105 protein-coding genes and 1 pseudogene (1 of these 106 running past the window's edge) are annotated in these 115,343 nt (G+C 44.3%); 48 read left to right on the plus strand and 58 right to left on the minus strand.

Annotation, left to right across the window (positions count from 1 at the left end; translation table 11 throughout):
- Positions 1–69: 69 nt before the first annotated feature.
- Positions 70–834 (minus strand): 16S rRNA pseudouridine(516) synthase, encoded by a 765-nt coding sequence (locus K0I73_RS14585; RefSeq protein ID WP_220064400.1) that lies wholly within the window; start codon positions 832–834, stop codon positions 70–72.
- 2 nt (positions 835–836) lie between these two features.
- On the minus strand, positions 837–1,469 hold the full coding sequence (locus K0I73_RS14590) for a helix-turn-helix transcriptional regulator (RefSeq protein WP_220061793.1): 633 nt from the start codon (positions 1,467–1,469) through the stop codon (positions 837–839).
- Positions 1,470–1,624: 155 nt separating this feature from the next.
- Here K0I73_RS14590 and K0I73_RS14595 point away from each other — a divergent pair, with 155 nt between their 5' ends.
- Together K0I73_RS14595 and K0I73_RS14600 are read left to right on the plus strand one after the other, a co-directional pair.
- On the plus strand, positions 1,625–2,230 hold the full coding sequence (locus K0I73_RS14595) for an NAD(P)H-dependent oxidoreductase (RefSeq protein WP_220061794.1): 606 nt from the start codon (positions 1,625–1,627) through the stop codon (positions 2,228–2,230).
- Between the two features lie 46 nt (positions 2,231–2,276).
- On the plus strand, positions 2,277–2,705 hold the full coding sequence (locus tag K0I73_RS14600) for a VOC family protein (RefSeq protein ID WP_220061795.1): 429 nt from the start codon (positions 2,277–2,279) through the stop codon (positions 2,703–2,705).
- Positions 2,706–2,751: 46 nt separating this feature from the next.
- On the opposite strand, the gene K0I73_RS14605 is transcribed toward K0I73_RS14600, so the two are convergent.
- Together K0I73_RS14605 and K0I73_RS14610 are read right to left on the minus strand one after the other, a co-directional pair.
- The gene (locus tag K0I73_RS14605; RefSeq protein WP_220061796.1) at positions 2,752–3,000 is read right to left on the minus strand and encodes a hypothetical protein; all 249 of its coding nucleotides are present in this window, start codon (positions 2,998–3,000) and stop codon (positions 2,752–2,754) included.
- A gap of 456 nt (positions 3,001–3,456) precedes the next feature.
- Positions 3,457–3,777 carry a TehB family protein gene (locus K0I73_RS14610; RefSeq protein WP_220061797.1) on the minus strand — a complete coding sequence of 107 codons (321 nt, stop codon included), beginning with the start codon at positions 3,775–3,777 and terminating at the stop codon, positions 3,457–3,459.
- Between the two features lie 114 nt (positions 3,778–3,891).
- Here K0I73_RS14610 and K0I73_RS14615 point away from each other — a divergent pair, with 114 nt between their 5' ends.
- The 5 genes from K0I73_RS14615 (at position 3,892) to K0I73_RS14635 (ending at position 9,687) form a co-directional block, all read left to right on the plus strand.
- On the plus strand, positions 3,892–4,362 hold the full coding sequence (locus tag K0I73_RS14615) for a YcxB family protein (RefSeq protein ID WP_220061798.1): 471 nt from the start codon (positions 3,892–3,894) through the stop codon (positions 4,360–4,362).
- 234 nt (positions 4,363–4,596) lie between these two features.
- The gene (locus K0I73_RS14620; RefSeq protein ID WP_220061799.1) at positions 4,597–5,271 is read left to right on the plus strand and encodes a YiaD family glycine zipper/OmpA-like lipoprotein; all 675 of its coding nucleotides are present in this window, start codon (positions 4,597–4,599) and stop codon (positions 5,269–5,271) included.
- 168 nt (positions 5,272–5,439) lie between these two features.
- Positions 5,440–8,175, plus strand: a complete 2,736-nt coding sequence (locus K0I73_RS14625) for an ATP-binding protein (protein WP_220061800.1) — start codon at positions 5,440–5,442, stop codon at positions 8,173–8,175.
- The gene (locus K0I73_RS14630; protein ID WP_220061801.1) at positions 8,165–8,503 is read left to right on the plus strand and encodes an Hpt domain-containing protein; all 339 of its coding nucleotides are present in this window, start codon (positions 8,165–8,167) and stop codon (positions 8,501–8,503) included. Before K0I73_RS14625 ends, K0I73_RS14630 begins: the two co-directional genes overlap by 11 nt.
- Positions 8,500–9,687: a response regulator gene (locus K0I73_RS14635; protein WP_220061802.1), complete on the plus strand. Its 1,188-nt coding sequence runs from the start codon at positions 8,500–8,502 to the stop codon at positions 9,685–9,687. Before K0I73_RS14630 ends, K0I73_RS14635 begins: the two co-directional genes overlap by 4 nt.
- Before the next feature lie 9 nt (positions 9,688–9,696).
- Here the strand turns inward: K0I73_RS14635 and K0I73_RS14640 are convergent, their stop codons facing one another.
- Positions 9,697–10,257 carry an acetate uptake transporter gene (locus tag K0I73_RS14640; RefSeq protein ID WP_220061803.1) on the minus strand — a complete coding sequence of 187 codons (561 nt, stop codon included), beginning with the start codon at positions 10,255–10,257 and terminating at the stop codon, positions 9,697–9,699.
- 489 nt (positions 10,258–10,746) lie between these two features.
- On the minus strand, positions 10,747–11,268 hold the full coding sequence (locus K0I73_RS14645; protein ID WP_258405200.1) for a GNAT family N-acetyltransferase: 522 nt from the start codon (positions 11,266–11,268) through the stop codon (positions 10,747–10,749).
- A 644-nt stretch (positions 11,269–11,912) separates the two neighbouring features.
- Between K0I73_RS14645 and K0I73_RS14650 the strand changes: the two genes are divergently transcribed.
- The 4 genes from K0I73_RS14650 to K0I73_RS14665 are packed head-to-tail and all read left to right on the plus strand — an operon-like array spanning position 11,913 to position 15,216.
- On the plus strand, positions 11,913–12,788 hold the full coding sequence (locus tag K0I73_RS14650; protein WP_220061804.1) for a MipA/OmpV family protein: 876 nt from the start codon (positions 11,913–11,915) through the stop codon (positions 12,786–12,788).
- A gap of 41 nt (positions 12,789–12,829) precedes the next feature.
- The gene (locus K0I73_RS14655; RefSeq protein WP_258405201.1) at positions 12,830–13,204 is read left to right on the plus strand and encodes a DUF3019 domain-containing protein; all 375 of its coding nucleotides are present in this window, start codon (positions 12,830–12,832) and stop codon (positions 13,202–13,204) included.
- A complete protein-coding gene (locus K0I73_RS14660) occupies positions 13,204–13,917 on the plus strand; it encodes a response regulator (RefSeq protein WP_220061806.1) in 714 nt (237 codons plus the stop codon). The genes K0I73_RS14655 and K0I73_RS14660 overlap by 1 nt, the downstream gene beginning before the upstream one ends.
- A 12-nt stretch (positions 13,918–13,929) precedes the next feature.
- Positions 13,930–15,216 (plus strand): sensor histidine kinase, encoded by a 1,287-nt coding sequence (locus tag K0I73_RS14665; RefSeq protein ID WP_220061807.1) that lies wholly within the window; start codon positions 13,930–13,932, stop codon positions 15,214–15,216.
- A gap of 10 nt (positions 15,217–15,226) precedes the next feature.
- On the opposite strand, the gene K0I73_RS14670 is transcribed toward K0I73_RS14665, so the two are convergent.
- Positions 15,227–15,496: a DUF1289 domain-containing protein gene (locus tag K0I73_RS14670; RefSeq protein ID WP_220061808.1), complete on the minus strand. Its 270-nt coding sequence runs from the start codon at positions 15,494–15,496 to the stop codon at positions 15,227–15,229.
- A gap of 216 nt (positions 15,497–15,712) precedes the next feature.
- On the opposite strand from K0I73_RS14670, the gene K0I73_RS14675 reads away from it, so the two are divergent.
- Positions 15,713–16,255 carry a DUF4136 domain-containing protein gene (locus tag K0I73_RS14675; protein WP_434086686.1) on the plus strand — a complete coding sequence of 181 codons (543 nt, stop codon included), beginning with the start codon at positions 15,713–15,715 and terminating at the stop codon, positions 16,253–16,255.
- A gap of 82 nt (positions 16,256–16,337) precedes the next feature.
- Here K0I73_RS14675 and K0I73_RS14680 read toward each other — a convergent pair whose 3' ends face one another.
- From K0I73_RS14680 to K0I73_RS14690, 3 genes are all read right to left on the minus strand, one after another.
- Positions 16,338–17,813: an AAA family ATPase gene (locus tag K0I73_RS14680; RefSeq protein ID WP_220061810.1), complete on the minus strand. Its 1,476-nt coding sequence runs from the start codon at positions 17,811–17,813 to the stop codon at positions 16,338–16,340.
- A 210-nt stretch (positions 17,814–18,023) separates the two neighbouring features.
- Entirely contained in the window at positions 18,024–19,160 is a 1,137-nt protein-coding gene (locus K0I73_RS14685; RefSeq protein WP_220061811.1) for an HlyD family secretion protein, read from the minus strand.
- A gap of 1 nt (position 19,161) precedes the next feature.
- The gene (locus K0I73_RS14690; protein ID WP_220061812.1) at positions 19,162–19,560 is read right to left on the minus strand and encodes a DUF3302 domain-containing protein; all 399 of its coding nucleotides are present in this window, start codon (positions 19,558–19,560) and stop codon (positions 19,162–19,164) included.
- Between the two features lie 308 nt (positions 19,561–19,868).
- Here K0I73_RS14690 and purT point away from each other — a divergent pair, with 308 nt between their 5' ends.
- A complete protein-coding gene (gene purT, locus K0I73_RS14695; RefSeq protein ID WP_220061813.1) occupies positions 19,869–21,044 on the plus strand; it encodes a formate-dependent phosphoribosylglycinamide formyltransferase in 1,176 nt (391 codons plus the stop codon).
- 103 nt (positions 21,045–21,147) lie between these two features.
- On the opposite strand, the gene K0I73_RS14700 is transcribed toward purT, so the two are convergent.
- From K0I73_RS14700 to K0I73_RS14720, 5 genes are all read right to left on the minus strand, one after another.
- Positions 21,148–22,101, minus strand: a complete 954-nt coding sequence (locus K0I73_RS14700; protein WP_220064402.1) for a D-2-hydroxyacid dehydrogenase — start codon at positions 22,099–22,101, stop codon at positions 21,148–21,150.
- Between the two features lie 94 nt (positions 22,102–22,195).
- Positions 22,196–22,846 carry an outer membrane beta-barrel protein gene (locus K0I73_RS14705; RefSeq protein WP_220061814.1) on the minus strand — a complete coding sequence of 217 codons (651 nt, stop codon included), beginning with the start codon at positions 22,844–22,846 and terminating at the stop codon, positions 22,196–22,198.
- A gap of 39 nt (positions 22,847–22,885) precedes the next feature.
- A complete protein-coding gene (gene djlA, locus K0I73_RS14710) occupies positions 22,886–23,662 on the minus strand; it encodes a co-chaperone DjlA (RefSeq protein WP_220061815.1) in 777 nt (258 codons plus the stop codon).
- Between the two features lie 12 nt (positions 23,663–23,674).
- The gene (gene murU, locus K0I73_RS14715) at positions 23,675–24,376 is read right to left on the minus strand and encodes an N-acetylmuramate alpha-1-phosphate uridylyltransferase MurU (protein WP_220064403.1); all 702 of its coding nucleotides are present in this window, start codon (positions 24,374–24,376) and stop codon (positions 23,675–23,677) included.
- Positions 24,373–25,377: an aminoglycoside phosphotransferase family protein gene (locus K0I73_RS14720; protein WP_220061816.1), complete on the minus strand. Its 1,005-nt coding sequence runs from the start codon at positions 25,375–25,377 to the stop codon at positions 24,373–24,375. Before K0I73_RS14720 ends, murU begins: the two co-directional genes overlap by 4 nt.
- Before the next feature lie 156 nt (positions 25,378–25,533).
- Between K0I73_RS14720 and lptD the strand changes: the two genes are divergently transcribed.
- The 7 genes from lptD (at position 25,534) to K0I73_RS14755 (ending at position 34,531) form a co-directional block, all read left to right on the plus strand.
- Complete coding sequence (gene lptD, locus K0I73_RS14725; RefSeq protein ID WP_220061817.1) at positions 25,534–27,855, plus strand: LPS assembly protein LptD; 2,322 nt, start codon at positions 25,534–25,536, stop codon at positions 27,853–27,855.
- 124 nt (positions 27,856–27,979) lie between these two features.
- A complete protein-coding gene (gene surA / locus K0I73_RS14730; RefSeq protein WP_220061818.1) occupies positions 27,980–29,281 on the plus strand; it encodes a peptidylprolyl isomerase SurA in 1,302 nt (433 codons plus the stop codon).
- Positions 29,282–29,286: 5 nt separating this feature from the next.
- Positions 29,287–30,288: a 4-hydroxythreonine-4-phosphate dehydrogenase PdxA gene (gene pdxA / locus K0I73_RS14735; protein WP_220061819.1), complete on the plus strand. Its 1,002-nt coding sequence runs from the start codon at positions 29,287–29,289 to the stop codon at positions 30,286–30,288.
- Positions 30,288–31,097, plus strand: a complete 810-nt coding sequence (gene rsmA / locus K0I73_RS14740) for a 16S rRNA (adenine(1518)-N(6)/adenine(1519)-N(6))-dimethyltransferase RsmA (RefSeq protein ID WP_220061820.1) — start codon at positions 30,288–30,290, stop codon at positions 31,095–31,097. Before pdxA ends, rsmA begins: the two co-directional genes overlap by 1 nt.
- Before the next feature lie 55 nt (positions 31,098–31,152).
- Positions 31,153–31,533 (plus strand): Co2+/Mg2+ efflux protein ApaG, encoded by a 381-nt coding sequence (gene apaG, locus K0I73_RS14745; protein ID WP_220061821.1) that lies wholly within the window; start codon positions 31,153–31,155, stop codon positions 31,531–31,533.
- Between the two features lie 43 nt (positions 31,534–31,576).
- Positions 31,577–32,401: a symmetrical bis(5'-nucleosyl)-tetraphosphatase gene (locus tag K0I73_RS14750; protein ID WP_220061822.1), complete on the plus strand. Its 825-nt coding sequence runs from the start codon at positions 31,577–31,579 to the stop codon at positions 32,399–32,401.
- A gap of 105 nt (positions 32,402–32,506) precedes the next feature.
- Positions 32,507–34,531, plus strand: a complete 2,025-nt coding sequence (locus K0I73_RS14755; protein WP_220061823.1) for a methyl-accepting chemotaxis protein — start codon at positions 32,507–32,509, stop codon at positions 34,529–34,531.
- A gap of 116 nt (positions 34,532–34,647) precedes the next feature.
- On the opposite strand, the gene K0I73_RS14760 is transcribed toward K0I73_RS14755, so the two are convergent.
- From K0I73_RS14760 to rplU, 7 genes are all read right to left on the minus strand, one after another.
- A complete protein-coding gene (locus K0I73_RS14760) occupies positions 34,648–35,040 on the minus strand; it encodes a DUF3718 domain-containing protein (protein WP_220061824.1) in 393 nt (130 codons plus the stop codon).
- A 92-nt stretch (positions 35,041–35,132) separates the two neighbouring features.
- Positions 35,133–35,615 carry a type 3 dihydrofolate reductase gene (folA, locus tag K0I73_RS14765; protein WP_220061825.1) on the minus strand — a complete coding sequence of 161 codons (483 nt, stop codon included), beginning with the start codon at positions 35,613–35,615 and terminating at the stop codon, positions 35,133–35,135.
- A gap of 39 nt (positions 35,616–35,654) precedes the next feature.
- Positions 35,655–36,125 (minus strand): threonine/serine exporter family protein, encoded by a 471-nt coding sequence (locus tag K0I73_RS14770; RefSeq protein WP_220061826.1) that lies wholly within the window; start codon positions 36,123–36,125, stop codon positions 35,655–35,657.
- Positions 36,122–36,883, minus strand: coding sequence for a threonine/serine exporter family protein (locus K0I73_RS14775; protein WP_220061827.1), 762 nt, complete (start codon positions 36,881–36,883; stop codon positions 36,122–36,124). Before K0I73_RS14775 ends, K0I73_RS14770 begins: the two co-directional genes overlap by 4 nt.
- A 35-nt stretch (positions 36,884–36,918) precedes the next feature.
- Positions 36,919–38,082, minus strand: coding sequence for an Obg family GTPase CgtA (cgtA, locus tag K0I73_RS14780; RefSeq protein WP_220061828.1), 1,164 nt, complete (start codon positions 38,080–38,082; stop codon positions 36,919–36,921).
- 228 nt (positions 38,083–38,310) lie between these two features.
- Positions 38,311–38,565 (minus strand): 50S ribosomal protein L27, encoded by a 255-nt coding sequence (rpmA, locus tag K0I73_RS14785; RefSeq protein WP_007650346.1) that lies wholly within the window; start codon positions 38,563–38,565, stop codon positions 38,311–38,313.
- 15 nt (positions 38,566–38,580) lie between these two features.
- A complete protein-coding gene (gene rplU, locus K0I73_RS14790; protein ID WP_033537952.1) occupies positions 38,581–38,892 on the minus strand; it encodes a 50S ribosomal protein L21 in 312 nt (103 codons plus the stop codon).
- A gap of 275 nt (positions 38,893–39,167) precedes the next feature.
- Here rplU and ispB point away from each other — a divergent pair, with 275 nt between their 5' ends.
- Positions 39,168–40,139, plus strand: a complete 972-nt coding sequence (gene ispB, locus K0I73_RS14795) for an octaprenyl diphosphate synthase (protein ID WP_220061829.1) — start codon at positions 39,168–39,170, stop codon at positions 40,137–40,139.
- Between the two features lie 117 nt (positions 40,140–40,256).
- Here the strand turns inward: ispB and mdh are convergent, their stop codons facing one another.
- Positions 40,257–41,192 carry a malate dehydrogenase gene (gene mdh / locus K0I73_RS14800; RefSeq protein ID WP_220061830.1) on the minus strand — a complete coding sequence of 312 codons (936 nt, stop codon included), beginning with the start codon at positions 41,190–41,192 and terminating at the stop codon, positions 40,257–40,259.
- 307 nt (positions 41,193–41,499) lie between these two features.
- Between mdh and argR the strand changes: the two genes are divergently transcribed.
- On the plus strand, positions 41,500–41,970 hold the full coding sequence (gene argR / locus K0I73_RS14805) for a transcriptional regulator ArgR (protein ID WP_220061831.1): 471 nt from the start codon (positions 41,500–41,502) through the stop codon (positions 41,968–41,970).
- Between the two features lie 156 nt (positions 41,971–42,126).
- Here the strand turns inward: argR and K0I73_RS14810 are convergent, their stop codons facing one another.
- From K0I73_RS14810 to K0I73_RS14825, 4 genes are all read right to left on the minus strand, one after another.
- The gene (locus K0I73_RS14810) at positions 42,127–43,062 is read right to left on the minus strand and encodes a Dyp-type peroxidase (protein ID WP_220061832.1); all 936 of its coding nucleotides are present in this window, start codon (positions 43,060–43,062) and stop codon (positions 42,127–42,129) included.
- Positions 43,063–43,236: 174 nt separating this feature from the next.
- On the minus strand, positions 43,237–44,265 hold the full coding sequence (locus tag K0I73_RS14815; RefSeq protein ID WP_220061833.1) for an ABC transporter ATP-binding protein: 1,029 nt from the start codon (positions 44,263–44,265) through the stop codon (positions 43,237–43,239).
- 2 nt (positions 44,266–44,267) lie between these two features.
- The gene (locus K0I73_RS14820; RefSeq protein ID WP_220061834.1) at positions 44,268–45,899 is read right to left on the minus strand and encodes an ABC transporter permease; all 1,632 of its coding nucleotides are present in this window, start codon (positions 45,897–45,899) and stop codon (positions 44,268–44,270) included.
- 174 nt (positions 45,900–46,073) lie between these two features.
- On the minus strand, positions 46,074–47,081 hold the full coding sequence (locus tag K0I73_RS14825) for a Fe(3+) ABC transporter substrate-binding protein (RefSeq protein ID WP_220061835.1): 1,008 nt from the start codon (positions 47,079–47,081) through the stop codon (positions 46,074–46,076).
- Positions 47,082–47,214: 133 nt separating this feature from the next.
- Here K0I73_RS14825 and K0I73_RS14830 point away from each other — a divergent pair, with 133 nt between their 5' ends.
- Complete coding sequence (locus K0I73_RS14830) at positions 47,215–47,727, plus strand: hypothetical protein (RefSeq protein ID WP_220061836.1); 513 nt, start codon at positions 47,215–47,217, stop codon at positions 47,725–47,727.
- Between the two features lie 111 nt (positions 47,728–47,838).
- Here K0I73_RS14830 and K0I73_RS14835 read toward each other — a convergent pair whose 3' ends face one another.
- Both K0I73_RS14835 and K0I73_RS14840 read right to left on the minus strand, forming a co-directional pair.
- Complete coding sequence (locus K0I73_RS14835; RefSeq protein WP_220061837.1) at positions 47,839–48,579, minus strand: ferredoxin--NADP reductase; 741 nt, start codon at positions 48,577–48,579, stop codon at positions 47,839–47,841.
- Positions 48,580–48,708: 129 nt separating this feature from the next.
- A complete protein-coding gene (locus K0I73_RS14840) occupies positions 48,709–49,290 on the minus strand; it encodes a DUF5610 domain-containing protein (protein ID WP_220061838.1) in 582 nt (193 codons plus the stop codon).
- Positions 49,291–49,447: 157 nt separating this feature from the next.
- Between K0I73_RS14840 and K0I73_RS14845 the strand changes: the two genes are divergently transcribed.
- Positions 49,448–49,984, plus strand: coding sequence for a histidine phosphatase family protein (locus tag K0I73_RS14845; RefSeq protein WP_220061839.1), 537 nt, complete (start codon positions 49,448–49,450; stop codon positions 49,982–49,984).
- Positions 49,985–50,657: 673 nt separating this feature from the next.
- Here the strand turns inward: K0I73_RS14845 and K0I73_RS14850 are convergent.
- Positions 50,658–52,433 (minus strand): ABCB family ABC transporter ATP-binding protein/permease, encoded by a 1,776-nt coding sequence (locus K0I73_RS14850; protein WP_220061840.1) that lies wholly within the window; start codon positions 52,431–52,433, stop codon positions 50,658–50,660.
- Between the two features lie 550 nt (positions 52,434–52,983).
- Between K0I73_RS14850 and K0I73_RS14855 the strand changes: the two genes are divergently transcribed.
- Positions 52,984–53,160, plus strand: coding sequence for a hypothetical protein (locus K0I73_RS14855; protein ID WP_220061841.1), 177 nt, complete (start codon positions 52,984–52,986; stop codon positions 53,158–53,160).
- A 54-nt stretch (positions 53,161–53,214) separates the two neighbouring features.
- Here K0I73_RS14855 and aroG read toward each other — a convergent pair whose 3' ends face one another.
- The gene (aroG, locus tag K0I73_RS14860; RefSeq protein WP_220061842.1) at positions 53,215–54,273 is read right to left on the minus strand and encodes a 3-deoxy-7-phosphoheptulonate synthase AroG; all 1,059 of its coding nucleotides are present in this window, start codon (positions 54,271–54,273) and stop codon (positions 53,215–53,217) included.
- Positions 54,274–54,615: 342 nt separating this feature from the next.
- On the opposite strand from aroG, the gene K0I73_RS14865 reads away from it, so the two are divergent.
- Positions 54,616–55,326: a substrate-binding periplasmic protein gene (locus K0I73_RS14865; RefSeq protein WP_220061843.1), complete on the plus strand. Its 711-nt coding sequence runs from the start codon at positions 54,616–54,618 to the stop codon at positions 55,324–55,326.
- Between the two features lie 175 nt (positions 55,327–55,501).
- Here the strand turns inward: K0I73_RS14865 and K0I73_RS14870 are convergent, their stop codons facing one another.
- The 4 genes from K0I73_RS14870 to K0I73_RS14885 form a co-directional block, all read right to left on the minus strand.
- Positions 55,502–56,659, minus strand: a complete 1,158-nt coding sequence (locus K0I73_RS14870) for a tetratricopeptide repeat protein (protein ID WP_220061844.1) — start codon at positions 56,657–56,659, stop codon at positions 55,502–55,504.
- A 92-nt stretch (positions 56,660–56,751) separates the two neighbouring features.
- Positions 56,752–57,075 (minus strand): hypothetical protein, encoded by a 324-nt coding sequence (locus K0I73_RS14875; protein ID WP_220061845.1) that lies wholly within the window; start codon positions 57,073–57,075, stop codon positions 56,752–56,754.
- Positions 57,076–57,183: 108 nt separating this feature from the next.
- Positions 57,184–58,434: an ammonium transporter gene (locus K0I73_RS14880; RefSeq protein WP_220061846.1), complete on the minus strand. Its 1,251-nt coding sequence runs from the start codon at positions 58,432–58,434 to the stop codon at positions 57,184–57,186.
- A 12-nt stretch (positions 58,435–58,446) separates the two neighbouring features.
- On the minus strand, positions 58,447–58,785 hold the full coding sequence (locus tag K0I73_RS14885; RefSeq protein ID WP_220061847.1) for a P-II family nitrogen regulator: 339 nt from the start codon (positions 58,783–58,785) through the stop codon (positions 58,447–58,449).
- Positions 58,786–59,032: 247 nt separating this feature from the next.
- Here K0I73_RS14885 and K0I73_RS14890 point away from each other — a divergent pair, with 247 nt between their 5' ends.
- Positions 59,033–59,575 carry a hydrolase gene (locus K0I73_RS14890; protein WP_220064404.1) on the plus strand — a complete coding sequence of 181 codons (543 nt, stop codon included), beginning with the start codon at positions 59,033–59,035 and terminating at the stop codon, positions 59,573–59,575.
- Positions 59,576–59,649: 74 nt separating this feature from the next.
- Here K0I73_RS14890 and nrfA read toward each other — a convergent pair whose 3' ends face one another.
- A complete protein-coding gene (gene nrfA / locus K0I73_RS14895) occupies positions 59,650–61,050 on the minus strand; it encodes an ammonia-forming nitrite reductase cytochrome c552 subunit (protein WP_220061848.1) in 1,401 nt (466 codons plus the stop codon).
- 248 nt (positions 61,051–61,298) lie between these two features.
- Here nrfA and narQ point away from each other — a divergent pair, with 248 nt between their 5' ends.
- Together narQ and K0I73_RS14905 are read left to right on the plus strand one after the other, a co-directional pair.
- On the plus strand, positions 61,299–63,002 hold the full coding sequence (gene narQ / locus K0I73_RS14900) for a nitrate/nitrite two-component system sensor histidine kinase NarQ (protein ID WP_220061849.1): 1,704 nt from the start codon (positions 61,299–61,301) through the stop codon (positions 63,000–63,002).
- 55 nt (positions 63,003–63,057) lie between these two features.
- Positions 63,058–63,687, plus strand: coding sequence for a response regulator (locus K0I73_RS14905; protein ID WP_220061850.1), 630 nt, complete (start codon positions 63,058–63,060; stop codon positions 63,685–63,687).
- An 81-nt stretch (positions 63,688–63,768) separates the two neighbouring features.
- Here the strand turns inward: K0I73_RS14905 and K0I73_RS14910 are convergent, their stop codons facing one another.
- Together K0I73_RS14910 and fkpA are read right to left on the minus strand one after the other, a co-directional pair.
- The gene (locus K0I73_RS14910; protein ID WP_220061851.1) at positions 63,769–64,143 is read right to left on the minus strand and encodes a YacL family protein; all 375 of its coding nucleotides are present in this window, start codon (positions 64,141–64,143) and stop codon (positions 63,769–63,771) included.
- A gap of 166 nt (positions 64,144–64,309) precedes the next feature.
- On the minus strand, positions 64,310–65,077 hold the full coding sequence (gene fkpA / locus K0I73_RS14915; protein ID WP_220061852.1) for an FKBP-type peptidyl-prolyl cis-trans isomerase: 768 nt from the start codon (positions 65,075–65,077) through the stop codon (positions 64,310–64,312).
- Between the two features lie 212 nt (positions 65,078–65,289).
- Between fkpA and K0I73_RS14920 the strand changes: the two genes are divergently transcribed.
- The 6 genes from K0I73_RS14920 to K0I73_RS14945 all read left to right on the plus strand — a co-directional run bounded on the left by K0I73_RS14920 (position 65,290) and on the right by K0I73_RS14945 (position 71,733).
- A complete protein-coding gene (locus tag K0I73_RS14920) occupies positions 65,290–66,246 on the plus strand; it encodes a WD40 repeat domain-containing protein (protein ID WP_220061853.1) in 957 nt (318 codons plus the stop codon).
- 9 nt (positions 66,247–66,255) lie between these two features.
- A complete protein-coding gene (locus K0I73_RS14925) occupies positions 66,256–66,468 on the plus strand; it encodes a SlyX family protein (protein ID WP_220061854.1) in 213 nt (70 codons plus the stop codon).
- Positions 66,469–66,585: 117 nt separating this feature from the next.
- Positions 66,586–67,953, plus strand: coding sequence for a COG3014 family protein (locus tag K0I73_RS14930; protein WP_220061855.1), 1,368 nt, complete (start codon positions 66,586–66,588; stop codon positions 67,951–67,953).
- 24 nt (positions 67,954–67,977) lie between these two features.
- On the plus strand, positions 67,978–68,571 hold the full coding sequence (lpoB, locus tag K0I73_RS14935; protein ID WP_220061856.1) for a penicillin-binding protein activator LpoB: 594 nt from the start codon (positions 67,978–67,980) through the stop codon (positions 68,569–68,571).
- Positions 68,572–68,682: 111 nt separating this feature from the next.
- Positions 68,683–71,322: an aminopeptidase N gene (gene pepN, locus K0I73_RS14940; RefSeq protein ID WP_220061857.1), complete on the plus strand. Its 2,640-nt coding sequence runs from the start codon at positions 68,683–68,685 to the stop codon at positions 71,320–71,322.
- 198 nt (positions 71,323–71,520) lie between these two features.
- On the plus strand, positions 71,521–71,733 hold the full coding sequence (locus tag K0I73_RS14945; protein ID WP_220061858.1) for a hypothetical protein: 213 nt from the start codon (positions 71,521–71,523) through the stop codon (positions 71,731–71,733).
- Positions 71,734–71,788: 55 nt separating this feature from the next.
- Here the strand turns inward: K0I73_RS14945 and K0I73_RS14950 are convergent, their stop codons facing one another.
- Both K0I73_RS14950 and K0I73_RS14955 read right to left on the minus strand, forming a co-directional pair.
- Entirely contained in the window at positions 71,789–72,349 is a 561-nt protein-coding gene (locus K0I73_RS14950; protein ID WP_220061859.1) for a phosphoribosyltransferase, read from the minus strand.
- A gap of 273 nt (positions 72,350–72,622) precedes the next feature.
- A complete protein-coding gene (locus tag K0I73_RS14955) occupies positions 72,623–74,395 on the minus strand; it encodes an alkaline phosphatase D family protein (protein WP_220061860.1) in 1,773 nt (590 codons plus the stop codon).
- A gap of 321 nt (positions 74,396–74,716) precedes the next feature.
- Between K0I73_RS14955 and K0I73_RS14960 the strand changes: the two genes are divergently transcribed.
- Positions 74,717–75,139, plus strand: coding sequence for a CBS domain-containing protein (locus K0I73_RS14960; protein WP_220061861.1), 423 nt, complete (start codon positions 74,717–74,719; stop codon positions 75,137–75,139).
- Positions 75,140–75,151: 12 nt separating this feature from the next.
- Here the strand turns inward: K0I73_RS14960 and K0I73_RS14965 are convergent, their stop codons facing one another.
- Together K0I73_RS14965 and K0I73_RS14970 are read right to left on the minus strand one after the other, a co-directional pair.
- A complete protein-coding gene (locus K0I73_RS14965) occupies positions 75,152–75,853 on the minus strand; it encodes an LrgB family protein (protein WP_220061862.1) in 702 nt (233 codons plus the stop codon).
- 1 nt (position 75,854) lies between these two features.
- Entirely contained in the window at positions 75,855–76,295 is a 441-nt protein-coding gene (locus tag K0I73_RS14970; protein WP_220061863.1) for a CidA/LrgA family protein, read from the minus strand.
- Between the two features lie 106 nt (positions 76,296–76,401).
- Here K0I73_RS14970 and K0I73_RS14975 point away from each other — a divergent pair, with 106 nt between their 5' ends.
- The gene (locus K0I73_RS14975; protein WP_220061864.1) at positions 76,402–77,295 is read left to right on the plus strand and encodes a LysR substrate-binding domain-containing protein; all 894 of its coding nucleotides are present in this window, start codon (positions 76,402–76,404) and stop codon (positions 77,293–77,295) included.
- A gap of 49 nt (positions 77,296–77,344) precedes the next feature.
- Here K0I73_RS14975 and K0I73_RS14980 read toward each other — a convergent pair.
- Together K0I73_RS14980 and K0I73_RS14985 are read right to left on the minus strand one after the other, a co-directional pair.
- Positions 77,345–77,908, minus strand: a pseudogene (locus K0I73_RS14980) (peptidylprolyl isomerase); the annotation flags it as partial.
- A 158-nt stretch (positions 77,909–78,066) separates the two neighbouring features.
- Positions 78,067–78,993: a DUF808 domain-containing protein gene (locus tag K0I73_RS14985; protein WP_220061865.1), complete on the minus strand. Its 927-nt coding sequence runs from the start codon at positions 78,991–78,993 to the stop codon at positions 78,067–78,069.
- Positions 78,994–79,315: 322 nt separating this feature from the next.
- On the opposite strand from K0I73_RS14985, the gene rpiA reads away from it, so the two are divergent.
- Positions 79,316–79,975 carry a ribose-5-phosphate isomerase RpiA gene (gene rpiA, locus K0I73_RS14990; RefSeq protein ID WP_220061866.1) on the plus strand — a complete coding sequence of 220 codons (660 nt, stop codon included), beginning with the start codon at positions 79,316–79,318 and terminating at the stop codon, positions 79,973–79,975.
- Positions 79,976–80,120: 145 nt separating this feature from the next.
- Positions 80,121–80,405, plus strand: coding sequence for a helix-hairpin-helix domain-containing protein (locus K0I73_RS14995; protein ID WP_220061867.1), 285 nt, complete (start codon positions 80,121–80,123; stop codon positions 80,403–80,405).
- A gap of 22 nt (positions 80,406–80,427) precedes the next feature.
- Here K0I73_RS14995 and K0I73_RS15000 read toward each other — a convergent pair whose 3' ends face one another.
- The 4 genes from K0I73_RS15000 to K0I73_RS15015 all read right to left on the minus strand — a co-directional run bounded on the left by K0I73_RS15000 (position 80,428) and on the right by K0I73_RS15015 (position 84,761).
- Positions 80,428–81,405, minus strand: a complete 978-nt coding sequence (locus tag K0I73_RS15000; protein WP_220061868.1) for a catalase family peroxidase — start codon at positions 81,403–81,405, stop codon at positions 80,428–80,430.
- 399 nt (positions 81,406–81,804) lie between these two features.
- On the minus strand, positions 81,805–82,179 hold the full coding sequence (locus K0I73_RS15005; protein WP_220061869.1) for a PH domain-containing protein: 375 nt from the start codon (positions 82,177–82,179) through the stop codon (positions 81,805–81,807).
- A gap of 213 nt (positions 82,180–82,392) precedes the next feature.
- Positions 82,393–84,318 carry a peptidase U32 family protein gene (locus K0I73_RS15010; protein WP_220061870.1) on the minus strand — a complete coding sequence of 642 codons (1,926 nt, stop codon included), beginning with the start codon at positions 84,316–84,318 and terminating at the stop codon, positions 82,393–82,395.
- Positions 84,319–84,443: 125 nt separating this feature from the next.
- Positions 84,444–84,761, minus strand: coding sequence for a cupin domain-containing protein (locus tag K0I73_RS15015; protein WP_220061871.1), 318 nt, complete (start codon positions 84,759–84,761; stop codon positions 84,444–84,446).
- A 181-nt stretch (positions 84,762–84,942) separates the two neighbouring features.
- Here K0I73_RS15015 and K0I73_RS15020 point away from each other — a divergent pair, with 181 nt between their 5' ends.
- Positions 84,943–86,631, plus strand: a complete 1,689-nt coding sequence (locus K0I73_RS15020) for a sensor domain-containing diguanylate cyclase (RefSeq protein ID WP_220061872.1) — start codon at positions 84,943–84,945, stop codon at positions 86,629–86,631.
- 86 nt (positions 86,632–86,717) lie between these two features.
- Here the strand turns inward: K0I73_RS15020 and nagB are convergent, their stop codons facing one another.
- Positions 86,718–87,512: a glucosamine-6-phosphate deaminase gene (gene nagB, locus K0I73_RS15025; RefSeq protein WP_220061873.1), complete on the minus strand. Its 795-nt coding sequence runs from the start codon at positions 87,510–87,512 to the stop codon at positions 86,718–86,720.
- Between the two features lie 237 nt (positions 87,513–87,749).
- Between nagB and K0I73_RS15030 the strand changes: the two genes are divergently transcribed.
- Positions 87,750–88,364, plus strand: coding sequence for a pseudouridine synthase (locus K0I73_RS15030; RefSeq protein WP_220061874.1), 615 nt, complete (start codon positions 87,750–87,752; stop codon positions 88,362–88,364).
- Between the two features lie 31 nt (positions 88,365–88,395).
- Here K0I73_RS15030 and K0I73_RS15035 read toward each other — a convergent pair whose 3' ends face one another.
- From K0I73_RS15035 to prfB, 3 genes are all read right to left on the minus strand, one after another.
- A complete protein-coding gene (locus K0I73_RS15035; protein WP_220061875.1) occupies positions 88,396–90,891 on the minus strand; it encodes a putative bifunctional diguanylate cyclase/phosphodiesterase in 2,496 nt (831 codons plus the stop codon).
- Between the two features lie 340 nt (positions 90,892–91,231).
- A complete protein-coding gene (gene lysS, locus K0I73_RS15040; protein WP_220061876.1) occupies positions 91,232–92,734 on the minus strand; it encodes a lysine--tRNA ligase in 1,503 nt (500 codons plus the stop codon).
- 12 nt (positions 92,735–92,746) lie between these two features.
- A protein-coding gene (gene prfB, locus K0I73_RS15045; protein ID WP_220061877.1) for a peptide chain release factor 2 occupies positions 92,747–93,845 on the minus strand; the annotation gives its coding sequence in 2 pieces (ribosomal slippage) (positions 92,747–93,769 and positions 93,771–93,845; 1,098 coding nt in all).
- A 415-nt stretch (positions 93,846–94,260) separates the two neighbouring features.
- Here prfB and K0I73_RS15050 point away from each other — a divergent pair.
- Positions 94,261–95,244 (plus strand): ion channel, encoded by a 984-nt coding sequence (locus K0I73_RS15050; protein WP_220061878.1) that lies wholly within the window; start codon positions 94,261–94,263, stop codon positions 95,242–95,244.
- 239 nt (positions 95,245–95,483) lie between these two features.
- On the plus strand, positions 95,484–99,701 hold the full coding sequence (gene fdhF, locus K0I73_RS15055; protein WP_220061879.1) for a formate dehydrogenase subunit alpha: 4,218 nt from the start codon (positions 95,484–95,486) through the stop codon (positions 99,699–99,701).
- A 108-nt stretch (positions 99,702–99,809) separates the two neighbouring features.
- Here the strand turns inward: fdhF and K0I73_RS15060 are convergent, their stop codons facing one another.
- Both K0I73_RS15060 and K0I73_RS15065 read right to left on the minus strand, forming a co-directional pair.
- Positions 99,810–101,474 carry a methyl-accepting chemotaxis protein gene (locus tag K0I73_RS15060; RefSeq protein ID WP_220061880.1) on the minus strand — a complete coding sequence of 555 codons (1,665 nt, stop codon included), beginning with the start codon at positions 101,472–101,474 and terminating at the stop codon, positions 99,810–99,812.
- Positions 101,475–101,706: 232 nt separating this feature from the next.
- On the minus strand, positions 101,707–106,842 hold the full coding sequence (locus K0I73_RS15065) for a S8 family serine peptidase (RefSeq protein WP_220061881.1): 5,136 nt from the start codon (positions 106,840–106,842) through the stop codon (positions 101,707–101,709).
- Positions 106,843–107,458: 616 nt separating this feature from the next.
- On the opposite strand from K0I73_RS15065, the gene K0I73_RS15070 reads away from it, so the two are divergent.
- The 4 genes from K0I73_RS15070 to K0I73_RS15085 are packed head-to-tail and all read left to right on the plus strand — an operon-like array spanning position 107,459 to position 110,586.
- Positions 107,459–108,295 carry a MipA/OmpV family protein gene (locus tag K0I73_RS15070; RefSeq protein WP_220061882.1) on the plus strand — a complete coding sequence of 279 codons (837 nt, stop codon included), beginning with the start codon at positions 107,459–107,461 and terminating at the stop codon, positions 108,293–108,295.
- Positions 108,296–108,308: 13 nt separating this feature from the next.
- Complete coding sequence (locus K0I73_RS15075; RefSeq protein ID WP_220061883.1) at positions 108,309–108,680, plus strand: DUF3019 domain-containing protein; 372 nt, start codon at positions 108,309–108,311, stop codon at positions 108,678–108,680.
- Entirely contained in the window at positions 108,677–109,378 is a 702-nt protein-coding gene (locus K0I73_RS15080; protein WP_220061884.1) for a response regulator transcription factor, read from the plus strand. The genes K0I73_RS15075 and K0I73_RS15080 overlap by 4 nt, the downstream gene beginning before the upstream one ends.
- The gene (locus K0I73_RS15085) at positions 109,378–110,586 is read left to right on the plus strand and encodes an ATP-binding protein (RefSeq protein ID WP_220061885.1); all 1,209 of its coding nucleotides are present in this window, start codon (positions 109,378–109,380) and stop codon (positions 110,584–110,586) included. The genes K0I73_RS15080 and K0I73_RS15085 overlap by 1 nt, the downstream gene beginning before the upstream one ends.
- Here K0I73_RS15085 and chrA read toward each other — a convergent pair.
- The 4 genes from chrA to ohrR all read right to left on the minus strand — a co-directional run bounded on the left by chrA (position 110,583) and on the right by ohrR (position 114,779).
- Complete coding sequence (gene chrA / locus K0I73_RS15090; RefSeq protein ID WP_220064405.1) at positions 110,583–111,749, minus strand: chromate efflux transporter; 1,167 nt, start codon at positions 111,747–111,749, stop codon at positions 110,583–110,585. The two genes, K0I73_RS15085 and chrA, sit on opposite strands and share 4 nt — an antisense overlap.
- A gap of 104 nt (positions 111,750–111,853) precedes the next feature.
- Positions 111,854–113,029 (minus strand): 23S rRNA (uracil(747)-C(5))-methyltransferase RlmC, encoded by a 1,176-nt coding sequence (gene rlmC, locus K0I73_RS15095; protein WP_220061886.1) that lies wholly within the window; start codon positions 113,027–113,029, stop codon positions 111,854–111,856.
- Positions 113,030–113,110: 81 nt separating this feature from the next.
- Positions 113,111–114,280: a glycerol-3-phosphate dehydrogenase/oxidase gene (locus K0I73_RS15100; protein WP_220061887.1), complete on the minus strand. Its 1,170-nt coding sequence runs from the start codon at positions 114,278–114,280 to the stop codon at positions 113,111–113,113.
- 34 nt (positions 114,281–114,314) lie between these two features.
- Entirely contained in the window at positions 114,315–114,779 is a 465-nt protein-coding gene (gene ohrR, locus K0I73_RS15105; protein ID WP_220061888.1) for a transcriptional regulator OhrR, read from the minus strand.
- A 311-nt stretch (positions 114,780–115,090) separates the two neighbouring features.
- On the opposite strand from ohrR, the gene K0I73_RS15110 reads away from it, so the two are divergent.
- Positions 115,091–115,343, plus strand: partial view of an OmpA family protein gene (locus K0I73_RS15110; protein WP_220061889.1) — the 5' portion only. Its footprint extends 182 nt past the window's final position; only the first 253 of its 435 coding nucleotides appear in the window; its start codon is at positions 115,091–115,093; its stop codon lies beyond the right edge, outside the window.

Genomic DNA, 115,343 nt, shown 5'->3' on the forward strand with positions numbered 1-115,343 from the left:
GTCACACTATTAGATTTTACTTGTTTAACTTTTATGCACATTTTTTTACTAATTATGAACTAGTGGAGCTTAAACTAAGGTGATTTCATCAGCGGTTAACTGACGACTCTGACCGGGTAAAAGCGTGTCATCTAGCCTGATATCACCCACCGACAGCCTATGCAGCGCAACCACTGGATTTCTAAATCGGCCAAACATACGCTTAATTTGATGATAACGCCCCTCTTGCAGAGTCACCAAGGCTCTGTGACTACTCACTATCTCCAATGTCGCAGGCAAAGTGGTGATCCCTTCAAAAGCGAAATAGAAGCCATCAGCAAATGCTTGAACATACTCTTCATCGATGGGATTTTTTAGTGTGACTAAATAGCGTTTATTAACCTTATGCTCAGGTGACATGATACGCTTCGACCACTGACCATCATTGGTAAGCAACACTAAACCCGAGGTATTTAAATCGAGGCGTCCGACGATATGTAAATCATCACACTGCACTTGATTGCTGTTGGGTTGAATGTTGTTGGGTTGAATACCATTAGGTGAATAGTTAACCGTTTCCTTAAGCAAGTCGATAACGGTTCTATGCTTATCGTCTTTAGTCGCACACACCATACCAACTGGCTTGTTAAGCATGATATAGCGAGCCTGTCGTTGCTGCAGCACAAGACCATCGCAGATGATATGACTAAACTGATCGATTTGGAGATCGATATCTCTAGCAATAACACCATCGACCATGACTCGTCCCTGAGCTAATAATAGTCTTACCTGCTTTTTAGGTATTTGGAGATGACGACTAATAAATCGATCTAATCTTGAGCGCTTAGACTGCATCATTAATCCTGAGAGAGCGGAACGACTTTATAAGCACAGCGGCGTGCACCTTCGATAATATGTTCCTCTCTACTAACCGTCGCCAGATCGTCAAATAACCATTGAAACAGTTGCAATTCAGAGCGGCAAAAATTGACACAATGTCTTGCTGCCGCGCAAATAGGACAGTGATTTTCAAGCAACCAAAAATGCTCCTCCTCCTGCTCTACAGTGGCCACATACCCTTCAGTCGTTCTCAATCGAGCGAGAGCGTGAAGCTTTTCGAGCAGGCTAGAATGACTCGCTAACTCCCTCTGATAGAGCGCTTTACTGGCCTCTTCTCTATGGCTAATCAATTGCTCTAATCCGCTATCACCAAAAACAACTTTTACCGACTCGATCAGTTGACTCGTGAGATCATCGTGTCTATCTGGAAACAGGGAGTAACTTTTCTCGGTGAGTGACCAATAGCGTGTGGGTCGGCCACGACTCGCTTTTCGATCTTCAAAGACGAGCATCCCCTCCTCTTCTAATCCTTGTAGATGCTGACGTACCCCCATGGTCGTTAGCGAAAACTGCTCCGCCAACAGCTTGGCAGTGGTCGGCCCCTCTACCTTTAGGTAATCCACTATTTTATCGATTGTTTTCTTACTCACTCCACGCTCCCAAATAACACGCTACTTGCCACATTATTACCCATACTTACGAGCTATCCAACAAATAAGTAAACTTTTCTATTTACTTTAGTCTTTACAAAATTAAGTAAAGCAATTACATTACAAAACATTAAATAAACAATATGGTTTACATAATGAATATACTTATCGTCAGTTCCAGCCAAAGAACCCCATCACAAAGCGCTAAAGTTGCGAGTTACATTGCGAAGCACTGCCCACAATTTCAGTCAGTTAGCCATATCGAACTGTGTAACTTTAGGCTGCCATTTTGGGACGGTGACAGAGCCAGCCCTGCGTTACTCAATAGTGATTGGCATGATATTAGCGCTCAGATCAAGCAAGCCGATGCCTTAGTGCTGATCACTCCAGAATGGGGCGGTATGGCATCACCACTGTTAAAGAACTTTCTATTGCTCTGCGATGGCCAAGACACTGCTCATAAGCCCGCTCTGTTAATTGCAGTATCGGGTGGTATTAGCGGAGCTTATCCGATTGCCGAACTAAAAATGAATGCATTAAAGAACAACAAACTGGTGCCTATCCCAGACCACCTCATCATCAGAAATAGCGAAAGTGTTTTACTACAGGGTGAACAAGATCAGCGAGAGCAACAACTTAGAGGCAGAATTGATTACAGCATCCACATGCTGCATCAATACAGTATCGCATTAAAAATAATCCGAGATAACCATCAAACTCAACCCTATCCGAAGCAGCAAGAATATAGCTATGGCATGTGATCGTTCCGATCATCTGACCAAGATTATTTTCCTCGAGGAGTCAAAAATGATCCACTTAGAACATGTTAACTTAGTCGTTAGAAACATCACCGCCAGCCTAGCTTTCTACCAGGCGGCATTCCCTCATTGGACGGTTCGCGGTGGCGGTAAAGGTACTTGGTATGGCAAGCCACGAAACTGGATTCACTTTGGCGACGACTATCAATATCTGGCATTCAATGATGATGGTGAAGCAGATAACCGAGACTTAACGGGACATCAAGTGGGCTTAGCGCATTTTGCTTTTGTAACTCATGATCTTGATGGCCTCTGCAATCGACTAGAAAAAGCAGGATTTAATGTTGATAAAGATGGCGCAAGTGATCCCTATCGCCGCAATGTGTACTTTATTGACCCTGATGGTTTTGAAGTTGAGTTTGTCCAATACTTAACTGACCAGCCTAACGAGCGAAATAACTACAATATGTCATCTTAAACGCCAGTAAGACTTAGCTAAACAGATAAGTCTGTTTAGCTAAAATTTACCCCAACCAAACTAATAACGAAAATAAGCCTAAGTAGAAAAAGAAACCGCTTAGGTAGACCATGTAAAAGTCATTTTTAGCCAAACGCTTTTGATGATGAAATAGGGCTGGCCAATAGAGAGGTTTCTGGATCTTTCCCAATGATAAAACGGCTAATGCGACAGCGCCTGTGGTATACAAAATGAACGACAGCAACACCTCCCAAAATAACCAGATAAAGAGTTCAGTTAAACTTGCCGCAATCATAAGCATTCCTCATAAAGTAGCGGTTTGCAATATCAGTTAATCGCTAATCCCTTAACGAAAAAAGAAAGCCTACAATCACCGCCAACCCAACAATAACCATTAGGGTTAGCGTTTTTGAACACGTCATCGATTATCATAAGGCAAAGCTAGTTTGCATTTCGATTACGTCAAACCAAGAAGCCTTCTGCTTGTCCTGATTAGATTGGTACTTGGATTGCTCTTTGGATTCGTGCCTAGATTCATGTTTGGAGATATTTGATCCGTCTGTTTTCATCTACTTTCCTTAGTCGACTCTTGTTGAAATCTAATCATTTCAATCTAGGACAAATCGACTCTAGTGAAAAAAGTGCGGCAAGTCAGGTTAACTGTTTTCTTAAATATTTATTTAACTATCTATTTATAAGAGTAACCATCCCAGTCATCTTAATAGATCTGCTGTGGGGAACTTGGATTAGGCTATGGCTTAGTCAACCCCAAAACTTCGGGGCGACAATAAAAATGAATTTCAAACAAGGCATCATCGCTAATCGGTTCTATTCTGTGCCAATACTCAGGATGTGAAATCGCCGTCTCATTCACGCTTAATATTAACTCTCTATTAGCCTCACTTAGCTTACTCTCATAACCGTAGAACTTAACTTGCCCCTTTAGGACATGGATCTGCCCATATACACCGATACGTGTAAAGTGACGTTGAGAATAGATATCTGGAATATTGTCTTTGCCAAACGTTTCTGTTGTTTTGCACTTAACATAACCCTTTGGAACGCACGACATAGACAACCGCCTAATACTAATGTTAATTGAGGAGTAAGAATCTAAAGCTAGTACATCGTTGCACAAATTTCTATTGCTATTACACTAGGGCAAATTTAAAAACCTTTAGCATTCATGGAACCAGCATTTCGCTATACCACACAATTTATTCTCGATAAGCCATACTATAGCGAGTGCTTCGATCAATCCGTTAGCGTCGATCCCTCCTTGAAACGCTATAGCAAAGCAAGCATCTTTGTCGGTATGGGGACGATACTACTGCTAACTGGTGCCAATAATTACGCGTCATGGTTTATTATCGGTCTTGGTATTCTCGAAGCATTAAGTGTTAAATTTAAACGACCTTGGTGGCTGCTGCGGCAGATGTGGAGTAGAGCGGCCGGGAATGAGGTTGAACTGACGATCGATGAAAATGGCATAGCGACTAAATCGGCCTATGTAAATGCCATTATTGCCTGGGATGACATCTATCGATTAAAGGAGACTGAACAAGGTTTCCTCTTCACCCTAGAGCGAGGACAAAGCTATCTTTCCAAAAGGTATCTGAATCAGCAAGCCTGCGAATACATTCGTAGTAAAAACTAAGCACAGCACTGTTTAAATCAAACGAAAAGCAATAGGCGTGTCTCAAATCGTCCGTTATTCCTCTGCCGCTGACCCGATTTCAGGTTGGTAGGCTAGATCCTAAAAAAGTAATGAACAATAAAGCATCACTTGTTCATGCTAATGCATTATCTACTTAATTACCTTTACTATAAATGCGAAAATCGAAACCAATATTCGGCCATAGTTTCTCCACCATATTTTTGGGAGTCAAAAATGCTCAACAATAAACTGTCTTTAATCACGCTCATCGTGAGCTCAAGCATGCTGCTATCGGCTTGCCAAACGACTAATCCTTATACCAATGAATCTCAAAATGCCAAAGCCACCAACGGGGCGATTATTGGCGCTATTGCGGGTGCCGCTATTGGGGTTGCCTCTTCGAGTAAAAGCGATCGTGGAAAAGGCGCTCTTATTGGTGCCGCTTCTGGCGCTGCCGTCGGTGGTGGTATAGGTTACTACATGGATGTTCAAGAAGCAGAACTGCGTAAGCAACTGCAAGCAACTGGCGTCAGCGTGACACGTAGCGGCGACAACATCATATTGAATATGCCCAACGAAGTGACTTTCGGTGTCGATCAGTCTGTGCTCAGCACCCGTGCCAAGGAGGTGCTTAATAGTGTTGCCTTAGTGGCAAAAGAGTACGACGAAACCATGCTCAACGTAATGGGCTTTACCGACAGCTCAGGTAGCGAATCTTATAACCTGCGCCTATCTCAGGTTCGTGCAGCAGAGGTAGCCAACTACCTAATGTCACGTGAAATCGCTAACCAACGTATCAGCTCTATAGGCATGGGCGAATCGCGTCCTATCGCCGATAACACCACCAAACAAGGACGCGCACAAAACCGCCGCGTAGAAATCGTCCTTAGTCCTATGCCTCAAGCCTAACGACCGCTTCTCACACCATCGGATTGCGATCGCATCCGGTGGTTTGCTCCCTTTCGCTTTTTGGTAACCGCGCTAAGAATAAGACAAAAGTATCTAAAACAAGCCCGCATAACTCAAATCTAACGTCTAGAATTAACCTCAAGAGATAACAAGAAAGTTGAAATAAAGATGGATGCTTGTGCCAGCATAAATGACTCGCCATTCGCCCAGTTCGTTTGTGATGCCAAGGGAAATATTTCCCAGCATAACGACGCACTCATCGCACAGTTCGATGAGCTGGAGATTCAGCCTAATATCAGCTCATTGCATACCTTGTTTCAGCTACCTGGCAACATCCCCTTTTCACATAACGAACTCACTCAGTTGCAACAAGGCCTGACGCTCAATGTCTGTGCAGAAGCTTGCTCTGCTCAGCGATGGTTCACGCTAACGCCACACCCTCTTGAGAATGACAGCTACCTGATACTCTGCACCCTCTTAGAGACGCCCCCCGAAGCCGATCATGATTACATCAAGCGCTATGAAGAGTTCATCTGCTCAGCCAACATCGGTATCTGGAGGTACAGTTCTATTACCGATAAAACCACCTTTTCTAACAAGGTCAAAGAGTTGCTTGGACTTGAGCATCATACCCAACTGACCTGGGATCGACTGCAACAAATGGTGACGTCCAAAGACAGGCACAAATTCGATGACTTACGTCGCCCCAGATTATCGGCAAAGACCAAGCTACATTTTACCTTTAGGATTGAGCGAGGCGATATATGCAACCAGTTTGAGCTCATCGCCGAATACCTTTATTCCAAGACTGGGCAATACAATATTGTCGGTTTGCTCCTGGATAACACCGAATCTAAGGAAATGTTGGAGGCGCTTAATGCCGCTAACCAATCGAAAAACCTGGCGCTGGAGGCCGGTAATATCGGCAATTGGCGGGCTCAACTGGATGCCAATGACCAATGGGTATGGCAATGGGATCAGAGAGCCAACGACATGTTCTGCCTGAATATGGAAGACATTGGTGTGTTAGAAAAATGGGCCGAGCGTATTCACCCAGATGATCTCCCCATCGTCATGGCAGCCGTCGAAGATTCGTTACAGAACGGCAGTTTTTTCAGCCAGGAATATCGGGCCATCTTACCCAATCAAGAGATCATCTATATCCTCGCCAAAGGCAAGGTCAGCCTTGGGGCTAATAACCACAGCGCCCGTATAGACGGAATATGTATCAATCAGACCCCCATATATGAGGCCAAACTGGCGCTACAGGAAAGCTATAAGTCCCTCGAGACCCGGGTCAACCAGCGGACGACGGAACTGCAACAAGCCAAGGAAAGAGCCGAAATCGCCAGCCAGGCCAAAAGCGAATTTCTCTCCATGATCAGCCATGAACTGCGAACGCCGATGAATGCCGTCATCGGTGCACTTGAGTTGTTATCCCTGTCGAGTCACTCTGGCGAAGAGCTTGACCTTATCGAAACAGCCTCTACGTCGGCCAATAACCTTATCTATATCCTTAACGATATACTCGACATCAACAAGATCGAGTCGGGCAAGATGCAACTGGAGCAACAAGACTTTAGCCTATCTAATGTGATCGCCGATCTGGTCAGAACCTTTGCGCTCGTCGCCAGCCGCCAGTCGTTACAGTTCTTTGTCGAAGAAGCGCCGGAAGTGCCCGATTTTGTTGAGGGTGACATAGTCAAAGTCAGGCAGATACTCAACAACCTGCTCAGCAATGCGATGAAGTTCACTCATAGTAGCGAAGAAAAAACCGGTGCGGTTTATCTCACCGTCTCAGTCACTGATAGCAATGAGATCATCACCAGAGTCTGTTTTACAGTCAAAGATAATGGTATAGGCATAGATAAAGAAACTCAGAAGCGCTTGTTTACCCCTTTTGTGCAGGCACAGCGATCTACGACCCGCAAATATGGCGGTACCGGATTAGGGCTCGCAATATGCGGCAAACTCACTAATCTGATGGGGGGCAGCATTGACTTACAGAGCGAACCAGGTAAAGGGGCGAGCTTTAGCGTAGAGCTACCCTTCTGGCGAGCCAGCAATCCTAAGCCCTCGATGAATCTAGAGAAAGTCACTGTGGGTCTGGTGGATCTCAGCCAGTCTTCCACCCGACTAGACTGGATTAAGCGCCACCTAACGAGTGAAGGCGCCAGAGTCAAACTGTATCGGGCTGAGCAACTCACCGCAGACATCCAGCACCTGGAACTCATGTTAATTCTCTGCGATGGCAAAGAAGATGAGTTGGCATTTCTAACCAACAAATATACGACCATGCAACAACCCGAAAACTGGCTTATCGCCTTGCCCAATGAGCAGAAGCAATACCTGCAGCCTCCTCTCTCTCTCTGCGATACCTTAGATATTAATACCCTGGCTAAGGCACTCTTTATTAAGGTCATAAGGAAGAAGCTCGATAGTTACCAATTCATCGATCTAGATGAAATGAACTTAGAACTTGGTGCATCTGACAGCAAAGAGGTCGCCAGAGACGAGGATAGACTCGCCGAAATTCTGGTGGTCGAAGACAATCCGCTCAATCAAAAGCTGATTATGAAACAGCTCGATATGTTGGGATATAAATGTCATCTCGCCGAGGACGGCCTAGCAGGCATCCAACTTTGGCAAAGTACCGATTACAAGTTGATTCTCACCGACTGTCATATGCCCAACCTAGATGGTTATGACATGTCAAAACAAATTAGGCAGATGGAGAATTCATCCCAACGAAAATCGGTACCGATAGTCGCGATCACAGGCGCGGCAATGGCCACTGAACTCGATGACTGCTATCGCTCTGGGATGAATGATTTCGTCAGTAAACCTGTGCAGCTAAGAGACCTCAAGAAGGTTATTCAGAAATGGTATCGTGATGAAGAATAGTCCAAGCATACTCAACCCAAGCGTGATGCAAGAACTCATCGGCAATGAGCCGGATCTGATCGCACAGTTTAAAAAAGACTTTATCATACAAGCCCAATCCAGCCTCAAAGAGCTGGCAACCCACTATAATGCCAGGGATTTCGAGGCCATCAGACAGGCTGCGCACTTCCTCAAGACATCGGCAAAGGCCATCGGCGCCGAGCAGGTCACGGAAACACTGCAGCAGATTGAGCACGCCGCGAATGCCAAAGATGTCAATCTCACCAAACAGCTCATAATGCAACTCAAAGGCTCGCTACAAACTCTTGTAAAGGTAATCAACTCATGACTAGAAAACCCAGTTTCGCCAGCCGACATCCACAAGTTATTATGCTGTATGAGAAAGAGGAAGATATCTCAGGCGCCGCAAATATTATTGCCGAACAAGTGGAGGAGTACCGCACGATTCCCGTGAGCAAACTGATTGGGGAACAAATAAAAGAATATAAGCCTTCGGTCATTTTATTTGCCATGAGCTCGGTAAAGCTCAGCATAGAATTGTATACCAAACTATTGAACAGTCACCAAATAAACTACAGACACTACAGCATAGTCCTGTGTAAGAATAAAGAATCGGCCCTCGCCTTTCGCTGTTGTGTCAAAGGCGTGTTTGACAACTACTTTGTCTACCTACCGTTATACGAAAAGTTCCGCCTGAAGATGATCGTCCATAATGGCTTGCGACTAAGCCGAGGCGATGAAAATTACGGTGGCCTCAGTGATGATCAACTCGACATGATAGATACCAACCTCGCCTCGTTAATCGACCTAGGCAGTCAATCTAAACGTCAATTACTGGACTCAGTAGACAGTTGTAAGGCGTCAATGCAACAATCGACAGATGCCTTAGATAACCCCGAAGATGGTAACGAAAATGGTCATGATAAGGCGCTGGTAAAGTCTCTAGCCAAACAGCACATAGAGCCACTATTGACCCAACTGGAATTGGAGATCAAAGATGGCCTAGATCTTATCTTGACTCAGTTAACCAGTAAACATAGTGAAATTAAGGAAATAAAGCAGCGCGTTATCGATAAACAAAAAGAAAAAATTCCATCACAGGCACTGATGTCGTCACTGTTCGAACAAGAAGAGGCTAAGCCAGCAAAGAAGAAAGTTTTGGTGGTAGAAGACAATCAAATCTACCGTGAGATGATCGTCAAAGTACTTCAACAAAACAACTATGATACCGAGCAAGCTGACGATGGTCTGAGCGCACTTAAGATGATAAAAGGCAATGATTATGCGCTTATTTTAATGGATCTCTATATGCCACACCTCGATGGCATCAACACCACCAAACAGCTCAAGGCACAAAATGATGGCAAGGATATCCCCATCGTCGCCCTCACCAGTAACAGTAATCGAGAGTTAATAAAGCGTTGGGCTCAGCTGGGATTAAAAGGCTATATACTCAAGCCTTCTAATCGCGCAGAGATCCTCGAAACGGTCAAAGCCGCTATCGATGATTAACAGGGCTTATTATTTCACCTCACCTACGGGCAATATGACTCTGCCATATTCTTGGTTCAATACCTGCGCCATGGCAAAATAAATCGCGCTGGCACCACAAAACATGCCCTCAAAGCCCGCAATAACGCCAATCAACTCACTACCAGTAAAATCTCTTGCCGCCAGCAAAAAGAACAAAATAGTCAATGATCCAAAGACGAACTGCTTAGCTCTAGGGTAGCGAAGTGAACCGACAAACATAAATGCGGTAAATGTTCCCCACAGGGCTAAGTACCATCCCATAAAGTGTGCAGGACTTGCAGCAACACCCGCATTGGGCATTAGTATCAAACCAACTAAGGTTAACCAAAATAGTCCATAAGAGGTAAATGCGGTGGTGCCAAAAGTATCACCTCTGGCGAAGCACATGATGCCAACAATCACCTGACCAATACCGCCATAAAATATCCCCATAGCGAGGATCATCGAATCAATGGGGAAATAACCCGCATTGTGGATATTGAGTAAAATAGTGGTCATGCCAAAGCCCATAAGCCCTAACGGCGCTGGATTTGCCAATTTTGTAGACATCAAATTCCCCTAATAAAATCTCATCAACAAATGCGCTGCCTTCTCTGCCAGCGCAATAAACGGCGGATTCTATTGGATGACAAACCTCTCGGCAATCTCTGCTCCCTCAAACCAAAAACAAAACAAAACCCATTTAAATACAATGACTTATAGAGAGGCGTATTTTAAGTCATTACACTAACCAAGTGATTAACTATAAGAATCAACAAGATAAAAATAGCGGCAATCGTAACGAGACCCACGTCACGCTACGCGCAAGTATTGAGATAGCAATCACAAGTGTTCATTCTGGTGAGATGAAATAACAGAGGAAAGTAATTCAGCAAGAACGATTATTACAAACCAGATCCCATTAACACAGATAACGAGAGGCCGATCGCAAACTAATTTAGTGCTAAATAAAATTGAGTCTGTAGTGATCTAGATCAGTTTTAAATAGGCTGATTTTAGCAATCAGCTCGACCTCAGCGTTAAAACTAAAACCTTCGATTAAGCAAGATTCGCCATAAGATAGGCGTTAACATACTGGCCGTCTCGAAAAGCATAATCTTTCGCCTCTCCTTCAATCACAAAACCATGACCCTGATATAGCGCAATGGCGGCTTGATTGTCAGTATAAACTTCCAGCTCAATTCGGGTAACAGCTAGCCAGTTATGAGCTAAATCAACGATCGACTTCACTAGCTCGCTACCGACACCTTGGCCTCTAACCGATTCACATACTGCCATGCCCATATTAGCTACGTGCTTGCGTCTGGGGCGCATACAAACCTCCATGCCAATCTGTCCAACCAGCCTACCATCTAGCTCAGCGACTAAGCTGTAACAATTTTCAGGCAAGTTCTGTAGCCGCTTTTTCCAGTATGTCAGTGATGGATAAGGATGTTGCAATGTTCCCGCGTAACAGCTGGGTTGAGAATAGAGTTGGTAAATAAACTCAATGTCTGCATCATTGCTATGACGAATACGCAATGAAAGATTATCTTTCGATTGATTTGCCTCAGGTGCCACAAAATACCTTTTATAATAAATCCCTAAATAGATAATAAATGTGCCATAAAATAGATAATTTTATCAATGATTAACTTTAGAAAATAAGCCTCTCTTCACTAGGACCTGTTGATCTTTGCGGGTTGAATTTCGTTCGAGACAAAAACGTTTTAATCGAGGCGAGCGGATTACAGACGAGTCATCTAAGCAAAATTCACTTAGCAAAGAGTAGAATGTTTTTAGCCGCCCCCTTTTGGCAGCGATTGATGGTCATAGCCCTTACTATCAAGTACTTACAAAGAATAACTACAATAAAAACCTTCTGCCTTGTATAAATACCCAACAATTCGCGGCAAAAACAACCTTAGAAAGATCAACAGGCCCTAGCCACTCTTTTCCAGTACCATATCACAGAGTAACAAACATCGAGCTGATGTTAGTCTCGTTAAAATGTTAATCTTTTCACAAAAAGACAAAACCAACACCCATATACGCCAACAAAAAACCATCAATCAGCAAACAATTAGGTAAACCCAAGGTCACAGCAGCTAGAGTTCTGTATCATTTTGCATCAGAAAGGCTGAAGTATCTGGTTAAAATTTAGTTCAGTGGTAACCTAGTATTCCCTGTAATCATTAGATCGAAAGACGTAGTAATCCTAAATCATGAACAAGTTTACTGTTTGGCTACTCATTGCATCACTCCTCTCATTTAGCGTCTTTGCTGATGACGAGATTTTATGTGATACAAACAATGCTTGTATCGAAGTTGGTCGTTGGGATATAGGCATAGCATTAGGCTATGGCGTAAAAACCAATCCACTAAAAGACTACGACAACATTCCGATTTATCTCGCCCCAACCATAGCCTATTACGGAGATAACTGGTTCTTCGACAATGGCAATATTGGTTACACCTTAATAGAAGATGAACAGTTTACCATTAATCTAAACACTAGCTTTAGTGCTGACAGTGCTTACTTTTATCGATGGGATCCGTCAAATATCTTTATTACTGGCACCAATCAATTAGCGATACAGACTCCTAGAATCGCAGGGCCAAGAACCTTATCAGCTACAGCTGAACCGATATTCAATGAGCTAGAAGATAGAAACTTTACACTTCTTGGCGGAATAGATGCGTTTATTTACACCCGCATAGGTATAATCAATTTAGCCATTGCACACGATCTTTTTGATGTACATTCAGGCTCACAAGCCAGATTAAAGTGGCTTTATAACCTAGCATTAGATCAGTGGAAAGTTGAAGTAGCCGCCACCGCAGATTGGAAAAGCGAAGAAATAATCAACTACTATTATGGTGTTAGACCTAGCGAAAATCGCTACTGGAGTGAACAGTATCAAGCTGGTTCGGCAACCAATTTAGGACTAGAATTGACAACTCAATATGTAATTAACGAACACTGGGAGCTCATTTTCTTAGCTCGCTACACTGAACTTGGCGATAAAATCGTAGAGAGTCCCTTAGTCAACAAACACAATACCAATACTTTTTTTGTTGGCACTGCTTATAGGTTTTAGGCCCAGTGCAATTGTCGACATACAAACTTTTACAGATAATTTTGGTATTAATTTTTCTGTGCAATACCGCGCAAGCCTCCAACGAATCGGTTGAGGCTAATTTGTCGCTATCCCCAGAATTTTGCATTACCGATAGCCCGAATAAAACCTGTGATATTAAAGTAGTACTCAATTGGCAAACTGACGCACCACATACCGTCTGTATAATGTCCGATAATGAATCATTAACGACCTGGTGCGCAGATTCACCCCATATTAACTCACTGAGCATAATGGTCTCGACAGATAGAGATATTCAGTTCGTAATGATGGATAAAGACACCCATCAGACTTTAGCCGGTGTCAAATTAAAAGTTACCCCAACCGCAGAGCCTCAAGTTAGGCGCCGCTACCGAAACCCGTGGAGTCTATTCTAATGACCGAACCCCAATCGACCCATAGAGTACTACTTGTCGAGGACGATATTCGTCTGGCAAATTTGATTGTGGATTTTTTAAAGTCGCATGGAATGCATGTTGAAGTTGAACGTCGTGGAGACACAGTACTAACCCGACTGCTCAACTATAAGCCTGATATTATCTTGCTAGATATCATGCTACCAGGAATGGATGGCCTAACCCTATGCGAAAAACTACCAGACTACTTTGCTGGCCCAATACTATTGATGAGCGCCCTCGGCTCAAATGAGGACCAGATCAAAGGACTCGAACTCGGCGCGGATGATTATGTGGTGAAACCCGTCGACCCTGCGTTATTGGTCGCAAGGATTAATAACCTACTTCGTCGCACCGCTAAACCACCCCAAGCGGAATCACATTGCCTGTCATTTGGTAAGTTGAGCATTGACCCTCATACCCAAGCAATTCGATTAGGCGATATCGAAGTCGATCTGACAAGCCATGAGTTTGAGCTACTCTGGTTACTCGCCTCTCAAGCAGGACAGGTGCTCAGTAGACAATATATCTATCAATATCTGCTCAATATTGACTTTGATGGCAAAGATAGAAAAATTGATGTTCGTATTTCACGATTACGTAAAAAGCTGGGGGACAATATCGAAACCCCGTTTAGAATCAAAACCGTATGGGGCCAAGGTTATCTATTTGCACCAGAAGCCTGGAATAACTAAGCGGGATCCTAGGTGAAAAGACTTTTTATCAGCCTATACCTATTGCTGAGTCTCAGCTTTCTAGGTATAGGTTGGACGTTAGATAGCTTATGGCAGAACAATGTCGAAGAGAGCGGTGCCGCCGATGCACCGCTTATCGCGTTAGCTCAACTGATCGCTAAACTCCCCAAAGCAGAGAGAGCTGACTACCTAACGGGGATCGATACCGCTTCCAACTACCCTCTTCAGTTACTCGACAAAGATAAAATAGCATTGGGGAACAGTGAGTCGCTGACACAAACCAACGTGTTGGTTGCCGCTCAAGATAAAGAACACGAACTCCACTTTATTAAAATCGATGCGGATCAAATCTTGATGGCAGGGCCCATAGAGATAGATCCCAGAGACCAGCTCAGAGGTCTATTTACCCTATTTTTCTACCTGTCACTGGCCTTTGTTGCACTCATCTGGGTATGGCCTCTATCTCGCGACCTTAAAATCTTACGACTGGCAACCAAAGAGTTTGGCCAATCGAACTGGGACACTCAGATCCAGCTTTCACCCCGTTCACAGGTACAGCCCTTAGCCCGTACCTTTAATGAAATGGCCAGTCATATCCGCGCCCTGATTGAAAACCAGAAGCATCTGTCTAATGCCGTATCCCACGAGATTAGAACGCCCCTCGCTAGACTCAAATTTGCCCTAGCGCTAATGCCGCAATACTGTCACCCGGGTTCAGACGAGGCACACCGACAGGCGTTCCTAGATGAAATGCAGCAAGACGTCAAAGAGATGGAAAACCTGCTGCAAGAGCTGCTCACCTACGCCAGTTTAGAATCTCAACGCAAAGCGATTCAATTTGAACGCTGTGATCTCATTAAACTAACCCAGCAGACGATCAAGCGACTGCAAGGATTGCACACGATCTCGATAAAATTTGAGTGCGATATAGAACAGGTTGAAGTGATGGGAGACCCATCGCTTATTGAACGTGCACTGCAAAACCTCATTATCAATGCACAGCGCTTTGCCAATAAAGCGATCGTTATTAAGTTAACAATCCAAAACAAAAAGAGAATCCTGAGTGTTATCGACGATGGCCCAGGTATCGCAGCTGAAGATCAGAGTAGGATCTTCGAACCCTTCTATCGCAGTAACGTGGTGCAAAATGGTAATAAAGGACATGGACTAGGACTGGCTATCATCAAGCGGATCATGGAGCGACATGGGGGCGATGTCTTACTTAAGAGTGAGCCAGGACAAACTCAATTTACGCTCAGCTGGCCGCGAATAAAACTTGGGCTAAATAAACAGACCTGATCTCGGATCATTAAGGCTCTGCATCAAAATCAAAATTGTCTGTAGCCGCGGCTCTTTCTTGTAAAATCTCAATCTTTCTTGCTTTTAATATCGCAAGCTGACGCCGGCGTTTTCGCTGCCTACACAAACGAATGACATCATATTTTTGCGCATCAGAAAAATTAAGCCAATTAAAACGCTCGTCTCGATTACGCAAACAGCCTTTACAGTAACCACGCGCATCCGTTTGACAGATGCCAATACAAGGGCTGGGGATCTCAAAAAACTCTAACTGTTCCACAAGTAATCAACTGCCTGAAACAGAGCTGATACACGTAAATAAAGCAAACCTTTCATCCTCCACCTCAATAGGTCACTGAAAAATCTAACAAAGTGACTAAAACATAACCTATCCAAGCAAAATTGGCTAAATTTATTGTTAGCTAATTTAAAAAGTCTTGCATAAATAAATGGATATAGTCACATTGTTTAAAAGGTATTCAATGAGATGATTACAATGAAGCTTAACAATAAAATCTTAATCCTACTCATTAGTTTGGTGGTGAGTGCTTGTGCAAGTCAGCCTAAACAAGATTATGATACCAACTACGATTTTAGCCAACTTAAACAGTTTACAACCCAATCACCACAAAGCATCACTGACCCACTAAGTGCAAGACGGATCGAATCGGCAATCGAAGCCTCCTTGACCGCCCAAGGATTTATCAGGGCAATCGAGTCGCCACAATTCTCAGTCACCTATTCCTTTAAAGTTGAAGATAAGCCAAAAAACTCAGGCTTATCCATAGGACTTGGAACGGGTTCATGGGGCAGCTCTGGCGGAGTAAGCGTAGGAACCAGTGTTGGCGTACCGCTCGGCAGTAACAATGATAAAATTCAGCTGATCCAGATTGATATTATCGATATAGCCAGCAACCGGCTTATCTGGCGAGGAAGTGATAAATTTGATTTCAATAACGGCGGTGAAAAGAAAGCCATTGAGACTCAACAAACAGTATCTAAAATCTTGGCCCAGTTTCCACCAACACCTAAAGACTAAAACCTAATGCCACCTTGCGGTGCTAGCAAATGACTTACGCACCGCAATATCTATCTCCAAGTTTCGGGCAATAATGCCTGTCTTAAGGCTGGGAGAGATGCGCATTAACCGTACGCCCCTTGGCCCATAGTCTTAACGCACTCAATTGTTCCCGCATCACCACTGATAATGGCCGGGTTTTCATTAACTCGTCGAGCAACAATTGCTGTGACATCTCCATATTGGCGGCTCTGGCACTATAGATAGCCGAAATGATGGCCTGCTCGATTTCAGCACCTGAAAAACCTTGGCTCGCTTGTGACAATTGAGCCAAGTCAAACAGCTTAAGATCCAGTTGCCTGCGTTTCGCATGAATGAGGAATATCGCTTGGCGCACGCTATCATCGGGAAGATCGACAAAAAATATCTCATCCATTCTCCCCTTGCGCATTAACTCTGGCGGCAAGGCGCTGATATCATTTGCTGTCGCGACTAAAAACACCTCAGATTTGCGCTCTGCCATCCAAGTTAATAACGCCCCTAAGATCCGCTTAGAGGTGCCATCATCGTTATTGCTGCTGCCTAAGCCTTTTTCAATCTCGTCAATCCACAGCACGCAAGGCGACATCAGATCGGCCAGCTCTAAGGCATTACGCAAATTTTTCTCTGTTTCACCGATATATTTGTTATATAAGGCCGACATATCCATTCGAAGCAAGGGGCGTTGCCACATTCCGGCGACAGCCTTAGCGGCTAAACTCTTACCACTGCCTTGTACGCCAAGTAACAAGATCCCTTTAGGCGAATCACTAATATCGGTAACAACCGATGGCATTCTGTGTTTTAACCATTCTTTAAGGTTATGTAAGCCTGCAACCTGAGAGAAATCACTGGTATCATATTCAAACTGCAACACCCCTTCCATATCGAGGAGCTTAAACTTCCCTTGGTTGATTCGATCTACGTCGGAATGAGTAATCGCTCCGTCGTCCACTATCGCCTTATGGGCCAGGCGTCTAGCATCATCGAAGGTTAACCCTCGTAGATTCTCTGCCAGCTTACTCACAGCTTGATCGTCAACACTTTGCAACAAACCGTCACTTCTCGCCCTGTCTATCTGCTCATAAATTAGATTCTGCAACTGACTAACATTAGGCAAAGAGAGCCTGAAATGCGCGCAATATCTTTGTATTTCTGGCGGAATATCAAAAGCATGACTGACTAACACCAGAGTATGTTTTAACGCTTCATACTCGAGAGCGATCTCTTTCAATAAACGAACGTTCTTAGGCGCGTTTTCAACAAAAGGATGGAAATCACAAAGCACATAAATCCCTTGCTGACTGGTTGATTTTATTTGTCCTAAGATCTCTGTGGGATCGGTATTGAACTTCTGTGTGCCCATATTAACGTCCACACGCGTCAATCCTTGAGTAATACTCCAAGTAAATAGCGGTTGATAGAGAACCGTCGACACACGCTTTAACAGCTCGATGACTCTATGCTCTTCGTAGGTTTCAATGACCACCAGTGGCGTGTTAGACCGCAGCACTGCGGTGAGATCCCTGATATCTTGCATTTATCTTCCTTTTTACATCACGCTAGAAACCTTATTCCAGCCAATAATATATGTACTCCACATCGATATCGAATTCAATCTCGTCTCTGTAAACAAGCCAAATTGCCAGTGTCTAAGACCAAGCGGTATAATATCCTCATACAGCATAGACTTGGGCCGAACAAAAAAAGGCCCGCATTGCGAGCCCTTCGATATCACTAAATCACAGGTTTAATGGTACAGGTAGTTCAACCATCCCTGCATTCTCAGTAATACTTTACGCATTACCGATACATGGGAAAAATGCTCTGTATAGATAGCGATTTGTCCTGCCGCGCCCAAAGGAAAAGCATGCTTGATCTCATCACCTTCAATTTTAATCAATACAACCACTCGTCCAGGCTGCATTAGCATTCTCGATGGCATTAAACTTCCTGTCGATTGAAGCTCTCCTTCGGCCATCGCTGGTAATACTCTAGCAACCTTCCCCTTAAATACTTCACCAGGTGCACCATCTAGAATAACTTCGGCTTCATCCCCCTCTTTTAAGCGCAACAATGAGTTTTGCCAAAAAGCCCCAGCCATGTAATGCTCTTCATCGGGTATAAAGCTCATCACAGATCTTAATGGCATAGGTACAGCAATAATACCGGGACGGAGTGCCATCTGGGTCACTATCCCATCGGTTGGTGCATACACCACGGTTTGCTCCAGATCATATACGGCTTTATCTAGCTCAGCTTTGATCCCTGCAACCTTGGTATTAACGCCATCTACGTTCGACTCATAAGCCAAACGCACCCTAAGCTCTTCCGACTTTGCCGCCATTAACTGAGCTTCTGACGCCATATAAAGCTGACGCTTGTTATCCAGTTCTAATTCAGTGAATGGTGAGTTTGCACCGCCCCGTTTACGTCCCTTTTCATAGCGCTCAAAAGCCGACTTGGTTCTATCTCTATCAGCGGTCGCGCGCTCAACACTGGCCTTTGCCTTTTGCCAAGCCGCTTCCAGTTGTGGCACTTCAAGTTCAGCTGCAGCCAATGCAGCACGTTTTTGCATTACAATAGCCTCAAAAGGTGTTGGATCGAGCTTGAACAGCACATCTCCTTTCTTCACTGGCACATTGGGTTTGACATTGACCTCTTTCACTACGCCGCGCACAGCAGGGTTGATCGGAACAGAAACAAACACCTCTTTAGCATAGGGACTATAAGGATGGTTATAGTTCATTAGCAAAACGAGCGCCCCAACAATAAATACACCGCCTAATATCGCCGTAGGAACAGTCCATTTATTGAGCGGAATTTTGAACGCCTTAAAAATAGCGATACAGATGGCGGTATAAGTCAGAATGAGTAATAGATCCATCTTACGACTCCTTCTCTATAGTGGTAGAGGGTGAACAATCAAGGTCGCGCGTCCCCGTTGCAGCCTCTGCTCCTTCGACAACACGTAAACGACTTTCTAACTCGACCACGGTCTGATGCAAACGCTTCATTTCATCCTCTAGCTCAACTTCACGTTTAATCACTTGATTAAAACCCCACCCCCGGTCCTCACGATACAAGGTGGCCCAAATCCATAAAAATGGCCAAATTGCATGTAATGTAAATAGACTAATCCAACCAGCGACATGCAAGGCATCTTGCTGAGGATGGTTACGTTTTTTGGCTATTTCGTAGGGAATGTCATGAATAACAATGACGCCATAAAATAGAAATAAAGCAACGAAGATGATGACACCTAATGCAAAATAATCTAAAAACACGACTCGCTCCTTACAAATCGAATAGCCCGAAAAGCGACTATGCCTCACTTTGATTTTATTATTTAACACAAATAGTTACAAAACAACATCGTTTCAACATTCAAACAACAATACTAGTCGTAAATTGACTATATATCGCATTTAATTACCAATAAATAGTTGATCGAGTACACACTTGTTCGGAGAGATCATCTAAATTTCTGCATAAAAAGGTAAAATAACCAAAGCTCAGGTTAAGATAAGTCAAAATAATAGAAAAAATTGGCGTTTACACCGACCAATCTAATAAAAAATAAGGTACCCACATAATGATAGGCACACCACACTGTAAAGGCGCGATAAGGGCCATGCTCCTCGGCTGCGGCGAACTTGGCAAAGAGGTCGCAATAGAATTACAGCGAATGGGCGTCGAAGTGATTGGCGTCGATAGATACCCTAACGCTCCAGCAATGCAAGTTGCCCACCGTAGTCATGTGATCAACATGCTAGATGCACAGGCATTGCGAGCGGTGATCACCGAAGAAAAACCACACCTGGTGATTCCTGAAATCGAAGCCATTGCGACCCAGACATTAGTCGAGATGGAAGCTGAAGGGGTAAATGTTGTTCCAACCGCGAAGGCAACCCAACTCACCATGGACAGAGAAGGTATTCGTCGTCTTGCGGCGGAAACCTTAGGCTTACCTACATCACCCTACTTTTTCTGCGACACTCAAACCGAGTTTGAGCAAGCCGTAGCAAAAATTGGCATTCCATGTGTAGTAAAACCAGTCATGAGTTCATCGGGTAAAGGCCAGAGCGTTATTCGCAATTCTTCTCAGATTGAGTCTGCTTGGCAATATGCTCAAGAGGGCGGGCGCGCTGGCGGTGGTAGAGTGATAGTTGAAGGCTTTGTACCATTCGACTATGAGATAACCCTGCTAACGATCAGTGCCGTTAATGGTATTCACTTCTGCGATCCAATTGGTCACAGACAGGAAGACGGTGACTATCGTGAATCTTGGCAGCCTCAGCAGATGTCAGCAGCCGTACTAGAGAAATCTCAACAGATTGGCAAAAAAGTCGTTGAAGCCCTCGGTGGATACGGATTGTTTGGCGTCGAGCTGTTTATCAAAGGTGACGAGGTTTACTTCTCAGAGGTTTCCCCTCGCCCACATGATACAGGGCTAGTCACCTTGATCAGCCAAGATCTATCCGAATTTGCATTGCATGTGCGCGCCATACTCGGGCTACCTATTGCCAATATCGCTCAGCATGGGCCATCAGCTTCAGCCGTGATCTTGGCCGAAGGTAAGTCGCAAAATATCTGCTATCAAGGCATGGCTGGCGCACTAACGGAAGCCAATACTCAGCTGCGATTATTTGCCAAGCCGGAGATTGATGGCCGTCGCCGTTTGGGTGTAGGGTTAGCTCGCGGAGAATCGATAGAGCACGCCATAGAAAAGGCATTAACGGTTGCAGCCAAGGTAGAGGTCATTCTATAAGCTAGCCAATTTAGGCTAATGGCTTTTAGTCAGGAGACTTTTAATAAATATCTTTCCAATAAAAAGGCGCCGATGCGCCTTTTTATTTTACCGGCAAAACAGACTAACAGATCCGATTAACGCTAGCGCCAGCAACAAACTCCTGCAGATTATCTAGGGCGATCGCCATTAAATTCGCTCTAGCCTCTAACGTAGCCCAAGCATTATGGGGCGTAATACTGATGTTTTTTGCGTTAAGTAGCGGATTGCCCGCCTCTGGCGGTTCTGTCGATAACACATCGACGCCGGCTGCAGCGATCACGCCATTGTCAAGCGCATCGGCAAGCGCCAGTTCGTCAATCAAACCACCACGAGCAGTATTGATCAGCAGTGCATTTGGCTTCATTTTTGCCAAGCTGACGGCATTAATCATCTTTTCGGTTCCCGCCGTGAGCGGACAATGCAGTGAGATAATATCAGCGTGCCGATAAAGTGAGTCGACATCGCACCAAGTTACGCCATCTGGCAGGTCTGTCTTAGGTCGATGGCTATTGACCAATACCTGCATCTGAAATGCTCGGGCAATCGTCGCGACTTGGCGGCCAATATCACCATAACCGATAAGCCCTAATGTTTTCCCTTTGAGTGATTGTAGCGGCGATAAGGTAAAGCAAAAATCATCCCCTTGGCTCCATTGACCATCACTAACCGCGTGATGATGAGCGGCTACCGCTTGAGTGTGATGCAAAATATGGGCAAACACCATCTGCGCGACGGCATCGGGTCCATAACCAGGCACATTGGTCACAGCCACGCCATGAGCCTTTGCCGCCTCAATATCGACAACATTAGTGCCTGTGGCTAACACACCGATATATTTTAAATTAGGCAAGGTGGCAATGATGTCAGTATCGAGAACCGTTTTATTGGTTAATAAAACCTGTGCATCTTTGGCGCGATCGAGTAGCAGATGCGCAGGCGTTCTATCAAAGCAACTGAAATCACCAAACGCTTCAAACCCTTGCCAATTGAGATCACCTGGATTTAGGGTGTATCCATCGAGTACCACTATTTTCATATGACCTTCTACTGCTAATGGTGCGATAAAGTAAGTTGAGATAGAGTAAGTTGAGATAGGGTTAGTTGCTATGCTCACCCGTCATGACAAAGAGCTAAAAGCTGAACTTGATCCCCGCATTAACCTGTCCTTGCCACATAATATCGGCGCGAATATTCCATATACATTGGTTTGCATCACAAAATAAGGCATTGTCGCTGCTGACAAAGGTGGCATATCCACGGGCATCGGCCAAAAGCGAAAATTGGTCCGTAATTTGATATTCGACACCGGCACCAAACCCCATCGAAAAACGCGATTCATTACTATAGTCACCCGTTGGACGCATCTGAGTCAACCCAGCGCTAACGGTTACATAGGGGCGTAAATTGCCCTTAGGAAAATAAAGTGAGCCACCGACATGCAGGTAATCAACATCAAGCTGAGTCAGAAGATCTGGGCTGAAGTTGCCACCTAGCCTTAAATCGGTAGCCTGATGACTATAGAGCAAATAGATATCACCAGGGTCCTTGGTTTTAACCCCCATCATAATACCATAGTGACCCGACTCAGCAATTTTCAACTGGGTATTGACCGTGTTACTGTTACTGTTACGTATTTCATTGGCATCGAGTTCACTCGCGGCAAAACTATAGCCACCAAAAGGAGCGACGAACCATTGCGATTCAGCTTGTGCGCCCATAGACAAACTCGTTACAAGCAAGCCACATATACCGCTAAGTAAACCACTTTTTGAACCCGCCATGCCCATTCCCCCAACAATAAAATACCAGCAAAAATAGCATTATCTCATGCTGCGATCTTGCTTTACCCTATCATAAGCGGCTTGAATATCTTGCGCTTTTTTCTTGGCTAGCTCCATCATCTCCGCTGGCAGACCTTTAGCAACCAGCTTGTCTGGATGATGTTCATTCATCAGCTTCCGATAAGCTCGCTTAATCTGTTGATCTGAATCTGATTCGCTCAGACCTAACACATCATAGGCGTCTTTAAGGGATGTTTTATGATTTCCACCGCTATGGAAATTAAACTCCGCTTGCCAACGCTTTAAAAGCTCATCGAGTTGTAGCTGACTATAGCCAAGTTCTTTCGCGACCGTTAGCAAAATAGCATGCTCATTCGCATCAATTTTGCCGTCGGCAAGTGCGGTCTGAATTTGGATCTCAAGGAACATCTGCAACAACTCTTTCCGTCCCATAGAAATGAGACGAAACGTTTTCAAACAAGCTTTGAGATCAAAATTACTCGCTTTCCCCTGATTAAAAGCCGCTTGCGCATCACGCCTTGGCTGCCCTGTTAACTGCATCTGATCCATTAAGGCCGTGGCCATGCGGATATCACTCTCTGTCACCTGCCCAGAGGCCTTAGCCACATGCCCCATTACCGCAAACGTTGTATTAAAAAATAGTGACTGTCGATCGCTGCCCTTACCGATAACCGCGCTCAGTTCTGCCCGTTTTTTATCGTAAAGATGTCCAAGCCATAAGCCTATGATCCCACCAATAATTTTGCCAAACATAAAGCCGATAGCAAAACCAAAAAACTTACCCCAAATTTTCATTCAATAACCTATTTATTTGTTAGCCGATGCCGCTACGCGGTCGTTTAATCGAGCCAATCTATCCAATGTGCCAACATCACACCAATACCCGCAAAAATGTTCACCAGCCACAAGATCGGACGCCATTTTTTGCTTTAACAACGGCGCCAAACCAAATCGGCCATCGGGCGTATTATCAAAAAAGGCTGGGCGATATACGGCAATGCCCGAAAAGGTCAACTTTGGCTCTCCCGTTATTTCAACTTTATCTCTATTTAGCCCAAAGTCCCCATTAGGGTGCTGCGCTGGATTATCGACCAACCATAAATATGCTTGGCGATGAGTCATCGCCTTCTCGATAGCTATCAAGGATAAAGGCTGACCATTAATGGTCGGTAGTGAATCGACAAATACGTCACCATTTATGACCAAAAATGGATCTGAACCCAACAGAGGCAAAGCCTTTTTAATCCCGCCACCTGTCTCTAACGCTTCTAGCTCCGGACTATAGCTAATCGTAACTTGCCAGCGGCTACCATCACCGAGCGCTTGCTCTAGCTTATGACCTAGCCACGCATGATTGATAACGATATGCTCGATCCCTAGAGAGGCAAGACGCTCAATGTGATAAACGATAAGTGGCTTGCCGTCGACTTCAGCTAACGGCTTGGGTATATGATCGGTTAATGGACGTAATCGCTCACCGCGCCCAGCGGCTAATATCATCGCCTTCACGGTAGCGGTGCCATAAACGGAATAACGTCGCAGTCTAACCATCGAACCAAACCTTCTAACTCAGGGTAACGCTTGGCGACATCGCGTACATATTGCAAGGTTAACGGAATATCTTTCATATAACCTGGCTTACCATCTCGGTAATTTAAGCGGCAAAATATGCCTGCCGCCTTAAGGTGTCGTTGTATTCCCATCAAATCAAACCAGCGGCGGTACTGCTTTAGGCTTACCTCCTTGGCGAGCAAGCCAGCCACTTGCATCTGCTGATAATGACTTTGCATCAAAGATTCGACAACATCATCGGGCCAGCGCACATAACAATCCCTTAAAAGGGACACGGCATCATAAGTAATGGGGCCTATGACTGCATCTTGAAAATCGATAACCGCAAGCTTGTTATCACACAACATCAAATTGCGACTATGATAATCACGATGCATCCCGACTTTAGGCTGTTCGGCAACATTGGTAACCAGCAACTGATACACATTAGCCAGCATAGATTGAGTTTGAGGCGTGAGCGTTAGCCCTAAGTGATGCACAATTAACCAATCAGAAAATATTGCCAACTCTCTTTCAACAAATGCATCATCGTATGAAGGCAGTGACTGACCGCCAGACTCAGTAATGGTGGCGATGGAATTTAGTCGACCCAAGGCTCGGTGATAATAGTCACTGACATTCTCCAAATTAAGCACACTAAGCAGTTGAGTGTCACCTAAGTCAGTCAACAACAGAAAACCTTGTTCAACATCTTTTTCAATAACTTGAGGCGCATATATCTCTTTGCCTTGATACGCCTCGGCAAGTGCGATAAACGGCGTCACCGCAATTAAATCTGGCGGGGAATCCATTGCAATGTACTTTATGTCCCCCAATGACACTCTAAAATAGCGCCTAAAACTGGCATCTCCAGAGATGAGTACTATCTGCGCATCTGCACCTAAAGTTCGCGCTATCCATGCTCGAAGGGCAATAAATCTCTGATCTGACAAGGGCACCTCATGGCTCTTAGATAAAAATTGCTTTATTATAAAGCAAAATGGAAACAGCAATTAAGATGATTTTTATCTCTTTGCTAGGTTGCTTGTGCATATAGATGCAACTATCCTCTCCGATAACTTGTCTAGACTAAGAAATCACAAAAACGATAAAAGATGCATATCCGTTACTTATTGGCTTTAGTACTGCTTCCGCACCTAGTCTTGGCAGACGACTCAGCAACACCTCTTGATACTGGCGCACAATGTCTTGTGGAGCCTCCCGTGCCTATTCCTCAAGCGGAAGAGACTGATACGCCAATCAATTTACAGCAAATTAGCATTGTTTCAGATCGTACATCGGCGAAAATGGGAGATAAAGCCAATTTCGATGGTGATGTCACCTTTAGCCAAGGTGGACGTCACATCTCTGCCGACAGTGCCATATTAGATCAAGCCAACCAACGTTTAGATGCTAACGGAAACTTAGTATTTCAAGACAGCATGTTCACAGTGACAGCCGACTCTTTAAGCGCTGAAATGCGCAGCAATAATGCCCAATTAAACTCGGCGCAATATTGGCTTCATGGCCAGCAGATACATGGCGAAGCAGAAAAGCTTGAGATCACTAAAGATAATAATCTGCATTTAACCAATACAAATTTCACCACTTGCCCTCCAGGCGATACCTCTTGGTTACTCGAAGCCGAAACGATAAAAATCGATAGCTCTGAAGAGTGGGGAGAACTGTGGAATGCCAAACTAAAAATCGGTGACGTACCTGTTTTTTACCTGCCTTATATGACTATCCCGGTATCAGAAAAACGTAAGTCAGGCTTTCTATTTCCAACCTTCAGCACGAGCACAACCAATGGTGTGGAGATAGCGACCCCTTACTATTGGAACATAGCGCCCGAATACGATTTAACCTTCACACCACACTATATGTCGGCGCGAGGTCTGTTCTTAAAAACCGAATTCCGTTACCTAACTGGTGAAGCTCAACAGGGACAATTCAACGCTGAATATCTTGCCGATGACAGCCTGATGCCCAATAAAGACGATCGCTACCTTTATCACTGGCAACACAAAGGCGCGATTAACGATAATTGGCGCGTGTTAGCCAATTATACCAACGTGTCTGACAACAACTATTTTAATGACCTCAAATCAGATGTATTGCGTGCAACCGATAACCAACTTTCTAGAATCGGTGAAATCGCCTATTTTCAAAACAACTGGGACATTACCGCGCGAGTTCAAGACATTAAGGTGCTTGGCGAAGATGAATCTCCATACCAAGTCATGCCACAGGTCGGTTTTAACTATCGTTCACCTGAACTTTGGCGAGGACTCGATTTCAACCTATTAGGTGAGGCAACGAACTTCCGTCATAAAGAGGATGAATACGCTACAGCCAACCGTCTCCACCTTGAACCTAGCATCACGCTACCGATACATGGCCCTGCTGGATCGTTAACCAGCGAATTAAAGTTGATGCAAACCAACTACTGGCAAGATGTTGAAAACAGCATCAGCGCTGACGAACTCGACAGCACAGTTAGCCGAACACTGCCTCAAGTGCGGATCCATGGGCAGGTTAACTTCGAACGTTTCACAAACTATTTTGACGTAAACTATCGCCAAACGTTGGAGCCACAGTTTCAATACCTTTATGTCGGCTATGAAGATCAATCTAACATAGGTGTCTATGATACGGCGCGATTACAAGATGATTACTATGGTCTATTTAGGGATCGCCGCTTCTCAGGTCTAGACAGAATCGCAGATGCAAATCAGATGACCCTAGGTTTAACGACCCGTTTATTTGATGAACACAATCTCGAAACCTTTAAATTTAGCATAGGGCAAATTTATTACTTTGAAGACAGTAAAGTGGGACTCACAGATCCATCCCTCCCCAATCAAATGCTGCAGCAGCAAAATACCTCTAACTCTGTGTTAGCCGCGGAATTGAACACCCAAATTTACAACGATTGGTTCATGAGCGGTGCGATTCAATATGACACTAAGAATAGTGACAACAAAAAGAGTGAAGTGACCTTAGATTTTCGCCCTGAAGCTAATAAATTACTGCAACTGAGCTACCGCTATGTGCCTGACTTAATTAATAGTAATACCAATGAGTCAGTCAATATCTCCCAAACAGGGGTTCGAGCGGCGTGGCCTATTAATGACAACTGGTATATCGTGGGCAACTGGTATTATGACCTCAATGAGAGTAGAAGTGTCGAGACTTATACTGGATTTCAATACGAATCTTGTTGCTGGGCGCTTCGCTTAAGTTATCATTACCGCATTAAGACAAACTATGATGACGATTTAGAGCCCTCCTTCGATGATAGAGAGTTATTTGAACATGGAATTTATCTTAACTTCGTGATCAAAGGCCTAGGAGGTTCAGGACCACTTGGAGTCTCAGATATGCTTAACGACGGCCTGTTTAATTATCGCAAGCCCTTGTACTTAAAAAACTAGCATTTGATAATTAGTTAACATTTTGCTGAACCTAGATACGGACTTGTAGTCCAATCAGAATAATCGAATTAAGTGGTCGGTCAATTAGTGACAAACGACCTCAATATGCCAAGGATTTTTGTGGATGAGACCCTGTAAAAAACTGATTATTGCTTTTCTGACATTGACACTGAGCCATGTCACCCTTGCTGTACAACCTTTAGATCGCGTCACGGTGCAGATCAATGAAGGTATCGTATTAGAAAGCGAAATCGCTAACATGATCAAAACGGTCAAAGCCAACGCGCAAACAGCTGGTCAAGCTTTGCCATCAGATATGGCGCTTCGCACCCAAGTTATTGAACGCCTCATCATGACTCGCCTACAACTGCAAATGGCCGAACGCATTGGTTTGCATATTGGCGATCTACAACTAGACCAGACTATCGAGAATATCGCTAAAGAGCAGAAGATGACTCCTGCAATGATGCGTCAAAAAATCGAAACTGAAGGCCTAAGCTGGAATCAATATCGCGAACAGTTACGTGAAGAGATCACCTTAGGTGAAATACAGCGTATTCAAGTTCAAAGGCGCATCCAAGTGTCGCCTCAAGAGATCAATAGTTTAGTGAAGCTGATCGAAGAACAAGGTATGCAACAGGTCGAATACCAGATTGGCCATATCTTGATTGAAGTTCCGAGCAACCCTAACAGCGAACAACTTGAGAGCGCCAGTAAACGAGCCAACACAGTATTAAAACGCTTACAAGATGGCTCTGACTTTAAGCAGACCGCAATTGCATCGTCTGCAGGCCCGAAAGCCCTTGAGGGGGGGATCTGGGATTACATGAACATTAATGAGATGCCAACCTTGTTTGCTGAACTGCTAACGGGTGCCAAGACTAACGATATTATTGGCCCCATTCGTAGTGGTGCAGGCTTCCATATTATTAAAGTAATGGATGCACGAGGCTTACAGACGAAAGAAGTCGACGAAGTCCGTTCGCGTCATATTCTCATCAAGCCTTCACCTATCTTGTCTGAAGAACGCGCTAAGGCTATGCTGGATAAGTTTGTTAAACAGCTTCGAGCTGGTGATGCCGACTTTGCTGAACTGGCACGCCAATATAGCGAAGATCCAGGTTCTGCGACTAAAGGCGGAGAGCTAGGCTGGGCAGACCCATCGGTATACGTGCCCGCTTTTAGTCAAACATTAGCTGCACTCGATATAAATGAAATAAGCGAACCATTCCGCTCATCTCATGGCTGGCATATCGTTCAGCTTGAAGAGAAACGTAAAACCGATGCGACTGATAAGTTTAATACTAATCGCGCACATCAACTTATCTTCCGTCGTAAGTTTAATGAAGAGTTACAAAACTGGTTAGACGAAATGCGAGCTGACGCTTACATTGAAGTGTTTGATGCCGATTTTAACCGAGGTTAATCATATTGACGACTAAACGTATCGCTATCACACCGGGCGAACCTGCCGGTGTGGGACCAGACTTAGTCATTCAACTTGCTCAGCGCGCTTGGCCCGCTGAGCTTGTTGTTTGTGCCGATCCTGCTTTATTGAAATCTAGGGCCAAAAAAATCGGCCTGCCGATCCAATTGCGCCCATATCAACCCAATCAGCCTCCTAAGCCTCAAGAGGCAGGAACATTAACCATAGTTCCCTTTCCATTGGTAACAGAGGCGGTGTGCGGCACCCTAGATGAACAAAATAGTAGCTATGTCATTGAAACGCTGAGCTACGCTGGCGAGAAAAACATGAGCGGTGAGTTTGATGCCGTTGTCACAGGACCTGTGCACAAAGGTATCATCAACCAAGCTGGCATCCCTTTTAGTGGGCATACCGAATTTTTTGCCCATCAAGCAAATTGCCACGATGTGGTGATGTTACTGGCAGCGCCGGGTTTGCAGGTAGCACTTGTCACGACTCATATTCCACTGGCCTATGTATCGAAAGCCATCACGCGCGATCGCTTGCACCAAATTATCAAAATATTGCATGAAGACTTGGTTAACAAATTTGGACTGATGCAACCTAAAATTTATGTCTGCGGCTTGAACCCACACGCAGGTGAAGACGGCCACTTAGGCAGAGAAGAGATTGATGTTATTATGCCCGCGCTAGATGAACTACGCGAGATGGGCATGAGTATAGTCGGGCCTCTACCGGCAGATACTCTGTTTCAACCTAAGTACCTTGAAGATGCAGATGTCGTATTAGCCATGTACCACGATCAGGGGCTTCCTGTATTAAAGTCACGCGGATTTGGTAGCTCAGTGAATATTACCTTGGGCCTGCCATATATTCGCACCTCGGTCGATCACGGAACGGCATTAGCCCTTGCTGGAACGGGTGATGCAGAAATAGGAAGCTTCGTCTGCGCACTAAATAAGGCTATAGAATTGGCCGACAGAAACGAGTCAAAAAAAGAGAAGTAATGAGTAATAAAGTACATTTAGGCCACACGGCAAGAAAGCGTTTCGGACAAAACTTTTTGACCGATAGCAATGTGATTAATCGAATTGTCGGCGCGATTGCCCCAGACAATGATCACGTTATGGTTGAAATTGGTCCAGGCCTTGCGGCATTAACTGAACCCGTTGCCGAGAGCATAGACAAGCTCACTGTGGTTGAGTTAGATAAAGATCTTGTTGAGCGTCTAAAGACGCACCCTTTTCTCAAAGATAAACTTGAGATCCACCAAGGGGACGCGCTCAAATTTGACTTTAACCAGTTGGTTGAAGAAGGCAAGCAGATGAAGGTATTTGGTAACTTACCTTACAACATCTCAACACCACTCATGTTTCATCTTTTCGAGTTTGCAGAACATATTGAAAATATGCACTTCATGCTACAAAAGGAAGTGGTACTTCGTTTGTCTGCCGCACCAGGCACAAAAGCATATGGCCGTTTAACCGTCATGGCACAATACTTCTGCCAAATCATGCCCGTGCTAGAAGTACCTCCAGGCTGTTTTACACCTCCACCTAAGGTCGATTCAGCCGTAGTGAGGTTGGTGCCTTACAAGAATAAACCTTGGCCTTGTAAAGATGTCGATCTACTTAGGCATATTTGTACGACCGCTTTCAATATGCGCCGCAAAACGCTACGCAATAATCTTAAACATATTCTTTCAGACGATGAGTTTGAATCACTCGCCATTGATGCCAGCAAACGTCCTGAGCAGATAACGGTTGAGCAATATGTTGCGATGGCAAACCTAGTCGCAAACAAGAAAAACGGCTAAGGTATCTCAAGGGGGAAGCAATTTCCCCTCCTCTCTATTACATTTAGGACATTCAATGATGGAACTTGAATCCTCAATTAAAATTGAGGTAAAAACTGAATATATCGAAGAGCAATCATCACCCGATGAAGAGCGCTACCTTTTTAGCTATACCATTACGATCGTAAATCTGGGTGAAAAAGCCGCAACCTTAAAGAGTCGTATGTGGTCAATAACCGATGCCAACGGCCATCATAGTGAAGTTCAAGGGGCTGGCGTCGTTGGTGAAACTCCGACAATCGCGCCTGATACTGCATACCGATATACTAGCGGTACCGTCTGCGAAACGCCTTTTGCGGTCATGCAAGGTTATTATGTGATGATCAGCGAAGATGGCACTGAGTTTAAAGCACGTATTGCCCCCTTTAGATTAGCGGCGCCGGGATTAATCCATTAGCGCCATCTAACCATTCCCTGAATCGCGAACTAACGAGTAATCAATGGCAACCTACTTTATCGGTGATATACAAGGCTGTTACGATGAGCTACGAGCCATACTAAGCCAAGTTGATTTCAATCCGTCAAAAGATGAGCTATGGATTGTTGGCGACATGGTCGCTAGAGGTGATAAATCACTTGAAACCATCAGGTATATCAAATCCCTTGAGAATTCAGCCAAACCAGTACTTGGCAATCACGACCTCCACCTTCTGGCCTTGCACGGAAAACTTAAACGACCAAAACCCAGCGATCAGCTAAGCGCTCTCCTCTGTGCTGATGATATTGATGAACTCGTCGACTGGCTTCGATTACAACCTTTATTAAGACAACACCCATCACAACCTATAGTAATGACCCATGCAGGTATTCCGCCCCAATGGGACATAGCCACCGCCATTGAAGAAGCAAACGCAGTCCATCGAGCGCTAATGAGCCCAAATTATTTAACCCACCTTATCAAAGATATGTACACTGATGATATTGATGATTGGGCGGAGTCAATGCCGAGTAAACAACGACTAATTTACTGTGTAAATGCGCTCACTCGAATGCGATATCTAAATGCTGACGGTCGCTTAGATTTTAGTTGTAAACTGCCTCCCGAATCCAACCCTGACAACACTTTAAAGCCATGGTTTCATTTCCCCAGTATGGTGAGTGAAACGCACACATTGGTGTTTGGACACTGGGCAGCATTGATGGGAAAAGTTGACAATCCAGCACTTCAAGCGTTAGATACAGGTTGCTGTTGGGGTGAATATTTAACCCTTTGGCACCTTGAATCTAATCAAAAAATTACCCAAAAGAAGTTAAAAAAGAGTTAAACTGGTTAGGATTCTGGCCGATATAAAGCTAGCTGTGCATGCAAGCACTAATCCTGAAATTATTTTTATAATTAGGGATATAACAACAAAAAAGCGGAGTACCCCATGAAATTGAATGTCGCCACTAGAGTTATCGGTGGGTTTAGCGTTGTGACTTTATTGCTAATAGCATTAGGTGTCGCTTCGTTAATAACCAATGAAAATATCAAGTCAAGTACTCTGGTTTTGCAAGATTTGAGTATACCAGCATTAGAAAGCAGCAATCACCTAACCCAAGATTTGGCACTACAAGAGAAGCAACTTCTAGTCGCATTTCACTCAACTCGCTCCGAACATATTCCCAAAGTTGAACAGAAGTTTAGCGAATACTCTCAAAGTTTTTTCAATGAAATTAGCTCATTACAGTCTATTATCAGTGGGCATAAGCAAGGGCTAGAAACTCAGATCATCTCATTAAAGAGTAGCTATCAGGGCTTTAAGGATAATAGCCTAAAAATGATGTCCGCTCGCGAACAGTCATTGCAAACTCAAGAAAACCTGTTAAAACAACTCGAAGACCTAGAGATTGCTGTAGATGATACCGCATCGCTACTTATCGACCTTATCGATTACGAATCCAGCGAAGACCCAACAGAGAGAGAAATTGCAGCAACGGCAAGTAATATCGATACCAGCTTTAGCAGCCTTATTACGAGCAGCTACGACCTCGTAAAAACTAAAGAAAAATCTAAGTTTGATACCATTACCAAAGAGCTCGAGTACATTATCAGTGATGTTACAAACAAGTTAGAATATGTTAGCCGCCACTGGGAAGGCGTTATAGACCAAGAGATTTTAGATGATATAAATAAAGAAGCTTCAAAAGCACTAGATATGCTTAGCGGCGCTAATTCAATCCAAGCACGTAAAGGCAAACAGCTGAATTTCGATATCTCTGCTGCAGCACTTCTAGATCAAGTCGAAGCCAATGTTGAATCTGTCAACAAAAGTATGAGTAGCCTCAATAAACAGATTGAAGTTGTTTCGCAAAAAGTCAGCAATAACGCCATTAGTGATATCGATAGCGCCAGCTTTAAAACCATGGCCCTAGTGCTAATTGCCATCCTTGTCTCGATCATTGTTAGTATTGCCGTGATACGTCCACTTAAGCGCTCTTTAGATAGTGTGAATAACGCGCTGGACATTTTGGCTTCGGGCAATCTAACTCACAAACTAGACGACTCTGGTCACGATGAATTTGCCGAGCTTTCCCGTAACTGCAATCGTCTTGTTGACAGCTTAAGAACCCTAATACAAGGTATTTTAGACCGTTCTAATCAGCTAGCTGCCGCGGCAGAAGAAACCTCGGCGATTACGGCTCAGACCACAGCTGGTATTCAAGAGCAAAAGAATCAAGTAGATCAAGTCGCTGCCGCAACAACAGAGCTAAGCTCTAGCGCGATGCAAGTCACCAGCAGCGCCGACGAAGCCTTGAGTCAGATCAAACAGGCCGATGATGAAGCGCAACATATGCGTACCATTGCCGATGAGAACAAACGCACAATACTGGCACTTGCTGACGAAGTCGCAAAAGCGTCTCAGGTGATCAATAAGGTCCACTCTGACAGCGCTTCTATTGGCTCTATTTTGGATGTTATCCGAGGTATCGCAGAACAAACCAATCTATTGGCACTTAATGCCGCTATCGAAGCCGCTCGAGCCGGCGAACAAGGACGCGGATTTGCTGTCGTTGCCGATGAGGTGCGTAGCCTAGCTTCTCGCACCCAAGATTCAACCCAAGAGATCCAACAGATGATTCAGGTACTACAACAAGGTACTCAAGAAGCGGTCTCGGTTATGGAGCTTGGACGAAATCAAGCAAATAGCTGCGTAGAAAAAACAGAGCAAGCTAATATTGCCCTAGAAAGTATCAGTCAGGCTGTCCATAATGCTCATGATTCAGGCACTCATATTGCTCATGCCGCCCAAGAGCAAAACTTAGTTAGCCAGCAGGTCTCTGAGAAACTAGAGCATATTGCCGCTATCTCTGAAGAAACCGCCACTGGTGCAGACCAAACTGCGCAATCGAGTCATCAGGTAGCGCAACTTGCCGAGGAGCTTCAAGCCTCTGTTGGTGAGTTCAAGGTTTAAACCTAAAACAAGCCTGTTATTCGCAGGCTTGTTTGGCTAAATTAGCAAATATAAGACATAAAAAACCGGATATAACATCCGGTTTTTGATTGGTAAAATTCAGATTAAAACTAAATCTAATTACCCGATATTCGATCTTTTATCGCAGCAGTGATTTCGCTACCACCGTGCCCATTAGCTTCAGCCCATTCAACAACGGTTTTACCATCGGCCTCTTTAGCGGTTAAATCATCAGTAGACAAACGTTTTGCCATGAAAGAACCAACATCGTTTGCGCCACTTTTCATCGCAAAGCGTAAAAGACTATCGCCATCACAGGTGAGCCCTTGATAAACGTTACGTAACTTAACACGCGTTTCTTTTAATTTACTACGTAAACGGTTCTTATCATCGGCATGAACATAGTTGCAAATGTTCGCTGCAAGCTGATCATTTGCATGTACCGGAACAGTATAAGTATAAGCAGAAGCTGCAATAACCACAGCAATCGTCGTAGGTAAAAGACGCATCGGGTACTCCTATAATATTTATTATTTTTATTCCATAGAATAACAAATAATGACTTCATTACTCTAAAGACGACTCAGGACAACACCATAATTTAACATTCTTTTGTCAAAGTGATAAAGCGATATTGCAAACCTTTATCATTTGTGCAGCTTTCACTTTCAAGTATATGCCAAGATCCATCATCCCACAGAGGAAAATGGGTATCCCCCTCCACTTCTAAAGCGATCTCGGTCAGATAAAGAATATCGGCCCTCGGCAATATCGCATGGTACAACTGACCACCACCGATCACCACCAGTTCTTCGCATTCGCCCGCTAATTCGATAGCTTTATCAAATGAAGTCACACAGCTAACTCCCTCGATGGCTAAATCTTGCTGCCTGCTAACAACGATATTGTGACGCCCTGGTAGAGGCCGACCTATTGATTCAAAGGTCTTTCTCCCCATAACGACAGGTTTACCGAATGTCATCGCTTTAAAGTGGCGTAAATCTTCGGGAAGATGCCAAGGCATCTGATTATCTTTACCTATAACTCGGTTATTAGCCATGGCGGCGATCATTGCAATCTTCATTTGAGCTCCAACAGTCTATTGCCGTTTCAATCTAAAAAGTTAAATCACTGGACGGGTACGGAAGTAAAGCAAACTCGGCATCGCCAATCCCACAGATAAGGCACCAAGAATAAATACGGTTTTTAATCCGTTACTAATGACTTCTGCTGTTAACTCTGGGCTAACTTCAGACTGGGCGGTTAGCTGCACTAGCGCGATGACAGTATTGTAGGCATAGGTGCCAGGGATCATAGGTATAATTGCGGCAACCGCGTACATTAACGGTGGTGCTAGGTGTTTTTTTGCAAAACCTATGGTCAACACCCCAACGATAGCAGCCGCGGCAAATGTCGCCCATTCGATTGGCATATGGAAATGAAGTAAAAGCGTCCTAACACTATGGCCAACCGCACCAGCTAATGCGCAGTACGGTAAAAAACGTTTAGGAACATTAAAGACCATGGCAAAGCCAATAGCAGGAATCGATGAAAACAACGCATCATTGAGCAGATTGAATATGAGTTCCATCATAAAAATAGCCCACCAATTTGCATCGCTATGGTTATACCAATAACAGATGAAACAGTTAACAGCGTTGCATGGCCCCAACGAGAAATACCTACATTCAAGTGGCCTTTAACCATATCTGAAATAGCGTTAATCATTGGAAAACCAGGGACTAACATCAAAACACTTGCCGCCATAGGCAGCTTAGGGGTGTCGGTTAATTGAAAATGGTAACCAACCTGCGCAACAAGAGTGGTAATAAAGGCTGTGACGGCAAAGTTAACTAATAGATTAAAATGACGTTTGGCAATAGATATCCGAACAAACATGCCTACTGATGCCGCAATTACGGTTATCAGAACCGCCATCCAATCGCCACCGAATAAGTGACAAAAGCTACCACATGACAGTCCTATCATAGGCACGAGATAACGCCGAGGATAAGTCTTTGGCTGGATGCGTGAAACACGCTTACGAACTTCGTTAAGACCGTAAATGCCTTTCTCGGTAAGCAAACAGATACGCTGTAGCTCACAGATAATAGTCATATTTATGCCATGTTCCCGAATTCGACGAGTAGTAGTAATACAGCGTCCATGGACAAGACTGGTTAATACGAGAGAATTGGAAGAGATAGAGATCTCAACACTGGCAAGGCCTAACGCCTGACCTAAGCGTTGACTGATCTCTTCTACGAGTTCAGATTCAGCGCCATAGGCCAGAAGTAGTTGTGCAACCCGGACCACTTGCCGAGTAATATCATTTTGAGTATCTGCGTACACGTTATTCTCAGAATGAAATCATTAACAAGCAATACTTATCTTTGATAGATGATCTCAACATCGTAGTCATCGTCGTCAAAGTCATCATCAAAATCATCATCATAATCTTCGTTAACAACCTCTTGACTCTGTTGATGATAGTTATCCCATTTGAACTCGACTTCGGCATCGGGATCAGCCTCTTCCTCTTCAGGAAGTGCATCGATGAAATCCATCAGTTTGAGAGATAACGCCTCTGTACCTTGACGGTTATAGGCCGAAATATTAAAGACTTCTCCCTGCCAATCGAGTTCTTTAACAATACGCTCGATGCGTTCGTTAATTTCTTCTTCGAGCAACAAATCCGTCTTATTAAACACTAACCAACGAGGCTTACTCGCAAGCAATGGAGAATGCTTTTCCAGTTCGCCAACAATGGCGCGCGCAGAGTCAACAGGATCGCTGCCATCAATCGGTTCAATATCTAATATATGCAGCAATACACGACAACGTTCAAGATGCTTAAGGAATCGAATCCCAAGACCTGCACCATCAGCCGCCCCTTCAATCAAGCCTGGAATATCCGCCACAACGAAGCTCTGCCCGTGACGTGGATTAACCACCCCTAAATTGGGTACCAAGGTGGTAAATGGATAATCAGCGACTTTAGGCTTAGCACGTGATACCGCTCGGATAAAAGTCGACTTACCAGCATTAGGCATACCTAACAAGCCCACATCTGCAAGCAACATCAGTTCAAGTCGTAAACTACGAACTTCACCTGGGGTACCTAAGGTCTTCTGTCTAGGGGCACGGTTAGTACTGCTCTTAAATCGCGTATTGCCTAAACCATGGAAACCACCCTTAGCGACTAATAGCTTTTGCCCATGAGTCTTAAGATCGCCTAAGGCTTCTAGCGTCTCTTCGTCAACCGCACGAGTACCAACTGGCACTTTAAGGATAAGATCTTCACCACCGTGGCCAGTACAATCGCGTCCGCGACCATTTTTACCGCGCTCGGCAAAATGAAAACGTTCAAAACGATAATCGATCAGAGTGTTAAGGTTTTCGTCTGCCTGCAAATAGACACTACCACCATCACCACCATCACCACCATCAGGACCACCATCAGGTACATATTTTTCACGTCTAAAACTGACGCAACCACTACCACCATCACCAGCTTCAACTCTGATCACAGCTTCATCGACAAACTTCATACCAACTCCAGGCACCGCACAATAGACCGATTATACTGCCTATCCAATCGTACCGCCAAAAAAACAATTATCGTATCGAGCTAACAATAAGCAATCGCCCTATGCCACCCAATGCTTTTCTGGTGCTGGAGCAACGTAATCGGCTCATTTCACCAGATATCAATCTTTATAAACAATAAAGCCCTACCAGAGGCAGGGCTTTATAAACTATCTTAGGTGAACTAAGAATTAAGCTTCGATGCTAATGAACTTGCGGTTATTAGGACCTTTAACTTCAAACTTAACTTTACCGTCAGTTAGTGCAAATAGAGTATGGTCACGACCAATACCTACGTTAACACCTGCGTGGAATTTAGTACCACGTTGACGTACGATAATGTTACCAGCAAGAACTGATTCACCACCGAAACGCTTAACACCTAGACGTTTACTTTCTGAATCGCGGCCGTTACGAGTAGAACCGCCAGCTTTTTTATGTGCCATTAGTCAGACCCCTTATTAAGCGTTGATAGCTGTAATTTTAACTTCGGTGAACCACTGACGGTGGCCCATCTTCTTGTCGTGGTGCTTACGACGACGGAACTTAACAATAGTTACCTTCTCGCCACGGCCATGGCTGACAACTTCAGCAACAACCTTACCACCTTCAACTAAAGGTGCACCAACATGAACAGTCTCACCATCAGCAACCAAAAGAACTTGGTCGAATTCGATAGTTTCGCCTGTAGCGACTTCTAATTTTTCTAGACGTACAGTATGGCCTTCAGCAACACGGTGCTGCTTACCACCACTTTGAAAAACAGCGTACATAGCTATTTTACTCCGATATTTCAAGCACGCAGACCTTTTTGGTTTGGCTGGGTGCTATAAAAGCTTTAATGACAATGGTCGCGGAGTTTACGCTATGTTAGCCAAGCTGACAACCCCTAATTCACTTTGATCAAAAAAAGATCGGAATTACTCGCACATTGTGGTTCTAATACTGTCTTGTGACCCATTTTTAGGTAGAATCGACTTATTATAACAATTTAGCCTTAATATGGGCTGCCAGAACAACTTAGCAACCCGAGAAGTAGAGCCTATATATGGATTTGAACGCCATTCGTCAGCTGGCTGATGCTGATATGAAAGCCGTCGACCAACTTATCTATAAGCAGTTGGAATCAGATGTAGCCCTAATTAATCAACTTGGGTTCTACATAATTAATGGTGGGGGCAAAAGAATGCGCCCACTACTCTCTATTCTTGCCGCGAGAGCCATAGCCTATGAAGGTGAGGCTCATATAAAGTTAGCTGCAATCATAGAATTCATCCACACAGCATCATTACTTCACGATGATGTTGTCGATGAATCTATGCTCAGGCGAGGTCGTGAAACGGCTAATGCGTTGTTTGGTAACAGCGCAAGCGTACTCGTCGGTGACTTTCTCTATACTCGCTCATTCCAGATGATGACAGAGCTTGGCAGCATGCAAGTACTCGAAGTGCTTGCTGATGCAACGAATGTGCTTGCCGAAGGTGAAGTGCTGCAGCTAATGAACTGTAACGATCCTGACACTACAGAAGAAAGCTATATGCGTGTCATCTATTGTAAAACAGCCAAGTTATTCGAAGCCGCGACGCGTTTAGCTGGTGTACTAGCAGACAGCAGCATCGAAGTACAAACAGCACTAGCCGATTACGGAAAGTATTTAGGTACTGCGTTCCAGCTGACAGACGACCTGCTCGACTACACAGCTGAAACCGAAGAGCTGGGCAAAAATATAGGCGATGATCTTGCAGAAGGTAAACCAACCTTGCCACTGATCTTTGCTATTGCAAATGGAACAGAGCAAGAACAAGCCTTAATTCGCAATGCCATTGAAAAGGGCGATGGTTCTGGGCATATAGACACCATTCTAAATGCACTAAATCAATGTGGCGCCCTGAAGTACACAGAGCAAAGAGCCCTAGAAGAAGCAGAAAAGGCGATTAGCGCGTTAGATGTATTGCCTGATACCGATTACAAGCAAGCCTTGATATCGCTCGCTAGAATCGCTGTGGCGCGTAATCATTAGCCGCTATAAGCAGTCATAAGCGATGATTCCCCCGTGTCTCGCCTATAAGCATCAAAGCATAAAACCTAAAAATAAAAAATGGAGCCAATAGGCTCCATTTTATTAATTCGCTTAAGACTATTTAACGAATTCTACACCAAGCTTAATGTCAGCTTTAAGGGTATCTAGCATTGCATCGCGAGCATTGGCTTCGAACTCACTCACATCACCATATGCAAGCACTTGCTCTACACCACTCTTACCGAGAAGAATTGGCTGAGCAAAAAATTCAGCATGCTCACTACCACCGTCAACATAGGCACATTCGACAACATTAGCTTCGCCCTGTAATCCGCGAACTAATGACAGACCGAACCGGCACGCCGCTTGACCCATAGAAAGTGTCGCGCTACCGCCACCGGCTTTCGCTTCAACAACTTCAGTACCCGCATTCTGAATACGAGTAGTCAAAGCTGCGACTTCGTCATCGCTAAAAGTAACGCCTTCAACTTGAGAAAGTAGAGGAAGAATCGTCACGCCACTGTGGCCACCGATAACATTAACTTTAACGTCAGCTACATCTAAACCTTTGGCTTCAGCAACGAAAGTTTCAGAGCGAATAACATCAAGAGTGGTAACACCAAACAAGCGTGCTTTATCGTATACACCAGCCGCTTTCAATACTTCAGCTGCAATAGCAACCGTCGTATTAACAGGGTTGGTAATGATACCGATTAGCGCCTTAGGGCAAGTCGCAGCACACTTCTCAACAAGATTGCGAACAATACCTGCGTTAATATTGAATAGATCTGAGCGATCCATACCAGGCTTACGTGCGACACCTGCAGAAATAAGAACAACATCAGCACCTTCTAGTGCTGGGGTTGGATCTTCACCAGCAAAGCCTTTGACTTCAACTGCAGTCGGGATATGGCTTAAGTCAACCGCAACACCAGGCGTTACAGGAGCGATATCATAAAGGGACAGTTTTGAACCAGCAGGCAATTGAGTCTTAAGCAGTAGAGCAAGAGCCTGGCCAATACCACCAGCGGCACCAAGTACAGCAACTTTCATAGTTATCTCCGTCAATTCTTGGATATTTGTGATGTAGATCTAAATTCACCGATGGCGCAACATTACTGTAATCACGCAAAGAATTCAATTATCCGTTAGTCGTGTAGCCAGATATTTTACTTTTTTACTCTAAATTGTTATTTCACTAGCTATAACGTATAGTCACAACTCATCTATCACATCTCCAGCCTTTCTCTCTCCTTCAAGATTGAAGTGAATTTTTATTCACAATTTCCGATTAACACTTGACTTTGACGCTAACTATATTCAGAATGAGCCAGATTTTTGAATAAAGAATAATAAAACTATGCAAGCAAATAAAAATCAAGACGAATTAGTAAAGACCTTTAAGGCGATTTTAAAAGAGGAGCGCTTTGGCTCTCAAAGTGAAATCGTCAATGCCCTCCAAGCTGAGGGATATAGCAATATCAATCAATCTAAAGTCTCTCGAATGCTGAGCAAATTCGGCGCAGTACGTACTCGTAACGCAAAGCAGGAGATGGTCTATTGCTTACCAGCAGAGCTAGGCGTGCCTACAGCTGGTAGCCCACTAAAAAACTTAGTCCTAGATGTTGACCATAATCAATCAATGATTGTGATTCGAACCAGTCCCGGGGCGGCGCAATTGATAGCAAGGCTACTCGACTCGATAGGTAAGCCGGAAGGTATCTTAGGTACTATTGCAGGTGATGATACTATTTTTATCTGTCCTTCTAATATTCAAGAAGTAAATAAGACGCTAGACACTGTGAAGTCACTTTTTAATTATGCTGACTAACTAGAGGCTGTTACTCTTGCTAGCTCAGTTTAGCTTAAGTTGATTAACGAACTTTTTACCTCTAGAAAGCTAGCGCATAAAAAATTGCAGAATAAAAAACACACCTTTTAAGGTGTGTTTTTTATTCTATGTTGGCTAATCACTTGGATTCAGTAGTTAATCAACGACACTTTCCATAAAGTCCAATGACGGCGCAAAAAACGCTGAGCCCGTTAACGCTTGAGTAAAATGCATCAGGTGGTCGTGATGTCCCTCTCCGTCACCATGGATCATGCTATGCAGCATTTTTTCGAAATGCACCGAATTACGGCAATTAGAGATAAACATCAATCCCTGCTCTTTCATTGAGCCATAAGGCATGCTCTGCCTTAAAATTTCCATTGATTTACCGTTACTATCTTTAAGATTAACTCGCTTTGTGTGGCTGGTTAACGCTTTCTCTTCCGATGCATATTCAATATTATCGATCTTTGTCCGACCGAAGATATCTTCTTGCTTCTTTAGCGGCAATCTATGCCATTTACTCAAATTATGTGCATATTTTTGGACATGCACATAGCTCCCTGAACGGAATGGCCTATCTTCATCGCCAACTAAAGCCACCTCTTGGCGATGACGACCTTTAGGGTTTTCAGTACCATCGACAAACCCCGTAAGATCGCGAGTATCCATAAATTGAAAACCACGTTCTTCATCAACAAGTTCGACTAGATCCTCAAACATCTGACACACTTCATTGGCAACCAAGTGCAATATATCGTAACGATCACATCGAAGATGGACAAAAAGATCATACTCGTGCGCAGGAGCATCTCGATTATCAGAGCTCATTGCTGGAAAAGGTTTGAGTTGTGCAGGCCTGTCAATTGGGTAAAGGCTATCCCAATAATTAGCACCAATAGCCACAAAACCATTGAATGCACTATCAGCATACTGATCTGACAAGTCATAAATATATTGAGCTATGTTAGCGACACAGGGACGCAACTGAGATTCAACGCCATCATTAGCGCTAAACATTAAATAAACACTATGTAAATTACCTTCTGCGCACACACCCAACTGTTCACGTGGCATAACCTGACTATCCATAATAAACCCTACCCTTTGTCAGTCTCAATTTCGGCAATATTATCCGAAACTTTAGCGGTAAATAGTATTACATAACCCACAAACCATTAAAATGAAACCCATATAACCCGTTAGATTAGCGTGTTTTTATGCTAACGACTATATAGAGTCATAAAAGTGTTAAGCTTGATACTATCAAAACAATACTAAGGCGTGCTCTAAAATGTTAAGCCTAACACTTTGCCCTACTTCAAGCCCGATCTGAGCCGTTTTAATATCCAAACTATCACTACCGACTAGCACGCGGTAATAACAAACACTACCTAAGAATCGTCTTTCAGCAATACGTCCTGAGCCTTGTTCATCAGCAGAGATCTCAATCTGCTCTGGGCGTAAGAGCAGCTCGCCACTATACCCTATGCTTTGCAGTAACGACTGAGAACTAGTCGCTTCACCTATCGCTGTCACCACCCTGGTCTCATCAATTACTCTGGCAGCGACATAGTTTCCTGCCCCAAGAAACTCTGCCACATATTTGTCTGACGGATGACTATAAAGCATCTCGGCACTGCCATATTGCGCTATAGCGCCCTCGCTAAATAACGCTAACTTATCGGCAAACACGAATGCTTCATCTTTGCTATGCGTCACAAATACGGCACTCACGTTACGTTGCTTCAATATAGCGCGGATCTCTAACATCATCTCGCTACGCACTTTTGCATCAATATTAGAAAAAGGCTCATCGAGTAATAACAGCTCAGGCTCATAAGCAAGCGCACGAGCGATAGATACCCTTTGTTGCTGCCCACCTGATAGTTCGTGGGGGTAGCGTTTAGCCAAACCCTCAAGTTTAACCAAGGTGAGCATCTCCTCTAGCCTCAGCTGGCGCTCGACTTTACTCAACCCCTTTACCCCAAACAAAATATTCTCAGCCACTGTCAGGTGCGGGAAAAGCGCATAATCTTGAAAGATCATCCCCACCTCCCGTTGATCACTTGGAATGAATATGTCACCCGCAGACAATAATCGGCCATTAATGCTTATCAGCCCTTGGGTAATTGGCTGAAGCCCTGCAATTGCGCGTAGTAACGTCGTCTTACCGCAACCACTTGGTCCAAGTAAGGCGGCGATTTCTCCTTGTTGAATATTAAGATTGAGTCCGCTCAATATCACCTGACCGTGATAATCACTATGAACGTTTTCGATATTAAGTGTCGACATAATTAGCTGCGATGCTCCAGAGAACGATTTAAATAGATAAGCGGAATAAGTCCTACAAGAACAATTACGATTGCCGCTAGTGCGCCATGTTCTAACTGTTCGTCAGATACGAATTGATAGACATAAGTTGCAAGGTTTTCAAACCCAACAGGCCTAAGCAGCAGCGCAGCAGGAAGCTCTTTCATACTCTCGATAAACACTAGCAATAGCCCTGCAAATATCCCCTTTCTCAATAAAGGTAAATGAACTCGCCACAGCAAGATTTTCGGCTTAAGCCCCATCGTCATTGCAGCCATATCGAGCGTCGGACTCATACGCTTGTAACTAGTCTCCACACTGCCAATCGCTATCGCCACAAAACGGACACTGAAACCAAACAGCAATACAAAAATACTACCGCTTAAAATGAGACCCGGCCCCAAAGCATCAAAATAGGCATATATATCGTTTATCACAAAATCCAAATAGGTCAGCGGTACTAGTACGCCAATCGCGAGTACAGTACCGGGTAAAGCATATCCGGTTGAAGCAAATCGGGAGGGAAGCTTATCGGCCTTGCGTGGACTACATCTTCTAACGAACATCAGCAATACCGCAATGCAAACTGTAATAATACTAACGAGCACCGCAATATAAAGGCTGTTAACAGCATAATTGAGAAAATTGCCGTTCCAACTCACCTCAAAATACTGCCAGCCATAACCCATCAGAATCATAAACGGTAACAAAAATGCCAATAACAACAATCCAAAGCAGTATCCCAGAGCTAAATATCCCTGCGTTTTTGACAACGTATAGCGATCGCCATCATTTAACTCTGTATGCTTTTGAAATAACTTTTGTCTTCTACGAGCAAACCGCTCTATACCAATGATGCCAAAGACGACAAATAACATGATGGCGGACAGCTTAGCGGCGGCAGACAAACTACCATATTCGAGCCAAGTATCGTAAACGGCTGTCGTTAATGTCGGTACAGAAAAGTAACTCACGGTCGCAAAATCTGCCACTGTTTCCATCGCAACTAAGGCTGCGCCGACCGCGAGTGCGGGTCTTGCCATAGGTAAGCTTAGACGCCAAAAGCTGCGCCATGGTCCACACCCCATAACCCGGGCAGCATGTTGCAAACTGGACGACTGCTCTAAAAAAGCCGTGCGTGCTAAAAGGTAAATATAGGGAAACAACACCAGAGCCAAGATTACAGAGGCTCCCGCTAAGGTACGAATATCAGGAAAGAAATAATCTTGAGGCGATTGCCAATTAAACAGGTGCCTCAACCCACGCTGAATAGGTCCAGCATAATCCAATAGATCGGTATAAACGTAGGCGACGACGTAAGCAGGCATGGCTAATGGCAACAACAAGGCCCACTGAAACACTCGTCGCCCAGGAAAGTCACAACGTGCAACTAACCATGCAGCAGGAATAGCAATCGCCGTCGCCCAAAAGCATACAGAGAGCATCAATAACAAGGTATTGAGGACATAAGTAGGCAATACAGTGTTAAGCAGATGAGGAAAAATTGATTCATCAGGGGCTGCCGTCTGAATAACGATTGCGACAAGAGGGAGCGTCAATATTGCTGCAACAACATAGCTGGTTACCGACCAACGCTTAGCAAAACCTAAAATCATTAGTTATCTCTTTTATCTCAGTCGCACAATTATCTGCTATCAACCTAAATCAAATCTTAAAGAACAATAATTACAGATGAAAAAACGAGCAATACTCGATAAAAAAACAAAATAGCCCTCTCTAATGGAGAAGGCTATCGCTTAAAGCTTGTTAATCTTATTTACAACATGCCATTACAGATCAAATTTAACCTCATCTAATAACTTGACTGCAACTTTATGATATTCAGCTAATTTATAAATCGGCAACTCATCGGCTTTAAATTCTCCCCAAGACGCTACCAGTTTTGAAGGGGCAACATTTAACTTAACGGGATACTCCATGTTAACTTCAGCATAAGCCTTTTGGGCGGCATCACTTGATAGATATTCCATTAACTTTATCGCATTTTCTTTATGTGGCGAATGCTTAGCTAAGGCCATACCAGAAACATTGATATGAGAGCCTCGATTCTCTTGGTTTGGAAAGTTGATATTGACCGCCTCAGCCCAAGAAACTTGGTTAGGATCTTGAAGCATCTTACCGAGGTAATAACTGTTACCAATTGCAATGTCACACAAGCCCTCTTTAACAGCCTTCACCTGAGCGCGGTCATTTCCCTGAGGCTTACGAGCTAGGTTTGCCTTGACGCCTTCTAACCATATTTTGGTTTCCTGCTCTCCATGATGCGCAATCATGGATGCAACTAAAGAGATGTTATATGGATGCTTACCACTGCGCGTACAAATTTTGCCTTTAAACTTAGGATCGGCAAGCTCTTCGTAATCTATTGCTATGGGTCCTATCCTATCTTTCGATGAGTAGATGTTTCTTACCCGCTTGGTCAGCGCATACCAATCATCTTGAGGCGATCTCAATGCATGAGGAATATTGTCACTCAAGGTTTTGCTGTTCACTGGCTGCACGAGTTCTTTATCAACCAACTCCATTAAACGCGAAAAATCACTTGTTAAAATCAGATCGGCAGGAGATAAACGACCTTCTCGGGCAAGGCGTTCCGCAATACCATTTTTAGAAAAGACGACATCCACTTTCACACCTGTTTCTTTGGTAAAATCAGCAAGAATTGGTTCAATTAGAAACGCCTGACGATATGAATAGACCGTTAAGGTCTCAGCTGCGCTCACTACAGTGGCAAAACAAGCTAATCCCAAAAAAGCCAAGCTTTTAACAAACTTCATTTAAACTCCCACAATATTAATGATAATGATTATCAATTAACCATAGGTTAATCAATCGCAGATTAAACGGCAAGTTAAAATCAAAAAATGCACGGATGTAAATTTTGACCCTACAGAGGTCTCAAACTAGACTTTGTTAAAATCAACAATAAATGGCACGGATATATTGATTAAAATAATTACTCTGGTATTTGCCATAGCCGTATTGATGTATTTGTTTAAACACAGATTTACTCGAACTAAACTAGTGCGAGCTAAGAAAGCTGTTCATCAACACCATAAAGTTCGCCATTCTACTATTAGCGAACAAGCGCCAATCGCAAGCGAACAAGAATCAAAGTCAGATCAAAACGCTAGAGCTGGACTCCGCTCCTATCATAGTGTTGAAATCGTGAATGAATCGGGCATGTGTGCTAGCGCAAAAGGCTTAAAGGGCAAACGTTACCTATCTCAAGATGCACCAAAAATTCCACTGCCTAACTGTGAAAATAAAGAGTGTAACTGTCGCTATATTCATTATGAAGATAGAAGAAAATACAATGAAGATAGGCGGTTAGATTTTGGTGTTACACAAGAATTATTTGGCGTATTTGGTGAAAAAAATCGTCGAGGAACAAACCGAAAGGGGCGCAGAGCATCTGACTAAAAACAGCACTAAGTTTTTAATCGACTGACTCTGCTCACGTGACTTATGTGTAGTTAACACAGATGAGTCATCACTCAGAAAACGCAATAACACTGATACTGACTTACCTAACTACCAATACTTTTCAACCGTAATTTGCCCTGGTGCCCGGCGTAAGTTCTTAACTAATCCGCGATCAAGCAATAGCTGGTTCAGCTCCTTAATCATTTCTGGATGACCACATATCATCACCTGAGCATCTTCGGCAGTAAGCTTAACCCCAGTTTGAGCTTCTATCACACCAGTTAGCATACCTTGCGTAATACGCATATTAATAGCCCCTTCATAAGGTTCCCTAGTCACAGAAGTTACCAACTCAAACTGCCCTGGATATTGAGACTTATATGATTCAAACTCTTCTATATAAGCAAGATCATCGGCATATCTGACACCATATACCAAAATGACCTTATCAAAGCGCCCCCAAGGTTGTGGCGTTCTCATCATAGAAATAAAGGGGCCGACAGCCGTACCTGTGGCAAAGAACCATAAATGGCGTCCCTGATTGGGCAATTCGTCGAGGGTCATAAAACCTGCAGCTTTAGTCGAAATATCAACAGTATCGCCGACATTTAAAGCTTGAAGGTTTGGAGATAGTACTCCTCCCTCAACATTAATCGCCAGCACTTCAACTAAATCACTCGATGGGGCATTAACCAATGAATAAGCACGAGCAACACGTTTACCTTCTATGTGCTGCGACAATTTAATAAATTGCCCCGCAATAAAATCGCCAATATCTGCAGATAGCCTCAAAGTAAACAGCTCATCATTCCAATCAATACGCTCAACTACTTTAGCCTCCCCCCACATATATCCACCTCATAAGTTGATTTTTAGCCGAGAACATCTCCATCATTGAGGTAATTGAACTCAGAGTCAAGACAACAAAATCCCCCTGTCATTAGGGGGATTTATGGTTACAACCTGACAAATATATTCTTACTCAGATTCTTTATCTGTAGTAAAGCTGTCTCTAAAGGCCTGTAAACCTTCTTGCACTAAACCGTAGGTTTTATCGACACCGTCAGCAATATCTCCTTCGAGCACTTTAAGGCCAGACAAAATATCTTTTGCTTCATCAAAGCCCTGATCGATCGCACCACCAATAATGTCCATAAAAGAGTTAAGCTGCTCATCAAATGACATACCCCGATTTTGTTCTTGATGAATTGCAAAAAATTGAGTCGCGAAACTCACGATACGCTCGGCAGTGGCTTCAGGAGAAGTATCAACACCCTGCTCAGCAGCGGTTTCGATAGCACGATCCCCCATCGTAGGCGCTAACTCTTCATTTATTGCCTCAATAGCGGCTTTATATAGCAAGCGCATAGGCTCATTGCCTGAACTCAAATTAACGTCTTGTTGAGCAGCTAAGATCGCTGAATTCATCAACTGCTTACTTGCCGCTAGTGCAGTCTTGTTTTTGGCAACTTCAGACACCTGCTGCCCATGATTAGATGTGGTTTCCGATTTTTGACGAGCAACCTCTGATACAGCTCCACCGTGATTCTGAATTTCCATAGCACCCTCTCTCAACAATAAACGATCGCTTAACCTCAATTATCGGCCATTTTTCACACAACTTTAGGTGAAAACGTGAAATCCATCACAATTGTTTCGGATTTGCCCCCAAATTAAGGTATGCTGTGACCATTGCCATCGCAATGAAGCTACAAATATGAGACTGATTGGTATTCTTATTATCGCGGCAACCTTAAGCTATGTCGCGACGTCCACCGCACAAGACTCTGTAACAAAGACAGTTATCCTAGTCAGACACGCCGAAAAAACGATAGGTCAGAAAGATCCAAGCCTAACAGCAATGGGGCGAATTAGAGCTAAGCAGCTTGTTACAACGTTAGCCAAAACGGAACTAACGCTGGCAATAAGCACACAGTTTGCACGAACAAAAGAAACCTTGATACCGATAACTGATGCGCAAAAAATCCCCTTATTGATGATTCCGGCGACAAAAGATATTAATCGGCATATTGAACAGATCGTAGAAAAAGTGAAACAACATGATGGCAATATTATCGTTGCGGGACATTCAAATACGATTCCACTGATCATAGCATCGTTAGGCGGGCCAAAAATACCAATGTTATCTGAGGACGAATATGACAAATTATTCATTCTGTCTATTCCCCAAAGTGGTGCAGTGAGCTTGATCCAAACCCAATACGGTGCAAGTTCAAGCAAAAATAGTAAGTAACTAGATATTAATCTAGATAGCCCTAGATTTATCGGCTAAACTTGATTACATTAGCAATACATGGAATAGGGGCTAGTACCCCGACGTTAACATAAGGAGAACAACTGGTGAGTGATGCATTTTTTGGATCGGACAATAAAAGTAAACCCTTATCGGTAAGTTGCCAAAACTGCGACCGATTGACCGTAATCGAAGGTGAAACGATCTGCTTTAAAGGCGGTGAAATCATTCGCCTAACCCCTTATGAGCCAAACAACACTAAGTTAAGTCTACTTTGTGATGGCTGGAGGCTAATTAACACCTCCAAATCAGCTTAAGGGCTGACCATGCCAACGAAATCCTGCGAAGATATCTTTGGCTCTCTGGTTACACCTTCTATTGATGTGTCATAAGCTATCTTTGACAAAGTAAGCCCTCTGGTCGTTACCCTTAAGTAGGATGTTAATTGCGCATATACCAACATAAGCTCTTCTTGTTCTAACCCTCGCTTTTTTAACGTTGCCATAATCGCTAACCAGTCTGTATCAACGGTACAATGCTGACCTTCGATGCTCGCATGTATTGGTATGTTTTTCATCGAAATACTCTCGTTACAGTTCACTTTTCAGTTATTATCCAGTTTTAACCTGAACAAGAGCTTAATTAACCAACATTAACAAAGAATAAGAAAGCATTAATGCTGGTTTTGGACAGTCCATAGCTTATGGTAAAAACCGCCAGCTTTTAACAAACTATGGTGATCTCCTCGCTCAACAATCATCCCCTGGCTTAACACTAGAATTTGATCGGCGTCGACTACCGTAGATAAACGATGGGCAATCACTAAACTTGTGTGGCCCATAGCCATCTCCTTTAATGCTTTAAGTATCGCCTGCTCAGAATGGCTGTCGAGTGAAGAAGTTGCCTCATCAAACACCAATAAAGGAGACCCCTTCAATATTGCTCTTGCAATAGCGACTCTTTGCTTCTCCCCCCCAGATAACTTCAAACCACGCTCACCCACCTTGGCATGCCAACCATCCTTAAGTTGCGCAATAAAACCTGACAGATGCGCCATTTTAATGGCCTGATTCACCTGTTCATCTGAAGCATGAGGTGAACCATAGCGAATATTCTCAAGCAATGAATCATTAAATAGCACAGTATCTTGAGGAACTATAGCAATAGCTTGCCGCAAAGCACTTTGAGTCAATGAACAAATATTATGGTTGTCTATGTATATATTCCCCTGCTGCGCCTCATAAAAACGAAACAGCAATTTCACAATAGTAGATTTACCTGCACCACTATCACCAACGATAGCGACCTTTTTTCCTGGTGGTAATTCAAAGCTCACATCCTTGAGGATCATTCGGCCATCATAATTAAAGCTGATATTCTCAAAACGTAGCCCGCCATGATCGATCTCTGGACTACAGGCATCGATACGGTCTTGGATTTTAGGCACTCTATCTAATAATGAGAACATACGTTCGATATTCGCCAAAGCACCACGTATCTCTCGATAAACAAAACCTAAAAAATTAAGAGGCATAAATAGTTGCATCATAAAAGCATTGATAAGTACAAAATCACCGATCGTCATAACCCCTTCACTCACATGCTTTGCTGCAAGGGCTAACATCATAGTCATGGCTAACGAAATAATGAGTGCTTGACCCGCATTCAAGGCAAATAGCGATAAACGGTTGCTTCGTTTAGCACTCTCCCACTCCTCTAATGCCTTATCGTATTTTTCTGACTCGTAGGTTTCATTGTTAAAATACTTAACGGTTTCATAGTTCAACAGGCTATCTACCGCTCGCGTATTAGAGTATGAATCGGCGCGAGCAGCCTCACGAACAAACTCTGTACGCCACTCTGTCGCTATTACTGAAAACACAATATAAGCAATGACTGCGCCTAAGGTGATCAGCGCAAAAAGTGCACCATAGTTGTAAAACAAAATCCCCACGACTAAGGCGATTTCCAACATAGTAGGCACGATATTAAACACCATAAAACGCATTAAAAAACTAACACCACTGGTCCCCCTCTCTATGTCGCGAGACAAACCACCAGTTCGCCGCTCTAGGTGAAACGCGAGATCCAGCCTATGTAAATGCTCGAATACTGAAAGACCTAAACGTCGAATCGCCCGCTCTGTTACCCTCCCAAACAGGGTATCTCGCACCTCCGAAATTACGGTATTGAGCAAACGCATTCCGCCATAGGCGACAACAAGTGCAATAGGAACACTGATCATCTGCTCTACGGATGCAGTGCTTAAGGTATCGACTATAGATTTGAGTACGAATGGTAAGCCGACGCTGGCGATTTTAGCGATGACCAAACACAACAAGGCCAATGCCACTCTTCCCTTAAACTCCAATAAATAGGGCCAAAGCAATTTAAGAACATGCCAGTTTAATTTATCAATTGGGCCATCAAAATACAGTGTGGGACGCATAGTTACTCCATGTAAAACAACATACAGATCGCCCAAGGCTTACATCTGATAATCGTCAAAAAAAGGAAATCAGCCCCAACTCAGAACGAACCGATTTGTCAGCACTAACCTAAGACCTTCACGTGGACATACTAAGCGAGCCTTAGGGTTTGGTCATGTAACTTCATATCATCACAGTTTAAGGGCTGGCGCTATTACCTAGGCAGTTGATTTGGTTTACTCATGTACAATCAGGGACATCAATTGCTCCAAATTTGGATAACATAACGCTAAGTGATGATTCAAACTGTGATCATATATCCTTAACCACAATCCGCTCCAAATATATAAATCACCTACCACGAACATAGCACTTTAGTTTTACATTTAATGAAAAAAGCGATACAAAAGAGCTAACCTTAAGTGAGTAATTTACCAAATCCGCCCTAATGAGATTAATTGTTGTTATCTCTTTATGTATATTTTGGTAATCTGCACTTGTCGCTAAGGCTGCTTAATCTTAGCGAACGTAACATCGGGAATAAACCCAATATAGTTAAAGGAAGCCGATATGCCACAATCATCTGAAGCTCAATACCCTCCACTGCCGTTAATACAAACTTGGGTATGGATGATGACTGAATCGAATAGCCCAGAAATTCAACAAAAAGGGCAAAACAACTTGATATCGTCTTTTGGTAGCCTCGCAAAAGCAAACGAATACTTGGTAAAGCAGCAACTAAGATAACCACTGCTAAACTCATTAGACAAAAAAGGAAGCTATCGCTTCCTTTTGTCTTTTTTACAAAGAACTTCTCCGTTGAATAATACTATTATTCAACACTGCTAAGAGCGTTTCCGTATCTTCCCAGCCTATACAAGCATCGGTAATACTTTGGCCGTACCGTAGCGGCTCACTTTCGACATAATCTTGGCGCCCCTCTACAAGGTGACTCTCAACCATGACACCAAAAATCGACCTATTACCTGTGCTAATTTGACCAGCAATATCATCGGCAACCAACATTTGATTCTTAAACTGCTTACGACTATTGGCATGGCTAAAATCAACCATAATATTTGCCGGAAGACCAACCTTAGTTAACTGCTCTTGTATGGAACCTACATCTTGTGCACTGTAATTAGGTGCCTTACCACCGCGTAAAATAATGTGGCAATCGGGGTTTCCCTTGGTTGAAACAATCGCAGAGTGACCATATTTAGTCACAGATAGAAAATGATGTGGCGCACTGGCGGCACCAATGGCATCAATAGCAACTTTAATTGTCCCATCGGTGCCATTTTTAAAACCAACTGGACAAGATAAACCCGAAGCCAATTCCCTATGCACTTGAGACTCAGTCGTTCGCGCACCAATTGCTCCCCAGCACATTAAATCAGCCACATACTGAGGTGTGATCATATCTAAGAACTCACCAGCGGTCGGAACGCCCATATCATTAAGATCGAGCAGCAGTTTGCGGGCAGTTCTTAGTCCATCATTGAGCTTAAAACTATTATCCATGTATGGATCATTAATTAACCCTTTCCAGCCAACGGTCGTGCGGGGCTTTTCAAAGTAAACACGCATGACAATCTCTAACTGATCTTTATATTGCTCACGTAAAGCAACTAAGCGCTGACCATACTCCAATGCTGCTTTGGGATCATGAATAGAACAGGGGCCGATGACAACTAAAAGCCTATCATCACGGTGCTTTAATATTTCATGAATATTTTTTCGTGCATTAAACACTGTCGCAGATGCATTTTCAGTTGCCGGAAATCGCTCAAGTATCGCGATGGGAGGTAATAACTCTTTAATTTTATTGATGCGAACATCATCATTCTGATAATACATGGTAAATGTTTCAACTCCGGCTAACGATTAAAAAAAGTCTCTCTATTGCACTACTTCTTTCAATTTAGCCAGTATTGACAGGCATTGCAATCAAACATTGCTAAATTTAAACAATACAAAATAACATATTGTTATTAAATTAAATTATATTTACTGAATTACAAAAATGCTTATCCCGATGCGCATCTCTAACGAGTTAAACACAACAAAAATCCAACATCATTATCAAATTTAGCCATGTTACGCCATATCAGATTATTTATGCAGCTGAAAACTCTTCTATCAAGGATGAATATAGATATATACTTATATAAGTAATGACAAAGGATTGCGTGACAACTGATGAGATTTTTACTGTTTTTATTATGCTACGTGCTCCCTGTATTCACGCTTTTGGCAAATCCTACACCGCAAGGAATCTCGTTTGCAGTCAGCAACAGTATTCCTCCTTATTTCTTCGCAGACAGAAAAAGTGGCATACAGTATGATTTATTGAAAAGTGCCTTAGCAACACAACAGCTGACAATAAAGCAACTTTACTTCTCCCCAAATAAGCGTGCAATAAGACAAGTTAAAACCCATTTAGTAGACTGTTTAATTAATGCTCCTGAGAACATTGAGGGCCTGTTCTACACCGATAACGTGATCGATTATCAAAACAGTCTTTTTACGTTAACATCCAGTGAGTTAACCATTCAAAGTGTTGCCGATTTGGCTCATTTATCTCTCAATGGATTTCAAAATGCTACCCGATATTTGGGTGAGGAATTTAAACTGATGGCAGCCCTCAACCCCAACTACAGTGAATCTAATAGCCAACGCAGCCAGGTATTAATGCTGTTTACCAAACGTGTCGACGCGGTTGTATTAGAAAGGCGAATATTTGCTTATTATAAAGAGCAATTAACACACAGAATCGATACGAGTTCCCCAGTGTCTGAGCATCAAATATTTGCTCCAGCACAACGGAAAATAGCCTGCTTTGACAGTAAGTTAACAGAACAGATAAATAAGGGCATCAAGCAGATAAATGCTAAACCTTCTGCAGAGTAGCATTCAATACGAACTAAATAGAAAGCAAACTATTCAAAGAGAATTGAGGCTTCGAGAAGCCTTAACACGCTATGGCTCTATTCATTGATTAAAGTTATCAACTCTCGTTAAATCAAAAAATTAAACTTAAATTCAAAATACTTACAGAAGCGCAAGGCATTAAAGATGTTAGCCATTAATGGGTTTTCATCGCATGTAATTTTGACTGGTAACGACGTTTATTCATATCATCTCCAGTTAAGGCTAATGCCCTTTCGAGATTTAACTGAGCCTTGCGTTCATCCCCTGTTGCCCAATAGGCTCGCGATAAACCAAAGTAAAACTCATGCCGATAACTCGCCTTTTCAACAGCACGTTTATACCAAGTTAATGCCGTTTCATACTCATGATCAAAATACGCTTGTTGAGCCATATCATAGTAATAATAAGGGTTACGTATCCTTGCAAGCTCGAGCGTCTTATGAACTTCAGCCCACTCATCTAATCGCTGTTGACTAGCCAATAACACAGCATAATTATACAGTGCATTTAAGTCTTCTCCTTCCATAGACAAGGCTAGCTTGTAAATGGTTTCAGCTTGGTTATCCAGCCCCTTATAACGATATAAAATAGCCAGGGTATTAAGAGCTGGCACAAATTCAGCTTTTAACATTAGACTCTGCTTAATATAGGCATAGGCTAAGTCATACTTACCCTCAACCAACGACTCTGCTGCAATATTATTAAAAAACATGGCCATTACCGTGGTTTTATCTATGTGCTTCTTGGCATATCCACGCATGGTTCTTTCTGGTAAAAAATCAATTTGAATGGCGTCTTTAGAGACTAAATAGGTATTGTTGGTTTCCTTGGGCAATAGACGTAAGTTAATATGACCATTAACTAAATAAAAGTCCCCTTGCTTATCCCAAACAGGTGGCACTTCTATCTCTTGAAACTCAACACCAACATCTAGCACTTCCGCCAAGGAAGCGGAAAGTAAGACTAACGATAGGCAGTTGCCAGCTCGATCATCAAAGGTTTTTTGAGCAATACGAGTGACATTATCTTGATATTCAAATCCACCATTACTGGCATTAATATAGTTAGCTAGCCAACGATTAGCCATGGTGTAATCTCTAGACATGCGACTCTTTTGAAAATCTTGTCTTAATGTCTGAGTGATCTGACTAGATAGAGAAAAAAGTTCCTGCGGTTGGATAAGGTCTTGTGCAGGAGAAAAATATTCATCCCGAAAATACTGCTCTACATTATCAATGCGAGTTTGTGATGTTGAAGAGGCGCAACCTTGTATCAGCACAAGTAAGATGGACAGACATAATATTAATCTCATAATTGCCAACCTTAACGATCACATCATAAGATCTATCATAAAGTAGTTAGCTCACTTTTTCCCCACCAAAGCGTTACAAAATATTAACAAACTCACTCGTGCAGAGGTGGATCGATCTGAATAAAAACCTCATTAGCAGAGGATCCTGTTGTTGGATAAGTATAAGGACGATAGTAAAAATCACCGCAACTAAAGTGACGATAAGGACGTGGAATAGCAACACAGCCGATGGGTAGCGCTTGTAAAATTTGTATTTGCTGCTGCATTCGCAACATCTCTTGCCATTGATGATCTTTAAGGACTTGATTCCTAAGCGCAAACGCATCAAACGGCTCACTAGACTTGCGAACAACCACTTGACCAGAATGAACCGCTGACACAAAAAATAAGCCAATACACAATGCTAGCACTCTCATGTTCACTCTCCACTCAACAGTGACAGTCATCAATAGCCCATCATACATAAAAAAGGGCCTTTGCGTGAATAGCAAAGGCCCTGGTAGAGATGACACTAGATTAAACGATTAGCTAGCACTCTTTAGCGATACAAATTCAGGATACGCATCGATACCACAATCAGACGCATCCATACCGTTGTACTCTTCCTCTTCGGTAACTCGGATCCCCATAGTCAACTTAAGTGCGTACCAAACTACAAATGACGCACTAAATACCCAAGCGAAAATCACTGCGGCGCCATAGAACTGGCCCACTAAAGTTGCATCTGCATTTGACATAGGCACCATCACCAATCCAAACAAACCAGCAACACCGTGAACCGAGATAGCACCAACTGGGTCATCGATTTTTATACGGTCGAACATCACAATTGAGAACACCACAATGCCACCAGCAACCAAACCTATCGCACCAGCGAGAGGTAGTGAAGGAGAGAGAGGATCGGCGGTAATAGCCACTAAACCAGCTAACGCACCATTAAGAATCATAGTTAAGTCGGCTTTGCCCCAGACCATTTTGCATACGATCAACGCAGAGACAGAACCAAATGCAGCGGCTGAATTTGTGTTTACAAAAATTTTGGCAACTGCCGATGCATTTTCAACATCAGACACCAGCAGCTGAGAGCCACCGTTGAAGCCAAACCACCCCATCCATAGAATGAACATACCTAACGTCGCCATAGGAAGGTTAGAACCAGGGATAGGATTAACCTGGCCATTTGCGCCATACTTGCCTTTTCGAGCACCAAGCAATAACACACCTGAAATCGCTGCCGCAGCTCCCGCCATATGGACTATGCCACTACCAGCAAAATCGACAAAACCGGCTTCAGAGAGGAATCCACCACCCCAAGTCCAATATCCTTCAACAGGATAGATGACGCCCGTCATAAAAATTGAGAAGACTAAGAATGACCATAACTTCATCCGTTCTGCTACGGCACCAGACACAATAGACATAGCAGTAGCGACAAACACCACTTGGAAAAAGAAGTCTGACTCCAACGCATGATCGGCATCGCCAGCTTGAGAACCAATTAAGCTAGCAAGCGATGGCAGCCAACCGCCCTCTGCATTGTCGACGTACATGATGTTATAACCGACAATCAAATACATGATGCATGCTATAGAGTATAGGCATACGTTTTTGGTTAAAATTTCTGTGGTGTTTTTAGAACGAACTAACCCAGCTTCAAGCATGGCAAAACCCGCTGCCATCCACATTACCAACGCACCAGAAATAAGAAAGTAGAATGTATCTAGTGCGAATCGCAACTCTGTTACTGTTGCGCCCAATGCCTTTAACTCTTCCATTATCTAATCCCCCTAAAGTGCTTCGTTATCGAGTTCGCCAGTACGGATACGGATAACCTGATCCAGATCCGTGACAAAGATTTTACCGTCGCCAATCTTGCCGGTTCGCGCGGCTGAAACAATCGACTCAATCAGATGCTCAACATTTTCAGCTTTGGTAGCGATATCCAGTCTTACCTTAGGTAGGAAATCGACCTGATACTCTGCTCCGCGATACAGTTCGGTGTGCCCTTTTTGGCGCCCAAATCCTTTCACCTCGGTGACTGTCATCCCTTCTATACCCAGCCCAGCTATTGCTTCTCGCACATCATCCAATTTAAATGGTTTGATTATTGCGCTGATTAATTTCATTCCAGCCTCCGACTCGTCATTGTAGTTTTGTTATAGCAAAAACAATTCAATCATTAGGCCAAAATTAAAAACATATATAATACATACTGTTAACTTATTGCGTCCTAAGGTACAAACCAAGTTATGCACTAAAAAGGTGCAAGCATGCCCTTAGCGCACAAGAAATGGGCAACTTTTATTCGACCTATGACGGATTGGTAAAAATGGCGTTATCGGTATGATGGAACATCAAAAAGAGGAGGTCGCTATGTTAACACCACAGGATTGTGTACTCGTCATCGTCGATGTTCAGGGCAAACTTGCCCAGATCATGCATCAAGCTGAAGCAATGACAAGCAAGTTAGAAACCTTAATAAAGGCAGCAGAACTGTTTGAGATCCCAATTGTTTGGCTTGAGCAACTGCCTGATAAACTCGGCTCAACGAGTCAAAATCTTCAGACATTACTATCACCCAAGCATCATCCGATAGCTAAAGCTCATTTTAGTGCATGGCATTGTGAAGCTTTCCGTGAAGCCATGAGCAGTCATGATCGCAAGCAGGTGTTAATGACGGGAATTGAGACTCATGTATGTGTTTATCAAACATGTAGAGATCTATTAGATAATGATTTTGAGGTCAACGTGGTAGTCGATGGCGTATCTTCTCGAACAGCAGAGAACAAGCAACTTGGTATTCAGATGATGACCCAGTACGGCGCCAAAGTGACTAACAGTGAATCTTTGCTATTTGAACTTCAACAGCACGCTAGCGGCGAACGCTTTAAAGCCTTACTTAAGATGATTAAATAGGGGTTAATGGCATAAAAAAACCCTGGTTATCTAACCAGGGTTTTTACTAAAACACTTTTGCTAAATAGTATGACTTAGTAAGTTGCTTCGCGCTTCTTAGCTTCTTCATCCCACTTAGGTAATGTATTTTTCTTGAACTCTTCTTTCGCAGCGTTCATCTTCTTCATATCCATACCTAGCGCAGCTTGTGCTTTTGCTTTGGTAGATACATCAGGAATTGCAACAGGCTGTTTAACACCTTTAGCAGCAAGTAGCTGAGCGAGTTTAACTCGGGCATCACCAGCTTTATCGACTGAAGTACCTAGAATACGCAATATTTCATCTGCCGCGTGAGCTGCAGCACCATGAGATGCTGTTGCATAATCCCAACGCCATTGTGAATGACGAATATCCATAAGAATTGGCTTCATTTCAGCTTCAGTCGCACCGGCATCCCATGCCGCTTTCGCCTCAAAGTGAGCTTTGACTAACTGAGATTCAGCGCGAGCCTTAAGATCACTAACCTTAGTTTGCTTCTCTTTGGTCAAGTTAACCATGAACTCTTTGCTTTGAGAGTGACAAGTAGCACATGTCTCTTCGAAGCGGTCAAATGGGTTACCTACTTTATGGTCGGTAAACTTACGACCTTCAGCATTTTTAACTTTAGGCATATGGCAATCAACACAGGTCACATTGTTCTGACCATGTACGCCAAGCTTCCAAGTTTCATAACCTGGGTGCTGTGCTTTCAACATTGGCGTCTTAGATACGGCATGAGTCCAATCGGCGAACTCCATGTTATCGTAGTAGACTTCCATCTGCTCAACAGTTTGGCCCATATCCCATGGGAACTTAACAAACCCTTTGCGGTCTTTAGTCTTCTCGAAGTAGTACTCTACGTGACACTGAGCACAAACCATAGATTGCTTATCTTTCTTAGACGCTTTATCAAATGGTGTGCCAATTGTCGCCATTGCACGCTCGGCAAATGGGCGAGACATACGTAACTTAGAAGAGCCTTTCTCGTGACAATCACCACAACCGATAGTGTTAACGATTTCAGCACCACCTTTGTACCACTTACCAGTGAAGTAACCATCTTCACCTTGCTCTTCGATCACGCGAGGCACATCTGGGCTCTTACAAGACCAACATGCCATTGGCATTGGACCATCTTCGGCTGACTTAGGTGCACCGGTACGCAGTGTATTGCGAACATCGGTGACAGCATACATGTGGCCACGTGGCGCATTATAGTCTTTGGCAAAACCATAACCAGCCCAAAGTACGACTAAGCTAGGCACTTTCTCAAGCATGTCGACGACTTCTTTGCTCTCTGCAGTGTCATGCCAACTGTCATACTGCTTCGAAAACTTATCTTTATAAACTTCATTACGAGGCTCTGTTTTTTCGCTCGCCATCACGCCTGAAGCCATAAGGCTTGCCGCGACCAAGGCACTTAGTGCAAAGGTTTTCTTAGTTAATGTTTTCACCATCTCATCTCCGTGTTACTTTTTATTGTAGTCTTAATAACCACATCATCTCCATGGCCAAAGTTAGCCTTTAACCCCTACTTAAAATATACCTCTTATGGGGTATCCGAGGTAAAGTTTGAGTTAGATCATAATGTGAATGTGTTGTACATCACACTTTTGCTAATATGTTAATTTTATGAGCAAAGACTAATAAAGCGGTGTAGCGGATAATCACTAAAATTCTGAGATAAATTAATGAGTTCTAATAGATGAAGAAAGGTAGTCTTACCTCCACAATTTTTGGGTTAATGTTAACCTTTATTTTACTTTCCAGCGGACTGGCAACTTTTGCTATCGCCAATTTGGCATACAGTTTAGGTGACGCTAGAGCGATTAATGCCTCAGGATCTTTGCGGATGCAGAGTTACCGCCTGATGTTTTATGCAAACTCAGGTAGTGCAGATGCCGATGAGAAAATTAAAGAGTTCGAAACAACCCTCTATTCCGATGCACTTAAGCGATCATTAGGCTGGATGACACCCGATGTTCTGGGAGAGCAGTACCTGTTAGTGATTCAAAAGTGGAAGGTGATGAAGGGTTATATTGAAGAGGAAAATTCTCGCCTTTATGCCTCTGCACTCAAGGATTTTGTTGATACGATCGATCTTCTGGTTCTTGAGACTGAACAACATGCCGCCTTTAAGCTAAAACTACTCACCGCAAGCCAAATTGCCGGCTTAAGCCTAATGTTGTTGATCGCCTTTTTCGCCGTCCGCTATACCAAGCGACAAGTCGTCAAACCATTGCATCAGCTAATGGAGTCAGCTAACACCATATCGAAGGGGAATTTTAATGTCGATGTACCTCAAAGCGAATATATAGAACTAAGTGCGCTTAGCAATGCGCTGGCGACGAGTGCTCTAGAGCTATCAAGCCTATACGACAATCTCGAGAATCAAGTTAAGGAGAAAACCTTCGCATTAACCCGAGCCAACAATGAACTTAAATTACTCTATGACAACCTAGTCATGTTGCATTCAGGTAAGCTTGAAAAAAATACGATAAGACAGGCTCTAAACCAATTAAGAGCACATGAACCGAGCACATTTATCCGAGTTATCATAGTACAAGATGAGGATGAACAGCTCTGTATCGAGGCTGATGGTGGCTGGCCGCGTTCGTCTATAGCAAAGATACGCTTTGCGCTAAAATTCGCTGAGAATGAGCTAGGGTATCTCGAAGTCGCAGCAAACGGAGAGATAAATCATGCACTATTTGAAAACTTCGCCATCATGCTTGCTCGTTCAATTGTTATCTATAACGCGAGCGAACAGCGTCAGCAGTTAGCCTTAATGGAAGAGAGAGGCGTAATTGCAAGGGAGTTGCACGACTCATTAGGACAACTGCTCTCATTTCTAAAAATCCAAGTTAGCCTGCTATCTAAAGGCTTAAACGATCAATGCCGTAGCCCTCAAGTAGAACAACAGCTTAGCGAGATCAATGAGGGAGTAAATACGGCCTACGTGCAGCTTAGAGAGTTGCTATCCACATTTCGCTTAACCATAAATGATCCGAATCTTAACCATGCGATAGAGGCAATGCTAGATCAACTCCGCAGCCAATCAACAGCCGAGATCACACTCGACTATAAGCTCCCGATGCAATTACTCGGCGCGCATCAACATATACACGTATTGCAGCTCACCAGAGAAGCGACCCTAAACGCAATTAAGCATGCCAATGCCAAACATATCGCAATTTCTTGCGTGACCCAAGATGCTAATGTTCGCATTAGTATCAGCGATGATGGTGTTGGCGTCGATAAATTAAAAGAACGAGATCAACATTTTGGGATTGGGATCATGCATGAGCGCGCCAGCAGGCTTTCTGGTATAGTAGACTTTTCTAGCAATGAAAATGGCGGCACCACAGTAACCTTACTCTTTCCGCCAGAAAAAGCACCTGACCAATAGTCTAGGTAGAACACATTAATTTTTTATACAGCATACAGCCGCTGGAGAGTTAAAAATGGGCAAACCTTACTCAGTACTCGTTGTCGATGATCATCCTTTATTACGCAGAGGGATCTGCCAACTCATCGCGTCAGACACTGATTTTACTCTTTTTGGCGAAGCGGGTAGCGGATTAGATGCGCTATCTGCCACTGCTGAAGATGAGCCAGATATCGTATTACTCGATCTCAATATGAAAGGAATGACCGGACTAGATACCCTTAATGCCCTGCGGCAAGAAGGGGTTACCAGCCGCATCGTTATTCTCACCGTATCAGATGCCAAACAAGATGTTGTACGCTTGGTAAAAGCAGGAGCCGACGGCTATTTACTTAAAGATACTGAGCCCGATTTATTGCTCGAAAAGCTTAAAAATGCAATGCAAGGTCACAGAGTGATCTCTGAATCTGTTGAGGATTTCCTCTATGAGCTTAAAGATAGTGAAGATGAGCAAGTTTGGATTGATAGCTTAACGCCTAGAGAGTTACAGATTTTAGAATTGCTGGCAGAAGGCAAAAGCAATCGAGTGATCTCCGAGCAACTCCATATCAGCGAAGGAACCGTAAAGGTTCACGTAAAAAACTTACTCAGAAAAGCCAATGCTAAATCTCGTACAGAAATGGCGGTGCGTTACCTAAATCAATAAACTCAGTCAATTGAACCTTGATGGTTTTTAAATAATAAAGGCAGCTAACGCTGCCTTTATTATTTCGGTTTAATGCCAGTCTTAGCGACTGTCCTTAATAAATGCCTGCCAACTATCCAAGGCGGCAGCAAAATCCTCTAAACCACAAAAAGCTTCTGATTCGCCATCATAGAGAGACATGGATTCATCGAGTTCAACCTCATCTTCCATCTCTAACACATTAGCAAATACACGAACTTGTTCACTATCGAGTTCAATCGAAATCGCCTTACCCACAAAACGTTTATCGCTTATTGCACTTTGCTGTAAAAGTAATATAGTGTTTTGTAATTGCTGACATAATTGACTGTCCTCACCCAGCTCATCGACGAACCACAGCCCCATGATCTCATGGTCCATCGAAAAGTTGGCGACTAACGTGCCAGTTAACGTATTACGGCGAAATTCATATTCCATAACCAAAATCCCAAAATAACTATGTGCAAATTTTAACTCAAGCTAATAGGAAATGCGTAGTTATCTCGCGCGGTAAACCAACCTGATGACAAAAGCGCTATCAAACGACTAAATTCCAGACATAAAAAAGGACGCTATGCGTCCTTTTTTGTTCAACAATGGCTTGTTACTTTGCTGCAGCGGCATCAGCCGTTGGCGCTGACGCTTTCTCAATAGAGAGTAATTCGACTTCAAAAATCAAAGTTGAATTAGCTGGAATAGTGCCTGTGTCGCGGTTGCCGTAAGCAAGCTCAGCAGGAATAACGAACTTATACTTAGCACCGACAGACATTAGTTGCACACCTTCGGTCCAACCAGGGATAACGCGGTTTAATGGGAACTTTGCAGACTCTCCACGTGCAATAGAGCTGTCAAATTCAGTACCATCAGTTAACGTACCTACATAATGGACTTCAACTGTGTCTTCTGCAGCAGGCTTTTCGCCTGTACCTGGTGTTAACACTTCATATTGAAGGCCCGATTCAGTCGTAACAACACCTTCTTTCGCCTTATTGGCCTCAAGGAAAGCTTTGCTTTCTGCTTGTGCTTTTTCAGCTAAAGCCGCAGCTTGAGCTTGACGTTTTTGATTCAAGGTTTCATCTAAACTTTGAAGAACCGTTTGCATCTCTTCTTCAGTCAGCTTCAGCTCGTCATTAAGTCCATTACTAAAACCAGTAATAATAAGACTACGATCAACAGGTAGACCTAATTCTTCTTGCTCTTTAATGTGGCCAGACATGTACTTACCAATAGAAGCACCTACACTATACGCTTGCTTTTGCGCGCTAGTTTCTAACTTGACTTCTGGCGCAGTTGTTGTTTTTTCTTCTTGATTACAAGCAGTTAAACCAACCACTGCTAGCGCGACCAGTGAAATTTTGTAAATCGACTTCATTAAAGCTTCCTCAGCATTTTCTTGTGGTTACAATAAGCTTACTTTTATAAGACGAACCACTTTATACTAGTTAATTAACATATACCAATTACATTGCTGATGTTTAATCTAAGCTATATAGATACAACTCAGGATCCAACATAACGTGACGACCATAAACAGCTGAATGCAATAATACTTGAGCTACAGACAATATCTTTAGGGACAAGTTCATGAAAAAAAGCAGTTTGCTGCTAATTTGCGCTATCATCATCACAGCCTGTCAACCAAAGCCTCACTCGACACCGATCATCTATGAACCGAGTTATAGCGCTTCGCTGTCAAGTACCCCAAAATTTTTACTGCTCAGTACAGCAAGCAATAACTTACAACTTTGGGATCTGACAACTAACACCCAGCGTTTCCAATGGTTTCACGGTAAAAACAACGAACAAGCGATCGACACCGCAATCTCAAATAACCTCAGATATGCAGCCTCTCTCAGCCGGGACTCTGTCGCCCTTTGGAGTATTGAAGATGGAGAGTCTTTAGGTTGGTGGTCGCTACCATCCACAGGGCAATCAATTTCGCTGGCCAATACTGGCGCGCTTTTAATTGGCTTAACCGATGGTAGCGTTATGTCACTCGATCCGAAAAGCAACCGCCTGATCAAGTTTCTCGGCCATACAGAGAAGGTCAATAGCGTTGCGATTTCTGATGATGGAATGCTCGCGCTATCTGGGGCAAACGATAATCAGGTGATGTTATGGCATGCACAAACGGGACAACCAATACATCAATGGCCGCTAGCGAGTCGGGTCATTAAGGTGAGTATCAGTCACGATGGTCAATTGGCGTTTGGCTCTGATAGCACCAATCAAGGGATAATTTGGCAGACTCAAAGTGGTCAGCAGTTAAGTCAACTGAAGATTAAACGCCGCACAATGAACTTTTCGGCCGCAAGGTTTACCAATGATAATACAGGCCTACTGACGGGAACGCCTGCGCGCGAGATCATATTTTGGCGAGTATCAAATGGAAAACCGCTCGCTAATTGGCGTGTTAGCCTGACAGAGCATGCCCAAACCAAAGGAGCCGTTGTATACTCTGTCGCTGAAGCGCAAAATAACCAGGTAATGAGCATTAGTAGTAATGGCTTGTTAGAAACCTGGTCAATCCCCGCCCAATAGAGGAAAAGATTGGTGCAACTAGAACAAAGAATTGAAGAACTGGAAATGAAGCTCGCCTTTCAAGAGAGCACCATTGATGCACTCGATGAGCAAGTAATAAAACTCAACGAACTAGTCAATGATCAGCAAGAAAAGCTACGCATGCTCATCAGTAAAATACAGCAGGTTGAGCCTAGCAATATGGCGACTCAAGCAGAAGAGACACCACCACCGCATTACTAATAACGATCCATTTTGCTTATGTACTGATATTGCTGTAAATCGAGCATATAAAAATGAAGGAGTGCTAAATAATATGGCGATAAGTCGATGCCATCCCCCGATTAAGGTACATGGTTAATGAAACCCTTCTTGATTGCTATTTTAGTAAGCTTGAGTGTGTCAGGTTGCGCCTTTAACAGCATCTTCATCAATTATCCTTCGCAAATTGCGCCAATTAAGGCGCAACTCAACTCACAAACGACCACGAATAACTATCAGCGATTCGACGACAAGATCAGTGGTGCCGACGGTCTGCTATACGCTCAGGAAGCTGGCCGCGTCGCTCAGTTAGAAGGTGACTTTGAAGCCAGTAAAAGCTACTACGCAAAAGCCATAACGGCATATGAAAAATTTGATGACAAGGCGCTAATCAGCGCTAGCGATTTAGGCGCTACAGCCAGCAGTTTATTTATCAACGACAACGTTATTCCATACCGTGGGCCAGGCTTTGAGCGGATAATCTTGCATCAATACCAAGCACTCAATTATCTCTTTAGCGGTGATAGCCAAGGCGCACTAGTCGAAGTTCGCCGAAGTAATGAACTCCAAAGCCTAGAACAATCTCGTTATCAAAAATCAAAAACGTCAGTACAATCCATGGCAAATGGCACAATTGATAGTGAAATGGATAGACTCGCGAAAGCAGCGGGTTCTACGACCAGTTCATTTCTAAATGCATACAGCTATTACACTACTGGCCTATTGTATGAAATATTAGGGCAACCAAATGATGCTTTCATCGATTATCGTAAGGCGGCTCAGCTCGCACCGAACAACCCTTATCTTCAACAAGACTTAGTGCGTTTAGCTAAGCAGTTATCTATGCCCCAATATGATGAATTTAAGCGGCGTTGGGGAGAGGCTGAGGCAACTAGCAAGCAGCAGGGGCAAGTCGTCATCATGTTAGAGCGTGGCTTTGTCCCCGAAAAGCAAAGCTTCACAGTCCCCTTTACTGTTCATGGCAACTGGCAAACCGCATCGTTAGCGACCTATTTTCCTGATCGTGCCATAACGAAACCCGGCGAGATCTCTGGTTTAGGGACAGTGTTAAAAGCATCCCCTATCACCAACATCGATGCACTTGCTATTACCGCATTAAAAGAGGAACTCCCAGCCGCTCTAATTAGACAAGCGGCTAGAGTCTATACTAAAGCAGAGATGGCCCAGAGTGTTCAGAGTGAATCCAAGAGGCGCCGTAATGAAATTGATGCGGCCGTAATTGCAATGCAGATTTTCAATGTCGTTACAGAGCAGGCTGATAGACGTAGCTGGCTGACCTTACCAAAGCAAGCGCAAATTGCTAGAAGATATGTCAGCCCAGGCCACTATGAAATAGCGCTCGATCAACGACCACCGCAAAGCATAGAGGTACAAAGTGGCAAAACAACATTAATTTGGATTATAGACACTGGTAATTACACCCGTTTTTATTCAATAATCATCTAATCTACTTATAGGAATCGGTATTTTATGAAAAAGTTCAAGCTTCTTTTTATCATTGCAGTGGCAATCGGTCTCGCAGGCTGTCAATCAAAGGTCCAATACGGTGATGCGACTGAAGTGGAAACCGTGAATGAAAACTTCGGTTCCACCGATCTGCAAGCGATCACGGCTAAGATGGTCGATAGCATGATGACCTTCCCTCCAGTGGTCGCCATGACAGCAAATGATCGCCCCATCATTTTTGTCGACAAGATTAAAAATAAAACCTCAGAGCACATAGATACAGAATCGGTTACCGACTCTATCAGTAATAAACTATTGCGCTCGGGTAAGTTTCGTTTTATCGATATGACTAAAGTTGATGCGGTGCGTAAACAGCTAGACTACCAAAACAACTCAGGCATGGTTGATCCATCGACAGCAATCAACTTTGGGCGTCAAATTGGCGCGCAATTCATGCTATACGGCAATCTATCTAGCATAGTTAAGCAAGATGGCAGTACCAAAGATGTCTATTACAAAATGACTATGCGTCTAATGGATCTTGAAACAGGTCTGATCGAATGGTCTGATGAAAAAGAGATCCGCAAGGTAAAGTCTAAGTCTTTCCTTGGCATGTAATACCTATCGGTATTTAGCTACAACAGTGCTAAAAAGCCAGCAAAAATGCTGGTTTTTTTTATGAGATCGGGTTAAAAATAGCCGCGATATGAGATCATTAAGGACCCCGCTTTGAAACCGATTCAGCTTTGTCTCCTTGGCGTAATGTCACTATTGGTTTCGGCCTGCCAAAGCACTGTAACCCCAAAACAGGATCTCATTATAAATCAAAGTCACTCTATTAGTGCACAGCAAGCACAGCAAGCACAGCAAGCCCAGCAAGCCCAGCAAGCCCAGCAGCGAGCCAAGCGGATAAGTGATCTTGATTACCAGCTCAATCTAACCCTAACTCACCCCAGAGAATTTAGTGGCAGCGCCATTATTAGTTTTAATCTAAGCGATACCGAGCAAGCTTTGGCCCTCGATTTTAACCAAGCTAATGTGACAGCTTTTACCATTAACGGGAGCAAAGTTTATCCCAATTACGATGGCAAACGCTTAAGTATCTCTGCAGCCCTTCTCAGCAGTGGTAAAAACCAAATTAATCTGCAGTTCAACAAGCCATACAGCCGCGCAGATCAGGGCCTGATCCAATACACAGACCCAGTTGACGGCAATACTTACCTCTATTCCCACTTCTTGCCGTCAAGCGCGCAAATGATGGTGCCGCAGTTTGATCAACCCGATCTTAAGGCCGTATATCACTTAACTGTCGCCGCCCCCAATGATTGGACAGTGATAAGCGCTAGTGCATCTAACGCTCAAGTTAAAGGTGAATTAGTGACTCAATGGCAATTTGAGTCAACTAAACCTATTAGCCCTCATAGTTTTTCGCTTCATGCCGGTCCCTACAAACAATGGCAAGTCACACTTGATGAGCTGCCAATCACGCTATATGCTCGCCAATCGATTGCTAATCAAGTCGATTCAACGCAGTGGCTGGAGCAGACTCGACACGCAATAGCCTTCTATCAAGAGCAATTAGGCGTCCCATATCCATTTTCAAAATATGATCAACTGCTGGTGCCCAAACTGCCTCAGAATATGATGGCAAACGCTGCGATAAGCACCTTTGAGGAGTCTATGCTCGACACGGAACAACTTCACTTCCTCGTGTCGCGGGCACTCGCTGAGCAATGGTTCAGCAACCTTGTCACTTTGAGATGGTGGGATGACCTCTGGCTTAGTCAGACTCTTGCCACTTTTATGGCCAACAAAGCGCTCGCAGCTGAGTCCAATCCACCAGCCAACTATCTAGATAAATATAGTTTTTATCAAATCGATGACAGAGATAACAGTCAGCCTATCCAAACCACTATAGCCAGCAGCGAGCTGCTCGATGAAGGCGTTGCACCCAATACCATTAAAAAAGGCGTAGCCCTACTCACCCAGCTTAACTTTCTTGTCGGTGACAAAGCCTTTAACAAAGGCCTCTATCAATACTTGAACCAATATCAGTTTAGCAGTGCCAATCTTCATGAATTTATGGCGAGCCTTTCTGCGTCAGCGAAACGGCCACTCGATAATTGGACAACGGATTGGTTCTATCGAAGTGGCGTCAATCGCATTGAAGTGCAGTATCAATGCAGTAACAACCGCATTAGCCAGTTTTCCCTACACCAAGATCCAAGCAAGGCTAATTCTGTTCTGAGAGAGCAAAAAGTAAAATTAGGCCTATTTACCATAGGTCGCCAAGCACTGCATCCAAACTTGATATCCACTGTCACTTACGATGGCGAAATTACTAACATCAAACGTCTATACGGCGTTAGATGTCCAGATCTTGTTTTCCCAAATTACCAAGACTTAGGCTATGTCAGGGTCAAACTCGATCCTCGCTCACTTGAAACCGCGCTAATTCATCTGCATAAAATTGAAGACACACAGCTGCGGATCATGCTTTGGCAAACCTTGTGGAACGGTGTCCTAGAAGGAGAACTCGCTCTTAATCGCTTTTTGGGGAGCGTGTTAATTAACGCCCCCACTGAGCAAGATCCACAGGTACTAGAGCAACTGATCGACAAACTAGAACAGGCTAAAGCCTTGTTAGAGCAGATGAGTCCGAATCAGCAACGTTATAGCCAAAGAGCACTGCGTGCACTCGAACAGATGAGTCTTCGCCTTACCATGACCCAATCAAATGATAAGATAAAAGGATTATGGTTCGATGCCTATATTAAATTTGCTACCAGCCACGATGCTAAACAACACCTTGCAGCACTGCTCGATGGAACCGAAAAACTCAATGGCATCAACCTCGACCAGACTCAGCGCTGGGCGATTATTATCCATCTCAACCGTTACGATCACCCTGGCGCTCAGCGGTTACTCTTAAAAGAGAAACAAGTTGATAAATCTACAATTGCAGACAAATATGCAATGAGTGCCGAAGTCGTCCAGCCTAAAGCAACTCAGAAACGTCAATGGTTTGAACGTGTGCAACAGCATAGCGCCGATAGTGATCCGCTGATGCTAGATAAGTTAACCCAAGTGATGCGTAAGCTTTACCCTAGTGAACAAAAAGCACTAAGCCAAGCTACGGCTGAACAACGACTAACAGAGCTCATCGAGGTCGATAAACGCAATAGTCCTGATTTTATGAGAGTATATACTCAATATCTTTTACCGATGAACTGCTCATATTCAGGTGTTGCGAGGCTAACACGGATACTCAATAATGAGCCCAACTTGAGCCAAGTCACTCAAATGGGACTTGAGCGCGCCGTACAAGCTGAGAAGCAGTGTTTATTAGTTAAAGAACATCTACTTTAATAAAAAATAGCGCACCTGAACTTAAGATAATTAGTTAATTTAACGAGTTATTAACAAAGAACAAAATGGCTATTAGGGTAATAGCTATTAAATAAATAAGATAAAACCAGCCCAAGCTTTACTTGGTGCTATAGATAGTCATTAATACCAATCCATATAAGAAAGTTTATAAAAATTAAAGTTAAAGGGAGAATAACAATGGGACCTTTTGAAATTGCCGCAATAGCGATTATCGGCGGTTTTGCCATCAGTGGTTATAAGGAATATAACAAACGCCACGCCAATGTAGAGAATCAGCAAATAGACAACTTAAAAGTTGAACTGGCAAAGCTAAAAGATCGCGTCGTGACCCTAGAGAAAATCGTCACAGATAAATCTTATCAACTCAGTGATGAAATTGACCGCTTATAACAAAAAAATGCCACCTACATTAGGTGGCATTTTTCCAACTAAAACCTAATGGCGCTTAAACAAATAGATGCTTAATATTCTTAAGGTCGCCTTTCCCTTCTGCAAGTTCTTCTGGCGATAAACCAGACACTTCGTGAGGGAATACCAGCCACTCTTCAGACTCATGAATAAAATAATCAGGTTTTAATTCAACGGCAGTATTCTTTGGCTTGTAATAAGGACAAGCAATACGCACGTCTGTAGGCATGTTTAGACGCATCAGCTCTTGTAACTTCTCTTTTAATGCATGGATACTGCGACCAGAATCAAACACATCATCTACGATGAGCAGACCATCATCCGCATTGGCATTTTCAACAATATAGTGCAGGCCATGTACTTTAATCTGCTTACTTTGTTGATTAATGCCATAGTAGGACGAGGTACGAACGGCAATATGATCGGTATCAACCTTCTTAAAATCAAAATACTCTTGAACTGCAATACCAATAGGGGCACCTCCGCGCCAAATCCCAACGATAAATTGTGGTCTGAAACCACTTTCATAAACCTGTGCCGCTAAGCGAAAAGAATCCTCAAGCAGCTGCTGAGCAGTAATAAAGTGTTTTTCAGACATCAGACCGTCCCCATCTTGTGATATTTAGCGTTATGAGTAGGTAAAGAACTAATCGAACAGATTAGCTTTCGCCCAAATTCAACGTAGCACAATTAAACCGGATTGATGCTCAAAACGATTAAAAATTGACAACGAGATTTTGGAGCTGGATTTTATACTAAAACCCGCCAAACTGCAGAACTAAATAGTGAAATGTCGATGTTGAATTGACTTTTAGTCAAAAAATAAAAGCCGCCAAGGGCGGCTTTTAGCCTCAAATCATCACGAGCTCAACTAAGCCGCTGTGATTTTGGGTTCACCCAGCTGAGTCACCGCAGCAAAATGCTTATCTGTCGCTTCATTAAACTCGACAGACATCAAGGTATCGACATAATGCCAATCACTTCTGACTTGGGTTTTATCGAAGGTCAGCAACATAAACCCGCGATCACGCAAGTTGGTGTACTTTAGACCATCAACGAGATCGACAATACCCGCTTCTGTCACTGTTTGCTGATCCGCTTCTATTCCCAAATAATACTCGAGTCCCGGAGATGAAACCGAGCTGGTCGCAAACTCAACACCAACAAGGTCACCATGAGAGTCTAATATCTCATTAGCCCAGGCATTATGAGTATCTCCAGCAATAACAACGAGGTTAGCACCAGCGGATTTAGCCGTCGCGAGAATAACCTCTCGCTCATAAGCATAACCATCCCAAGCATCTAGGTTATAAGGGATCGATGGCAACTGTAGCAGTCCCATCACCTCAGGCGTTAGCTTATGCTGATTACCAATCAAATAGCTGTATTCCTGCGCGGTTAATGTCGGATCATTCGCTGCGGCGCGGCCAGCAAGTTGTGCTAAAGCCCCCAATTCTGCGTATTGGTATACACTCAGCTTTTGTGTCGCTATCGCCGCAGGCAACATCATGGTGCCCATTAACACTTGTTGCCCTAGCACCTGCCATTTAGCGGTTGAAGTCAGTAAATTAGCTTGAAGCCACTGTAATTGATCCGCTCCAAGCATGGTTCTGTCACTGCTAGTCACATCAGCCATGAAGCGAGCACTATCCATACTGTTAGTGGCATCATCGATGTAGTCGGCATAATCTAACTGCTTGTCACGCGCCAAAAGACGAGTATCAAGCATATGTAAATCAACGAGATCCCCAAAACTAAATGAACGATAGATCTCTTCATGGTTCCCCTCTGCCCAAGGACGAATAGGTAACCACTCAAAATAGGCCTGAAGCGCCGCTTCTTTACGCGCTTGGAAATCCCCTTCACCCTCATTATGATTTTCGGCGCCGTCAGCCCACGAGTCATTAGCGACTTCATGGTCGTCCCATACGGTGATGAAAGGCACCTTTGAGTGCAGACCCGAAAGCGATGTATCACTGCGATATTGCCCATAGCGAGTACGGTAATCTTCAAGGGTTAATAACTCTCCTGCAGGCAACACCTCTCGACCAAGAGTGGCTGCATTTTCACTGGCATAGCCACCACGCCCATACTCATAAATATAGTCACCAAGATGCACCACAGCATCGAGAGAATCGATCTGGCTGGCTAACTGATATACGTTGAAATGGCCCGCTGGAAAGTTAGCGCAAGACATCACGGCTAACTTGACACTATCTACGACGCCCTCGGGTAAAGTCTTAGTCAATCCGACATCAGAGGTCTTATCAGCCGCTTTAAATCGGTAGTAATAGTGAGTACCAGAATCTAAACCAATAGCATCAACTTTAACGGTGTAATCACGATCTCTACTAGTCACCGTCTCACCGTTGCCGACTAAATCGGTAAATTCGGCATCTGTCGCGATCTCCCAGCTAACGCTGATATCGGCGTCGACAGCGGGTGTTACTCGCGTCCATAAAATTATGGCACTATGTGTTGGATCGCCACTAGCTACACCATGATAAAACTGCACCTCAGTGCTCGATGTATCATCATCTTTATCACTGCTAGAACACCCCATGAGTCCGTATGAGACGACTGCGGCGCCAACACCTTTAGCCGACATTGCCAAAAAGTCTCTGCGCGAATAATTTGTTTTCATTGTTATTCCTTTAATTGAACCGATTATCCCTTCAGATCTCATCTCACATCTTGTGAGCTTGATAACTACCGCATAGAAAGATAAACAGGCATTATTATTTTTATTCCTGGTAAGAGGTCTAATGACCTCTAATTATCAATGACTAATATTGCAGATTTATTATTCAACGGCAACTTTCAAACTTTCGAGAACAAATTACAACGCCTGCAGCGAAAACTAGATCGCTCATTACTCCCCTAATAAAAAACAGGCCTTAGGAAACAGGACGATATTCAACAAAACTGTTATGCTTCATCTACCGACATGTTGAGGGAACAAACAATGAAAGTTAGTGACATTATGACTACTGAGCCTGTCTGCATCAGCGATCAGGCCACCGCAAAGGACGCACACCTGTTAATGCAAAATCGGGGCGTAAGGCATCTACCGGTTATCAGCGAAGAAAGTGGCGATTTAGTTGGCATACTCACCCACAAGAAGATGATATCAACCGTAGTCCATATGCTGACACATTACGGGAGTGAGGCATTAGATAGAAAAGAGCGTAAAACCTTAGTTAAAGAGATCATGGAGTCTGAGTTTCAAAAATTGACTTTAGATGAACCTTTAGCCGTAGTTATTGATTACTTTATTGATAACAAACTTGGCTGCCTGCCTGTGATTGATGAACAACACAAGATAACGGGGATTGTTACCTCATCCGATTTCGTTAAATTATGTGCCAGACTACTAAAATCCCAATAGCACAATAAACACCTATATTAAGATGCAGGCAAAAAGTGGCGCGACCATAACCATAGTTATCCCAGTCAAAATCATGGTGAGGCTGGCAACAACGCCCTCCTCTTGTCCAAGCTCTGCGGCTTTTGCCGCGCCAACACCATGAGCCGACGCCCCTAAGGCTGCGCCCTTCGCCAGAGGGCTTCTAACTTTTGCCAATTTAAAAATCGGCCCACACAGCAACATCCCCAGTACGCCAGTAACTAACACTAACATTGCCGTCAAATCGGGAACGCCACCAAATGCTGATGTGGCTTCTAAAGCAAATGGCGTAGAGACCGAACGAACCAACATACTGTGAGATAATTCGGGGGGTAAATAGATCAATTTCACTAACAACCACGAAGAAAGTAACCCAACAAGTAAGCCTGTTATTACACCTAAACTTATGGTCAATGGATAACGTGCGATCAACCGTCGCTCTCTATAAATGGGCAAGGCAAAGGCTATTGTCGCCGGCGCCAACAAGGCACTTAAGTAATGGCTATAAACAAAATAAGTTGGCAGAGGGATCGCAAATAACACCACCAAAGTGAGTAAGCTTATCGGGGTTACAATCATCGGAGATAACCACCACTGACGAAAAGTCCGATATAAGCGTTTACTGGCAAAGTAGCACACTAGCGTGACTAATAAGCACAACACGGCAACACTTTGGGAGGAGAGATACTGCAACATATTAGTGACCCGCTACCTTAGAATGCCCAATCGGAGCAAAGACTCTTTTGGCGCGATTATGACGTCGTTCAAAGCGAAACACTCTATCGATAACAAACCCTGTTATCAGTAAAACACACACACTTCCCAGCACTAAGGTCAGCATCAGACTGACGCCATATTGTTCAAATAGTGGAGCATAATGGATAGAGGCGACCACTGGCGGAATAAAAAACAACAGCAGCTCCCCTAACAACCAAGCCGCTCCCACAGCCACAAATCGCTCGGGCAGCCAATTGAGTGCCAACAAGCATAATAGCCCACCTAAACCGACGACACTGCTCGGGATAGGCAGAGAAAAAACATCGACTAACCATTGCGCCGATAACGCAATTAAACAAAGTAAGCTGACTTGCAGTAATACCTGAAGAAGACGTTTTAATGATAGAAAAGAGGTACTCATAGCGTGATTTAAAGCCGAAATAATATTGATAGGATAATTTTACGCTTGTATTTTTGATAAAAAAAATGAATATTATTTATAAATTAAATAACTAAAAGAAATCAAAATGGATCTGAAGGCGCTACACTATTTTGTAGAGATCGTTAACTGCAAAGGATTTAACCGTGCAGCGGCTAAGATCCATATTAGTCAGCCTGCGCTGTCTAAATCGATAAACCAACTAGAAGCCGAGTTAGAACTTCCACTGTTGATGCGCGGAAAACGAGGAACAGCGGTCACGCTAACCACTCACGGCCAATTGGTTTATCAATACGCGCAAAAGCTATTAGATACCAAGCGTGAACTATTCACAGAACTCGACGCGCTTAAAGGGTTAAATAAAGGTGAGTTAAAGCTTGGGCTTGCTCCACTTGGCAGTGCCGAGCTTTTTGCTCCTATCATCGCTAAATATCGCCAACGCTACCCGCAAATTCACACTCAACTCTTAGTACGTGGCGGAGTAGAGCAAACATCGGCGCTCAAACAGGGCGAGATAGAACTGGCGACAGGCATCATCGAACTCAATCAAGAATTTGAAGGAATAGCGATTCATACCGAGCCAATGGTGGTGGTTTTACCTAGCCTGCATCCGTTAGCTAAAAAGACTGAGATCCCCATTAGCGCATTAGATCGCTGCGCTCAAATTCTATTTGAGCCTGAGTTTTCACTCCATGAAATGGTCATCAATGCCTGTAGTGATGCCGCCGTAACCATAGATAACCCGACTCATGTTAATCAGCCAGAGTTTGGTATTGCCTTGGTTGCCGCAGGAATTGGCGTCATGCTATTGCCTAAGTTCATTGCCGAGCGCTATCAACTCGAGGGCGTAGTTAGTCGTCAATTGACAGAGACTTCACTTAACTGGCGCATGAGCCTATTTTGGGAAAAAGATAAACCACTTTCGTTTGCCGCAAATGCGATGATCGATCTGCTGAAACTGCATCTCAACGAAAAACCATAAAATAAACGCCGTATGAATTAACGGCATCGAATAAAAATCATTCTTAAGGTTAAAGATTGGGGCATTGAATATCGGTCACAGGGACATCACTGCGACCATTTTGATTTGTAGTGGCACCAATACTTATCTGGTCTACCACCTCCATCCCTTCAATGACCTTACCAGAAACAGCATACCCATAACTGCTGACACTTTGGTCTAAATGGGCATTATCAAGCGTATTAATGAAAAACTGTGGGGTAGCGGAATTCGGGTCATTTGTCCGTGCCATAGCAATAGTGCCTCGAGCATTGGTAAAACCAACATTGGCTTCATTCACAATTGCTTCAAAGCCGGGTTTGGCAACTAAACCTTTAGTAAAACCACCACCTTGGATCATAAAGTTATGGATCACGCGATGAAAAAGAGTGCCATCATAAAAGTTGGCCTCTACATAACGGGCAAAATTTTTCCCCGTAACCGGGGTATTAACAATATCAATAGCTAAGGTGATCTCGCCTAAACTGGTACTCATTAGATAGCATAGGTCGCTAAACGGCTCAGGCGTTAGAGTCGGCTCAGGTGCCGGGGTTGAACTATCATCACTAGGACCTGAACCGCACGCCGATAATGCAAAAAATCATCAAGACAACAACCGCTAATGTTCTCATTTTTGCTTACCAACCTCTTTAATATTTGAAAAAACACTCAACTGCTACGGCTTAAAAAGTGATAAAATCACATATAATACAAGTTGTTATGAAAACACCACCAGCTTGAGTTCATTAATGACTATTTCAATCCTAGTTTGCCAATGAGAGACATCAACAACAAAACAATCGCGCCAGCTATCACCCCAAAAAGAGAGTTGAGTAAACTCGGTGTTAGCATTGATAAGAATGGACCAATCACGATCCATTGCGCCACCAACGATGCCCAAAGGTTAAATTGCTCACCGATAATATGGATACCATGGGTCAGGATGCCGCCCCCCACCATAAACATCGCAATGGTGCCGACAAGGGTTAACCCCCGCATTAAATAAGGTGCGGCATTAACTAATCCACCACCTATCCAGCGCCAAAAACGCGTGAGTCCCCCTTGCCCCTGTCGCTGACTCAAATAGAGCCCGGCATCGTCAAGTTTGACGATGCCTGCAACCAATCCATAGACTCCTATGGTCATCAACACAGCTATCACACTCAGAGTGACCACTTGAGTTAAAAAGCTACTCTCTGCAACCACCCCTAGAGTGATAGCAATAATCTCTGCTGAAAGCACAAAATCGGTACGAATGGCACCTGCGACCTTCTCCTTCTCGAAAGCCTTAAGATCACCAACAGCCTCAACGAGTTCTGCGTGGCTCATCTCTTCTTGCTGCTTATGCACCATTGAATGATATAACTTTTCAAACCCCTCATAACAGAGAAATAAACCACCAAGCATCAATAATGGCGTTACCGCCCAGGGGATAAAGGCACTAATTAACAGTGCGGCAGGCACCAAAACACACTTATTACGCAACGATCCTTTAGCCACCGCCCACACGACAGGCAACTCTCTGTCGGCGTTGACCCCCGACACTTGTTGGGCATTGAGCGCAAGATCATCCCCCAACACGCCAGCTGTTTTGCGCGCAGCGACCTTACTCATTAATGCCACATCATCCAAGATTGCAGCAATATCATCTAGCAAGGTTAATAAACTTGCACCAGCCATTTTTTCTCCTAATTCCTTTTATTATCTAATAACGAAGCATCTCTGTAGTCGCTAACCTACTCTGCTCAAGCCATTTTTACCAGTCCCAGCGATATCAACAAGCTGCCCACTGCAAAATGGTGCGGGCTAAATATAAACTAAGCAGGTTCAGTTAAGCGCACAATAGGTTAAGCGTACTAAAGCTGCTCGTGACGGGAGACCACTTCCGAATGAAACAAAAATACTGCTAAATGAAACAAACTGAGTCATTTGACATATCCCCGACGGCAACTAAAGGTATAATAATGCCAAAATGATTCGTTTATCCTTATAGGAACTCCTCATGACTCAAGATGAAATGAAAAAAGCGGCCGGTTGGGCAGCACTAGAGTACATTGAAAAAGACACTATTGTCGGTGTTGGTACCGGTTCAACGGTTAATCACTTTATTGATGCTCTAGCCACCATAAAGGCTGACATCGAAGGCGCGGTATCTAGCTCAGAAGCCTCTACCGAAAAGATGAAGGCATTAGGCATTCCGGTATTTGACCTTAACTCGGTCGATGAGCTGTCTGTCTATGTCGATGGTGCCGATGAGATCAACGGCCACATGGACATGATAAAAGGAGGCGGTGCCGCTCTAACCCGCGAGAAAATCGTTGCAGCCGTTGCCGAAAAATTCATCTGTATCGTCGATAACACCAAAGAAGTCGACGTTCTGGGTGAGTTCCCACTACCCGTTGAAGTGATCCCAATGGCTCGCTCTTACGTGGCGCGCGAACTGGTAAAACTTGGTGGCGATCCTGTTTATCGTGAAGGTGTTATTACAGATAACGGCAACGTGATCCTTGATATCTACAACATGAAGATCGTTAGCCCGAAAGAGATGGAAGAAAAGATTAACCAGATCGTCGGTGTTGTAACTAACGGCCTATTTGCCCAGCGCGGCGCCGATGTATTGCTCGTGGGGACACCTGAAGGCGTTAAAACGGTTAAGCTATAAACCCCAGTCGCAATAAGAAAGCCACTCATGGAGTGGCTTACTCTTTATAGCTAGCCCTATTCGTCAGAGGTTACTCACTGATAAACAAGACAGCATAGGTAATAGCCAGTAAACTGGTTCCCCGCCCCGAATAAAGGTCGATAAGATGAAATCCAGATACAAGCAAGTTAGCGATCTAACATCGATCCCCAATGTCGGCAAGGCAACAGCAGAGGATCTGCATCTGCTCGGGTTGCATAATCCTGACGCACTGATTGGCCAAGACCCCTACCAGATGCACCAGCGACTAGAGGCCATTACAGGCAAGCGTCATGACCCCTGTGTTATCGATGTCTTTATTGCCGCTGTACGTTATATGGAGGGACACGACGCCAAAAACTGGTGGGACTACACCGCCGAGCGTAAAGCCTATCTAGCGAGCCCGAAGTAATCCCACACAAGCACTCAGCTATCTAGTTGCCGGAGAGTCGCTTACCAAATGAAATGGCATACACAGTGGAGCGTAACCTTAATACAGGGTCATCACTCGGCTCAATTCCCTTAGAAAGCACGTTAGGATCATAGTTAATCCCATCACAGCGGTTGTCACCACTTTGATTGATAGTTTGCAGACCTAAACTGATGGTTTGGCGATCTTTTGGCCAAAACTGTGAAGGATCGTTTGTGACATCATCCTCATATCCAATAATAGCGTGCAGCTCAAACAGCACACTACCGGTGCTCAACTCTTGCTTTAACTTGTCAGCTAAAAAGGTTGGTGGAAGCTGCTTCATCTGCTGTTCCGTCAAGGCTAGCTCGCCCGCAACGGGTGCAAGCTGCCACTTGAATTTAGTTTTATCACCTTTATCATCGACAAAATTAAAACTGTGGATGCCATAGTATTGCACGCGCGAATATGAACTTGGTGGATTATGACTTTGCAACCAATTAAATTGAGCTTGTGTACTTGGATGCTCTTGGCGATATTGCTTTACCTTAGCAAAATCAATACGACCTTGCTCGTTAGGCACCAAGGTTTGCAGTAATCCTAAAAAGGTTTGTGGATCTTTACCTGGAAACACTGGAGTGGTTAAGCCTGCAATATTATGAACCCTGCCATCAGGCAGCTTAAACTGAACGCCAACGCCTCTAGGACTGCGCTCAGTTTCATTGGCTGCCGGATTTCCACCCGCCATTGAAAAACGAATGCTCGCCTTTACACTTTCAGCTGTAAACAACGCACTACTTGAATATTGAAGCGCTGCGGTCGAGGGGGCAAACTCACCGACGACGCAGACGCCTTTTGCATGCCCCTTCCTGACACCTGGTTGCTTCCCTGAAAGCTGCTCAAACACCTGGATAAAGTCATTACCCTGCACCTCGGCACTCGCTGTCTGACCAAGTAGTAAGGTTGGCAGGAATAAAAAAGAAAGCTTTGCTAATTTCACCATCAAATGAGTCTCCGAGAACTGTTGCCGCATTCACTAAATTAGTATCGAGCCAAGTAAGACCGTAGCGCTTGAGATTACCTTTCCAATAAAACAAAATTTAGCTCACATACAGGCATAATTAGATACGGTTTCAGCCGATTCCCTATTCGACGACTATGGTACCAGCACAGAAAATTCCGCCTTTGGCCGAACGCTAATCATCAAGTCTCACCTCATGCAGCCTCCTCGCCATAGACAACTCGCTGCTCAATGGCCTCACTAATTTGAGTACTGCAACCTAATTGAGCTAGATAAGCAGCTCGGCCAGAGAAAAGTAATCTGCCAAGAGCGGCTTTGGACGCCTAACTGGCAACAAAAAGCCCAGACATAGGCCTGGGCTTATTCGCGTCACTATGAAGATTAGAGTGAGAAATTAGCTATGGTCTTCTGAATACCGACCACATCGGTGCCTTTCTTCAGCTCTTTAACTAACGGCTCTTTCTGACCGGAGATCCACAGTTTTAACTCGGAATCCATATCGAAGCTACCAGCGGTTTCCACCTCAAAATGGGTTATCGCTTTATAAGGCACTGAGTGATAACTGACTTTTTTGCCTGTCATCCCCTGCTTATCGATGAGGATAAGGCGCTTGTTAGTGAATACAAACATATCGCGCAGTACACGATAGGCCAATGCTAACTGCTCATTATCGCCCAAAATTGGACCTAACTCTTCCGCCAGCTCATCTAAATTTACCTCTGAAGCATTGCCCATTAACGCATCGAGTAATCCCATAGCCATTATCCTTAGTCTAGGCCGCGATAGCGACAAAAAATATATAGGTGTTTAACTTACCGATAAAAAACCAATTGTCCAATAGCCAATGGGCAGTATTTGTTATCGACATAACTAGCCGCTAATAGATACTTGATTCATCTCGGTCAGTTAACTACTTCTATAAAAAAATCGCCAATTGGCGATTTTTTAAGGGTTAGATAATTCTAGCAATTAGTCGCTCGATTTAACCTGGCGATTTTCTGCGACCACCAGCATCTCACACTTAGGGCAATCAAAGACCAGCTTTAATACGTCTTTACCTATCTCCAACACCATAGGGTCAGCTTTAATCCCCGGCACCTCTTTTGGACACAGATTAAAATTAAAGCGTAAACAATGTTTAGTGACCATTAATGGCACATCTTCGGTCACGCCATTTTTTTCATAGGTATCTTGAATGTCGATAACGCCATGGCGAGTATAAAAGTCTTTAGCCTTTTCATTGGCGACATTACCCAAATAACTTAGGTGTTTAACCGGATAAGTCGCTTCTTGGTTATATTTCCATGCTTTTGGACGCTGATAACCATCAACTCGCGCCAGCTCTAATGCCGCAACCGTGTCACGACGTAATCCATTTAGCATTGAAGTGGGGATAAACCAGGTTTGTGCGGTCTCGATGGCGATCTTACGCGCCTTGAAATCAGTACTGCCTAACTTAGCCAGTTGCTTACGCAGCCCCAGCTGTGTTTTCTCCACATCGGTTGCCACTGTTTTTTCAACCACTAAAGACTGACTAACGCTGTGACCATAGCAGTCGGTCATGGTTAAACATACGCCGTCGTCGGTATCGGTTAACTGCAAGTCGACCTCTATAACGCGCTTAGATGACTCTTTAGCTAATACCGCTTCAAATGCCTGATTGTGATTACGATAAATGGTCATCCCCACCTGTAACTCTTTCGGGACGCGAGTAAGATGCAACTTAAGGCCTTCGGCGCGATTAACCCGCATCCCTTTTAGCTTGTCATCAGACTGCTTAGCTTCGGTAAAATTACTGGTAAAGAAACATAAGCCATCGCCATTATTGAAGCTTTCTTCTGAGATCACCTCGATAAAGTCACTGCCAATGCGTTTCACCTTGGCAACTTCTTCGCCGATGTACTTTGGCGAGCGGAAGTCATTCATCCCTTGGCTGCGCTCATGGACGAAATAATCAGTCTTGCCGCGGTTAAAGGTTTTCTCTGGATCTGGGATAAAGTTATGCTCACAACGACCATGTGACGAGGCTGTAAACTCTGGGCGTCTCGCGATAATTTTATCTAGCTCTTGGCGATAATGGGCGGTGACATTTTTAACGTAACTTAAATCTTTGAGGCGGCCTTCAATCTTAAATGACCGAACACCGGCGTCGATAAGCAGCTCTAGGTTGTCGGTTTGATTGTTATCTTTCAACGATAACAGGTGTTCATTCTGTGCTAACACTTCACCCTGGCGAGTTTTTAAATCCCCCGGTAAACGGCACAGTTGCGAACATTCACCGCGGTTGGCGCTGCGGTTACTAAAAGAGTGACTGAGGTTACACAGGCCACTAAACGCAACACAAAGGGCCCCATGAATGAAAAACTCAATTTGCATGTTGGTATTGGCGGCAACATCGCGGATCTGACTTAAGCCAAGCTCCCTTGCCAATACCACTTGAGAGAAGCCCACCTGCTCAAGAAAAGCAACCTTCTCTGGACTGCGATTGTCCATCTGAGTACTTGCATGTAACGCAATAGGGGGAATATCAAGTTGCAAGATCGCCATATCTTGCACAATAAGTGCATCGGCACCCGCCTCGTAGACCTCCCAGATCAATTTCTCTGCTGCGGCTAACTCGTCATCCATCAAGATGGTATTGATCGCAACAAATACCTGCGCATGATACTGATGAGCAAATTCACATAAGCGGGCAATATCTTCAACGCTGTTACCCGCTGTCGCACGGGCTCCAAAGGCTGGCCCGCCAATATAGACTGCATCCGCGCCATGTTTAATCGCTTCGATACCGTAATCGGCATTCTTAGCTGGAGCTAACAGTTCGAGGCGATTAGACTGTACCTTGACTGGTGCTGGCGATACTGAATCTGGGGTGAAAATCTCAGGCTTGTCCATGGGGGTCTCAATCAGCTCACTGTTAGATAGAAAGTTGGATAAAAATTAGCGCGCGATTATAACAGATCTAGCTCACAGATCACGGTTATCATAGCCAGATTTTAGTCGTTTTTAATGGATCGAGCTTAATAATGCACAGCTAACCAGAGAGTGGGTTCGCTTTCACTCGTCCAACAAACTCTGTGCTTACAGCGGGAAGGAATGGTTATATGATCTCCCTTATGAAGGTGAACCACCTGTGAATCATCAAATACTAGCTTGGCTTCACCTTGTAACACCATGACCCACTCGCTGCGATCTTGGCAGTACCATTGCCCCTTAGGCGTTACATGAGCCATAGAAATAATACGTTCAATAACAATGCCACGCTGATCCACAATAGGCTCAAACACCTCACAAGTTAAATCATCTGGTAACGTACTAAATATATTATGTTTTTCCACCTTAACAATCCCCTATCCCAAATAGCCACTAAACAAGTGCAAAAAAACCCATGAAAAATCAACACATTCTAGGTTAAATGCTATGTTTGTGTTAAAAATGATCTCAGGACTATTACATTCTCTACAACGTACCTCAAATAGATTTGGTGACGCCAACTATAACTTTTATTAAAGAATAACCATGACCTTTAAATGGACTTCATTCTATCTATTATTAGTAGGTACGCTAACTTGTTTGGTACCTAGCAACGCCTATTGCTTAAATATAAATGACCACTATACCGACTCGATTAGCGAGCGGTTTTCCACTAAAGAAGCCCAAGAACAACTTTCTGCAGAGCAAATATTAGCTAGCTACCTGAATGGCGAATTTCACCAAATTGAAAACAATGTCGCCAATTTTGGTATAAATTCAACACCTCATTGGCTTGCTATAAGCATTCGTAATCCAGAACGGTTCACAATAGAGAGACAACTTACCGTAAGTAACTCTTGGCTTGATAACATTGAGTTCTATTTTTACTCCCCAAACGGCAAGTTCCACAAGTTAGTGCGGGGAGATCATCTACTCTTTTCTCAACGGGGTAACAATCAACGATTCTTTAATATTGACTATGGGTTTCCCCCTGGCATCACCCATCTACTCATTCGTGTAGAGTCAATCGACCCCATGTTAGTACCCATATATTTTCAAGATGAAAATGAATCCGTAGCTCGTCAACTTTTTGATAGTTATAGCTACGGTTTTCTGTATGGCGCAATATTCTGCCTATTGGCATATAACGTGATGCTATTTATCGGACTAAGAAATGTAAGTTACTTTTATTATTCGTTGTTTTTACTTAGTTTTATGATTCTCAATATGGCCTATACAGGTCATGGATATCAATGGTTATGGTCTGAAAATATTCAATGGCAACAACTTGCAAACCCTCTATTAATGGGAATGTTTAACCTATTTGGCTTACTCTTTGCGCTTCATTTTTTATCTATCAAAAGGCTGAGTCCATTGCTATATAGGAGTGTACTAAGCCTATGCGCCATCTTCTTATTACCACTCATTATTATCTTAGCAATGGGTGAACAGGCCATTGCCTTATATATTGCATTTGTCTTTATGTTACTGTTTTCAATATTGATGTTGATATTAGGTATGTTTGCCATAAGAAGAGGAAACAGTAACGGCAAACTGTTTTTACTCGCCTCTATCACCTCAATGCTTGGCACAGCTTCCACAGGAATAACGGTTTGGGGACTGATTCCCTATACCACATTGAGCTACCGAGCTGGTGAAGTGGGTATGTTAGTCGATATGACATTATTAGCTTTCGCATTAGCACGACAATTTCGTAACATCGAAAATGAAAAACTCCACGCTCAATATATGGCTAAGCTCGACCCGCTTACAGGCCTTAATAATCGCCGAGCCTTTTATGAGTTAATGCCCCAATTGTGGCAACAAAGTCAACCTAAGCAGGGCTTGAGCCTTGCCATGATCGATATCGACTACTTTAAACAGATCAACGATAGATTCGGTCATTCCTGTGGTGATTTAGTGCTAGCTAAGATTGGCTCAATTTTAATGCAGCAGTTGAGACAAAAAGATGTGGCTGTAAGATGGGGAGGTGAAGAGTTCTTGCTGGTTTTTTATAACACAAAATTAGCCGATGCGATTGTCATCGTTAATGAGTTTGCTGCACAAATACAGCAATATCCGTTTGCTAAAGGAGATGAAACCTTCAATATCACCATAAGTGCTGGTGTCGCTTATGGCACAAGTAATCAATGTACTTTAGGCCAACTTATCGATAGAGCCGATGAACTCCTTTATTTAGCTAAGCATGAAGGACGCAACCAGCTGCGCTTCTAAAGCATCAGTCTAATCGGCCTCAAGGTGCTCAGGTTAAAAAAACCTAAACAGAGCAACCTGAAGCCAAACTATTCATCGAGTCATCACTAGGATTTAGCCAAGCTTGCTCGTAACTTTTGATTCTCAACTTCTATATGTCTATAAAAATCGCAATCGCTTAATTTTGAAGCGGCGGCTTCATCCAATACTAATACCGCATTTCGATGTAACTGCAGTGCAGAAGCTGGACAAGATGCACTTAACGCTCCCTCAACCGTCGCCTTGATCGCATCAGCCTTATTATCACCGGTGGCTAAGAGTACCACTTTCTTTGCGTCCAAGATGGTACCTATCCCCATGGTGATCGAGAGATGAGGTTGATATTCACCTTCACTAAAGAAACGCGCATTATCATCGATTGTCGCCTTTGTTAGTGTCTTCACTCGTGTACGAGACATTAAGCCTGAAGAGGGTTCATTGAAACCAATATGCCCGTTACGCCCAATCCCAAGGAGCTGAATATCGATCCCACCTGCTTCAATGATTTGATTCTCATAACGCTCACATGCCTCTATAGGATCTTGGGCATCACCAGGCGGAACAAAGGTTTGGCTCTTATCAATATCGATATGGTCGAAGAGCTGCTCATTCATGAAATAACGATAACTCTGTGGATGAGAACCATCTAGGCCAAGATATTCATCGAGATTGAAACTCTTTACCTTAACAAAGGAGACCTCTCCAGCCTGATTAGCATTGATAAGTTGTCGATATAGCGACATTGGTGTCGAGCCCGTCGCCAATCCAAGCACTGAATCAGGCTTAGCCTGCAGTTGCTCAATAAAGATATTCGCTCCATATTCGGCGACTTCTACACTATTTTTCAGAATAACAATTTGCATATTTTTGACTCATTCAGCCTTAAGCAACACAGATCGATGCCGCCAGAGATTAATGCCCAGAACACGATAAGCGCATTAATGACCTGTGCAGGTGATCAAATTAACATTACTATAACCACAAATGACAACGTTGTCATTACTAATGTTGCAGTATATTTGTTCACATATAGCTAGGCTATAAACCCAAACTCGACATGATATAATCTGCTTCTAACCACCTCAGAAGCTCACTAACTCATGTCAGACAACCAACAAGATTCAAACTGCAGTCGTATCAAAGAGTCTCACTTTAAAATTTTCAAACCTTATGGTTACCTGAGTCAGTTCGTACCCGAGCGACGTAAACGCAAACCGCTTCTGGCTGATTTAGCCGTCTTTCCGACAGGAATTATGGCTATTGGGCGCCTAGATCATGATTCTGAAGGGTTATTACTGTTGACGACCGATGGGATGACAAGCCATCGAGTTCGCAGCAAATCAATAGAGAAAGAATATTATGTTCAAGTAGACGGAGATATAGATACTAAGGCATTAGCGCTGCTAACAACTGGGGTCGATATTGGTATTAAAGGAGAAAAGTACCACACCTTACCTTGTAAGGTATTTAAGCTCGCACAGGTTCCCGAATTACCCGATAGAGGACGAGCTATTCGTGATCCACGCCATGGACCGACAAGTTGGATATCCATTACCCTCACCGAAGGTAAAAATCGCCAAATACGTAAAATGACAGCTGCAGTCGGCTTTGCTACCCTGCGCCTAGTGAGAGTGCGTATCGGCAATATTCACATCGATAATATGGACTCGGGCGAAGTGAGGCTGATAGAAGATCTACCCAGTGCAATATCTTGAGTGATCATCTCGCTATAAAGCCTATCGAAATCTAAGATAAAAATGACTCTAAATCTTTTGCTAATAAAGGCTTACTGTAAAGGTAACCTTGTGCTTCATCGCATCCAGCATCAATCAGAAATTCGGCTTGCTCCTCGGTTTCAACCCCTTCGGCAATAACCCTTAGGTTAAGGGCATGTCCCAAAGCGATAACAGCCTTAGCGATAGCCGTATTGTTACTATCACTGGGAATATCTCTGACAAATGATTGATCAATCTTTAACTTATGTATTGGTAACCGTTTAAGGTAATTGAGTGAAGAATAACCCGTTCCAAAATCATCCACAGACAACTCAAGGCCCAGCTCACCTAACTTCTTCAGCAAGGTGATCACCGTCTTAGGATCCGACATCATACAGCTTTCGGTCACCTCTAATTCCAAGTGATGCGGTGGCAAGCCTGTTTCATTTAATATCCTTTTGACGTCATCATAAAAGTTCGCTTGCTGTAACTGTGGGCCTGCGACATTAACAGAAATACGCTCAAAGGTTTTCCCCTCATCTAACCAGCGCATACCTTGAGTCGCCGCATTTTTTAGCACCCACAAGCCTATTTCATATATTAGACCGATTTTTTCTGCAACAGGGATAAAAACGGCTGGCGATATATGACCTAAACTTGGATCTTGCCAACGAAGTAGCGCCTCGAATCCACTGCATTTAAGCGTCGTGAAATTAACTTTCGGTTGATAAACCAGATGAAAAGCCTTGTTAGCAATCGCATCGTGAAGTGCACTTTGCAATTTCAGGTGTTCGATCGATTCCAGCGTTAACGATTGAGTATAAAATGCATAGTTATTTCGGCCATTAGTCTTGGCTCTATGCATCGCTGCATCGGCGTTACTTAATAAGGTATCACAGTTGTCACCATCGCCAGGATAAAGGGCTATTCCCATACTCGCAGTGAGACGAATAGCACCACCTTGGAACACAAAAGGTGCTTCAAATACTTCGCGTAACTGACTCACCATCAAAGAGACTTGATCGCTACTCTCGATATGGGATAACAGTGCCACAAACTCATCACTACCGAGACGAGCCAAAGTCCCTTGATTACCCAATTTAGCCGCTAGTCGCTGTGCAAGCTCTACCAAGACGGTATCGCCAGCAACATGACCAAAACTATCATTAATATGCTTGAACAGATCGACATCGATAAAAATCAGTGCAAGTTCAGCTTCTTCTCGCTTAGCATGACGTAGCTCTTGTTCGAGTTGAGCTGAGAGTGTCATTCGGTTAGGTAACTGAGTCAATGGATCATGATAAACCAGCCGAGCTAACTCTTGCTCACTCTGTTTTTGCGCCGATATATCGGTAAATACGGCGACAAAATAACGCACGTTATCATCATCGTCATACATTGAACTAATCGTCAGTCGCTCAGGGAAGATAGCACCACTTTTACGACGATTCCATACTTCGCCATGCCACTTACCTTGAGTCAAAATAGAGTGCCAAAGGGCTTCAAAAAACGCTTTACTATGGCGACCAGAATTGAATATTCGAGGATTTTTACCGATCACTTCATCGCGACTAAATCCTGTGATATCAGTAAACGCACCATGAACTTCGACAATACGACCAGCGGCATCGGTGATCAACACCCCCTCTAACGAATTTTCAAATACGCTAGCGGCCATTTCTAACTGCTCTTGGGCGGCCTTATGGGAAGTAATGTTTCGCGTTATCCCTATAACCCCTTCTAAGATACCATCATCACTGACTACAGGTACTTTAGTGGTTTCAAGCCAAGATTGTTTGTCATCGGTCAAAAGACCTTGGCATTCAGCAGTCGTAACCTGCACGCCACGAACAATAGAATCATGGTCTCCTTGTACGAAAGCCTCTGCTAGCATTGCGTCAAAGATCTCATCATCGGTACGGTTAATGATCTGATCTCGAGGACGGCCCCAAGCCCGCTCAACACTATGGTTAACAATGATGTATCGCCCAGCGATATCTTTCATCCATATATGTTCTTTGATGCTATCGATGAATAACTGCAGATCTATTGATGGGGATAAAGAGGATTGCCTAAGTTCTATCTTTTGTTGACGCGAAGACTTAAATGCATGATTCAATGATAGTTCGATGGAATCGACACCCATCATAATCAATCTATTCAAACCAGGGAAATTGTCACAATGAGCTGAATCGCCGACCTTATTAGGTACAAGACATAATGCACCATAGACCGCTTTTTGTGGCCACAGGATAGGAATAAGACTGATGCCATCTTCAGACGTATAAACCTCTGTGGGCTCGATAAAATGTATAAAAGGTTTTAATAAATTAAGCCCAGATGCAACAAGCGAATCAGCCCGTTCTATATCTTCAGCCGAAGCGTTTTGACATTTTAGCTGTAAGCTTAACTCTTCTGAGTCGTCTAAAACGTAGAGTAAAATACTGCCATCAAAATGCTCAGACAGAGTATCTATAGACTCCTGCCATTTTTTAACTTGTTGTTGTGAAAGCTTAATGTCTATCACTATCTGCAGTTACCTTTAAAATATCAAAACAAAACTATGTTTTATCGTTATTTAGCATATCGTCATTTATTATGAATAGACACAGTCAAAATAAAAATTGTGGACGATTATAAACAAATAGAATTAAATCATAGGTTAAAACACTATACACCCCGCTTGCTAAAAGTCGCTAGTAAAACGATTTATAAAACCTAGGTTAGCAGACAAGCTTATTATCTTGAGAACAGGTTGGTGATAGTAATACCAATCAGTATATGAAAGGAGATAAAGACTAGCGGTGAATACTCACCAGATATAAAAAAACCAGCCATTTGGCTGGTTTTTTAGCACCTTGCTAAACTTATCCTTGTGGACGCATAGCCGGGAATAAAATCACGTCACGAATGGTGTGTGTGTTAGTAAACAGCATCACCAAACGGTCAATACCGATACCTTGACCCGCTGTTGGCGGTAAACCGTGCTCTAATGCCGTGATGTAATCAGCGTCATAGAACATAGCTTCATCATCACCAGCATCTTTGGCATCAACCTGTGCCTTAAAGCGTTTATCTTGATCTTCCGCATCGTTAAGCTCAGAGAAACCATTAGCCACTTCACGACCACCGATAAAGAACTCGAAACGATCGGTGATAAAATGGTTTTCATCATTACGACGTGCAAGTGGTGAAATGTCCGCAGGGTAACCGGTAATGAAAGTCGGCTGCATCAGCTTAGGCTCAGCAGTTTCACCGAAAATCTCTTCGAGCAACTGACCACAAGTCCAGAACTTCTCAATGGTCATGCCTAAGCTCTTAGCTAGGTCACGCATAAATTCAACGTCTTTAACCTCTTCATAGGTCATTGACTGAATGGTTTCATTGTCTGGGTTATACTTCTTAATTGCGTCTAGCATGCTTAAACGCGCATAAGGACCACCAAAATCAACGGTATGTTCACCGTACGGAAGCTGTGCGCTACCACATAGTTCAATCGCGATAGAACTGAGCATCTCTTCGGTAAGATCCATTAAATCTTTATAGTCTGCATACGCCATATAGAATTCCATCATAGTGAATTCAGGGTTATGACGAGGCGAAAGACCTTCGTTACGGAAGTTACGGTTGATCTCAAATACTCGCTCAAAACCGCCAACCACTAGACGCTTAAGGTAAAGCTCAGGCGCAATACGCAGATACATAGCGATATCAAGCGCATTATGATGGGTTTCGAACGGACGAGCAGATGCGCCGCCAGGAATGCTATGCATCATTGGGGTTTCAACTTCCATGAACTCTTTTTTGATCATGAAGTTACGGATTGCAGATACCACTTTAGAACGCATAATAAACGCATTACGAGAATCTTCGTTAACGATCAAATCGACATAACGCTGACGATAACGAGTCTCTTGGTCAGTTAGACCGTGGAACTTTTCAGGTAGTGGGCGCAGTGCCTTAGTCAGTAATTGATACTCTTCCATGTTGACGTAAAGATCGCCTTTACCTGAAAGATGCAATTGACCAGTAACACCAATAATGTCGCCAATATCGAGACCTTGATATTTCTCTTTCAGCTCTTTCTGTACGTCTTTACCCGCATAAGCCTGAATACGACCGCTCACATCTTGGATAACCAAGAATGGACCACGTTTTGCCATGATACGGCCAGCGATAGAACGCTGAATATTCATGCCTTCCAACTCTTCTTTGGTGTTGTGACCAAATTCAGCTTGGATATCTGCCGCTTTATGTTTTCGATCGAAGTTATTTGGGTGACCGTTAGCAGGGCAAGAAGCGCGTACATGCTCCAACTTGGCACGGCGCTCTGCAATTAACTTGTTTTCGTCTTGAGTTTGTTCAGTCATCTTCTTCTCTCGTTAAAGGCCAGATTTCAGGCTAGCTTCAATAAACTTATCCAGATCGCCATCGAGGACGCTCTGAGTATTTCGATTCTCTACACCGGTGCGCAGATCTTTAATACGCGCATCGTCGAGCACATATGAGCGGATCTGGCTGCCCCAACCGATATCAGACTTAGCATCTTCGGCGGCTTGTTTGTCGGCGTTCTGTTTGAGCATCTCTAACTCATACAGTTTTGCTTTTAGCTGTTTCATCGCCGCATCACGGTTCTTATGTTGCGAACGGTCATTTTGGCACTGCACCACGGTATTAGTCGGCAAGTGAGTAATACGAATCGCCGATTCAGTCTTGTTGACGTGCTGACCACCAGCACCCGACGCACGATAGGTATCTATTCGCAAATCTGACGGATTAATGTCAATTTCAATTGAGTCATCAATCTCTGGATAGACAAACACCGAGCAGAAAGAGGTGTGGCGCTTACCCGACGAATCGAATGGTGATTTACGCACTAAGCGATGTACGCCTGTTTCGGTACGTAATGAGCCAAATGCATACTCACCAGTAAACTTAATGGTCGCCCCTTTGATACCGGCAACGTCACCATCGGTCACTTCCATCAACTCAGGCTTATAACCTTTTGCTTCCCCCCAACGCAAATACATGCGCAGTACCATGTTGGCCCAATCTTGCGCCTCTGTCCCACCAGAGCCAGATTGAATATCCAAGTAGCAGTCGGATGCGTCATGAGGACCTGAGAACATGCGGCGGAACTCGAGTTCTTCTAAGCGTTTTTCTAAATCACTCAGCTCACTAGAGGCATCGTTAAAGGTCTCTTCATCGTCTTCTTCGATAGCAAGTTCGAGAAGACCTTCAATATCTTCCAAACCACTATCCATATCATCGATAGTTTTGACCACCGCTTCGAGCGAAGCGCGCTCTTTCCCCAATGCCTGAGCATTATCGGGATCATTCCACACTTCAGAGCTTTCGAGCTCTCGGCTGACTTCTTCTAGACGCTCACTCTTGGCATCATAGTCAAAGATACCCCCGAAGGAGTTGGGTACGGTCAGCCAATTCCTTGATTTTAAATTTAACCGGATTAACTTCAAACATGACTTTTTCTACTTAAAAAACGATGGGCAGGAGTGCAAACGCGGTATTTTAACTCAATCCCCCACTTTAGCCTAGGGGCTGTTGGCTTTTTACAGCTTGTTTTTAGCGCTGTTTATTGGCAATTTTTACAATGCCAATACAAGGCGCTTAAGCTATTTTCCACAAATCGCCTTTAACACCGCAAAAATGACTAACAAAGCTAGCCCATTGAGCTCCTTGATACACTTGATATTGCGCTTTTAACCGATTTTAGCTTACGGCTTACGCTTACTGTCTCAAGCTTGTTAATTATCCCTAATTTAATTTAAGGATGAGAGTGAGCGAAAACCAATATAGATTCAAGGGTTAGCAACACTTTTTTATGAGATTTAAGACACACCTCACCAATTGAAATTTGCTGGCTATACTTTTTAATATGAACCAAAAGCGAAGCCAATGCTGCTACCACGAAGATGAAGGATTTTCATGCACTGAACCTGCTGAACCTTCTGGTCTGTGTTATTGGCATGATCCCAAAATCATCAAAGATAAGCCGGAAGATATTGCTAGGCTCGAGGAGTATGCTCGAGGTGGCGGCATGCTTCGAGGTATAAGCCTTAAGCGTGCTCAACTCCCAGGTATAGACTTGGTTCGTCATCATCAAAAAACGGGATTTGACATGAGCCATGTCGAGCTTTATCGAGCCAATCTGCAAGGCGCGCACATGTTTAACCTAAATTTGCAAAATGCCAGTTTAATGAAGGCGGATCTACGAGAAGCAAATGTCCACTGCGCTAACCTAGTCAATACCAACTTGCTCGGGATAAAGTGGAACGGCGCAAAAATTGAAAATATTCATACGGGTAAAGTGCTCAAGCAGGAGCGTTTAGCTAACGAAGCCGAACGCCTTGGCGAACATGAGATCGCCCAAGACTATTTTGAACAAACAGAAGAGATCTATCGCGATCTGCGCAAAGCCGCCGAACGAGAAGGTCTGTTCGCCATGGCTGGTAACTACCTGCGTAAAGAGCTTACGATGCGCCGTCATCAAATGCCTAAATACAGCTATTCTCGCATGCTATCGAAAATGATCGACATTTTTTGCGGCTACGGCGAGGCCCCAACGAGAGTGATCGGCTTTTCAATGGGATTGATCTTTGTCTGCGCCCTGCTCTACCTTTTTACGGGACTAAATTATGATGGCAATGTACATATTTTTAAGTTGAGCAATAGTTTCACGACTAACCTATCGCTATTTTTTAATTGTCTGTACTACTCAGTCGTCACATTTACCACCTTGGGATATGGCGACTTTACCCCCATTGGATACTCTCGGGCTATTGCCGCCATAGAGGCCTTTACCGGTAGTTTTACCATCGCATTATTTGTGGTCGTATTTGTGAAAAAAATGACCCGATAGCTCTCTCTTATTAGCAAAACAAGACGAAGATCACTAACCAGCCCAAGCCAGTCGCGATACGAGCACACTCTTAAGTACTATCGTGATCTCAACCACATAAACAGCATAAATATGCACTACTAAGACCTCTAGCTAAAACGGCTCTGGGTATACTCAAGCAAAACCTTAATCTCAAAATGTACTAACTCAGGGTCATGGATTGCCGAGCATAGTTAACGATTCTAATAAAGGTCCCTACAATGATAACACTCACCATCGACGGTCGAACGGTCACAGCCAAGCGGGGAGAGAACCTACTCCAATGCGCCACAAATTCAGGCATAGCGATCCCCAGCCTATGTCATCAAGGCATGCAAACGGATGGCAAACAAGAATGCGGTCTTTGCTATGTTGAGACTACTGACGGCTCGGGCAATATGGCGACCATTAAAGCCTGTGAAACCAGAATAACGGAAACTGTCAGCGTCATAACCCATTCAGCCGCGCTGAGTAAGATCCGCCAAGCGTCTTTAAAACACCTGCTTAGCGATCACTTTGCCGATTGTGAAGCTCCTTGCCAGCAAGCCTGTCCCGCTGGTGTCGATGTGCAATCCTACCTATTTCAAATAGCCCAGGGAAATCACCGAGAAGCGGTAAAGATCATTAAAGAGACCCTGCCCCTACCTTTATCCATAGGCCGTGTATGTCCAGCTTTTTGTGAATCTGCGTGTCGCCGAGGCGAACTCGATGAGCCATTAGCCATAAGGCAACTTAAACGCCATGCGGCGGATATCGATCTACAAGGCGACAGTTATATTCCGAATAGATCGCCCTCTACAGGGAAGAAAGTCGCCATTGTTGGTAGCGGCCCTGCGGGGATAAGCGCAGGTTTTTATCTATCCAATGCAGGCCATGAAGTCACTCTATATGAAGCTATGCCCAAAGCTGGCGGCTGGCTCAGATATGGTATTCCTGAGTATCGCCTACCTAAGGCGATACTGGATCAAGAGATAGAATTACTCTGCAAAAATGGGATGAATATTCAAACGGATACCCGCTTGGGTAAGGATATTCATCTTAGTGGCCTACTGGACGCTTTCGATGCAGTCTGCCTAGCAATTGGTGCACAGAAAGCCGTACCTATGAACTACCCAGGTGTCGAGCTGGATGGCTGCTATCTAGGAGTCGACTACCTAAAAGATCATTGTACTAATAAGCACTATATTACTGGCAAAAAGGTCGCCGTCATTGGCGGTGGCAATACTGCAATAGACTGTGCCCGCACTGCACTCAGAGAAGGCGCAGAGGTCACATTGGTTTATCGGCGCACTCGTGATGAGATGCCTGCCGAAGATTATGAAATTGAAGAGGCCGAACACGAAGGTGTGCGCTTCTATTTCCTCACCAATCCAATCGAGAACCATGCCGATAGCAATGGCCGCATCAACAGTGTCACCTTAGAGAAGATGGCCCTAGGTGAAGCAGATGCCTCAGGCAGACGCTCACCCAAAGCCACTGGCGAAACCTTTGTTGAGGACTTCGACACGGTGATCCCTGCGGTATCACAAACGCCCGATATGGAATTTCTTGGTCACCCAAAGAGCCTGTTGTCGACCGGTGAAGTAGCACTAACGCGCTGGAACACCTTCTCTGGCTGCGAACACACCATGTCATCTGGCATTGAAAAGCTGTTTGTTCTAGGTGACTCTCGAACTGGGCCCGCCACAGCGGTAGCCGCCGTCGCCGATGGAAAGAAGGCCGCCGAAGCGATCGAAAAACAACTTAACGGCCAGCTCGTCTGTGGACTCACACAAACATCATTTAACTCAGAGAAACGTAGCCAAGCACCATTAAATCTTAGCCATTTTCCTCAGCGATTGAAGCAGCAAAAAGCGACAATGGCAGAGCTTTCAATAGATGAAAGACAACAAAACTTCGATGAAATTGAACTTGGGTTTAGCGATGAAATTGCCATAGCAGAAGCGGCTCGCTGCCTCGAGTGTGGCTGCCAAGCTAACACCGATTGCAAACTCAGAGATTATGCCAGCGAATATCGAATAGATAGTAAGACTCTGGACAGCGAACAGCATAGACACTTCGTTCAAGATAGCAGTACGCCTTTTATCAACTTTGACCCCAATCGCTGCATCAGTTGCGGCGCCTGCGTAGCCATGTGTCACCAACAGGCTGGGCACAATGCAATTAGTTTTGAGGCCGATAGTTATCTGGCAATTCCACAAGGGGCCTCACAGAGCACACTTCGTCAGGCTCCTCGCGCAGGATTTAACGTCACCATGGCGGACAGTCAATGCGTGCAGTGCGGCAACTGTGTTCAAGTTTGTCCAACTGGCGCGCTAACAGATGCTCGCGATAAGACTCAAGGTCGTAAGGCAGCGCTAAAACAAACATCCACAATCTGCACCTATTGTGGAATTGGTTGCGGAATTACCCTACATACCGATCCCGCCAACGACAAAATACTGCATGTCAGTGGCAACGCAGCATCGCCTGTTAACGAGGGAATGCTGTGTGTCAAAGGGCGATTTGGCTTCGATTTTGTGAATAGCAATGAGCGTCTCACCACACCGCTACTGCGTAAACAGGGGCGACTGGTCGAAGTCAGCTGGGATGAAGCTATCTCTCATATTGCAAGCAAGCTTAAGCAGATCAAAGTTCAGCATGGTAGCGATGCTATTGCTGGTTTGGCCTCAGCCAAGGCGACCAATGAAGATAACTATCTGTTTCAAAAATTATTTAGAAGTGTTATCGGCACCAACAATATCGATCACTGCGCGCGCTTATGTCACGCCTCTACGGTAACGGCTTTGCAAGACTCCCTTGGCAGCGGCGCCATGACTAACGATATTCCATCGATCAAAGAGTCTGATCTCATCTTTATACTAGGCTCAGATACCGAGGCGGCTCATCCTATTATCGCCTCTAAGATTAAACAAGCTGTTGATCAACATGGTGCGAGGTTAGTTGTCGCTGACCCCAAACGAGTCAGTATTGCCGATAAAGCCGAGCTTTATCTTTGCCACCGTCCAGGCTCAGATGTGATGCTACTGAATGCCTTGATGCAGCAAATTATTACAAATAATTGGCACGATCTTGATTACATTGAACGCCGTGTCGATGGTTACAGCGAGCTATATAAAGAGGTGATGAAGCCAGATTACAGTCTCGAAAATGCGGCATTGATCACCGGCGTCGGTGCAGAGCAGATAACCTTGCTTGCCAAGATGATCGGCACAGCCCAAAAGACGGCGATCTATTATGCTATGGGGATAACCCAACACACGAGTGGACATGACAATGTTACCGCCATCGCTAACTTACAACTGCTCTGCGGTAATATCGGGGTTGCAGGTGCAGGGATTAATCCACTGCGCGGCCAGAGTAACGTACAAGGTGCCTGTGATATGGGGGCACTGCCTAACTATTTTACTGGTTACCAGAAAGTCGACGATCCTCAAGTGCAAGACCGCTTCGCTAAAGCCTGGGACAACCAAGCCCTGCCATCGAAGGTTGGCATCGCCGCCACAGAGATGATGCACTCTCTGGCTCATGGGCAACTTAAAGCACTCTATGTCATGGGAGAGAACCCAGTACTGAGCGATCCCGATCAGGCTCATGTACTCAAAGGGTTAAAAAATGCTGAATTATTGATAGTTCAAGATATCTTCATGACAGAAACGGCTCAGCTTGCCGATGTCGTACTACCTGCGGCGAGCTTTGCCGAAAAACAGGGGCATTTCACCAACTCCGAACGCCGTGTTCAGCAATTGCAAGCGGCGATTCCCTCTCCCGGTATGGCACGCCTAGACTGGCAGATCATTAATGATATCGCGAATGAACTCGGCGCTGATTGGCAATATCAAGATGAACGCCAAATTTGGCATGAGATCAATCAAGTCACACCACAATACCGCGGTATTAACTGGCAGAGTGTCGATGCATCTAACCCTGATAGCCGCCGAGGGGTCCAGTGGCCTTGCCCAAGTGAAGGGCATCCTGGTACGCCGATTCTACATACTGAGGAGTTTACTCGCGGCAGAGCGATAATGAAGCCTGTTGGCTATCGATTGCCTGCCGAAATGCCCTGTGAAGATTACCCTTTTATTCTGTCTACTGGGCGGCTTCTGGAACAGTTCCATACAGGAACGCTGACCCGAAAAACAGATGGTTTAAACCAATTAGCGACACCAAGGGTGATGATATCGGCCTTCGACGCCGATAAACTCCAGCTAGCCAACGGCGATATGTTAACGCTTTCGACTCGGCGCGGGACGATTAAGATTGCCGCCTTCGTGACTAAACGAGCCCAAGCTGGCGTATTGTTTCTGCCGTTCCACTTTGCCGAGGCGGCAGCCAATAAGCTCACCAATAATGTGCTCGACCCTGTGGCCAAAATTCCTGAGTTTAAGATCTGCGCGGTGAAAGTTGAAAAAGCTAAGCCTATAGTTAAAACAACATAGCGAAGCGTATAGTTAAAACAGAGCAGCGGAACTTGTCGCTGAACGAAATCCCCCAAACCAAAAGGCCGCTATTAAGATAGCGGCCTTTGCTTATGCTTGAGAGTGCGACTAGACCTTAAACTGGCCCACTAGCTTATCTAAGTTACGCCCTTCATTGGCCAAACCTTGGCTAATATCTGATGCACTGTTACTCGACTGCAAGAGTTCATTAACGATATCTTGGATAGCAAATACGTTACGGTTAATCTCTTCTGTAACGGAACTTTGTTCTGTCGCTGCAGTGGCAATTTGGGTACTCATGTCATTAATAGAGGTCACTGCCGAGGTTACTGCACCTAAACTATCGGAAATCGCCCGCGATGAGGTTACCGAACGGTGACAACTCTGCTGACTCGACTCCATGCTGCTTACCGCCAGAGACACCAGGTTGTGAAGTTCAGACAACATCTCATTAATCTCTAGGGTACTCGCTTGGGTTCGACTTGCTAAACTTCTCACCTCGTCAGCGACCACCGCAAATCCTCGCCCTTGCTCTCCCGCTCTCGCAGCCTCAATCGCCGCATTAAGCGCAAGTAAATTAGTTTGTTCGGCAATACCACCGATAACACTAAGTACACTATTAATTCTCTGGGACTGCTCATTGAGGGAATTAATATGATTGGCTGCGGTATCGATTTCAGACATTAAGTTAGACACTTCATGCAAGGAGCTATCGACACACTGTTGGGCATTGCTCACATCATCTGTCGCGGCATGGGTCGCCTCAGCAACTTGAGAAGTATTCATTGCCACTTCAGATGCTGTCGCGGACATCTCTGTAATAGCGGTAACAACTTGGTCGGTTTCATTATTGTGACTAATCAACTGAGCAGCCATAGCGGCAGTTTGCACTGAAATATTGTCGGCACCGCCTTTGACTTCTATCGTTGCTCTGGCGACATCTTTGATGATCCCTTGCAGCTTATCGACAAATTGGTTAAATGCCCTCCCCAGCATAGCAATTTCGTCACTGCCATGAACATTTAAACGCTTAGTTAAATCCCCCTCGCCTTTAGCAATATCTTCAAGGTTTTGTACCATATTGTGTATTGGATTAACCATGCGTTGTGCAGCCACTAAAATAACCACCGCTGTTACCGCGACCAAAATAAATGCGATGAAAATAATCATCATCGTTTTATCATTCATATGTTGAGTCATCACATCGCGGTAACTATCGACCTGAGCATCGATATCATCGGTATAAGCACCTGTTCCCAAGATCCACTCTTTACCAGGGACCGTGGCGGAATAGCCAATTTTTGGTACTAGGCCAGTCACCCCAGGCTTAGAATAATCATAATTAAAGAATCCATCACTGCGCTTAGCCGAATCGATAAGTCCCGCAACAATTTTCTTACCATTAGGGTCAGTCATGCCGATTTGCGCAGTCCCTTCTAAGGCGGGTTTTGTAGCATGAAAACGGTTAAAACCATCGAAATCGTAAATGAAGAAATAGCCAGCGGTGCCGAACCTGACATTACGTAGCGCGTTATTGACATCCCCCGCAGAACCGAGACTTAACTGATGTTCAACGATATCTAATGCAATATCGACTTGATCCTTTAGCTGGGCCTTACGTTCGTTATAGAGACTATCTCGAAAAGTGTTCATGTTCTCTTCGAGGGAATTAGATTCAAGGTTATAGGTAATCGATACCAGAAATAAAAAACTTAAAATCAAGGGTAATAATGCAAAAACCAGTAGCTTATTCTTCATTCTTAATTGCCACATTTTTCTCTCCTGCCAGAAGTGATACATCTATAAACTAAAATATAGCTAATAAATACAAATGTCAGTGATTATTTATCGTGAAGTTGTAATAGATCAACAATTTGATAAATGGTTATCTTATCGGCAGGTGTTGAGATATGTGGTTAGAGAGGTTTAGTTATTAGAAAAAAGCCGGCCTCCTATCCTTAGGGGGCCAGCAATAACTTATTAAGCTATGACGAACACAAGCTAATTAGGCTTTTGTTACTTTACGCTTACGGCGTGCGCCAGCTAGCATCATCATCAACAATGCGGTAAAACCGAGCGCACCACCATCGTCTTTAACTTTAACTTCGACTTCTGGTTTGGTCTCTGGCTCAGGCTGTGGCTCGACGCCATCTGACTCAACGGTCAGCATGAAGCTGGTCGATGCCGCATCGCTTGGGTTTTCCACGTCGCTTACGGTAACCGTGACTTCCACTTCACCATAGAAGTTCTCTTCTGGAGTGATGGTGATTTCGCTGCCCGAAGTATGGCCATCGACCACGGCGGTAATGTGCTCACCGCTGACGGTGATCTGGTTGACGCTGTTTTGCTCATCGGCGTACATAACAGTGATACCTTCCAGACTTGTGTTCTCGGCAACACTCTGATCGACGATGGCGCCCAGGGTGATGTTAGAGGCAACACTGACTGTGTGGCTCATGCTGATATCGGCCATGCCTTCGACCTGGCTGACGGCATTGACGGTAAGATCCTGACCGGCGGCATTGTCTTTAACGCGAGTCCAGGCGGTCACCTCGAACTGTGAGGACTCAGGCCCCATATAGTCGTAACAGATCACTAGGCCGTCAGATAACTTCTTATCCAGCTCACCATAGCTAAACTGCTCACCCAGATACTTCTGCAGCGGTCCATAGGCATAGACGCCGCCTCTAAAGCCTTGAATACCGATAGAGCCTCGGCCATCTTGGCCACCGAAATCTAGGTTGTCATAGGCCATCATCATCTCATACTCACCGTCGCCATGGCGGGTGTTGACGTTGAAGATCAACTCGAAGTCGAATCTGTCATCCAACTCTTCCCACTGGTAGACACGGTTAGCATCACGACCTGCTGGCAGATATGAACGGGCATTATCGTATTCCAGGATAGCCCAACCAGTTTGCGTGCTGGCAATCGAGATACCTGAGCGCTCGCTAAAGCTATTGACCAATGGCGCCGACAAGATAGCTTTTGGCGCACTAGGGTCGAGCACCTCGAAACCGCGCCACATCATGCCGATCGTCTCATACGGGAAGTTGTTGTATGGGAAGATGTCATGATATGGGAAGAAGAAAGGCTGGCCTTCCCATAGCGAGACTATGCCGTGGGCATGGATATCCAGCACATTCTGCTTGCCGACGTTAAGCTTTTCGCTGTTGTTATACAGGTGGAAACTGTCATAACGACCACCGAAGATCACATCGATTGGCAGTACGATGCCGTTGCGAGTCAGGATGTTATTGTCTTTACCAGTGATGGCACGACCATTGGCTCCATACTCAACTGGCGCAAAGCCACTAAACATTGGATAGATACGGAACTCTTCGAGATCCACATAGCCACCTGGGTTGCTGTTACCAAAGTCTGGCGTGCGGCACATGGCATCTTCCAGGTTAGTGGTCACCTTGTAGCTGGCTTCCATATCTGCCGTGTTAGGCTGGACACCGCTAATGGTTAACTTGCCATCTTCTAAGGTGATGTCTGTGACTATCTCTTTCGATGAGGTCAATACATCTTCCACATTCAGGCTTAGGCCTGCAGGGATGTCGGCGCTAATGGTAAAGGCGCGATCGACACCACTGTCGTTAGGCTGAACCTCGAAGGTAAAAGGTACTTGCTCACCCAGATGTGCACCGGTTTGCGGTACATCCAGATGTACGTCATCGATACCACGCTCAAGCTTGAAGGCGACCTTGCCTATGTTGCCGGCGTTGATCTCTGAGGTGCCAAAGTCGAGCAGTGAGTAATACACATCGCCTTCAACCATCTCAGGCATGTTCCAGTTAACCTGAATGTCTACAGGCTCCTGACCATTGCTGGCGGATACTTCCAGGCTCATGTTAGATGCCACAGTGTCAGTGACTACGGTTGTCGCAAACTGGAAGGTCTCTTCCATCGCGTCATAGTAGTTGTTCTGAGCCGTACCCTCTCTATTGTTGTAGAAGATCGCCCAATATTGGCCCTCTTCCGGCTCGTTGATATTACAGAAGTTGTCGTACTGGATGTGGTTAGACACACAGAGTAACTCTTCAAACGGATCCGCCTGGCCATTACCGTTATAGTCTTTACCCACATAAACGATTAGGTTACCGACATCTAAGGTACCTTCCAGCTCACTCTCTGTGGTACCGAAAGATTCCACCATCAAGCGACGGGCATTAGCAGGCACATCGATCATCTCGACGTGGGTGGCCTCATCCAGGCGCTCCTCCATAGGCACAGTCATGTCGGCTGTAGAGCTCCATGGGAAATTACCATCATCATCCTTTGGCAAGGTGATGGTTTTCACATCGGCCTTCACAGGTGCAAAGATACGGCCATGGATGTTGTCGCCTTCCGGCAGGCTGATCCCCTTGATGATGGCATTGCCATCGTTACGATGAGCCGTTGCTGCCAGACGTCCAGGCATGCCGTTCTTGTCATACTTGAAGACCACAGGCCAGTGCGCCTCTGACGCATTGCCACTGGTTTCGGTGAAGATTAAGTTTGAATGCAGTTCAACTTCCGCATTACTGAACCAATCCTGGGTATCCATGATCGAGGCCTCGACCACGATATCCATGGATTCACCGGCTTCGAGAGTAAACTCGCTCGGCGTTACCTTGATAGACACACCGTTTTGCGCCATCTGTGAACGTGAATCGAATGCCCAGTTGAGCACATCATCATGGGTCACACTCCAGCTACCGGCCGTGGTGGCCTTGATGGTACGGATCCACTGACACTTTGGCTTACACTCAAAATTCACCAGCTGTGGAATGTTGAGCTTATGCACCGCGCCACCGTTTTGCGGATCGGCAGCCTTGAAGTTCTCGGCTGTCTCGTCCAGGACAAAACCTGCCTTGGCCGCGTTAGCCACATTGATACGACCGGTACCGGCACGGTAAGTCGAGGCCAGTGCCACATCACCGTTTTCATCATCGAGTCTGTGATACTGCACCTTGTTCTCGGCAGTCATTGCCAGCGCAGACTGGATCTCGGTAGCGCTCCAGTCCGGCTTGGCCTGCTTAAGCAGTGCCATGGCACCGGCAACATGCGGCGAGGCCATCGAGGTGCCGCTTAAGAAGGCGAAGTCACCAGATGCGCCACCACTGACAAACGGATGCTCATCGGCAAAGGCGGCGTAGATGTTCACGCCAGGCGCCGCAACCGCAGGGATTAGGGCTTCAGGCGTCGAAGAACTCGGACCACGTGACGAGAAGGCGGCTAACCAGTCGGCGCGCTCAGGATCCAGATCGCGATCGATAATGGTCTCAGAGATGGTCAACACATGGTCGCTACCTTTAGCCAACCAATCACTCAGGCCGTAACCAGACATACCGTTGTCCCAGCGACCGTCCCACTCCTGCTTGGTGATATGGATACTCGGCACCGAGTAGGCCGCGGTCGCGACGATAGCGTCGGCATTGGCATAGTTGTACATGATCATACCGTCGGCGCCGCCCGCCAGGATATTATCTGCCTTGGCGCTACGGGCAATACCGTTTGGATCGTCTAGACTATTTCGCTTACACACTACGATCACATCGGTTGGATTGCCGCCAGAATCGGTCAGGTCAAAAGTGCCCGCCGGGAACGGCTCGCCACAATACTCATCACCATAGTCGCTGGCCTTCACCACCATGCCAGTTACCGAGCTGGTGTTTACCGCACCGCCAACAATCTCACTCCAGCGGGGCATTTCGGCACCGCCCATTGGATCGACAAGCTTGGTCTCGACCAAAATCTCACGTGAGTGAGTGCTCGCCGCCACATTCATCAGCCAAGGAGAGGCATGATCGATGGCGCCGAAATATTCTTTATAACCCTGAGGCTGACCCGAGTTACCCGCCGCGGCCGCCACAGAGATACCTGCTTCGCGTGCAGACAGGAACGCCAGTTCCACATCATCGCTCCACGGGTGAGAATCCTGACCACCGATAGAGAAGTTAATCACATCCACGCCATCGCTGATGGCATCTTCGATACCGGCGATCAGTGCTTCACCCGGACAGCCAGGGTTAAGTTCATTCGATGGATGACATACCTGATAAGAGATGATGTTGGCGTGGGGTGCCACACCGCTCATGCGCGGGAAGAGCGACTCTTTTATCACATCGCCGTCGCTGACCGCACCGCGTGCCGGGTTAACAAAATCCACATCCAGCAACACGTTACCCGCCGCCGTGGAGGCCACGTGAGAGCCGTGGCCCTGGTAGTCTTCACCTACGGCTGGGCGGGTATCACCATAGACACCGCTGGTGAAATTATCTGTGATCACTGGGTATGAGCGAACGCCAATAAGCTTGTCGTTACACATAGCCTCAAAACCCTCTTTGGTACAGTCGCCCACATACTGGCCGGCTCCCCAAGGGTTGGTATGGTCGTAACCGTCATCGCCAACATCGGCAAATGAACGGTGATCTGAGTTAATCCCAGTATCAACAATACCCACGATCACATTTTCGCCTTTGTAAGGCACAGAATCGGTAGCAGTACCGGTCCATAACTTATCAGCTTGGATTAGTTCTGGACCCGCATCTGAGAATAGTTCATAGTTTTTTGAGCGACGAACAGACGCCACACTGCCCATTTGAGCAACACGCTGCGCTTCTGCTTGCGTCATCATCATCGAGAAACCGTTTACCGCATTGGTAAACTGTTGGCGAACGTCACGATCACCTAAGGTTGAACCAATTTCTGATATGAGTTGTTGTTGTTTTTGCAGAAGTTGATTGCGATAGGTCTTGATCTCATTGTTCACAGGCTTACCAGCCACAAAGAGCTTACCATCGGTAGACTTATTAGCGATTGATTTTTCGCCAGAATTACCCATATTAAGCAGCGTAGCGCCCGCTTGTGCTAATGGCTGCTGATGTAATCTAACAATATAAACATGCTCACCCATCAGCCCATCTTCGATGACGAACTTACTTTCTTGACGATTAATTTGAACATTCAATCCATCATTTTGTAGCAAGCTATCACTCTGTTTTGGCCCAGCATTAAGTTGCTTAGCCTGCTCTGCAGTGATGTTAAGAGGCTGAAGCTTATGAACTTCTCCTCCTGATAGGGCAGCGGCTTGTGCCATACTCGCGCTATAGAGCGCGGCGGCAACTGCCGTTACTAATGTTTTCACCTTCATGAAACTATCCACCTTTTAAGTTATTACCTGATGAGATTTGTTTTTTTGCATATATATTCACCAGCGAAATAACATATAATCATGTTGTTAAACGAAAACGGCAGTGGTTTGATGTAGCATTTTGTATAACTGTTAAAAAAGAAACATTAAATCAACAATTAAGGATTTGTAGCGATACACACCTAACATCCACTTATAAAAACTTCCAACTAAAACAATAAAAACAAAAGAATAGAAACCAAAACGATGGAGGTAACACTGGCGGGGCAATGTTAAAAAACCACTAACATTAGCTAATAAAACCGAGACTGGATGTCACTATATCTATTAAACTACTATGGTTAAGATGCATTGACACATAATGGTTACCTCAATCAATAGAGGAAAGGTGATGATATATTTATGCAGAAATGTTTAATTGATTACGCTGAGTTTCCATCATAAGTTAACTAACAGATTGATATATAGAAGCTAACAGCGAAACACAGCTAGCTTTATGGATCGGCATAGCGCAACACCTAATGTATCATTTTGTACGCTCACGGATATTTTTACAGACTTTTAACTTAAGATCGTTTTAGATTCATACATGCTGTTTTAGGATTTAGATAAAATCATGAAGTACCTTTTTTCCAGCCTCTGTATCATATTTTTCCTCACTTTAATAGATGCTAGAGCCGACGAGCAGCTTGATGCAATAAAGACGGGCGAACTGCAGTTCACGCTCGCCTTAGGCTATGGCGGCATTGAAAATCCTAGAGCGACATCTGACAACATAACCACCTATGTGTTACCCAGTTGGTCCTATTATGGTGAACGCTTCTATGTAGAGAACTTTACCTTAGGCTATAGCCTCTACGAATCTGACCGTTTTATTGTCGATTTACAAACTCGGCTAAATGAAGATGGGATATTTTTCGAACTTGATGGTTGGAGCAATGTTTTTTTAAGCGATATTTTGGGCTATAAACCAAATAAGCAGCCACTATTTGGACCTGAGTTCCCCGAAATACCGATCGAACGACATATCTCCTACCTTGGAGGAGTTAATAGCTCATGGTTAACCCCTTATCTGGATATCAACTTAGGCTATTACCATGATATAAGCGGGGTTCATCAAGGCAATGAGATCCACTTAAAACTTAAAACAATCCAGCCTTTATCATGGGGAGCCCTTGCCTTCGAAGTGGGCGCAATAAGAAAAAGCAGCCAACTCATCAGATACTATTACCACTTTACCGAGGCAGAAGTTGGACGGCTGATACGTGAAAGTGCCCAATCTGCGTCTATCAATTACCATGCTAGCGGCGTCATCAACATCCCACTTTGGCAAGATATCAATTTTGTCGGCATTGTCACCTACACTTGGTTAGGCGATGAGATAAGCGACAACCTGATGGTAGAAAAAGATGGCTACTTATCTGGGTTCGTTGGAGTAAGCTATGCCTTCTAGCGGGTCAACCTTGATGACAATGCTCCTAATTTGGGTCTCAGTATTGAGCGTCGAAGTGAGAGCCGCGACGACAAAAGTCGAGATCAAACCCCAAACCTGTGCGGTGATCGAAGCTGGGACTCCTTGCCATATGCAGCTCAAGATCAGCTATCATCTACTGGTGCTGGAGCAGACCTGTATCTGGATAGCCCTAAGAGAAAAACCTGAGCAATGCTTCGACAGCCTAAGCGTCAACCACTTATTTGACCTCTCACTAGTTGAAGATACTCAAGTATTTATAAAAGATCTCAATGATAAAGTGCTTGATGAAGTAACAATACAAGTTGCTATCTATCAGCCAGCAAATACCCGAAGACGCAGAGGACTCAATTGGAACTTGCTATGACGACGCCAAAGATATTGCTTATTGAGGACGATCTTGACCTAGCCGAACTCACGGTGCTTTATCTATCTCAACAGGGATTCGAATTAACCCATGTAGAATCTGCTGAAGAGGTATCTCAGTTGGAGCGGACTGAACACTTCGATCTCATTATCTGCGATATCATGTTGCCAGGGCAGGACGGGTTTAGTCTATTCGAAGCGCTGGCACAGCGCTTTCAATGCGTGATCATCTTTATGACGGCGCTCGACGGCCAGCAAGAACAAATCAAGGGGCTCGAGTTGGGCGCGAGCGACTATATTGTCAAACCAGTAAATCCAGAGCTGTTAGTGGCGCGAATTAGGGCGAATCTCAGAAAGGGGCAAACTAACCCACAGTCCAAAACCCTTGCTATTCATGACTTTCATATCGACTTTACCAAACAGCAACTGTCAATAGCGGGTCGACCACATAAAGTCACCACCCAAGAATTTAATCTACTGTGGATCTTCGCCCAACATCATGGTGAAATTTTAAGCCGCGAGTTTCTATTCGAGCAATATGTTGGTCGTCCCTACGATGGTCTAGATAGAGCTATCGACCTAAAGATCAGTCGATTACGTAAAAAAATAGAGGGCTATCAGATAGCAGGCTTAACCATCAAAACCGTTCATGGGCAAGGCTATCTGTTCAACTATCAGCCACAACTATCGGACCGATAATGAAGTTTCAATTTTATCGCCTCTATGCTTTATTGATACTCAGCAGCGCACTGATCATTTGGTCATTTAGTGAAATTCATACCGCCATGCAACAAGGCAATGAGTCATATCAAATCGATGTCGATAACGTATTTAGTGGTCTAATAGACGAACAGCAAGCCGTCACTATATCCCGTATCAGCGCAGACAACTTGGCCCTGCCAACAGATCTTAACGACCAGCTCAACCAAGGCAAAACCATCGCCCTAACCTTAAGTAATCGACAAACCTATTACTACCGACAAGGCAGTAGTACTGAAGAGGTGATCGCCTTTGGCCCTGTCATACATGCTTCGCGAGCGAGTGTGCCGAGGGAACTTATCATTTTCGCGTTATACGCTAGTCTCGGCTGCGTAGCACTCCTGCTTATATGGCCACTATTTCGCGATCTCTCGAAATTACAAAAAACCGCTATCGCCTTTGGCGCGCGGCCGAGAAAGATGCCTCAAGTCATCAACAAGCGCTCTGCAATCTATCCTCTCGCCAAGGTATATCATGAGGTAACGATACAGATAGTCGATTTCCTGCAGATGCATAAAGAGCTATCTCGAACCATCTCCCACGAAGTCAGAACTCCGCTGGCGCGTATGCGTTTTGCCCTGCAACTTAGCAAGGAGCAGTTGGATGAAAAATATTGGCAGAGGCTCAATGCCGATATCGACGAGATAGAGCAACTGGCCAGCAACTACCTCTCCTTTGCCAAGCTTGAACACAGAGAGACACAGCTGCAGAAAGTAGAAACTTCCCCCCAACAGTTTCTAAAACAACTACAAGATAAGTTTTCCCTTTATCAGCACAAAATCATCATCAATTTCGATGCTAACAATTTTGCCACCTATATCGACACACAATCCATGACCATAGCCACTCAAAACCTGATCATGAACGCCCTCAGATTTGCTCGGACCCAGATCAATGTCAGCTTTTATTGTGATGGCGAGCGTTGTGAAATTAAGGTTGAAGATGACGGACCGGGCTTCGAAGGCAAAGGAAAACAGTTGTTAGCCGCCTTCGCCAGAGACAAGGACCAATCCGACAGCTCCGGCTATGGCCTTGGACTATATATAGTGCGTAAGGTCGCCATCTGGCATCAAGGGGCATTGACACTACAGCCATCCACTCACCTCGGTGGCGCATGTCTTTGTATCCGCTGGCGCAACCAAGATTAGCCCGTAAACCCGAGCGCTAGCCCCACAACAACATAGCCAAGCACCAACCATAAGATATTTAATCTAAAGCGTTTAGACAGCCACAAACCTAATATCACCAATAGAAGATCCACCAGCGAAAAGATTGCACTGGTAATGACCGGCGTGATTAATGCGGCTAATAGCAGGCCGACCACCGCCGCGTTTATCCCAGCAATCGCGCCACGAAACTTTGCGCTAGCCATCAAGCCATGCCAAGACTTTAATGCGGAAAGCAGCAACAAGAATCCAGATAAAAATATCGCTAAGGTCGCGACTAGGGCACCTAAAATAGGGTTGTCTGCCCATGATTCGGCGCCAAGAAACGCCGCCAGAGTGAACATAGGGCCGGGAACGGCCTGTGCAAAGGCATACCCAGCTAGAAAGCGTTCGCTACTGATCTCTTGACCGACGCTCATCTCGAGTAAAGGCAGCACCACATGCCCACCGCCAAATACTAAGGCGCCGGCATGATAGAACTGCGCGAAGAGCTGAACGGCTTTGACATCGATCGTTAGCCAAAACAGTGACAGCAAAAACAGTAGCGCAAATATGAACAGCCACCGAAAATCGATGGCCAGTGGCGGCAAAGCGGGTTGGCTAGCCCCTGACTCGAATGACTTGGGAGACAAAAAATATGCGCCGATAACCGCCGCAACGAATAACAGTAAGAGTTGAGCCCAAAGCGATGCAAAGCCAAGGATAATCACGGCACCCAAGAGCATGATCAGCCGCGTCAAGGTTTGACGACAGAACAGTTTAAACATCCCGCTTACGGCATCGGCAACAATCACCACAGCCATCAGTTTTAAACCATGAAGTAAACCTTGGAACCAGCTGGCACCTAGCCAATTCGTGCTACTAACAGCGAGCATAGTCAAGAGAAGAAACGAAGGTAAGGTAAAACCAATAAAAGCCGCGAGGCCACCAGCAAGCCCACCTCTAAAATGCCCTATCGAAAATCCTACCTGACTAGAACTAGGACCTGGAAGCACTTGGCTTAAAGCGACAAAACTGGCATAGGTATTGGCATCAAGCCAGTTTAACTCATCGACGAAACGCTTTTTGAAGTAACCGATATGGGCGGCTGGCCCACCGAAACTCATCAAGCCTAATAGAAAAAATTGCCAAAAAATCGCCAACACCATCACATCCTTATATCGAATAGAGTCAATAGATTATGACAGATGAATGACAACTTAATGACAGACTTCACCAAAATAATCAGAGACATCAGGTCAGAGCAGGACTAGAGTTCACGTTTCAACATGACGAGGACTTCGAAGTGATCCGTATGAGGAAACATATCAAAGAGTTGTACCTTAGTTATCCTGTAACCCGTGATCTGCTTGAGATCTTTAGCCAAGGTCTTAGGGTTACAACTAGAATACAAAATAGCCTTAGGTGCAAATGCACTGAGAGAATGGCAAAGCGCCTCACCAATACCGCGCCTAGGAGGGTTAACGATAATCAGATCGGGTTTGTTCTGAGCGTCACTTCCACTAGCAAACTCGGTGGAATCGAGGGCGGAAAACTGCACATTGTTAAGTCCCATCGCCTCTGCAGACATCTTAGCGCAAGCGATCGCTTCAGGTTCAATTTCAATACCTGTGAGTGAGATTGACGGCGAAGCGCAGTGCAAGCCAAAACCACCCACACCACAAAACAGATCCCAAATTGCATCTGGCTTCAATTGCGCAGTCCATTCACGGGCAGTTTGATACAGCTTGGCAGCGACCTCTGGATGGGTCTGAAAAAAGCTCTTGGGACGAATATACAAAGGCACATCATTGAAGCACTCCTCTAAACGGGTTGCTTCGCTAAGAAATATCTCTTCATCCCCTTCCAGAATCGCCATATGTACAGGTTGCAGATTGACGGAAACGACTTTGATTTGAGGATAGTCGGCCAGTAATATCGGTAGTTCCCGCTCAATGCGTGCGATTGCACCTGTTGTTCGCAACACAAACCTGAGCATATATTCGCCGCGAACTTGACTGCGAGTCAGCAAGATAAACTTAAGTTCGCCCTTAGCTTTATAGACGCGATATGGCGGTATCCCCGCCTGCCTGACAAATCGTTCGAGTCGATGTAACAGTTGCTGCATCTCTAATGGATAAAGCGAGCAGTCGCACAAGCTAACAGGCTCACCACTTGGGCTCACCAAGCCTAAAATGGGTTGATGCGCAGCGCCAAGTACCACCATTTTAGCCTTATTTCGAAATCCACTATCGGGGCCTGAGATGGGTGGCAACCATTGTTCAACCGTTAACCCCGTAAGCAGTTCACTTAGCACAACTGATTTTGCCGCTAACTGTGCCGGTAACGGCGTCTCAATATTGCGACAAGATAGGCATTGCTTGGCATCGAAATAAGCACACTTCACGAAAGTTTGACTCGCTGAACTTGATAAAAAAGGCGGCACACTTTAGCGCTTTTACGGTAAAAAATCATCTTATCACTGCGATTAATTAAGAGGCTCTTAGCCTGTTCCATAAGACAGTCCCTAATCCAATGGTAACGAATTGATGTCAGCTTTAATTGGTCTCGCCCCCAACTGCGCAGAGATCCAAGTGACAACTTCCTCTGCAGTATGGCGAAAGGTGGTTAATTTTCCACCATAGATAGTCAACAGATGTGGATGACTATCTTGGCTGCTCATCAAAGTCTCTCTTGGCAGGTCAAATGTATCGCCACTTAATTTTGGCAGCACCCTAATACCGCAATAGCTAGCAACTATCTTTCTATCTAGTTGATTGCTATCGGCAAGATGCGGAAAATAGTAGCCAAAGATACCCAGTAAATAATCGGTCTCAGCTTGGGTGACTCCAGCATCTCCTATTGTATCGATTGGAGTTTCAGTGGTGCCAACCATCGTCTTACCATGCCAAGGGATGACAAACACCACGCGTTTGTCATAAATTGACTCAAGGTACAAGATCCCTCTTGGCGGCGGGATATCGAGCACCAGATGACTGCCCTGCACTAACTCGATGTTGACCTTAGAGATTGCGGGGGACACCAGATTTAGCGTTTGATTGACCCAAGGACCAGTAGCATTGATGACACATTTAGCGAAGATCTGCTTGGTTTGCTGCTGGTGTTGATAGGCTAAGATACAGCCTTCGGCGTTGTGAGCGATTCGTTTAATATCGACGTTAGTCTCAATAGCTGCACCTAAGCCTTTTGCACTTTTCGCTACCGCTAAGGTTAAGGCATGATCGTCTGTTTGAGCATCCCAATAGCGAAATACCGCGCGCAGCCCCTTGAGCTTTAATCCCAATGAAGGCCACTCTTTAGCGTCGACAGATTTAAATTGTCCCAAAGTATCAAATTCACTTAGCATTGCATAAAGACTTAACCCCGCACGTATTGCTAGCGGACCTCGCTTGCTTCCTTGATAAATAGGAATATAAAAAGGCACTGGCTTAACCAGAGTTGGTGCTAATGTTAATAACGCCTTACGCTGAGCCAAAGACTGGCGCACAAGACTAAGTTGCCCAGTCTCTAAATAACGTAAACCACCATGAATTAGCTTACTGGAGTTAGCAGAGGTTTTCTCTCCGATGCCATCTTTTTCTAATATGAGAACACGATAACCTGCAGCTTGCGCACTCTGAGCAATGCCAACGCCGGTAATACCGGCACCTATTATCACTACATCAACAGCGTCCATACTGCGCCCTCTGGTTACACAATGAGTCGAAATATCAGTTTTTGTCTGATTTATCAGCGTTATCTAGGTAGCGGTATGCCTTGTCACAAAGCTGCTTTAGCTGAGCAAACTCTTCAGGTTCACCACCTAATTTACAGCGCATCTGCAGTGGAACCTCCAAGGCTTGCTCCCTCAACGCAGCTCCTTTCTCTGTCAGGTGCAATACCCGAACTCTTTCGTCAAGTTCACTTCGACCTCGATTGACTAATCCTTTCGCTTCGAGCCGTTTGAGCAAGGGAGTAAGCGTTCCTGAATCGAGATGCAGCTTCTCACCTAGGGTCTTCACACTGATCCCCTGATGCTGCCATAGCACTAACATGGCTAAATACTGAGAATAGGTTAAATCTAAACGCTCGAGTAAAGGTCGATAGGCACGAACCATAGCGTTTGCGGCACTATATAAAGAGAAACAGATCTGATTTTCCAATGAGAGTGGATCACTCTGATTATCCTGACTCATTTTGACTTTACCATTATTTAATTGCACACAACTTTTAGTCAGTTTACTGCAATGATGACACAAAGTGAAAATTTTATTTATAGAAATCTAAAGTCAATAAATTGTCATTTATACATAGACTTAATCAAATTACTACACAAAACCATTAAGATAGTATCCGACTAGATTATGACGCCAGAAAAATAGCATCGCTTTGTCAGTACATTTGACCAGTAGCAGGCAAAAGCATGATTGATTTTCAGCCGAAAAAGGCCTAAATTGCGTCCGGCATTTAGATTTATACTTTATAAAACACATTGGAGGTGTTCACTATGAAGCTTCAGCTAATAGTGATTGTGTCATTTCTCTTCACCGTTCAAGCAAACGCTCATTGTCCACAAAACATTAATTTTGGCGATATTCCGTTTGAAAAAAATAGTTCATACTTTGCTAATAAACATACAAAGCAATTACAGCAGTTAATTGAAAAGACTCAGTCTGACAATGGCTACTTGTTGTTAGAGTTCCCAGTATACAAAGGCCAAACGGATAAGAAACTGAGACAGTATGATATGTGGTTAGCGA

Origin of the sequence: Shewanella mesophila, assembly GCF_019457515.1 — a bacterium.
Lineage (GTDB): Bacteria > Pseudomonadota > Gammaproteobacteria > Enterobacterales > Shewanellaceae > Shewanella > Shewanella mesophila.

Bases quoted from the DNA above. Each gene is read 5' to 3' on its own strand.
- K0I73_RS14840 (WP_220061838.1), bottom strand. From the start codon at position 49,290: ATGGAAATTCAGAATCACGGTGGAGCTGTATCAGAGGTTGCTCGTCAA.
- K0I73_RS14705 (WP_220061814.1), bottom strand. From the start codon at position 22,846: ATGGCGGGTTCAAAAAGTGGTTTACTTAGCGGTATATGTGGCTTGCTT.
- K0I73_RS15000 (WP_220061868.1), bottom strand. From the start codon at position 81,405: ATGGTGAAATTAGCAAAGCTTTCTTTTTTATTCCTGCCAACCTTACTA.
- K0I73_RS14955 (WP_220061860.1), bottom strand. From the start codon at position 74,395: ATGAAAACAAATTATTCGCGCAGAGACTTTTTGGCAATGTCGGCTAAA.
- K0I73_RS14835 (WP_220061837.1), bottom strand. From the start codon at position 48,579: ATGTGGGGGGAGGCTAAAGTAGTTGAGCGTATTGATTGGAATGATGAG.
- K0I73_RS14965 (WP_220061862.1), bottom strand. From the start codon at position 75,853: ATGTTGCAGTATCTCTCCTCCCAAAGTGTTGCCGTGTTGTGCTTATTA.
- K0I73_RS14875 (WP_220061845.1), bottom strand. From the start codon at position 57,075: ATGAGAGTGCTAGCATTGTGTATTGGCTTATTTTTTGTGTCAGCGGTT.
- surA (WP_220061818.1), top strand. From the start codon at position 27,980: ATGAGACCCTGTAAAAAACTGATTATTGCTTTTCTGACATTGACACTG.
- mdh (WP_220061830.1), bottom strand. From the start codon at position 41,192: ATGAAAGTTGCTGTACTTGGTGCCGCTGGTGGTATTGGCCAGGCTCTT.
- K0I73_RS15080 (WP_220061884.1), top strand. From the start codon at position 108,677: ATGACGACGCCAAAGATATTGCTTATTGAGGACGATCTTGACCTAGCC.
- K0I73_RS14750 (WP_220061822.1), top strand. From the start codon at position 31,577: ATGGCAACCTACTTTATCGGTGATATACAAGGCTGTTACGATGAGCTA.
- K0I73_RS15085 (WP_220061885.1), top strand. From the start codon at position 109,378: ATGAAGTTTCAATTTTATCGCCTCTATGCTTTATTGATACTCAGCAGC.
- K0I73_RS14950 (WP_220061859.1), bottom strand. From the start codon at position 72,349: ATGTCTGAAAAACACTTTATTACTGCTCAGCAGCTGCTTGAGGATTCT.
- aroG (WP_220061842.1), bottom strand. From the start codon at position 54,273: ATGTATTATCAGAATGATGATGTTCGCATCAATAAAATTAAAGAGTTA.
- purT (WP_220061813.1), top strand. From the start codon at position 19,869: ATGATAGGCACACCACACTGTAAAGGCGCGATAAGGGCCATGCTCCTC.
- K0I73_RS14910 (WP_220061851.1), bottom strand. From the start codon at position 64,143: ATGGAATATGAATTTCGCCGTAATACGTTAACTGGCACGTTAGTCGCC.
- K0I73_RS14870 (WP_220061844.1), bottom strand. From the start codon at position 56,659: ATGAGATTAATATTATGTCTGTCCATCTTACTTGTGCTGATACAAGGT.
- rpmA (WP_007650346.1), bottom strand. From the start codon at position 38,565: ATGGCACATAAAAAAGCTGGCGGTTCTACTCGTAACGGCCGCGATTCA.
- K0I73_RS14865 (WP_220061843.1), top strand. From the start codon at position 54,616: ATGAGATTTTTACTGTTTTTATTATGCTACGTGCTCCCTGTATTCACG.
- K0I73_RS14605 (WP_220061796.1), bottom strand. From the start codon at position 3,000: ATGATTGCGGCAAGTTTAACTGAACTCTTTATCTGGTTATTTTGGGAG.
- K0I73_RS15070 (WP_220061882.1), top strand. From the start codon at position 107,459: ATGAAGTACCTTTTTTCCAGCCTCTGTATCATATTTTTCCTCACTTTA.
- K0I73_RS14810 (WP_220061832.1), bottom strand. From the start codon at position 43,062: ATGGATAGTCAGGTTATGCCACGTGAACAGTTGGGTGTGTGCGCAGAA.
- K0I73_RS14930 (WP_220061855.1), top strand. From the start codon at position 66,586: ATGAAACCCTTCTTGATTGCTATTTTAGTAAGCTTGAGTGTGTCAGGT.
- K0I73_RS14640 (WP_220061803.1), bottom strand. From the start codon at position 10,257: ATGTCTACAAAATTGGCAAATCCAGCGCCGTTAGGGCTTATGGGCTTT.
- narQ (WP_220061849.1), top strand. From the start codon at position 61,299: ATGAAGAAAGGTAGTCTTACCTCCACAATTTTTGGGTTAATGTTAACC.
- lysS (WP_220061876.1), bottom strand. From the start codon at position 92,734: ATGACTGAACAAACTCAAGACGAAAACAAGTTAATTGCAGAGCGCCGT.
- K0I73_RS14770 (WP_220061826.1), bottom strand. From the start codon at position 36,125: ATGATGGAACTCATATTCAATCTGCTCAATGATGCGTTGTTTTCATCG.
- K0I73_RS14760 (WP_220061824.1), bottom strand. From the start codon at position 35,040: ATGCGTCTTTTACCTACGACGATTGCTGTGGTTATTGCAGCTTCTGCT.
- folA (WP_220061825.1), bottom strand. From the start codon at position 35,615: ATGAAGATTGCAATGATCGCCGCCATGGCTAATAACCGAGTTATAGGT.
- fkpA (WP_220061852.1), bottom strand. From the start codon at position 65,077: ATGAAGTCGATTTACAAAATTTCACTGGTCGCGCTAGCAGTGGTTGGT.
- K0I73_RS15005 (WP_220061869.1), bottom strand. From the start codon at position 82,179: ATGGGATTACTCGATGCGTTAATGGGCAATGCTTCAGAGGTAAATTTA.
- K0I73_RS14700 (WP_220064402.1), bottom strand. From the start codon at position 22,101: ATGAAAATAGTGGTACTCGATGGATACACCCTAAATCCAGGTGATCTC.
- K0I73_RS14845 (WP_220061839.1), top strand. From the start codon at position 49,448: ATGAGACTGATTGGTATTCTTATTATCGCGGCAACCTTAAGCTATGTC.
- K0I73_RS14650 (WP_220061804.1), top strand. From the start codon at position 11,913: ATGAACAAGTTTACTGTTTGGCTACTCATTGCATCACTCCTCTCATTT.
- K0I73_RS14630 (WP_220061801.1), top strand. From the start codon at position 8,165: ATGAAGAATAGTCCAAGCATACTCAACCCAAGCGTGATGCAAGAACTC.
- cgtA (WP_220061828.1), bottom strand. From the start codon at position 38,082: ATGAAGTTTGTCGATGAAGCTGTGATCAGAGTTGAAGCTGGTGATGGT.
- K0I73_RS14755 (WP_220061823.1), top strand. From the start codon at position 32,507: ATGAAATTGAATGTCGCCACTAGAGTTATCGGTGGGTTTAGCGTTGTG.
- K0I73_RS14985 (WP_220061865.1), bottom strand. From the start codon at position 78,993: ATGGCTGGTGCAAGTTTATTAACCTTGCTAGATGATATTGCTGCAATC.
- K0I73_RS14880 (WP_220061846.1), bottom strand. From the start codon at position 58,434: ATGGAAGAGTTAAAGGCATTGGGCGCAACAGTAACAGAGTTGCGATTC.
- K0I73_RS14660 (WP_220061806.1), top strand. From the start codon at position 13,204: ATGACCGAACCCCAATCGACCCATAGAGTACTACTTGTCGAGGACGAT.
- K0I73_RS14945 (WP_220061858.1), top strand. From the start codon at position 71,521: ATGGGACCTTTTGAAATTGCCGCAATAGCGATTATCGGCGGTTTTGCC.
- K0I73_RS14610 (WP_220061797.1), bottom strand. From the start codon at position 3,777: ATGTCGTGCGTTCCAAAGGGTTATGTTAAGTGCAAAACAACAGAAACG.
- nagB (WP_220061873.1), bottom strand. From the start codon at position 87,512: ATGCAAATTGTTATTCTGAAAAATAGTGTAGAAGTCGCCGAATATGGA.
- lptD (WP_220061817.1), top strand. From the start codon at position 25,534: ATGCATATCCGTTACTTATTGGCTTTAGTACTGCTTCCGCACCTAGTC.
- K0I73_RS14675 (WP_434086686.1), top strand. From the start codon at position 15,713: ATGAAGCTTAACAATAAAATCTTAATCCTACTCATTAGTTTGGTGGTG.
- apaG (WP_220061821.1), top strand. From the start codon at position 31,153: ATGATGGAACTTGAATCCTCAATTAAAATTGAGGTAAAAACTGAATAT.
- rplU (WP_033537952.1), bottom strand. From the start codon at position 38,892: ATGTACGCTGTTTTTCAAAGTGGTGGTAAGCAGCACCGTGTTGCTGAA.
- K0I73_RS15060 (WP_220061880.1), bottom strand. From the start codon at position 101,474: ATGTGGCAATTAAGAATGAAGAATAAGCTACTGGTTTTTGCATTATTA.
- K0I73_RS14995 (WP_220061867.1), top strand. From the start codon at position 80,121: ATGAAATCCAGATACAAGCAAGTTAGCGATCTAACATCGATCCCCAAT.
- K0I73_RS15075 (WP_220061883.1), top strand. From the start codon at position 108,309: ATGACAATGCTCCTAATTTGGGTCTCAGTATTGAGCGTCGAAGTGAGA.
- rsmA (WP_220061820.1), top strand. From the start codon at position 30,288: ATGAGTAATAAAGTACATTTAGGCCACACGGCAAGAAAGCGTTTCGGA.
- K0I73_RS14600 (WP_220061795.1), top strand. From the start codon at position 2,277: ATGATCCACTTAGAACATGTTAACTTAGTCGTTAGAAACATCACCGCC.
- K0I73_RS15065 (WP_220061881.1), bottom strand. From the start codon at position 106,842: ATGAAGGTGAAAACATTAGTAACGGCAGTTGCCGCCGCGCTCTATAGC.
- K0I73_RS14820 (WP_220061834.1), bottom strand. From the start codon at position 45,899: ATGATTTTAGGTTTTGCTAAGCGTTGGTCGGTAACCAGCTATGTTGTT.
- K0I73_RS14635 (WP_220061802.1), top strand. From the start codon at position 8,500: ATGACTAGAAAACCCAGTTTCGCCAGCCGACATCCACAAGTTATTATG.
- K0I73_RS14920 (WP_220061853.1), top strand. From the start codon at position 65,290: ATGAAAAAAAGCAGTTTGCTGCTAATTTGCGCTATCATCATCACAGCC.
- K0I73_RS15050 (WP_220061878.1), top strand. From the start codon at position 94,261: ATGAACCAAAAGCGAAGCCAATGCTGCTACCACGAAGATGAAGGATTT.
- K0I73_RS14825 (WP_220061835.1), bottom strand. From the start codon at position 47,081: ATGAAGTTTGTTAAAAGCTTGGCTTTTTTGGGATTAGCTTGTTTTGCC.
- K0I73_RS14615 (WP_220061798.1), top strand. From the start codon at position 3,892: ATGGAACCAGCATTTCGCTATACCACACAATTTATTCTCGATAAGCCA.
- ispB (WP_220061829.1), top strand. From the start codon at position 39,168: ATGGATTTGAACGCCATTCGTCAGCTGGCTGATGCTGATATGAAAGCC.
- K0I73_RS14680 (WP_220061810.1), bottom strand. From the start codon at position 17,813: ATGCAAGATATCAGGGATCTCACCGCAGTGCTGCGGTCTAACACGCCA.
- K0I73_RS14620 (WP_220061799.1), top strand. From the start codon at position 4,597: ATGCTCAACAATAAACTGTCTTTAATCACGCTCATCGTGAGCTCAAGC.
- K0I73_RS14890 (WP_220064404.1), top strand. From the start codon at position 59,033: ATGTTAACACCACAGGATTGTGTACTCGTCATCGTCGATGTTCAGGGC.
- rpiA (WP_220061866.1), top strand. From the start codon at position 79,316: ATGACTCAAGATGAAATGAAAAAAGCGGCCGGTTGGGCAGCACTAGAG.
- K0I73_RS15020 (WP_220061872.1), top strand. From the start codon at position 84,943: ATGACCTTTAAATGGACTTCATTCTATCTATTATTAGTAGGTACGCTA.
- K0I73_RS15100 (WP_220061887.1), bottom strand. From the start codon at position 114,280: ATGGACGCTGTTGATGTAGTGATAATAGGTGCCGGTATTACCGGCGTT.
- K0I73_RS14970 (WP_220061863.1), bottom strand. From the start codon at position 76,295: ATGAGTACCTCTTTTCTATCATTAAAACGTCTTCTTCAGGTATTACTG.
- K0I73_RS14625 (WP_220061800.1), top strand. From the start codon at position 5,440: ATGGATGCTTGTGCCAGCATAAATGACTCGCCATTCGCCCAGTTCGTT.
- ohrR (WP_220061888.1), bottom strand. From the start codon at position 114,779: ATGAGTCAGGATAATCAGAGTGATCCACTCTCATTGGAAAATCAGATC.
- K0I73_RS14975 (WP_220061864.1), top strand. From the start codon at position 76,402: ATGGATCTGAAGGCGCTACACTATTTTGTAGAGATCGTTAACTGCAAA.
- K0I73_RS15010 (WP_220061870.1), bottom strand. From the start codon at position 84,318: ATGGACAAGCCTGAGATTTTCACCCCAGATTCAGTATCGCCAGCACCA.
- nrfA (WP_220061848.1), bottom strand. From the start codon at position 61,050: ATGGTGAAAACATTAACTAAGAAAACCTTTGCACTAAGTGCCTTGGTC.
- K0I73_RS14585 (WP_220064400.1), bottom strand. From the start codon at position 834: ATGCAGTCTAAGCGCTCAAGATTAGATCGATTTATTAGTCGTCATCTC.
- K0I73_RS14815 (WP_220061833.1), bottom strand. From the start codon at position 44,265: ATGTCGACACTTAATATCGAAAACGTTCATAGTGATTATCACGGTCAG.
- K0I73_RS14905 (WP_220061850.1), top strand. From the start codon at position 63,058: ATGGGCAAACCTTACTCAGTACTCGTTGTCGATGATCATCCTTTATTA.
- K0I73_RS14885 (WP_220061847.1), bottom strand. From the start codon at position 58,785: ATGAAATTAATCAGCGCAATAATCAAACCATTTAAATTGGATGATGTG.
- K0I73_RS14855 (WP_220061841.1), top strand. From the start codon at position 52,984: ATGCCACAATCATCTGAAGCTCAATACCCTCCACTGCCGTTAATACAA.
- K0I73_RS15030 (WP_220061874.1), top strand. From the start codon at position 87,750: ATGTCAGACAACCAACAAGATTCAAACTGCAGTCGTATCAAAGAGTCT.
- fdhF (WP_220061879.1), top strand. From the start codon at position 95,484: ATGATAACACTCACCATCGACGGTCGAACGGTCACAGCCAAGCGGGGA.
- K0I73_RS14595 (WP_220061794.1), top strand. From the start codon at position 1,625: ATGAATATACTTATCGTCAGTTCCAGCCAAAGAACCCCATCACAAAGC.
- argR (WP_220061831.1), top strand. From the start codon at position 41,500: ATGCAAGCAAATAAAAATCAAGACGAATTAGTAAAGACCTTTAAGGCG.
- djlA (WP_220061815.1), bottom strand. From the start codon at position 23,662: ATGAAAATTTGGGGTAAGTTTTTTGGTTTTGCTATCGGCTTTATGTTT.
- K0I73_RS14960 (WP_220061861.1), top strand. From the start codon at position 74,717: ATGAAAGTTAGTGACATTATGACTACTGAGCCTGTCTGCATCAGCGAT.
- K0I73_RS14685 (WP_220061811.1), bottom strand. From the start codon at position 19,160: ATGGATCTATTACTCATTCTGACTTATACCGCCATCTGTATCGCTATT.
- K0I73_RS14850 (WP_220061840.1), bottom strand. From the start codon at position 52,433: ATGCGTCCCACACTGTATTTTGATGGCCCAATTGATAAATTAAACTGG.
- lpoB (WP_220061856.1), top strand. From the start codon at position 67,978: ATGAAAAAGTTCAAGCTTCTTTTTATCATTGCAGTGGCAATCGGTCTC.